This is a genomic window from Corynebacterium sp. HMSC072A02 (assembly GCF_001810085.1).
Taxonomy (GTDB): Bacteria; Actinomycetota; Actinomycetes; order Mycobacteriales; family Mycobacteriaceae; genus Corynebacterium; species Corynebacterium hesseae.
Window position 1 is genome coordinate 1 of record NZ_KV799862.1, and the last position, 111,629, is coordinate 111,629.

At 62.1% G+C, this 111,629-nt stretch carries 107 protein-coding genes and 6 tRNA genes (1 of these 113 running past the window's edge); 40 read left to right on the forward strand and 73 right to left on the reverse strand.

Translation table 11 applies throughout. The annotated features are described in order from the left end of the window. Positions 1 to 84: 84 nt before the first annotated feature. The gene (gene murA / locus HMPREF2698_RS09270; RefSeq protein WP_070564217.1) at positions 85 to 1,353 is read right to left on the reverse strand and encodes a UDP-N-acetylglucosamine 1-carboxyvinyltransferase; all 1,269 of its coding nucleotides are present in this window, start codon (positions 1,351 to 1,353) and stop codon (positions 85 to 87) included. A 21-nt stretch (positions 1,354 to 1,374) separates the two neighbouring features. Further along, entirely contained in the window at positions 1,375 to 2,214 is an 840-nt protein-coding gene (ramA, locus tag HMPREF2698_RS09275) for an acetate metabolism transcriptional regulator RamA (RefSeq protein ID WP_070522991.1), read from the reverse strand. A 256-nt stretch (positions 2,215 to 2,470) separates the two neighbouring features. On the opposite strand from ramA, the gene cysK reads away from it, so the two are divergent. Both cysK and epsC read left to right on the forward strand, forming a co-directional pair. Then, entirely contained in the window at positions 2,471 to 3,406 is a 936-nt protein-coding gene (gene cysK, locus HMPREF2698_RS09280; protein WP_070563979.1) for a cysteine synthase A, read from the forward strand. A 120-nt stretch (positions 3,407 to 3,526) separates the two neighbouring features. Further along, complete coding sequence (epsC, locus tag HMPREF2698_RS09285) at positions 3,527 to 4,090, forward strand: serine O-acetyltransferase EpsC (RefSeq protein WP_070532406.1); 564 nt, start codon at positions 3,527 to 3,529, stop codon at positions 4,088 to 4,090. A 12-nt stretch (positions 4,091 to 4,102) separates the two neighbouring features. Here epsC and HMPREF2698_RS09290 read toward each other — a convergent pair whose 3' ends face one another. The 5 genes from HMPREF2698_RS09290 to HMPREF2698_RS09310 all read right to left on the reverse strand — a co-directional run bounded on the left by HMPREF2698_RS09290 (position 4,103) and on the right by HMPREF2698_RS09310 (position 5,062). Then, entirely contained in the window at positions 4,103 to 4,405 is a 303-nt protein-coding gene (locus tag HMPREF2698_RS09290) for a GNAT family N-acetyltransferase (protein ID WP_070563982.1), read from the reverse strand. Between the two features lie 52 nt (positions 4,406 to 4,457). After that, positions 4,458 to 4,530: transfer RNA gene (locus HMPREF2698_RS09295), tRNA-Phe, on the reverse strand. A 20-nt stretch (positions 4,531 to 4,550) separates the two neighbouring features. Continuing rightward, a tRNA-Asp gene (locus HMPREF2698_RS09300) sits at positions 4,551 to 4,624 on the reverse strand. 251 nt (positions 4,625 to 4,875) lie between these two features. After that, positions 4,876 to 4,952: transfer RNA gene (locus tag HMPREF2698_RS09305), tRNA-Asp, on the reverse strand. 34 nt (positions 4,953 to 4,986) lie between these two features. Beyond that, positions 4,987 to 5,062: transfer RNA gene (locus tag HMPREF2698_RS09310), tRNA-Glu, on the reverse strand. Between the two features lie 83 nt (positions 5,063 to 5,145). On the opposite strand from HMPREF2698_RS09310, the gene HMPREF2698_RS09315 reads away from it, so the two are divergent. Next, positions 5,146 to 5,478 (forward strand): metal-sensitive transcriptional regulator, encoded by a 333-nt coding sequence (locus tag HMPREF2698_RS09315; protein WP_070563984.1) that lies wholly within the window; start codon positions 5,146 to 5,148, stop codon positions 5,476 to 5,478. A 66-nt stretch (positions 5,479 to 5,544) separates the two neighbouring features. Here HMPREF2698_RS09315 and HMPREF2698_RS09320 read toward each other — a convergent pair. Then, a tRNA-Lys gene (locus HMPREF2698_RS09320) sits at positions 5,545 to 5,617 on the reverse strand. A 90-nt stretch (positions 5,618 to 5,707) separates the two neighbouring features. Continuing rightward, entirely contained in the window at positions 5,708 to 7,210 is a 1,503-nt protein-coding gene (locus HMPREF2698_RS09325) for an acetyl-CoA hydrolase/transferase family protein (RefSeq protein WP_070522973.1), read from the reverse strand. 176 nt (positions 7,211 to 7,386) lie between these two features. On the opposite strand from HMPREF2698_RS09325, the gene dusB reads away from it, so the two are divergent. Together dusB and phoU are read left to right on the forward strand one after the other, a co-directional pair. Further along, complete coding sequence (gene dusB, locus HMPREF2698_RS09330) at positions 7,387 to 8,532, forward strand: tRNA dihydrouridine synthase DusB (RefSeq protein ID WP_070522970.1); 1,146 nt, start codon at positions 7,387 to 7,389, stop codon at positions 8,530 to 8,532. Between the two features lie 66 nt (positions 8,533 to 8,598). Then, positions 8,599 to 9,327, forward strand: coding sequence for a phosphate signaling complex protein PhoU (gene phoU, locus HMPREF2698_RS09335; RefSeq protein WP_070563986.1), 729 nt, complete (start codon positions 8,599 to 8,601; stop codon positions 9,325 to 9,327). Positions 9,328 to 9,425: 98 nt separating this feature from the next. Here the strand turns inward: phoU and pstB are convergent, their stop codons facing one another. The 5 genes from pstB to mshD form a co-directional block, all read right to left on the reverse strand. Then, a complete protein-coding gene (gene pstB / locus HMPREF2698_RS09340) occupies positions 9,426 to 10,199 on the reverse strand; it encodes a phosphate ABC transporter ATP-binding protein PstB (protein WP_070532392.1) in 774 nt (257 codons plus the stop codon). A 39-nt stretch (positions 10,200 to 10,238) separates the two neighbouring features. Further along, positions 10,239 to 11,156 (reverse strand): phosphate ABC transporter permease PstA, encoded by a 918-nt coding sequence (gene pstA / locus HMPREF2698_RS09345; protein ID WP_070563989.1) that lies wholly within the window; start codon positions 11,154 to 11,156, stop codon positions 10,239 to 10,241. 13 nt (positions 11,157 to 11,169) lie between these two features. After that, on the reverse strand, positions 11,170 to 12,219 hold the full coding sequence (gene pstC / locus HMPREF2698_RS09350; RefSeq protein WP_070563992.1) for a phosphate ABC transporter permease subunit PstC: 1,050 nt from the start codon (positions 12,217 to 12,219) through the stop codon (positions 11,170 to 11,172). A gap of 149 nt (positions 12,220 to 12,368) precedes the next feature. Next, positions 12,369 to 13,478: a phosphate ABC transporter substrate-binding protein PstS gene (gene pstS / locus HMPREF2698_RS09355; protein WP_070522954.1), complete on the reverse strand. Its 1,110-nt coding sequence runs from the start codon at positions 13,476 to 13,478 to the stop codon at positions 12,369 to 12,371. Between the two features lie 186 nt (positions 13,479 to 13,664). Further along, positions 13,665 to 14,579: a mycothiol synthase gene (mshD, locus tag HMPREF2698_RS09360; RefSeq protein ID WP_070522950.1), complete on the reverse strand. Its 915-nt coding sequence runs from the start codon at positions 14,577 to 14,579 to the stop codon at positions 13,665 to 13,667. A gap of 33 nt (positions 14,580 to 14,612) precedes the next feature. Between mshD and HMPREF2698_RS09365 the strand changes: the two genes are divergently transcribed. After that, positions 14,613 to 15,458 carry an LmeA family phospholipid-binding protein gene (locus HMPREF2698_RS09365; protein WP_070522947.1) on the forward strand — a complete coding sequence of 282 codons (846 nt, stop codon included), beginning with the start codon at positions 14,613 to 14,615 and terminating at the stop codon, positions 15,456 to 15,458. A gap of 50 nt (positions 15,459 to 15,508) precedes the next feature. Here HMPREF2698_RS09365 and HMPREF2698_RS09370 read toward each other — a convergent pair whose 3' ends face one another. Then, positions 15,509 to 16,549, reverse strand: coding sequence for a diacylglycerol/lipid kinase family protein (locus tag HMPREF2698_RS09370; protein WP_070532383.1), 1,041 nt, complete (start codon positions 16,547 to 16,549; stop codon positions 15,509 to 15,511). 63 nt (positions 16,550 to 16,612) lie between these two features. Here HMPREF2698_RS09370 and HMPREF2698_RS09375 point away from each other — a divergent pair, with 63 nt between their 5' ends. Beyond that, positions 16,613 to 17,287: a heme-binding beta-barrel domain-containing protein gene (locus tag HMPREF2698_RS09375; protein WP_070522940.1), complete on the forward strand. Its 675-nt coding sequence runs from the start codon at positions 16,613 to 16,615 to the stop codon at positions 17,285 to 17,287. Between the two features lie 17 nt (positions 17,288 to 17,304). Here HMPREF2698_RS09375 and HMPREF2698_RS09380 read toward each other — a convergent pair whose 3' ends face one another. After that, entirely contained in the window at positions 17,305 to 18,192 is an 888-nt protein-coding gene (locus HMPREF2698_RS09380) for an aminodeoxychorismate lyase (protein ID WP_070563994.1), read from the reverse strand. 30 nt (positions 18,193 to 18,222) lie between these two features. Between HMPREF2698_RS09380 and HMPREF2698_RS09385 the strand changes: the two genes are divergently transcribed. Together HMPREF2698_RS09385 and HMPREF2698_RS09390 are read left to right on the forward strand one after the other, a co-directional pair. Beyond that, positions 18,223 to 19,284, forward strand: a complete 1,062-nt coding sequence (locus HMPREF2698_RS09385; protein ID WP_070563997.1) for a CAF17-like 4Fe-4S cluster assembly/insertion protein YgfZ — start codon at positions 18,223 to 18,225, stop codon at positions 19,282 to 19,284. A 187-nt stretch (positions 19,285 to 19,471) separates the two neighbouring features. Beyond that, positions 19,472 to 19,699 (forward strand): DUF3073 domain-containing protein, encoded by a 228-nt coding sequence (locus HMPREF2698_RS09390; protein WP_070522931.1) that lies wholly within the window; start codon positions 19,472 to 19,474, stop codon positions 19,697 to 19,699. Positions 19,700 to 19,806: 107 nt separating this feature from the next. Here the strand turns inward: HMPREF2698_RS09390 and purM are convergent, their stop codons facing one another. The 3 genes from purM to HMPREF2698_RS09405 are packed head-to-tail and all read right to left on the reverse strand — an operon-like array spanning position 19,807 to position 22,806. Then, positions 19,807 to 20,859: a phosphoribosylformylglycinamidine cyclo-ligase gene (gene purM / locus HMPREF2698_RS09395; protein WP_070522927.1), complete on the reverse strand. Its 1,053-nt coding sequence runs from the start codon at positions 20,857 to 20,859 to the stop codon at positions 19,807 to 19,809. Positions 20,860 to 20,873: 14 nt separating this feature from the next. Next, the gene (purF, locus tag HMPREF2698_RS09400) at positions 20,874 to 22,367 is read right to left on the reverse strand and encodes an amidophosphoribosyltransferase (protein ID WP_198531011.1); all 1,494 of its coding nucleotides are present in this window, start codon (positions 22,365 to 22,367) and stop codon (positions 20,874 to 20,876) included. 34 nt (positions 22,368 to 22,401) lie between these two features. Continuing rightward, positions 22,402 to 22,806: a sterol carrier family protein gene (locus tag HMPREF2698_RS09405; RefSeq protein WP_070522921.1), complete on the reverse strand. Its 405-nt coding sequence runs from the start codon at positions 22,804 to 22,806 to the stop codon at positions 22,402 to 22,404. Positions 22,807 to 22,839: 33 nt separating this feature from the next. Here HMPREF2698_RS09405 and HMPREF2698_RS09410 point away from each other — a divergent pair, with 33 nt between their 5' ends. Then, positions 22,840 to 23,874 (forward strand): acyl-CoA thioesterase, encoded by a 1,035-nt coding sequence (locus tag HMPREF2698_RS09410; protein ID WP_070522918.1) that lies wholly within the window; start codon positions 22,840 to 22,842, stop codon positions 23,872 to 23,874. A gap of 38 nt (positions 23,875 to 23,912) precedes the next feature. On the opposite strand, the gene HMPREF2698_RS09415 is transcribed toward HMPREF2698_RS09410, so the two are convergent. After that, a complete protein-coding gene (locus HMPREF2698_RS09415) occupies positions 23,913 to 24,842 on the reverse strand; it encodes a MaoC/PaaZ C-terminal domain-containing protein (protein WP_070564003.1) in 930 nt (309 codons plus the stop codon). Beyond that, positions 24,843 to 26,183, reverse strand: coding sequence for a 3-oxoacyl-ACP reductase (locus HMPREF2698_RS09420; RefSeq protein WP_070564006.1), 1,341 nt, complete (start codon positions 26,181 to 26,183; stop codon positions 24,843 to 24,845). It lies immediately after the preceding gene. 185 nt (positions 26,184 to 26,368) lie between these two features. Between HMPREF2698_RS09420 and HMPREF2698_RS09425 the strand changes: the two genes are divergently transcribed. From HMPREF2698_RS09425 to HMPREF2698_RS09435, 3 genes are all read left to right on the forward strand, one after another. Beyond that, positions 26,369 to 27,667, forward strand: a complete 1,299-nt coding sequence (locus HMPREF2698_RS09425) for an acetyl-CoA C-acetyltransferase (RefSeq protein WP_070564009.1) — start codon at positions 26,369 to 26,371, stop codon at positions 27,665 to 27,667. A 28-nt stretch (positions 27,668 to 27,695) separates the two neighbouring features. Then, positions 27,696 to 29,780 (forward strand): acyl-CoA dehydrogenase family protein, encoded by a 2,085-nt coding sequence (locus tag HMPREF2698_RS09430; protein WP_070532369.1) that lies wholly within the window; start codon positions 27,696 to 27,698, stop codon positions 29,778 to 29,780. Between the two features lie 95 nt (positions 29,781 to 29,875). Continuing rightward, positions 29,876 to 30,517, forward strand: coding sequence for a DUF6891 domain-containing protein (locus HMPREF2698_RS09435; protein ID WP_070522903.1), 642 nt, complete (start codon positions 29,876 to 29,878; stop codon positions 30,515 to 30,517). Positions 30,518 to 30,560: 43 nt separating this feature from the next. Here the strand turns inward: HMPREF2698_RS09435 and HMPREF2698_RS09440 are convergent, their stop codons facing one another. Continuing rightward, positions 30,561 to 31,214: a PAQR family membrane homeostasis protein TrhA gene (locus HMPREF2698_RS09440; RefSeq protein ID WP_196189552.1), complete on the reverse strand. Its 654-nt coding sequence runs from the start codon at positions 31,212 to 31,214 to the stop codon at positions 30,561 to 30,563. Between the two features lie 290 nt (positions 31,215 to 31,504). Between HMPREF2698_RS09440 and HMPREF2698_RS09445 the strand changes: the two genes are divergently transcribed. After that, positions 31,505 to 32,542 carry an alpha/beta hydrolase gene (locus HMPREF2698_RS09445; protein ID WP_070564012.1) on the forward strand — a complete coding sequence of 346 codons (1,038 nt, stop codon included), beginning with the start codon at positions 31,505 to 31,507 and terminating at the stop codon, positions 32,540 to 32,542. 189 nt (positions 32,543 to 32,731) lie between these two features. Here the strand turns inward: HMPREF2698_RS09445 and HMPREF2698_RS09450 are convergent, their stop codons facing one another. From HMPREF2698_RS09450 to purS, 4 genes are all read right to left on the reverse strand, one after another. Continuing rightward, positions 32,732 to 33,418, reverse strand: coding sequence for a DUF3800 domain-containing protein (locus HMPREF2698_RS09450; RefSeq protein WP_070564015.1), 687 nt, complete (start codon positions 33,416 to 33,418; stop codon positions 32,732 to 32,734). A gap of 128 nt (positions 33,419 to 33,546) precedes the next feature. Then, entirely contained in the window at positions 33,547 to 35,844 is a 2,298-nt protein-coding gene (gene purL / locus HMPREF2698_RS09455) for a phosphoribosylformylglycinamidine synthase subunit PurL (RefSeq protein ID WP_070564018.1), read from the reverse strand. Between the two features lie 27 nt (positions 35,845 to 35,871). Continuing rightward, entirely contained in the window at positions 35,872 to 36,534 is a 663-nt protein-coding gene (gene purQ / locus HMPREF2698_RS09460) for a phosphoribosylformylglycinamidine synthase subunit PurQ (RefSeq protein ID WP_070532362.1), read from the reverse strand. Continuing rightward, on the reverse strand, positions 36,534 to 36,764 hold the full coding sequence (gene purS / locus HMPREF2698_RS09465; RefSeq protein WP_070522888.1) for a phosphoribosylformylglycinamidine synthase subunit PurS: 231 nt from the start codon (positions 36,762 to 36,764) through the stop codon (positions 36,534 to 36,536). The genes purQ and purS overlap by 1 nt, the downstream gene beginning before the upstream one ends. 230 nt (positions 36,765 to 36,994) lie before the next feature. Here purS and HMPREF2698_RS09470 point away from each other — a divergent pair, with 230 nt between their 5' ends. Then, positions 36,995 to 39,823: an ExeM/NucH family extracellular endonuclease gene (locus HMPREF2698_RS09470; RefSeq protein WP_070564021.1), complete on the forward strand. Its 2,829-nt coding sequence runs from the start codon at positions 36,995 to 36,997 to the stop codon at positions 39,821 to 39,823. Positions 39,824 to 40,232: 409 nt separating this feature from the next. Continuing rightward, positions 40,233 to 40,649: a hypothetical protein gene (locus HMPREF2698_RS09475; RefSeq protein WP_070522883.1), complete on the forward strand. Its 417-nt coding sequence runs from the start codon at positions 40,233 to 40,235 to the stop codon at positions 40,647 to 40,649. Between the two features lie 721 nt (positions 40,650 to 41,370). Here the strand turns inward: HMPREF2698_RS09475 and HMPREF2698_RS09480 are convergent. From HMPREF2698_RS09480 to HMPREF2698_RS13245, 3 genes are all read right to left on the reverse strand, one after another. Next, complete coding sequence (locus HMPREF2698_RS09480) at positions 41,371 to 42,057, reverse strand: DUF2334 domain-containing protein (RefSeq protein ID WP_070564024.1); 687 nt, start codon at positions 42,055 to 42,057, stop codon at positions 41,371 to 41,373. Between the two features lie 116 nt (positions 42,058 to 42,173). Continuing rightward, positions 42,174 to 44,282, reverse strand: a complete 2,109-nt coding sequence (locus HMPREF2698_RS09485) for a S9 family peptidase (RefSeq protein ID WP_070564027.1) — start codon at positions 44,280 to 44,282, stop codon at positions 42,174 to 42,176. Between the two features lie 9 nt (positions 44,283 to 44,291). Then, positions 44,292 to 45,149 carry a phosphoribosylaminoimidazolesuccinocarboxamide synthase gene (locus HMPREF2698_RS13245; protein ID WP_070532429.1) on the reverse strand — a complete coding sequence of 286 codons (858 nt, stop codon included), beginning with the start codon at positions 45,147 to 45,149 and terminating at the stop codon, positions 44,292 to 44,294. A gap of 64 nt (positions 45,150 to 45,213) precedes the next feature. Here HMPREF2698_RS13245 and HMPREF2698_RS09495 point away from each other — a divergent pair, with 64 nt between their 5' ends. Next, entirely contained in the window at positions 45,214 to 46,020 is an 807-nt protein-coding gene (locus HMPREF2698_RS09495; RefSeq protein ID WP_070564030.1) for a serine/threonine protein kinase, read from the forward strand. Positions 46,021 to 46,135: 115 nt separating this feature from the next. Here the strand turns inward: HMPREF2698_RS09495 and purB are convergent, their stop codons facing one another. Next, entirely contained in the window at positions 46,136 to 47,575 is a 1,440-nt protein-coding gene (gene purB / locus HMPREF2698_RS09500; protein ID WP_070532348.1) for an adenylosuccinate lyase, read from the reverse strand. 39 nt (positions 47,576 to 47,614) lie between these two features. Further along, positions 47,615 to 48,889, reverse strand: a complete 1,275-nt coding sequence (gene purD / locus HMPREF2698_RS09505; RefSeq protein WP_070564033.1) for a phosphoribosylamine--glycine ligase — start codon at positions 48,887 to 48,889, stop codon at positions 47,615 to 47,617. Positions 48,890 to 48,923: 34 nt separating this feature from the next. Between purD and HMPREF2698_RS09510 the strand changes: the two genes are divergently transcribed. Further along, positions 48,924 to 49,352 carry an HIT family protein gene (locus HMPREF2698_RS09510; protein ID WP_010188927.1) on the forward strand — a complete coding sequence of 143 codons (429 nt, stop codon included), beginning with the start codon at positions 48,924 to 48,926 and terminating at the stop codon, positions 49,350 to 49,352. Between the two features lie 24 nt (positions 49,353 to 49,376). Here the strand turns inward: HMPREF2698_RS09510 and HMPREF2698_RS09515 are convergent, their stop codons facing one another. The 4 genes from HMPREF2698_RS09515 to HMPREF2698_RS09530 form a co-directional block, all read right to left on the reverse strand. Beyond that, positions 49,377 to 50,828: a sensor histidine kinase gene (locus HMPREF2698_RS09515; protein WP_070532342.1), complete on the reverse strand. Its 1,452-nt coding sequence runs from the start codon at positions 50,826 to 50,828 to the stop codon at positions 49,377 to 49,379. Positions 50,829 to 50,839: 11 nt separating this feature from the next. Further along, positions 50,840 to 51,544 (reverse strand): response regulator transcription factor, encoded by a 705-nt coding sequence (locus HMPREF2698_RS09520; protein ID WP_070522860.1) that lies wholly within the window; start codon positions 51,542 to 51,544, stop codon positions 50,840 to 50,842. Between the two features lie 131 nt (positions 51,545 to 51,675). Beyond that, the gene (locus HMPREF2698_RS09525; RefSeq protein ID WP_070564036.1) at positions 51,676 to 52,458 is read right to left on the reverse strand and encodes a MerR family transcriptional regulator; all 783 of its coding nucleotides are present in this window, start codon (positions 52,456 to 52,458) and stop codon (positions 51,676 to 51,678) included. 133 nt (positions 52,459 to 52,591) lie between these two features. Next, positions 52,592 to 54,337, reverse strand: a complete 1,746-nt coding sequence (locus tag HMPREF2698_RS09530) for a pyruvate dehydrogenase (protein ID WP_070532332.1) — start codon at positions 54,335 to 54,337, stop codon at positions 52,592 to 52,594. A gap of 169 nt (positions 54,338 to 54,506) precedes the next feature. Here HMPREF2698_RS09530 and HMPREF2698_RS09535 point away from each other — a divergent pair, with 169 nt between their 5' ends. Then, complete coding sequence (locus HMPREF2698_RS09535; RefSeq protein WP_070562283.1) at positions 54,507 to 56,006, forward strand: MFS transporter; 1,500 nt, start codon at positions 54,507 to 54,509, stop codon at positions 56,004 to 56,006. Then, positions 55,993 to 56,520, forward strand: coding sequence for a TetR/AcrR family transcriptional regulator (locus HMPREF2698_RS09540; protein ID WP_070562286.1), 528 nt, complete (start codon positions 55,993 to 55,995; stop codon positions 56,518 to 56,520). Before HMPREF2698_RS09535 ends, HMPREF2698_RS09540 begins: the two co-directional genes overlap by 14 nt. Before the next feature lie 30 nt (positions 56,521 to 56,550). Here the strand turns inward: HMPREF2698_RS09540 and HMPREF2698_RS09545 are convergent. Beyond that, positions 56,551 to 56,623, reverse strand: a tRNA-Thr gene (locus tag HMPREF2698_RS09545). 186 nt (positions 56,624 to 56,809) lie between these two features. Here HMPREF2698_RS09545 and HMPREF2698_RS09550 point away from each other — a divergent pair. From HMPREF2698_RS09550 to otsB, 5 genes are read left to right on the forward strand one after another with little or no spacing between them, the layout of a single operon-like run. Further along, positions 56,810 to 58,486, forward strand: a complete 1,677-nt coding sequence (locus tag HMPREF2698_RS09550) for a threonine/serine exporter ThrE (RefSeq protein WP_070562474.1) — start codon at positions 56,810 to 56,812, stop codon at positions 58,484 to 58,486. A gap of 50 nt (positions 58,487 to 58,536) precedes the next feature. Further along, the gene (locus tag HMPREF2698_RS09555; RefSeq protein WP_070522844.1) at positions 58,537 to 58,896 is read left to right on the forward strand and encodes a hypothetical protein; all 360 of its coding nucleotides are present in this window, start codon (positions 58,537 to 58,539) and stop codon (positions 58,894 to 58,896) included. 2 nt (positions 58,897 to 58,898) lie between these two features. Continuing rightward, positions 58,899 to 60,320: an alpha,alpha-trehalose-phosphate synthase (UDP-forming) gene (locus HMPREF2698_RS09560; RefSeq protein ID WP_070562289.1), complete on the forward strand. Its 1,422-nt coding sequence runs from the start codon at positions 58,899 to 58,901 to the stop codon at positions 60,318 to 60,320. Further along, entirely contained in the window at positions 60,317 to 60,841 is a 525-nt protein-coding gene (locus HMPREF2698_RS09565; protein WP_070562292.1) for a hypothetical protein, read from the forward strand. The genes HMPREF2698_RS09560 and HMPREF2698_RS09565 overlap by 4 nt, the downstream gene beginning before the upstream one ends. A 31-nt stretch (positions 60,842 to 60,872) precedes the next feature. Further along, positions 60,873 to 61,616: a trehalose-phosphatase gene (otsB, locus tag HMPREF2698_RS09570; RefSeq protein ID WP_070562295.1), complete on the forward strand. Its 744-nt coding sequence runs from the start codon at positions 60,873 to 60,875 to the stop codon at positions 61,614 to 61,616. Here otsB and HMPREF2698_RS09575 read toward each other — a convergent pair. Next, a complete protein-coding gene (locus HMPREF2698_RS09575; RefSeq protein WP_070564039.1) occupies positions 61,613 to 62,698 on the reverse strand; it encodes a LacI family DNA-binding transcriptional regulator in 1,086 nt (361 codons plus the stop codon). The two genes, otsB and HMPREF2698_RS09575, sit on opposite strands and share 4 nt — an antisense overlap. 72 nt (positions 62,699 to 62,770) lie before the next feature. On the opposite strand from HMPREF2698_RS09575, the gene HMPREF2698_RS09580 reads away from it, so the two are divergent. The 4 genes from HMPREF2698_RS09580 to HMPREF2698_RS09595 are packed head-to-tail and all read left to right on the forward strand — an operon-like array spanning position 62,771 to position 66,380. Next, positions 62,771 to 63,889 (forward strand): metal ABC transporter solute-binding protein, Zn/Mn family, encoded by a 1,119-nt coding sequence (locus HMPREF2698_RS09580; protein WP_070564042.1) that lies wholly within the window; start codon positions 62,771 to 62,773, stop codon positions 63,887 to 63,889. Further along, positions 63,890 to 64,591 (forward strand): metal ABC transporter ATP-binding protein, encoded by a 702-nt coding sequence (locus tag HMPREF2698_RS09585; RefSeq protein WP_070564045.1) that lies wholly within the window; start codon positions 63,890 to 63,892, stop codon positions 64,589 to 64,591. Continuing rightward, the gene (locus tag HMPREF2698_RS09590) at positions 64,569 to 65,531 is read left to right on the forward strand and encodes a metal ABC transporter permease (protein WP_210386597.1); all 963 of its coding nucleotides are present in this window, start codon (positions 64,569 to 64,571) and stop codon (positions 65,529 to 65,531) included. The genes HMPREF2698_RS09585 and HMPREF2698_RS09590 overlap by 23 nt, the downstream gene beginning before the upstream one ends. Before the next feature lie 9 nt (positions 65,532 to 65,540). Beyond that, positions 65,541 to 66,380 (forward strand): CE1 family esterase, encoded by an 840-nt coding sequence (locus HMPREF2698_RS09595; RefSeq protein WP_070522820.1) that lies wholly within the window; start codon positions 65,541 to 65,543, stop codon positions 66,378 to 66,380. A 33-nt stretch (positions 66,381 to 66,413) separates the two neighbouring features. On the opposite strand, the gene HMPREF2698_RS12990 is transcribed toward HMPREF2698_RS09595, so the two are convergent. From HMPREF2698_RS12990 to HMPREF2698_RS09635, 9 genes are all read right to left on the reverse strand, one after another. Then, complete coding sequence (locus HMPREF2698_RS12990; RefSeq protein WP_080550367.1) at positions 66,414 to 66,695, reverse strand: ATP-binding cassette domain-containing protein; 282 nt, start codon at positions 66,693 to 66,695, stop codon at positions 66,414 to 66,416. A gap of 305 nt (positions 66,696 to 67,000) precedes the next feature. Beyond that, positions 67,001 to 67,651, reverse strand: a complete 651-nt coding sequence (locus HMPREF2698_RS09600) for an AAA family ATPase (protein WP_010188886.1) — start codon at positions 67,649 to 67,651, stop codon at positions 67,001 to 67,003. After that, entirely contained in the window at positions 67,648 to 68,382 is a 735-nt protein-coding gene (locus tag HMPREF2698_RS09605) for an AAA family ATPase (protein ID WP_010188884.1), read from the reverse strand. Before HMPREF2698_RS09605 ends, HMPREF2698_RS09600 begins: the two co-directional genes overlap by 4 nt. 18 nt (positions 68,383 to 68,400) lie before the next feature. After that, the gene (rlmB, locus tag HMPREF2698_RS09610) at positions 68,401 to 69,351 is read right to left on the reverse strand and encodes a 23S rRNA (guanosine(2251)-2'-O)-methyltransferase RlmB (protein ID WP_070564051.1); all 951 of its coding nucleotides are present in this window, start codon (positions 69,349 to 69,351) and stop codon (positions 68,401 to 68,403) included. A gap of 59 nt (positions 69,352 to 69,410) precedes the next feature. Continuing rightward, on the reverse strand, positions 69,411 to 70,817 hold the full coding sequence (gene cysS, locus HMPREF2698_RS09615; protein ID WP_070564054.1) for a cysteine--tRNA ligase: 1,407 nt from the start codon (positions 70,815 to 70,817) through the stop codon (positions 69,411 to 69,413). A 369-nt stretch (positions 70,818 to 71,186) separates the two neighbouring features. Beyond that, positions 71,187 to 71,387: a hypothetical protein gene (locus HMPREF2698_RS09620; protein WP_141748942.1), complete on the reverse strand. Its 201-nt coding sequence runs from the start codon at positions 71,385 to 71,387 to the stop codon at positions 71,187 to 71,189. Positions 71,388 to 71,415: 28 nt separating this feature from the next. After that, on the reverse strand, positions 71,416 to 71,907 hold the full coding sequence (gene ispF, locus HMPREF2698_RS09625) for a 2-C-methyl-D-erythritol 2,4-cyclodiphosphate synthase (protein WP_070564059.1): 492 nt from the start codon (positions 71,905 to 71,907) through the stop codon (positions 71,416 to 71,418). After that, entirely contained in the window at positions 71,900 to 72,661 is a 762-nt protein-coding gene (gene ispD / locus HMPREF2698_RS09630) for a 2-C-methyl-D-erythritol 4-phosphate cytidylyltransferase (protein WP_070564062.1), read from the reverse strand. Before ispD ends, ispF begins: the two co-directional genes overlap by 8 nt. Next, positions 72,633 to 73,217 (reverse strand): CarD family transcriptional regulator, encoded by a 585-nt coding sequence (locus HMPREF2698_RS09635; protein WP_070522798.1) that lies wholly within the window; start codon positions 73,215 to 73,217, stop codon positions 72,633 to 72,635. The genes ispD and HMPREF2698_RS09635 overlap by 29 nt, the downstream gene beginning before the upstream one ends. A 288-nt stretch (positions 73,218 to 73,505) precedes the next feature. On the opposite strand from HMPREF2698_RS09635, the gene HMPREF2698_RS09640 reads away from it, so the two are divergent. Continuing rightward, on the forward strand, positions 73,506 to 74,081 hold the full coding sequence (locus tag HMPREF2698_RS09640; protein WP_070564066.1) for a hypothetical protein: 576 nt from the start codon (positions 73,506 to 73,508) through the stop codon (positions 74,079 to 74,081). Positions 74,082 to 74,257: 176 nt separating this feature from the next. Here HMPREF2698_RS09640 and HMPREF2698_RS09645 read toward each other — a convergent pair whose 3' ends face one another. Both HMPREF2698_RS09645 and HMPREF2698_RS09650 read right to left on the reverse strand, forming a co-directional pair. Then, positions 74,258 to 74,491: a hypothetical protein gene (locus HMPREF2698_RS09645; RefSeq protein ID WP_070564069.1), complete on the reverse strand. Its 234-nt coding sequence runs from the start codon at positions 74,489 to 74,491 to the stop codon at positions 74,258 to 74,260. Between the two features lie 43 nt (positions 74,492 to 74,534). Continuing rightward, complete coding sequence (locus HMPREF2698_RS09650; RefSeq protein WP_070532290.1) at positions 74,535 to 74,744, reverse strand: hypothetical protein; 210 nt, start codon at positions 74,742 to 74,744, stop codon at positions 74,535 to 74,537. Between the two features lie 178 nt (positions 74,745 to 74,922). On the opposite strand from HMPREF2698_RS09650, the gene radA reads away from it, so the two are divergent. Beyond that, positions 74,923 to 76,305, forward strand: coding sequence for a DNA repair protein RadA (gene radA, locus HMPREF2698_RS09655; protein ID WP_070564072.1), 1,383 nt, complete (start codon positions 74,923 to 74,925; stop codon positions 76,303 to 76,305). Here the strand turns inward: radA and HMPREF2698_RS09660 are convergent. Together HMPREF2698_RS09660 and HMPREF2698_RS09665 are read right to left on the reverse strand one after the other, a co-directional pair. Then, entirely contained in the window at positions 76,292 to 77,044 is a 753-nt protein-coding gene (locus tag HMPREF2698_RS09660) for a hypothetical protein (RefSeq protein WP_070564075.1), read from the reverse strand. The genes radA and HMPREF2698_RS09660 overlap by 14 nt on opposite strands. A gap of 102 nt (positions 77,045 to 77,146) precedes the next feature. After that, entirely contained in the window at positions 77,147 to 77,770 is a 624-nt protein-coding gene (locus HMPREF2698_RS09665; protein ID WP_070522781.1) for a carbonic anhydrase, read from the reverse strand. A gap of 41 nt (positions 77,771 to 77,811) precedes the next feature. Here HMPREF2698_RS09665 and HMPREF2698_RS09670 point away from each other — a divergent pair, with 41 nt between their 5' ends. Continuing rightward, the gene (locus HMPREF2698_RS09670) at positions 77,812 to 78,672 is read left to right on the forward strand and encodes an HhH-GPD family protein (RefSeq protein ID WP_070564078.1); all 861 of its coding nucleotides are present in this window, start codon (positions 77,812 to 77,814) and stop codon (positions 78,670 to 78,672) included. Here the strand turns inward: HMPREF2698_RS09670 and HMPREF2698_RS09675 are convergent. Next, positions 78,638 to 79,954: a threonine/serine exporter family protein gene (locus tag HMPREF2698_RS09675; RefSeq protein WP_070532280.1), complete on the reverse strand. Its 1,317-nt coding sequence runs from the start codon at positions 79,952 to 79,954 to the stop codon at positions 78,638 to 78,640. The genes HMPREF2698_RS09670 and HMPREF2698_RS09675 overlap by 35 nt on opposite strands. Further along, positions 79,954 to 80,124, reverse strand: a complete 171-nt coding sequence (locus tag HMPREF2698_RS12995; protein ID WP_083299135.1) for a DUF4236 domain-containing protein — start codon at positions 80,122 to 80,124, stop codon at positions 79,954 to 79,956. The genes HMPREF2698_RS09675 and HMPREF2698_RS12995 overlap by 1 nt, the downstream gene beginning before the upstream one ends. A gap of 78 nt (positions 80,125 to 80,202) precedes the next feature. Between HMPREF2698_RS12995 and HMPREF2698_RS09680 the strand changes: the two genes are divergently transcribed. Continuing rightward, complete coding sequence (locus tag HMPREF2698_RS09680) at positions 80,203 to 81,429, forward strand: lipase family protein (protein ID WP_070564081.1); 1,227 nt, start codon at positions 80,203 to 80,205, stop codon at positions 81,427 to 81,429. 3 nt (positions 81,430 to 81,432) lie between these two features. Here the strand turns inward: HMPREF2698_RS09680 and HMPREF2698_RS09685 are convergent, their stop codons facing one another. Next, positions 81,433 to 82,266: a DUF1266 domain-containing protein gene (locus tag HMPREF2698_RS09685; RefSeq protein WP_070564093.1), complete on the reverse strand. Its 834-nt coding sequence runs from the start codon at positions 82,264 to 82,266 to the stop codon at positions 81,433 to 81,435. Between the two features lie 132 nt (positions 82,267 to 82,398). Here HMPREF2698_RS09685 and HMPREF2698_RS09690 point away from each other — a divergent pair, with 132 nt between their 5' ends. The 3 genes from HMPREF2698_RS09690 to HMPREF2698_RS09700 all read left to right on the forward strand — a co-directional run bounded on the left by HMPREF2698_RS09690 (position 82,399) and on the right by HMPREF2698_RS09700 (position 84,790). Beyond that, positions 82,399 to 82,959, forward strand: a complete 561-nt coding sequence (locus tag HMPREF2698_RS09690; RefSeq protein ID WP_070564096.1) for a hypothetical protein — start codon at positions 82,399 to 82,401, stop codon at positions 82,957 to 82,959. Continuing rightward, on the forward strand, positions 82,959 to 83,819 hold the full coding sequence (locus tag HMPREF2698_RS09695; RefSeq protein WP_070564099.1) for a hypothetical protein: 861 nt from the start codon (positions 82,959 to 82,961) through the stop codon (positions 83,817 to 83,819). Before HMPREF2698_RS09690 ends, HMPREF2698_RS09695 begins: the two co-directional genes overlap by 1 nt. A gap of 80 nt (positions 83,820 to 83,899) precedes the next feature. Further along, positions 83,900 to 84,790: a cation diffusion facilitator family transporter gene (locus HMPREF2698_RS09700; protein WP_070522760.1), complete on the forward strand. Its 891-nt coding sequence runs from the start codon at positions 83,900 to 83,902 to the stop codon at positions 84,788 to 84,790. Between the two features lie 143 nt (positions 84,791 to 84,933). Here the strand turns inward: HMPREF2698_RS09700 and HMPREF2698_RS09705 are convergent, their stop codons facing one another. After that, the gene (locus HMPREF2698_RS09705) at positions 84,934 to 87,711 is read right to left on the reverse strand and encodes an ATP-dependent Clp protease ATP-binding subunit (RefSeq protein WP_070564102.1); all 2,778 of its coding nucleotides are present in this window, start codon (positions 87,709 to 87,711) and stop codon (positions 84,934 to 84,936) included. Between the two features lie 254 nt (positions 87,712 to 87,965). On the opposite strand from HMPREF2698_RS09705, the gene HMPREF2698_RS09710 reads away from it, so the two are divergent. Continuing rightward, a complete protein-coding gene (locus HMPREF2698_RS09710) occupies positions 87,966 to 89,225 on the forward strand; it encodes a serine/threonine protein kinase (protein WP_070564105.1) in 1,260 nt (419 codons plus the stop codon). On the opposite strand, the gene HMPREF2698_RS09715 is transcribed toward HMPREF2698_RS09710, so the two are convergent. From HMPREF2698_RS09715 to lysS, 4 genes are all read right to left on the reverse strand, one after another. Then, positions 89,222 to 90,622, reverse strand: a complete 1,401-nt coding sequence (locus tag HMPREF2698_RS09715; RefSeq protein ID WP_070523012.1) for an MDR family MFS transporter — start codon at positions 90,620 to 90,622, stop codon at positions 89,222 to 89,224. The two genes, HMPREF2698_RS09710 and HMPREF2698_RS09715, sit on opposite strands and share 4 nt — an antisense overlap. Before the next feature lie 158 nt (positions 90,623 to 90,780). After that, positions 90,781 to 91,725 (reverse strand): hypothetical protein, encoded by a 945-nt coding sequence (locus tag HMPREF2698_RS09720; RefSeq protein ID WP_070532269.1) that lies wholly within the window; start codon positions 91,723 to 91,725, stop codon positions 90,781 to 90,783. 31 nt (positions 91,726 to 91,756) lie between these two features. After that, on the reverse strand, positions 91,757 to 92,716 hold the full coding sequence (locus tag HMPREF2698_RS13250; RefSeq protein WP_070532267.1) for a hypothetical protein: 960 nt from the start codon (positions 92,714 to 92,716) through the stop codon (positions 91,757 to 91,759). A 170-nt stretch (positions 92,717 to 92,886) separates the two neighbouring features. Then, a complete protein-coding gene (gene lysS / locus HMPREF2698_RS09730) occupies positions 92,887 to 94,461 on the reverse strand; it encodes a lysine--tRNA ligase (protein WP_070532265.1) in 1,575 nt (524 codons plus the stop codon). Between the two features lie 187 nt (positions 94,462 to 94,648). Between lysS and HMPREF2698_RS09735 the strand changes: the two genes are divergently transcribed. Further along, positions 94,649 to 96,745: a PhoX family protein gene (locus HMPREF2698_RS09735; RefSeq protein WP_070564108.1), complete on the forward strand. Its 2,097-nt coding sequence runs from the start codon at positions 94,649 to 94,651 to the stop codon at positions 96,743 to 96,745. A 27-nt stretch (positions 96,746 to 96,772) separates the two neighbouring features. Here HMPREF2698_RS09735 and HMPREF2698_RS09740 read toward each other — a convergent pair whose 3' ends face one another. Genes HMPREF2698_RS09740 through dacB form a run of 13 tightly spaced genes read right to left on the reverse strand, consistent with a single transcriptional unit; the run spans position 96,773 to position 108,574 of the window. Continuing rightward, the gene (locus HMPREF2698_RS09740) at positions 96,773 to 97,720 is read right to left on the reverse strand and encodes a 2-dehydropantoate 2-reductase (protein WP_070564111.1); all 948 of its coding nucleotides are present in this window, start codon (positions 97,718 to 97,720) and stop codon (positions 96,773 to 96,775) included. A gap of 39 nt (positions 97,721 to 97,759) precedes the next feature. Then, complete coding sequence (locus tag HMPREF2698_RS09745) at positions 97,760 to 98,533, reverse strand: pantoate--beta-alanine ligase (protein ID WP_371325936.1); 774 nt, start codon at positions 98,531 to 98,533, stop codon at positions 97,760 to 97,762. After that, positions 98,515 to 99,192 carry a Rossmann-fold NAD(P)-binding domain-containing protein gene (locus HMPREF2698_RS09750; protein ID WP_083303827.1) on the reverse strand — a complete coding sequence of 226 codons (678 nt, stop codon included), beginning with the start codon at positions 99,190 to 99,192 and terminating at the stop codon, positions 98,515 to 98,517. The genes HMPREF2698_RS09745 and HMPREF2698_RS09750 overlap by 19 nt, the downstream gene beginning before the upstream one ends. Next, complete coding sequence (locus HMPREF2698_RS09755) at positions 99,193 to 100,422, reverse strand: DUF4229 domain-containing protein (protein WP_070564225.1); 1,230 nt, start codon at positions 100,420 to 100,422, stop codon at positions 99,193 to 99,195. It abuts the gene before it with no gap. 5 nt (positions 100,423 to 100,427) lie between these two features. Then, complete coding sequence (locus HMPREF2698_RS09760; RefSeq protein WP_070564114.1) at positions 100,428 to 100,901, reverse strand: DUF3180 domain-containing protein; 474 nt, start codon at positions 100,899 to 100,901, stop codon at positions 100,428 to 100,430. A gap of 3 nt (positions 100,902 to 100,904) precedes the next feature. After that, the gene (gene folK / locus HMPREF2698_RS09765) at positions 100,905 to 101,375 is read right to left on the reverse strand and encodes a 2-amino-4-hydroxy-6-hydroxymethyldihydropteridine diphosphokinase (protein ID WP_070532253.1); all 471 of its coding nucleotides are present in this window, start codon (positions 101,373 to 101,375) and stop codon (positions 100,905 to 100,907) included. After that, entirely contained in the window at positions 101,375 to 101,746 is a 372-nt protein-coding gene (gene folB / locus HMPREF2698_RS09770; RefSeq protein WP_070564117.1) for a dihydroneopterin aldolase, read from the reverse strand. The genes folK and folB overlap by 1 nt, the downstream gene beginning before the upstream one ends. A gap of 4 nt (positions 101,747 to 101,750) precedes the next feature. Beyond that, complete coding sequence (folP, locus tag HMPREF2698_RS09775) at positions 101,751 to 102,680, reverse strand: dihydropteroate synthase (RefSeq protein WP_070564120.1); 930 nt, start codon at positions 102,678 to 102,680, stop codon at positions 101,751 to 101,753. Between the two features lie 5 nt (positions 102,681 to 102,685). Then, positions 102,686 to 103,276, reverse strand: coding sequence for a GTP cyclohydrolase I FolE (gene folE, locus HMPREF2698_RS09780; protein WP_070562366.1), 591 nt, complete (start codon positions 103,274 to 103,276; stop codon positions 102,686 to 102,688). Beyond that, the gene (gene ftsH / locus HMPREF2698_RS09785; protein WP_070564123.1) at positions 103,266 to 105,719 is read right to left on the reverse strand and encodes an ATP-dependent zinc metalloprotease FtsH; all 2,454 of its coding nucleotides are present in this window, start codon (positions 105,717 to 105,719) and stop codon (positions 103,266 to 103,268) included. The genes folE and ftsH overlap by 11 nt, the downstream gene beginning before the upstream one ends. Before the next feature lie 48 nt (positions 105,720 to 105,767). Beyond that, positions 105,768 to 106,355 carry a hypoxanthine phosphoribosyltransferase gene (hpt, locus tag HMPREF2698_RS09790; RefSeq protein ID WP_070532240.1) on the reverse strand — a complete coding sequence of 196 codons (588 nt, stop codon included), beginning with the start codon at positions 106,353 to 106,355 and terminating at the stop codon, positions 105,768 to 105,770. Continuing rightward, entirely contained in the window at positions 106,339 to 107,298 is a 960-nt protein-coding gene (gene tilS / locus HMPREF2698_RS09795) for a tRNA lysidine(34) synthetase TilS (RefSeq protein WP_070532237.1), read from the reverse strand. The genes hpt and tilS overlap by 17 nt, the downstream gene beginning before the upstream one ends. Then, positions 107,288 to 108,574 carry a D-alanyl-D-alanine carboxypeptidase/D-alanyl-D-alanine endopeptidase gene (gene dacB, locus HMPREF2698_RS09800; protein WP_070532234.1) on the reverse strand — a complete coding sequence of 429 codons (1,287 nt, stop codon included), beginning with the start codon at positions 108,572 to 108,574 and terminating at the stop codon, positions 107,288 to 107,290. The genes tilS and dacB overlap by 11 nt, the downstream gene beginning before the upstream one ends. A 69-nt stretch (positions 108,575 to 108,643) precedes the next feature. Between dacB and HMPREF2698_RS09805 the strand changes: the two genes are divergently transcribed. Both HMPREF2698_RS09805 and HMPREF2698_RS09810 read left to right on the forward strand, forming a co-directional pair. Then, complete coding sequence (locus HMPREF2698_RS09805; protein WP_070564228.1) at positions 108,644 to 109,117, forward strand: inorganic diphosphatase; 474 nt, start codon at positions 108,644 to 108,646, stop codon at positions 109,115 to 109,117. A 404-nt stretch (positions 109,118 to 109,521) separates the two neighbouring features. Beyond that, the gene (locus tag HMPREF2698_RS09810; protein ID WP_236659381.1) at positions 109,522 to 110,079 is read left to right on the forward strand and encodes a DUF559 domain-containing protein; all 558 of its coding nucleotides are present in this window, start codon (positions 109,522 to 109,524) and stop codon (positions 110,077 to 110,079) included. Positions 110,080 to 110,157: 78 nt separating this feature from the next. Here HMPREF2698_RS09810 and HMPREF2698_RS09815 read toward each other — a convergent pair whose 3' ends face one another. Then, positions 110,158 to 111,087 (reverse strand): S41 family peptidase, encoded by a 930-nt coding sequence (locus tag HMPREF2698_RS09815; RefSeq protein ID WP_070445869.1) that lies wholly within the window; start codon positions 111,085 to 111,087, stop codon positions 110,158 to 110,160. Continuing rightward, on the reverse strand, positions 111,084 to 111,629 hold the end of the coding sequence (locus HMPREF2698_RS09820) for an FtsX-like permease family protein (RefSeq protein ID WP_070564126.1). The gene runs 855 nt beyond the window's last position; only the last 546 of its 1,401 coding nucleotides appear in the window; its start codon lies beyond the right edge, outside the window; the stop codon is at positions 111,084 to 111,086. Before HMPREF2698_RS09820 ends, HMPREF2698_RS09815 begins: the two co-directional genes overlap by 4 nt.

The following is a 111,629-nucleotide window of genomic DNA, read 5'->3' on the forward strand; positions in this document are numbered from 1 at the left end:
TACGCACACCCCCAACAAACAACAAATCCCCAGGTGACACACCGAAAAGGTGCGCCACATAGGGACGTCGCCAAGCAATGCTCCTTAGTAGAGCTCCTCCTCTTGAGTGCGCTCGATGGTGGCGCCCAAGGCCTGCAGGTTCTCCACAAAGTTGGGATAGCCGCGGTCGATGTGAAAGACATCGTGCACGGTGGTCGTCTCATCCGCACACAAAGCGGAGAGGACCAATCCGGCACCTGCGCGGATATCGGAGCTCCAGACATGCGTCGAGGACAGGCGCTCTTGACCGCGGATAACTACGTGGTGTCCATCCACCTGGGCATCAGCGCCAAGGCGGAGCATCTCATCGACGAACCGGAAACGAGACTCAAAGACATTTTCCGTGATGATGGATGTACCTTCCGCGACCGCGGAGAGCCCGATGGCAATCGGCTGAAGATCCGTGGGGAAGCCGGGGTACGGCAGCGTTTGGTAGTCCACAGCAGTTGGACGCCGGTCCATGCGCACGCGGAAACCATTGACATAGTCCTCGATATCCGCACCGGCGGACTTAAGCTTCTCCAACGGCAGGGGCAGGTGCTTGGGAGCAATACCGCCCACCGTGATATCCCCGCGAGTCATTACGGCAGCATATGCCCACGTACCCGCAACAATACGGTCACCGATAACCTCGTGCTCCGTCGGTTGCAGCTTGTCCACTCCCCGAATGGTGATGGTGGATGTCCCCTCCCCAGAGATGTCGGCGCCCATTTCCTTGAGCATCGTGCACAGGTCCACAATTTCCGGTTCGCGGGCCGCATTGTGGAGTTGGGTTTCGCCATCCGCAAGGACTGCAGCAGTAAGAATATTTTCGGTAGCGCCTACCGAGGGAAAATCGAGCTTGATGTTCGCGCCATGGAGTTGATCCGCCTCTGCTACAACGGCGCCGTGTTCGATGCGCGTGCTAGCGCCCATCTTCTCTAGCCCAGATTGGTGCATGTCCAGTGGGCGGGAACCAATGGCGTCGCCACCTGGCAAAGCTACCTTTGCGTGACCACAACGCGCCGTCAGCGGCCCCAATACACACACCGACGCGCGAAATTGGCGCACCGCATCGAAGTCTGCATTGGAATGCAACGTGGCCGGCGTGGTGATCTGCACGGTGTGGCCATCGATTTCCACTGAACAGCCAAGGCCTTCAAGGACCTTTCGCATCAGTGGAACATCAAGGATTTTAGGACAGTTGGTCAGCGTGGTGGTGCCCTCCGCCAACAGTGCCGCAGCCATCAGCTTCAGCACACTGTTCTTGGCACCGTCCACCTTGACGGTGCCCTGCAGGCGCGCCCCACCGGAGACAATAAATTGGTCTTTCACGCCCACCCAACTTACCTACGATCAGGGCAACGCGCCTATACGACGGGCCGCATTAACCGCCTCATAGCGAGTATGTGCACCCAGTTTGCGCATGACAGAGCGCAAATAGGACTTCACCGTTTCGGCGCCAATACCCATTTCCTCGGCCGCCTCGACATTGGTATGCCCCAATGCCACGCAGGAAAGAACATCCAGCTCGCGAGCAGAAAGCTTGGTGGACTGCTTAACGCGCACCGGGGAGACCATCTGGTCGCAAAGAGCCTCTAGTTCCTTACGGAGGTCTTCATCGTTGACTCGGTTAGCCAACATGCGGAGCTTGGAGTGCGTTGAGCGCACCTGCTCCCACTCAGCCCCGTTCATCACGTGACCGCGAGCAGCGCCGCCCTTGCCTCCGTCGGCACGACGCAACGCGGAATTAACGGCCAGATCCTGCTCGAGGCACCGAGCAGTCATGGTGACTTCCTCGATTACCTTGTCACCCAAGCGCACCGGCGAATGGACACCAACATAGAGGACACCGCGGATTTCACGCTGAACGGTGACCGGCACCGCCACGATCGAATGCAGTCCCTCATCCTGGATATGGCGATCATTCTCATGGCTAATTGTGGTGGCACGAGTGTAGTCGGACACACCAACCGCGCGGCGAGTGCTGACAACGCGCCCGCCGACGCCCACGTTCGCGTCAATCACCAAATTCTGCAAGGCCGGGGTCCGCAGCCCTACCCACTGGGTAATCTGCAGGCGATTGTCCGGCAGCAAGGTCCCGTACATCGTGACGGGGATTCCCGTTGCGGTCTTTAGTGACGAGAGCGCTGCGCGTACGGCTTCGTCGTCATCCTTGAGTCGGTGCGGCTCCATGAGACTCTCTCTTACTCGGGGGTAACCAGCAGGTGCACCCACATTTCCCGCCTGAAACGGGGGTAGGCGAACACTATTTGCGAAGTATAACCGGCCGACGGGGGTAATTCTAAATCACGCCTCGCCCTCATGAGACGCCTCAAATCCCACATGCCATGCCCGAATGATCTGTTCAGAATCTATATACCACTTGGTCTATTGCCACGGTGTAGAGTGTCTGCTGTACATCAGAACTTATCTTCAAGGAGTCCACATCGTGGCTGTATACAACAATATTCTCGACACCATCGGCGGTACCCCGCTTGTCCGCCTCAACCGCCTGACCGAAGGCCTCGGCGCCGAGGTACTGGTGAAGGTTGAGTCTTTCAACCCCGCTAATTCCGTCAAGGATCGCATTGCCAAGGCGATCGTCGACACCGCCGTAGAATCCGGCGAGCTAAAGCCAGGCGGCACCATCGTTGAGGCCACCTCCGGCAACACCGGCATCGGCTTGGCACTCGTCGGTGCCGCCCAGGGTTACAAGGTCATCCTCACCATGCCGGAGACCATGTCCAACGAGCGCAAGGTTTTGTTGCGCGCTTATGGTGCTGAAATCGTGCTCACCCCGGGCGCTGCCGGCATGAAGGGTGCTGTCGAGAAGGCCAACGAAATTATCGCTGAGACCCCCAACGCCATCCTGGCCTCCCAGTTCGCCAACGAGGCAAACCCGAAGATTCACGAGGCAACCACGGGCCGCGAGATCTGGGACGACGCTGAGGGCAAGGTCGACGCTTTCGTCGCTGGCGTCGGCACCGGCGGCACCGTCACCGGTGTGGGCCGCTACCTGCGTTCCCAGAACCCCGACACCTACCTGGTCGCCGTTGAGCCCGCCGACTCCCCCGTCCTCTCCGAGGGACACGCTGGCCCCCACAAGATCCAGGGCATCGGCGCCAACTTTGTCCCAGAGGTTCTGGACCGCGAGATCCTCAACGAGGTGCTCACCGCAACCACCGAGGAATCCGTCTCCACCGCACGCAAGCTGGCCACCGAAGAAGGACTGCTCGTCGGCATTTCCTCCGGTGCCAACGTCTCTGCGGCACTCAAGCTGGCTGCGCGCGAAGAGTTCAAGGGCAAGACCATCGTCGTCGTCGCCCCGGACTTCGGTGAGCGCTATGTCTCCACCATCCTCTTCGAGGACATTCGCGAGGCCTAAGGAAAACGCTAACGTGGCTTTCCACGGGACGTCGCCAAGCACGGCGCCGTGGAAAGCCCTCCGAATAAAAGCGCCCTCTGTGCTAGGGGGCGCTTTTTCTTTCTAGATAGGATGGTTCGCATGCACATCTTGAAGATGATTCGTGAAGACCTCGCCAACGCGCGCGAGCATGATCCGGCCGCGCGCGGCGACGTCGAAAATGCCGTGGTCTACTCCGGCCTTCACGCCATTTGGGCGCACCGAATCGCCCACCGCATGTGGAAACGTGGATGGCGTGGGCCAGCCCGTATTTTGGCGCAGCTTAACCGCTTCTTCACCGGAATCGAGATTCACCCCGGCGCTACCATTGGCCGGCGCTTCTTCATTGACCACGGCATGGGGATCGTCATCGGTGAAACCGCCGAAATTGGCGATGGCGTCATGCTTTACCACGGCGTCACGCTCGGTGGTCAGGTGCTGACACAGACTAAGCGCCACCCAACAATTGAGGACAACGTCACCATTGGCGCGGGCGCCAAAGTGCTCGGCCCGATTACCATCGGCCACGGCTCCGCTGTCGGTGCCAACGCCGTGGTGACAAAGGACGTGCCACCGGAGCACATTGCCATCGGTATCCCGGCCACCAACCGCCCGCGCAAGAAGGATGAGCGCATCAAGCTGGTGGACCCGGACTACTACATCTAAAAGACCGTGCCTTTAAAGGCTGCCTTCACGGGCAGTCAGCCGCTGGTAATCGGGATTCTTCTCAATGAAGCGCGCCACGGCGCTGCACGTTGGAATGACTTGGCGGCCGGCCGTTGAGTCATCATCCAGTGCCGCTTTAATAAGCGGCTTGGGCAGCCCTTGGCCCTGAAATGACTCGAAGATTTCCGTGTGCGTGAATTCGCGTGTGGTAGCGGAATCACTGTATTCGGCGAAGCCTGCTTCTTCCCCATCAACGGTGATGACGAAACGGGATTGATCGGTTTGGTGCGCAACTGAAGTAGTCATGCCGCCCATTAAACCAAAAAGAGCAACAAAAAAGCCCCTTCCAATGGAAGGGGCTGTCTTGTGGCCAGAGCCAGGATCGAACTGGCGACCCCACACTTTTCAGGCGTGTGCTCTACCGACTGAGCTATCTGGCCAGAAGCCACAAGGACTTCGGCGACCCTGACGGGACTTGAACCCGCGACCTCCGCCGTGACAGGGCGGCGCGCTAACCAACTGCGCCACAGGGCCATTTTCAATTATCTGTTGTGCGCTGGGCACGAATAAGTACTCTACACAAAGCTAGATAAGCACACCAAATCAGCATGTCATTCACCGTTTTCACGGTGATGCAGCCCCTCAATACACACTGTCACCACAGCGCCTAGACCTATACAGATCTATGCGCCATTTGCGACGTTGCAGGAGCCTCCACACACCACCATAAAACGACACAAGCCCCGAGGCATATGTTCTATAAACAATGCTCCGAGGCTGAAATATGGCGACCCTGACGGGACTTGAACCCGCGACCTCCGCCGTGACAGGGCGGCGCGCTAACCAACTGCGCCACAGGGCCATAAGTATTTTCTTGTGCACCAACACAAAAGTGTTGGTACCCCCAACGGGATTCGAACCCGTGCCGCCGCCGTGAAAGGGCGGTGTCCTAGGCCGCTAGACGATGGGGGCCCGTTGCCTTGAGGCAACTTTGTAAAAATATACTGGAGACATCCTCACTTAACCAAATCGTCCTGGCAGAAAGGCAGAAAACCATGGCTGACCAGCGGGATACCTGTTCCTGTCACGAGCCGGGTGTGCACGGCTACAACTCCAATGATGAGCAGAAAGCAAAGTACTTGGCTCGCCTCAAGCGCATCGAAGGCCAAACCCGAGGCATCCACCGCATGATCGCGGAGGACCAATACTGCATCGACATCATCACGCAGATCTCAGCGGTTACTTCAGCGCTCGAGAACGTTTCCCTAGCACTCTTGGAGGACCACATAGAACACTGTGTGGCGGGAGCAGCCGCCGAAGACGGGCAAGTAGCCACAGAGAAGCTCGAGGAGGCCATGCGGGCCATCAGGAAGCTCGTTAAGAGCTAGCCCTGAACCCAGCCCTGCGCTTGGGCCCCAAAACAAAAAAGAGCCGCCCGAAGGCGGCTCTTTTTGTGGGCCCTGTGGGGATCGAACCCACGACCTGCGGATTAAAAGTCCGTAGCTCTACCAACTGAGCTAAAGGCCCAACGCTCACCTATCCTAGCCGGTGGCACCAAAGAAAAGGAAATGGCCCTCACCTTCAGTGGTAAGGGCCACAACCTTGCGGGTCTAAGACTTAGCCGCGCATGTCACCCTTCTCCATGAAGTTCACCTGGAAATCGAAGGCGGTCTTCAGATCGTGCGGGGTGTGCTGGAACTTGTTAGCCTTGGCGCGCTCGAAGTACTCCTCCAGCATCGGGCGGTAGTCCGGGTGAGCCACGGCGATGACCTTCTCCACGCGCTCCTTCGGGGCCAAACCGCGCAGGTCCGCAACGCCATACTCGGTGATGATGACCATGGTGTCGTGCTCGGTGTGGTCGGTGTGAGAAACGAAAGGCACGATGGCGGAGATAGCGCCGCCCTTGGCCACCGACGGGGAGACGAAGGTGGAGATGTAGGCGTTACGGGTGAAGTCACCCGAGCCGCCAGTACCGTTCATGATGCGGGAGCCGGAGACGTTGGTGGAGTTGATGTTGCCGTAGATATCGCCTTCAATCATGCCGTTGGAAGAAATCAGGCCCACGCGGCGAATAACCTCCGGGTGGTTGGATACCTGCTGCGGGCGCAGGATGATGTGCTTGGCGTAGCGATCAGCCTCAGCGTTCATCTTGTCCGCGTACTCCGGGGACAGGGCGAAGGAGGTTGCGGAGGCGACGGTCATCTTGCCGGCGTCGATAAGATCCAACATGCCGTCCTGGATAACCTCGGTATAGGCCTGAATGTTTTCGAACTTGGAGTCCAACAGGCCTGCCATCACGGCGTTCGGGACGTTGCCCACACCGGACTGCATGATGAACTTGTCATACTCTAGGCGGCCGGCAGCAACCTCACCCTCGAGGAACTCGATGAAGTTCGCAGCAATCTTCTCAGAAACCTCATCCGGGGCCTTGAACGGAGCGTTGCGGTCCGGGGCATTGGTCTTGACCACAGCCACGACCTTCTCCTCCGGAATCTCGATGTAGGTGGTACCGACGCGGTCAGCCGGCTTGGTAATCGGGATTGGCTGGCGGTTCGGCAGCTTCTCGATCTTGTAGATATCGTGCATGCCCTCGAGGTTGAGGGACTGCCACTCGTTGATCTCAATGATGATCTTGTCGGCGGCATCGATGTATTCGAGGTTGTTGCCCACAGCGGAGGACGGAACGATATTTCCGTTCTCGTCAATACGAACGGCCTCAATAATGGCTACCTGGAAGTCACCGTAGAAGCCCTCTTCCACCTGCTGGCCAGAGTGCGAGAGGTGGATGTCCTGGTACAGGGCGGAGCCGTCGTTGAAGCGGCCGCGCAAAACCGGGTCAGAGTTATACGGAGAGCGGAAGCGGATGGCGTCTGCCTCAGCCAACACACCATCACAGTCCGGAGCGGTAGAGGCACCGGAGAAAACATCGATCTTGAACTCCTCGCCCGCCTCATGAGCTGCCTTCGCCTTCTCCGCGATGGCAGTCGGCAACGCCTTAGGGTAGCCAGCGCCGGTAAAGCCGGAGATTCCCACACGGTCACCGTGGTTGACGAACTTTGCGGCCTCGTCAGCGCTCATCACGAGCTTCTCAAACGGTGCGTATGCAATTCTCTCAGACATTAGTCCTCCTTTTATGTGCAGAAACGACCTACGTTACGGTCCTTTCCTGTTAGTTACATGCACCACACTAGCGAATCGGTGGAGGATTTACCGCACTCTGCCCCAAACTGTGTGCACCCCTCACTTTCCTCGTGAGAATTTGCCACCCCAGGCTCTTTCCGCGCACAATTGGCGGCGTGACTCTTGCTATCGGAAAAATCCAGCTCAACTCCCCCGTTGTCCTCGCCCCCATGGCGGGCGTGACCAACGTGGCCTTTCGCGTGCTGTGTCGCGAGCAAGAGATAGCGAAGACCGGCACCGTCTCCGGCCTTTATGTCTGCGAAATGGTTACCGCCCGCGCCTTGGTAGAGCGAAATCCCAAGACGCTGCACATGACCACTTTCGATCCACAGGAGAATCCGCGCTCGCTGCAGCTGTACACCGTCGATCCGGAGTACACCTACAAGGCGGCGAAGATGATCGTGGATGAGAATCTGGCTGACCACATCGATATGAACTTTGGCTGCCCGGTTCCCAAGGTCACGCGCCGCGGCGGAGGCTCCGCACTCCCCTATAAGCGCCGCCTCTTTGGCAACATCGTCGCCGCAGCGGTCAAGGCCACAGAGGGCACCGATATCCCGGTCACCGTGAAAATGCGCGTGGGCATCGACGAGGATCACCACACGCACCTCGACGCCGGCCGCATTGCGGTGGAAGAAGGGGCGTCGGCAGTCGCGCTCCACGGCCGTACCGCCGCGCAACGCTACTCGGGCCATGCGGACTGGAATGAAATTGCGCGCCTTAAGGAGCACTTGGCCCATACCGGTATCCCTGTCTTGGGTAACGGCGATATCTTCAAGGCCACGGATGCCCGCGCCATGATGGAACAAACGGGCTGCGACGGCGTCGTCGTGGGACGAGGTTGTCTGGGTCGTCCTTGGCTCTTCGCGGAGCTCTCCGCCCACCTTCGTGGCGAGCCGGTGCCGGCCGAGCCCACGTTGGGTGAGGTCACGCAGATTATGATTCGCCACGCAGAACTGCTGGCGCAGCACGAGGGCGAGGACCAGGCCAGCCGCGATATCCGCAAGCACATCGGCTGGTACCTACGCGGTTTTCCCGTGGGAGGTCAGGTCCGTGCTGGCCTGTCCCGCGTGAACTCCCTCGACGCTCTCCGGGAGCTGCTCGAGCCGTGGGCTGATTCGCCTGCGCTTGCCGACGACGCCGATGGCGCCCGCGGCCGCCAGGGTTCCCCCGCCAAGGTGGTCCTTCCCGAGGGGTGGCTCGACGATCCGGAGGACGCAACCGTTCCGGAAGGCGCGGAGATTATGCATTCCGGCGGCTAGCCACGAAAGTCCCCTTTTGTGTCGCTCGACAGGCACTAGACCAATTGTTCAGCTAAAGTACGTGACATGCGCGCTGCCTACCGTGAACAGTTGGACAACTTTGCCCATGACCTCATCATCATGAGCACTGCGGTTCATAAGCTGATGACTCTTGCCTCTCAGGCATTAATCGAATCCTCCCTGCAATCAGCTGAGGAGGCCCTGTCGTTGCGCGATGAGTTGGATGAAGTCCGCTCGCGCTGCGAAGACCGTGCGGTGTCCCTTCTGGCCTTGGAAAACCCGATGGCCAAGGATCTGCGCCAGGTCATCGCTTCCATCTATATTGTGGAAGACTTTTACCGCATGGGCCGCTTGTCTCAGCACATTGCCACCAGCGCCCGCCGCCGCCACCCTGAATCAGTTGTTCCGTCAGACATTATGGGCTATTTCGAGGAATACACACGTCTCGTTCTCGACATGTCCTCAGGCCTCAAAGACATCCTCATCACCCGCGATCCGGAGCTGGCGCTCCGTTTGACCGAGGACGACGACGCCGTCGATGACATCAACCAACACCTGCTTCGTATGTTGACGCAGCGGGAGTGGAAAGGAACGGTGCGCCAGGCCGTGGAAACCTCGCAGCTTTCGCGCTACTACGAGCGTTTCGCCGATCATTGCGCAGCAGCTGCCGGCCGCATCATTTACCTGGCAACGGGCTTGGACCCCGACCGCTACATGCGCAAGCGCGATCAGGAGCAACGAGAGGCAGAGCTGGAGGCCCGCATGGCGGAGCTGGAGCGCCAGTTTCACCGCTAGCCCCTACCGCTCGCCACACCTAGCGCACAGTGCATGCACAAAGCCGGCACCTCTTCTAGACCTTTAGAAGAAATGCCGGCTTTCGGCGCTGTCAGTGTTTAGCCGAAGCGGCCAGAAATGTAATCCTCGGTATCCTTTTTTGCGGGGTTTTCGAAGATCTTCGTGGTGTCATCGAACTCCACCAGGTGGCCAGGACGGCCGGTGGCTTCCAGGGAGAAGAAGCCGGTCTTGTCCGACACGCGGGCTGCCTGCTGCATGTTGTGGGTAACGATAACGATAGTGAAGTTTTCCTTCAGCTCATGGATCAGGTCCTCCACGGCCAAGGTGGAAATCGGGTCGAGCGCCGAGCAGGGCTCGTCCATGAGCAGGACTTCCGGCTCCACGGCAATCGCGCGAGCAATGCACAGACGCTGCTGCTGGCCGCCGGACAGGCCGCCGCCCGGCTTGTCCAGGCGGTCCTTAACCTCATCCCAAAGGTTGGCGCCGCGCAAGGACTTCTCGGCGACCTCTTTCAGCTTCTTCTTGTTCTTCTCGCCGGACAGCTTCAGGCCGGCAACAACGTTATCCTCAATGGACATCGTCGGGAACGGGTTGGCCTTCTGGAAGACCATGCCGATGGTATTGCGAACGGACACCGGATCGACCTTGGGCCCGTAGATGTTCTGGCCGTCCAGGAGAATCTCACCCTTGACATAAGCACCAGGGATGACCTCGTGCATGCGGTTCAGGGTGCGCAGGACTGTGGACTTACCACAGCCGGAAGGGCCGATGAAGGCAGTCACGGCCTTCGCCGGGATCTGCATGTTGACGTTCTGTACGGCGTGGAAGTCACCGTAGTAGATGTTCACGTCGTTGAGCTCAAGCTTGGACATGAGTAGTGCTCCTATGGGGTAGGTAGAAAGTGAATACGGTTACTTCTTGACGGAGAACTTCGCCGAAACGATGCGCGCGCCAATGTTGAGAATCGCGATGAGGAGAACCAACGTAAGGGCGGCACCCCACAGCTTGTCCAGGACGGCCGGATCAGCGCCGGACTTGTACATATCCAGCATCATCAACGGCAACGAGGACTGCGCACCCTTGAGTGCGTCCCAGTTGATGGAGGAGGTGGAGCCCACCAACACCAGCACCGGCGCGGACTCACCCATGATGCGGGCCACGGCCAGCATGATGCCGGTGACGATGCCGGACAGTGCGGTCGGCAGAACGATGCGTGCGATGGTCTTCCACTTCGGCACACCGAGAGCATAGGAAGCCTCACGCAGATCCATCGGGACCACGCGGAGCATCTCTTCGGTATTGCGGACCACAATCGGAATCATCAGGAGCACAAGCGATAGCGCCACCGCCATACCGGAACGCTTGAAGCCGAACAGAGTAATCCACATGGCGAAGATGAACAGGGCCGCAACAATGGAAGGCACACCGGAGAGGATGTCCACCATGAAAGTGGTAAGGCGGCTGAGCGTTCCACCGCGGGAGTACTCCACCAGGTAAATCGCGGTGAAGATGCCGATCGGAACGGAAATGACGGTCGCGATGACGGTCTGCACAAAGGTACCGATAATAGCGTGGAGCGCACCGCCGCCGGCCTCGGTATCAAGGATTCCGCGTTGGGAGTGGGTCCACCATTCGGGGTTCAGGATAGCGCCCGAACCGCGAGAAATGAGCTCGAAGAGAACCCACAGCAGCGGAATCATGGCGATGATCATCGTTGCCCACACGAGAACGGTGGCAACAGTATTGGTGGTCTTTCGGCTCGAGGAGATATCCAGGAAGGTCGGGCCGGAAGATGCCGGGACAGAGTTGGAAGTTGTAGTCGTAGTCATCTCTGAGCCCTCCTTACTTGCTCTTCACGATGGAGCGGGCAATAGCGTTGACCAAGAAGGTCAGAAGGAACAGCATGAGGCCTGCGGCGATATACGCACCGGCACGCATCTCATTACCGAACTCAGCAGCCGCCAAGGCGATGGCCGTTGCGAAGGTGGTACCGCCGTCGAACAGCGAGAAGCGGAAGTCCACCAGCGGGGAGACAACCATGTACAGCGCCATGGTCTCACCCAGCGCACGGCCCAGACCCAGCATGGAGCCGGCGATGTAGCCGGACATGCCGAAAGGAAGGACCGTCATGCGGATAACTTCCCAGCGGGTGGCGCCGAGTGCCAAGGCGGACTCGATCTGACCGGGAGGGGTCTGCACAAAGACCTCGCGGGCGGTGGCAGCGATGATCGGCAGGATCATCACCGCCAGAACAATGCCACCGGTGAGGACGTTGCGGCCCGTCGCAAAGTTCGGGGAGTTGTCGTACACCGTGAAGAGGAAGAAGCCACCAGCCCAGGAGTGCAGCCAGGTGTAGAAGCCGGACAGCGCAGGGCCGAGCACCTGCCAGCCCCACAGGCCGTACACGATGGATGGCACGGCGGCGAGCATGTCTACCAAGAATCCCAACGGCTTGACCAGCTTGGCCGGCGCGTAGTTGGACAGGAAGATGGCAATACCGAGCGCGACCGGCATCGCAATGATGAGAGCCACGATGGAAATCAAGACGGTGTGGCCGAACATGGTCGGGATACCGAACTTCATAGCATCGGTGTCGTTGGTCTCCCAACGGTCACCGTAGGTGAAGAAGCCCAGAATGCCACCCTCATTGACGGACAGAGAAGGAACCGCACGCCAGATCAGGAAGGCCGCGATGGCAGCGATCATCACCGTGATCAGCGTTGCGGACGCAGTGGACAAGAATTCAAAAATGCGATCACCAGGGCGCTTCACACCGGACTTGACGGCGGGCGTAGAGGTGGCGTCCGCCTCGGACGCATGCGCGCTAGGGCGGGTCGCTGAAACGGCATCCTCCTTCACGGACGACGCTGTGGTGAGATTGTTGTCTGCCATGAGACTAGGGAATCCTTTTCAACGGAAACAATGAAAATACGGGACATGCTGCCGCCCCCAAAGCGCTCGTGAAGGGCGGGTTGGGGGCGGAAGTGTGTGTTCAAACGGACGCTACGGGGGTTCAAAGAAACCCGCGTAGTAACGCGCTCTTACTGGATAGCCTCGACGGCTGCCTTCAGGCGCTCCAGGTGGTCACCGGAAACCGGGATGAAGCCTGCCTTCTCCAGCTCCTCGGACTGATTGTCCAGGACGGTGTTAAAGAAGGCCTTCACCAGAGCGGAGGTCTCCTCGTCGTAGCCAGCGGAGCAGACGATGTTGTAGGTGGTCAGGATGAGCGGGTAAGCGCCCTCATCCTTGGAAGCAAAGAGCTTGTCGGAGTCAACGACCATGTCGTGCTCGGAGTTGGTCTCCTTGAAAGCGAGGTGGTCGAGAGCGACACCGACGGACTCAGAGCTGAGCTCAACCGGGCCGTTGCCGAAGTCAATCTTGGCAATCTTGACGCCATCGGCTTCCTTCTGGTGAGCGTAGCCAGCCTCAACGTAGGTGATGGCGCCCTCGATGGAGGCAACCTGGTCAGCCACACCGGAGGAACCGTTAGCACCCTCACCAACAGAATCCGGGAACTGCTTGCCTTCGCTGTCCCAGTTGCCGGTAGCGGACTTCAGGAACTTCTGGAAGTTATCGGAGGTACCGGACTCATCAGAGCGGAAGATAACGGTGATGTTCTTGTCCGGAAGGTCGGTGCCCTCGTTCTCAGCCTTGATGGCGTCATCGTTCCACTTGGTGATCTCGCCCTTGAAGATCTTGGCGAGGGTTTCGGTGGAGAGGTTGACCTCGGTGTCACCCAGGTTGTAGGCGATGGCGACGGGGCCAATGGTCGTCGGCAGGTGCCATGCGTCGTTGCCACCGCAACGCTCCTTGGCGGCCTCAACCTCGCCCTTATCTTCCTTCAGAGCGGAGTCAGAACCGGCGAAGTCAACGGTGCCGCCGTTGAAAGCCTTCACACCAGCGCCGGAGCCGGAAGAAGTGTAGGAGAAGTTAGCATCCGGGTATGCCTCCAGGAATGCCTTCTCAAAGACGGACATAGCGGACTTTTGGGAGGATGCGCCCTCACCAGAGAGGTCGCCGGAAACCTCTGCCCCATCGGAGCCGCCTTCAGCGGAGCCAGATTCGTTGGACTCAGAGCAGGCAACGAGAGCGGTGGAGGTGGCGGCGACGATGCCGAAGATAGCGGCGGTGCGCTTGAAGTTGCGGATCACGGGAAACCTTTCCGGTGCGGATACAAGAGAATGATTGTCCGAGCAAATCGCCCTCTACTCTTCTTTGAGCGATCTTCTTGAGACGAGCGCGATTAACTCACGTGTTGTAAAGCTATACAGGGCGGGTTAACCCCACAGGGATCAAGAGATGAACAATCGGTGAACTTGTACCAAAAGCCGGTGAGGCTAGTCACTTTTCGCCCAGACGCAGTGTTCCTCAGCGATGCCAAAGCCCAAACGCTCGTAGGCCTTTACCGCCGGAGCGTTATCAGCCTCGACATACAAGATGACCTTGTCCGCACCTTTAGCCGCCATGCGCTGCAGCCCAGCGCTCAGCAGCGGTCCACCGAGCCCGCGCCCGCGATAGTCCTCACCCAATCCCACAACATAGACCTCACCGAAGGCTGGGGTAGCCTCGTCGTGCCACTTCAGCCAGTGGAAGCCAGCCATTACCGGGTGGCTGTGGGAGTCATTCGGAGAATCCCACAGGAAAAGCACGTCGGCCGGATCGAACCACTCTGCCTCCATCCCGCGGTGCAGGCGCTCCAGATCCCAGCCTCCTTGCTCCGGATGCCAGGAGAAGGCTTCGTTATTGGTGCGTACCCATTCCGCCTCGACGTGCTCGCGCCCGAAGCGCTCCACTGACTCGGCGTAGGTCTGAATCTCTAGGCCATCAACCGTTGCCGGCGCTTCCTCGGCCGCGCGCAAGTCCTTCCCCTCAATCGCCATGACAAGCAGGCGCCTGACGACGTCCATCTCGTTGCGCTTCGCCAGCGCTTGCGCAGCGGGAAGATTGCCATGGGCCCAGATTTGGGGGGAGGTTGGGAGGGCGTCGACAAGCGCCTGCCCTACCCCTCGCCCACGGTGTTCCACGCCAACAAAGAGCTCTACAGTCTGCCCATCGAGGGCAGCCACGCCAGCTACCGCACCATCTTCAATTGCGAGAAGATGATGGTGCCCAAGGCGTTCATCCCTGAGCCCTAAAAGAAACTGCTCGGAGAGGGGCGCAAAGCCGTCGTGAGCTTCAGCAGCAGTGGCCAGCTCCTCCACGCGCTGGGCCACATCTGGGTTCAGTGGCAGAGTCTTGGTCTCAATATTCATGCTTCCCACCCTACGTGCGGTAGTAATAGAGGGGTGACTGTCATCTACCTCAACCGCACTGCCGTACGCCTTGCCGCCGTTGCGGGTGTGGCCCTGACAGCATGGCTGGCGGATTCAGCGGTGGCGATGCACGCAGAACACACCGTGGCCCAGAAAGCCAAAGCCAGCTCCCAATTGGAAAACACCCCGAATGTCTACATCGGCGGCGTCCCCTTCTCCCTTGCCGCGCTAACCAAAGAGATTCCATACCTGGAGGTCAACTCCTCCGACGTGGAAGTTCCGAAACTCGGCATGGTCAATGCCTCCACAACACTGCGCGACATCACAATTAACCCCGAACAACTCTTCAGCGGCGAACTGGAAGGCTCACCGGTATCCACCTATACGCGCAGCATCAGCCTCGACGGAGTGGCCTTGGGCCGCATGCTGGGTATTACTGACCTCTCCATTGCCAACCCCGATAATATGTCCCCCACCGGCGGGCCCTCCGCCGAGGCTGAGCTCACTGGCACGCTGCCGGGGGATACCACCAAGTCCACCGCGACGGTGACGCTGCGCCTCGTCGGCCCAGAGTTTCGCATGAGTGTCTACGGGACTGATGACGAACGCTTGAAAAAGGCCTTCGGCCTGGTCTTGGACACGCGCCAACTCCCGTTGCCTTCTCAAGCCACCTCCGTGAAACTACACGGCGGCTCCATCACCTTCGAGGTACAGCGACGCAATATCACGCTAAAAACAGCACAACTCTCCCCGCTGGAGATCGATGGTTCGGAGGAGAAGGCCGTCGAGGATGCCGCGCAAAAAGCGCAAGACACCGCCAACGAAGTGGGCAGCGCGCCGACGACGCCGCCGAGTTGGCGTCAAAATAGGCAAAACTAAGCCGACGGTGCACCAGCGGTACCCGCACCGCAGGCTTTTGCTACCGCCGGCTACTTAATACGGATGAGATCTCGCAGGACTCGGCGGAAGCTGCGGTGAATGGGCGGTGCCGGGTCGATGGGAGCAAAGACTTCCAGCGCGTCTGCTTCCGACTCCAAGTGCACCTCCGTAAAGGTGCCTTCCGACTCCCCGTCCGCTTGGAAGCGGTGCGGCTTAGGGCAGACCAAGTCCACCTCAACGGCATCCTCAAAATGCAGCGTGCGGGCATCCGTGACCTTATTCAACCAGTGACGGTGATCCACGCCGAACAGGTGGAGAACGCCCACGAGACCATCAATCCCGCCAAGATCCGACACGCCAAAAAGGCCAAGCCCCTGATCGAAGGAATTGCGCGGATTGGTCACCACCGGCAGCGGTCCCAGGAAGGTCCACGGGTTGGTGTTGGAGGTGAACATGACGGGAACGTCATCGGCCGCGAAGGTTTCGCCCGAGCTCGAGCGCGCACGCACATTAATGCGCGGTGGGCGGATGCGGGCGCGCTGATAGGCCTGAAAGGCCACCGCCAGGTAGCGCAGCGGGGTGGCTGAAAAGCCCATCTCCCGTGCACGGTCCACGCGAGCCAGCACGTCTGCATCCAGCCCGAAACCAGCATTGACCGCAAACCACCGGTCATTCCACATACCCAACGACACGGTGCGGCGGGTATTTCGCTCCAGCATCCGGGCCAGCACGTGCGCCGCCTCGACAGGGGTATTGGGGAAACCAAGGGCGCGGACGAAGACGTTTGCTGAACCAGTAGGGATCACCGCTAGCGCCGGGATCTCCTGGGGGCTAGGACGCTGTGCGGAATTCGCCGGGCCGAGCAACCCGTTGACGATCTCATTGACCGTGCCATCGCCGCCGAAGACCAGGATGACGTCAAAGTCCTCCCGCGTCATACCGCGCACCATGTCTTCCGCGTGGCCCGGGTAGTGCGTGAAGCGAGCGAGCAGCTGCAACCCATCCACCTCCCGAATGACGGGCAAAACCTCTCGGAAGAGAGCCGCATTCTGGCTCGTAGAATTAGGGTTTGAAATCAGCAAAGCGCGCATGGCTCCCTAGACTACTGGAGCCTAGTGGTTTCCGCGGCGCTGCCACGACTACGCTGGGGCAGCATGAGCGAACAGACAAATAGCGAGAAAAACACGGAAAACACCCACCCGGAGAACACCAAGGTAGACGGCAACGCGGCCGTCAACCAGGCAGCGGAGGCATGGAAGGATGCAGCCTCCCGCAACATTCCCACCGTTGATGTAGCAGATAATCCCCTGCCGGATGAGACGGCGAACTTGCGTCAGGGCCCGTCGCTGCACGATGGTCTGCTCGGGCTTCTCCCCCTCGTCGGTGTATGGCAAGGGGAAGGCCAAGCCCACAGCACCGACGGTGAACAGTACGCCTTTGGCCAGCAGCTCATCATCGCCCACGACGGTGAGAACTACCTGACCTATACGTCCCGCACCTGGAAGATTGATTCCGAGGGCAACCCGGTTGGCCCCGATGTCCGCGAGTCCGGGTTCTGGCGCATCTCACTCAAGGACGAGATTGAGATGACCTATACCTCGTCCAACGGCATCAACGAGATCTTCTATGGTTCGCTGTTTAACGAGCGCGCCTGGCAGCTCGAGTCTGCGTCCACGATGGTCACCGAAACCGGCCCCGCCAACCTCGGCCCCGGCAAGCGCATGTATGGCCTCATGCCGAACAACAACCTCGGCTGGGTGGATGAGCGGCTTGTCGACGGCGAAATGCGCCCTTACATGTCCGCCGAGCTCACCCGTGTGGCTGGCTAATTAGCAGTGCGGCGAAGTTAGCGTGCCAGGGCGGCGTCGATCAGCGCGCGTATCTTCTCCGCGTTCGCCGGCGCCTTGAGCTTCTTTTCATTCAGGCGCGTCACACGCACCGCAGTGCGCACCGAGGAGACGAGCCACACTGAGTCAGCCTCCTCGAGGTAGCGCAGATTCAGCTCCTTCGCCTTGCAGCGATATCCCTGTTCAGAGGCATACTCAAAGAGCGCAGCTTGCGTGGTGCCAGGCAGTATTCCCTTGCCCGCCGGGGTGCGCAGCTTTGTACCCTTGACCGCCACCACGGTGGAGGTGGCCCCTTCCAAGACCAGCCCCGTATCGGGATCGGTAAAGATCACATCATCAAATCCACGCTCGCGGGCCAGGCGCAGCGTGGCCATCGTGGCCGCATAATTCAGCGTCTTCGCCGGCAGCTCTTCCGCCACCTGCCACAGACGCGGCGTGCTCATCACCTTGACGCCGGTATCACGCTGCGCCACAACGTCATCCGGAATCTCCTGAACCACCACCCATGCCGTGGGCACCCCAGTCGAGGCCCGCCCGCGGGTATAGGTCCACGTGCACTTGGCCTCTCGCGCTAAACCGTCCTCGCCTTCCCCGGCGGCGGGACCACAATAGTCCGCGATGGCCAGCTCGGTGGCTTCTTTCCACTTGTGGATGGGCGGCTCCGGAAGATCGAGAGCACTCGCGGAATGCCGGAAGCGCTCCGCGTGGCGATGAAAGTTGGCCGCCTTACCGTCACGCACGAGGAGGGACTCGAAGATACCGTCACCGCGTGTGACCGCAGCATCGTCCCAATAGACCAACGGTAGGTTCGGCATATGACGCCGCACCGACCCCCCAAACGGTTCCACGACGTAGATGACCGGCTCTTTCCTACGCTGAAGGCTCATAGACCCGATTATGCCCTACCATCGGAGGGCGTGAGTTATACTTCGCCACTTCTTTCCCGGCCCGGGGCCGCTGAGTTCCAGGGCACCACGCTTGTCGACGTCTCCGGTATCCCCTGGCACTACGGCAACCCCCTCGTGGAGCAGCGCGCGGTGGAGACAGGTTCCGCCATCATCGACCGTTCCCAACGCCGGGTCATTGCCGTTTCCGGGCCCGATGCCCGGGCTTTCCTGCACAACCTCCTGAGCCAGAAGCTCGATGACGTGGACGCCGGATTCTCTGCCGGCGCCCTTGATCTAGACATGCAGGGCCACGTCCTACACCACATCGACCTGTCCTTCGACGGAGAAACCTTCTACCTCGATGTGCCACCGGCCCAGTTCGAATCTTTGCGAGACTTCCTCACCGCCATGATTTTCTGGTCCCAGGTCACCGTGGAGGAAGCAGACGCGGCGATCATCACCGTGCTGGGCAAGCCGCTACAGAAGCCTTCCAGCGCCGTGATGGAGCGCTGCGTGCACTGGCCGGGCTGCCCGCGCCAGGATTTCCTCGTGCCGCGGGGTGAGCTGGAGACAGCAGTCGCAGAGTTGGAAAAGCAGGGCGGAAAATTAGCGGGGCTCATGGCCTATACCGCCGAACGAGTGCGCGCACGCGAACCAGAATTGGCCGCTGACCTCGATGCGAAAACCATCGCCCACGAGGTTCCCCAGTGGATCCGACGCAGCGATGATAACCCCGCGTTCGTCCACTTGGAGAAGGGCTGCTATCGCGGGCAGGAGACGGTCGCGCGCGTAGAGAACCTCGGGCGCTCTCCACGCCTGTTGATCATGCTGTACCTCGACGGCTCCGCTCCGGAGCTCCCCGTAAGCGGGGCGGATATTTCGCTGGGGGGACGGCGCGTCGGCAAGCTCGGCACCGTGGTAGAGGATTGCGATTATGGCCCCATCGCGCTTGGTCTAGTGAAACGCAGCGCCCTCAACCACGGGGATCTGAGCATTGGTCCAGTGGCGGCATCGGTCGAGCCGGACTCCATTCCCGCCGACGAGGGCCCCAAGGCCGGGCGCGCCGCTGTGGACCGGCTGCGCGGAAAATAGTGGCGAAATGCACACTGCCCGTTGGCCGCGGGCTAGCGCACTTTTCCACGCACCACTGGGGGGTAGTTCGGAATTTTTTCTTCACACAGGCTATGGTGTCTTACAGGAACATACACATATCTGACTAAGACGATGGGGCGGCCAAGAATCCCTGGACCGCCCTACACACCTCAAGGGGGTCATGCACATGGGACGCGGACGCGCAAAGGCAAAGCAGACCAAAGTTGCACGCCAGCTGAAGTACAATTCGCCCGAGATGGATCTGGATTCGCTCCAGCGTGAGCTCGCCTCACAGAACTCCAAGCGTTCCCACAACGAGGACGAAGACCCATACTCGGAGTACGCGGATTACGAGGACTACGCAGATCGCTGGGACTCGGATGAGTGGGATGAGGATGATTCCGACGCGCGCTAGGCGCGCGAGTCACTGTCCCACCCTGTACATCACCTAAGCGAAAGGCCGGAGCCGTCTCCCCTCTACTTAAGGGGAAGCGCCTCCGGCCTTGTTCCTTTTCTCAGGACTTAGAACCCTGGGTGCTCGCCGGTCATGACAACGCGCGGCTCGCCCTCTTCGGCAGCACGAACGGTGCCCAGTTCCCACGCCTCCACGTGGCGGGCGGTCATCATAGCCAATGCTCGCTCGCGATCCTCCGGCGCAACGACGGCGATCATGCCAACGCCCATGTTGAAGGTCTTCTCCATCTCCTCGAGGGCAACCTTGCCCACCGAAGAAATGGTCTTGAAGATCTGGCCCGGAGTCCACGTCGAACGGCTCACCTCAGCGCTCAGGCCCTCCGGGATGACGCGCTCCAGGTTGCCGGCAAGGCCGCCTCCGGTGACGTGGCAGAAGGTAGACACCGCGCACTCCGATGTCAGCGCCAGACAGTCCTTGGCGTAGATGCGGGTAGGCTCCAGAAGTTCCTCGCCGAGGGTGCGGCCTAGGTCTTCCATGTAGCCGTCGAGCGGCAGACCCGCTTGCTCCAGGAGCACGTAGCGCGCCAAGGAGTAACCGTTGGAGTGCAGGCCGGAGGACTTCATGGCGATGAGAACGTCGCCTTCGCGCACCTTATCCGGGCCGAGCAGCTCATCAGCCTCTACAACGCCAACCGCAGTAGCGGAGACATCGTATTCATCCTTACCCATCACCCCTGGGTGCTCGGCGGTCTCGCCGCCGAGGAGCGCTGCACCAGCCTGGACGCAGCCCTCAGCAATGCCCTTAACAATCTCCGCTACCTTTTCCGGCACTACCTCGCCCACGGCGATGTAGTCCTGCAGGAAGAGCGGCTCAGCGCCGCACACGACAAGATCGTCCACGCACATGGCGACGAGGTCGATGCCGATGGTGTCGTGCTTGTCCATGGCCTGGGCCACAGCCAGCTTGGTGCCTACGCCATCAGAGCCAGCCGCAAGGACCGGTTCCTTGTACTCCCCCAGCTTGAATAGGCCGGCAAATCCGCCGAGCCCGCCCATAACCTCGGGGCGGGTGGCGCGCTTGGCGTGGGGGGTGATTAGCTCTACTGCGCGGTCGCCTTCCTCAATGTTGACGCCGGCGGCAGCATACGTGTTCTCGCTCATGAGTGACTTAGTCCTTATTCGTTAGTTGTCGTCGAGCCCTGCAGGGTGCGCACGGCCTCAGCATTGGGGTTTCCGGCAGGCAGTCCGAGTGGGTACTTACCGTCGAAACATGCGCAGCACAGTTCGTTGCGCGGCTGTTGAGTAGCCGCCACCATCTCATCGGTGGAGACAAATCCCAGCGAATCCGCACCAATCGCGGTGCAGATGGTCTGTGCTACCTCTTCCGGATCATCGGAAGGGTTGGCGTTGGCAATGAGCTCGCCCGGGGAGGCGAAGTCGATGCCGTAGAAGCACGGCCACTTCACCGGCGGGGAGGCGATGCGCACGTGGACTTCGGCAGCACCGGCTTCCCGCAACATCCGGATCAGCGCGCGCTGCGTGTTACCACGCACGATTGAATCATCCACCACGACGATGGACTTGCCTTCAATGACCTCCCGCAGCGGGTTGAGCTTGAGGCGAATGCCCATCTGGCGCTGGGACTGCGTGGGCTGGATGAAGGTGCGGCCCACATAGGAGTTCTTCACCAAGCCGTGTGCGAAGGTCAGCCCGGATTCGCGAGCATAACCGACGGCAGCCGGGTTGCCAGACTCGGGAACGGGGATCACCATGTCCGCATCGGGTGCCGGGTATTGGCGCGCTAGACGACGCCCAATTTCCACGCGCGTGGCGTTGACAGAACGGTCCTTGATATTCGTATCGGGCCGAGCCAGATAGACATATTCGAAGACGCAACCATGGCGCTTGGTCTCGGCGAAGCGCTCGGAGCGGATTCCGGTCTCATCGATGGCAACGAGCTCGCCGGGTTCGATCTCCCGGATAAACTGCGCTCCGACGATGTCGAGCGCACAGGTCTCACTGGCTACCACCCAGCCGGTAGTGAGGCGGCCGAGGGCAAGCGGGCGCACGCCATGCGGATCGCGGGCGGCGTAGAGAGTGTGCCCGTCCGTAAAGGTCAGGCAGTATGCGCCCTTCACCGTGGGCAACAATTGCAGAGCCGAATCAAAGACGGTGTTGTCCTCGTTGACGCCGTCCGCCAACAAGATGGACAGGCACATGGAATCCGAGACGGACTCTTCCTGCGGCTTGATGAGCCCGCGCCGCACGGCCTCTGCGCGCAGCTCCAGGTAATTTACTAGGTTTCCGTTGTGGCCGAGCGCGATGTCAACGCCGCTGGGCGACGTCCCAAACATCGGCTGCACATTCGACCATTCCTTGCCGCCTGCGGTGGAATAACGCGTGTGGCCGACGGCCACGTTTCCATGCAGCGAGCTCAGGATGGATTCATCGAAGACATTGGAGACAAGGCCCATATCCTTAAAGACGACGATGCGATCATCATCGCCCACCGCGATACCGGCGGCCTCCTGTCCGCGGTGTTGGAGGGCGAAAAGCCCGAAGTAGGTTAGCTTCGAAACCTCTTCTCCTGGTGCCCAAACACCGAAAACTCCGCATTCTTCGCGGGGTTCCGGATCCAGGCTGGGATCCGTCGACAAGGGCTTAGTCATGCTCTGGACGTGTTCAGCTACCACGGCGCCAATCCTAGCTGTTTGGGCCTGTGAAAACTAACGGAATCACGGGCAAACAGGCTGCAATGTCGTGGGAGCGGGATCCGGAGGCGTCCACGCGGCCGGCGTTAAGCGCCTGCTCCCAGCCAATGACTCCCGTTGCCAGCTGCAGCCATGTCAGGGGATCCATCTCCACCACATTCGGAGGGGTACCCCGGGTATGGCGGGGACCGGCGATGCACTGGACTGCCACGAATGGGGGGACCCGCAACTCCACGGAATGTCCCGGCGCGTCCGCCTCCACCAGGCGGGCTGTTGTGCGGGTGGCCTTCGCCAGAGCAGAGCGACCTGGTTTTTCGGTCCTCTCAGGGTCACGGATCCACTCCGCCACCGCTTCGACGGCGGCACGGGTGGTGGCGGCATCAACGGCCTTTTTCATACGCTATGCACACTCCCTGATACTTTGTTATCCATGTCACCAACCATGCCACCAAGCTCCTCGGAAGAAAAGAAGCCTGTCCCGACTGGGAAGTCCCCCTCCATCACGCTGCGGTTTATGGCCGCCCCGACAGATCTCACCATCGCCGGCGCCCAAGGCATCGGCGGCGGGCGTGTTTTGGAATGGATCGATAAGGCCGCCTATGCGTGCGCGGTTCAATGGTCCGGTACCTACTGCGTGACGGCCTACGTGGGCCACATTCACTTCACGCGCCCGATCCCTTCGGGCCACTTGGTAGAGGTACGCTCGCGCATCGCGATGACCGGGCGGTCCTCCATGCACATCGTCAACGAAGTGCTCTCCGCTGACCCGCGCGATGGCATCTTCACACGCGCCTGCGACTGCCTCGTCATCTTCGTGGCCAAGGACACTGAGACCGGAAAGTCGATGGCCGTTCCGCCGCTCGTTCCGGATTCCACTGAGCACCAGCGCGTATGGGAGGCTGCAGAGTCCCGCATCGAGCTGCGCAAAGCCATCGAAGCGGAGATGGAAAAGCAGACTTATGACGGCCCGTCCGACGCTCCCCGCATGGTCAACCGCTTCTTGGCCAAGCCCACCGACGTCAACTGGGGCGGCAACGTCCACGGCGGCACCGCCATGGAATGGATTGATGAGGCGGGCGCTGCCTGCACCATGGAGTGGTCCGGCGAGCACACCGTCGCGGTCTATGCCGGCGGAATCCGCTTCTACCGGCCAATCCACATTGGAGATCTCATCGAGGTGGATGCCCGCATGATGCGCACGGATACCCGCTCGATGCAGATGTCCGTCCACGTGCGCTCAGGCAACCCGCGCGGCGGCCGCGAAAAACTGGAGACCGCCATCCACGCCACCGTCTCCTACATGGCGATGGACGCTGACTGGCAGCCGCTAGCTGCCCGCCAATTCACTCCCCGCACCGAGGAAGACAAGCGCCTCTGGGAGCACGCCGGCATCCTTCGCGGACTGCGCGGCAAATACTCCCCGAAGCCACTGGTGGTGGCACCAAAGCACCAGCACGTGGATTAACAAAAGGATGAGCCCGAGGCTCATCCACTGGGCCGCGCCTACTGTAGAGGCTCAACCCGGCACGCCACGTGGAGGGAGCTTGGGTCCTTGGCCTTGCGCAAGGTGACGGTGCGGGCTTCACCACCGCTGTCCGTGGTGCCGCCGGGCGCTACGTAAACTCCCGTGGTCGCCGGAAGGATGACGGGCTTGTAGAAGTCCGCGCTGATGCGCACAGCACCGGGGAGGGTGCCGTCGAGCACCGACAGCATGCGAGCGTGCGTGTACATGCCGTGCGCGATGGGCGCGGGGAACCCGAAGAGCTTGGCACCCACCGTGGACACGTGAATGGGGTTCTTATCCCCCGATGCCGCGGCATAGACGCGGGTGCTTTCGGGGCTAAAGCGCAGCGTTGCCGTAGGCGTTCCCGCCTCATCGCCGGGGAAGTCGAGGAAGCGCTCGGCCTCCGGACGTGTTCTCACTTGTCGCGGGGTGTCCTTGGTGAACTTGGCCCCCTGGCCGAGGAAGACTGACGTCTGGCGCCAGATCTCCTCGCCACCAACGCTGTACGTGGTCACCATATCGATGACCAACCCTTTGCGGTGCGGGCGCAGGTTTTCCGCGTGCACCGCGATGTCACAGCGCTCGTCGACGCGCAGCGGGCGTTTCTGCTCGATGCGGTTGGACAGATGCACCACGCCCACGGCTGGGAACGGAAAGTCCGGTGCTGCCATGACCTTAATGGCGAGCGGGAAGGCCAGCGCGTAGAGATAGGTAGCAGGCAGCTCGTTGCTCAGCCGCAGGCCCGTGGCCTGACAGTAGCGAGCCAGGTGCTCGGTGTCGACGCCTACGCTGTCGACGCGGTACGCGGTCTGCGGGTCCTCAACCTTGCGCTTGCCCGCCCCCAGCCCGGGGATGGGGACCGCACCCAGCATGAGGCTGCGGTAGAGCGCAGGAAGATCCGGAATCTCGTTGAGTGTGGTGACGTTCATTTAGGCTCCCATGAGGTTCTGACCGCAGACGCGGACGGTGTTGCCGCTCACCGCCGCGGAGGCCGGCGAAGCGAAGAAGGCGACGGTCTCCGCGACGTCGACAGGCAAGCCGCCCTGTTGCAGTGAGTTCAGGCGGCGGCCGATCTCGCGCGGGCCGGTCGGCATCGCCGCGGTCATGGCGGTTTCAATAAAGCCCGGCGCCACGGCGTTGATGGTGGAGCCGTTCTCCGCCAACACTGAGCGCAAGGAATCAACGAGGCCAATGATGCCGGCCTTGGTCGTGGCGTAGTTGGTCTGACCGCGGTTGCCGGAAATGCCAGCCATAGAGGACACACCAATCACTGCGGCACCCGGCGCGAGGGAACCGGATTCCAAGAGGCTTTCGGTAATGCGAACCGGCGCCAAGAGGTTAACGGCAAGAACAGAGTCCCACTGGCCTTCATTCATGTTGGCCAGCAGCTTGTCACGGGTAATTCCGGCGTTGTGGACGATGACGTCAATGGCTCGGCCGTGGCGCTCCTGCGCGTGCTGGGCAATCTTGTCTGCGGCTTGGGGGTCGGTGACGTCGAGGGGCAGCGCGGTGCCCTTGACCTTGTTCGCGGTCTTGGCCAAGTGCTCGCTGGCCTGCGGGATGTCGATGCAGATGACGCTGGCACCATCGCGCGCCAGCACCTCAGCAATGGTGGCGCCGATGCCGCGGGCAGCACCGGTCACCACCGCCAGCCGCCCGTCGAGCGGCTGCTCCCAGTTCTGCGCTTCGCCATTGGCCGCCGGAGAATCGTGTCCCTGGGCACTGACGCGCACAACCTGCCCGTCCACGAAGGCTGACTTCCCAGACAGGAAGAAGCGGAGCGTGGACTCCACCTCTGCGGTGGCAGCAGGGTCTGCCCACACCAGGTTGACGGTACCGCCCTTGCGCATTTCCTTGGCCAGGGAACGGGTGAACCCTTCGAGTGCACGGGCGGCAATGCGGGCGTCGATAGTGTCCGCAGCTTCCGGGGTGGTGCCGATGACCACCAAGCGCGCGCACGGCAGAAGGTTGCGCATCTGTGGGTTGAAGAAGTCATAGAGCTCACGCAGCTGTTCTGGGGTCTCCAGGCCGGTGGCGTCGAAGACGAGGGCGGCGCGCTTCGCCTCCGCGGAAGCATTGATGACCTGGTAGTCCACGGCTAGCTGAGAGCTCAGAAACTCAGCGATGCGCCCCTTGCCGCCAATGACGATGGGGCCATCGAGAGCTGGTTCCCCAGCCTTGTGGCGGCGCAGGGGGTGGCCTTGGGGTACTCCTGCTTTGGCGGCGAGCGGTGAGTTGATGAGCTTCTCAGCAATTGTGACGTTCGGCATAGGCTGGCATGTTCCTTTCTCGATTCTTCACAACCTTGCGAGCTTTGTTGAGCTGGTTGCAAGGTTAGTTAATTGAGTGATAGAACTAACAATATCACTTTAGTTGTGACGCGAAATGAACAGTCGGGTTGCTACCCCCTCCCGCTGGGATGATTCGCACGAGACCACTCGCGAAGGAGTTTTTAATGACCAACCCCCCGCACCGCGTAGCCATCCTGGGTGGCAACCGCATCCCATTTGCTCGTTCCAATAAGCAGTACGCCCACGCGTCCAACCAAGACATGCTCACCAGTGCGCTGGATGGACTCGTCGCACGCTACGGGCTTCACGACGAACGCCTCGGCCTCGTCGCCGCCGGCGCTGTGCTCAAGCACTCCCGCGATTTCAACCTCACCCGCGAGGTCGTTCTAGGCTCCGCCCTCGACTCCACGACCCCCGCCATCGATGTACAACAGGCCTGCTGCACTTCTCTTGCGGCAGCTATCCACGTCGGTGATGCCATTGCCCAAGGCCGAATCTCCGCCGGCATCGCGGGCGGAACGGACACCACCTCGGATGCCCCGCTGGCCGTCAATGACACGCTGCGCCGTACGCTGCTCAACCTCACCCGCGCCAAGACCGCTGCGCAGCGCGCCCAGCTCATCGGCTCTATCCGTCCCTCGCAGCTGGCCCCGGAACAGCCGCAGAACGGTGAGCCGCGCACGGGACTCTCCATGGGTGATCACGCCGCCATCACCGCCCGTGAATTGAACATCGGCCGCGAGGCCCAGGATGAGTTGGCGCTCGCCTCCCACCAGAACCTCCACAAGGCTTGGGAGGAGGGCTTCTTCGATGACCTCACCACGGGCTTCCTCGGCGTCAACCGCGATACCAATCTGCGCCCGGATTCCTCCTTGGAGTCCTTGGCCAAGCTCAAGCCGGTCTTTGGCAAGCGCGATGCTGAGCAACACGGCGCGCAGGCCACGATGACTGCAGGCAATTCCACGCCGCTGACCGACGGCGCCTCCGTCGCCCTCCTCAGCTCCGAGGAATGGGCGGCCGAGCACAACATCGAGCCCCGTGCCTTCCTCGTGGACTCAGAGACCGCGGCCGTCGACTTTGTCCACGGTCCCGACGGCCTGCTCATGGCCCCCACCTACGCGGTCCCGCGCCTGCTCGAGCGCAACAACCTAAGCCTGCAGGATTTCGATTTCTACGAGATCCACGAGGCCTTCGCCTCCCAGGTCTTGGCCACCCTGTCCGCATGGGAGGACGAGACCTACTGCCGCGAACGCCTCGGTTTACAGTCCGCGCTAGGCCCCATCGACCGCGCCAAGCTCAACGTCAAGGGCTCCTCCCTGGCCGCCGGCCACCCCTTCGCCGCCACCGGCACCCGAATCCTCGCCACCACCGCCAAGATTCTCGAAGAAAACGGCGGCGGACGGGCCCTCATTTCCATCTGCGCCGCCGGCGGTCAGGGCGTCGCGGCCATCGTTGAACGTTAAGAAAAGCCTCCCAGAAAGGACCTTCACCATGCCACTGACCAAGTCTTCCGCTGACAAAAAGTCCATCTCCCCGGAGCTCAACAACCAGGCCTCCACCGACGCCCCCAAGGCCGAGGCCCGCAGCCCACACCGCCTGCCCACCACCCCGAAGCCTGCTGTTGCCACCGAACTTGCCGCGCTTCTCGACGGCCCCCACGCCGCCTTCCGCCAGGAGCTGCGCACCTTCCTCAACGATCCTTCGCTCTTCCCGAACCCGGATCTGCCCATGGCGGAGCAGCGCCAACACACCTTTGAGAACCTCTCCAAAGTTTGTGACTTCGGCGGATTCAACCACGGCCTGCGCCGCGCCAACGGCGGTGCCGGAAAGCCAAATCTCTCCACCTTCACCCTCGAAGGCTTGGCGTGGGTCGACGGTTCGCTGGCGATTAAGTCCGGTGTGCAGTGGGGCCTGTGGGGTGGAGCGCTGGATCAGCTAGGCACCGAGCGCCACCTCAAGTGGGTTGAGAAGGCCGCCAGCCTGGAGTTGCCGGGCTGTTTCGCCATGACTGAGCGCGGCCATGGTTCCGATGTGCAATCCCTCGAGACCACCGCCACCTTCGACCCGGAGACCGATGAGTTCATCATCAACACCCCCTCCGATTCCGCGGTGAAGAACTACATCGGTAACGCCGCCAAGGATGGCCGCGCCGCAGTCGTCTTCACCCAGCTCATCACCCCAGATAGCGACGGCCGCTCCCACGGCGTCCACGCCATCATCGTCCCCATCCGCGATGAAGAAGGCAACGAGCTGCCAGGCGTTACCTTGGGCGATCATGGCCACAAGGGTGGTTTGGTAGGCGTCGATAATGGCACCTTGCGCTTCGACAACGTCCGCGTGCCGCGCGAGAACCTACTCAACCGCTTCGCCGATGTGGACGAGAAGGGCAAGTACTCCTCCCCCATCGAGTCCAAGAATGCTCGCTTCTTCACCATGCTGGGCACTCTCATCCGCGGCCGCATCGGCGTATCCGGCGCAGCGGGCGCCGCCACCGAGGCTTCCCTGGACATCGCCATCCGCTACGCCAACCGCCGTCGTCAGTTCGAGGGCGCGACCGGCGCCGAGAAGCGCCTCATTGAGCACCGCCAGCACCGCCGCCGCCTGCTCATTCCGCTGGCCCGTACATACGCGCTGCACCTGCTCTACAACCAAATTCTGGAGCGCTACCAGGAGCAAAACGATCAGCACGAGGCTGGCACCTGGTCTGTGACGGAGCCGACCGAAGAGCAGAAGTTTGCCTCCCGTGAGATGGAATCCCTGGCAGCTGCCATCAAATCCGCGCAGACCCAGCACGCCACCCGCACTATCCAAGAGTGCCGCGAGGCCTGCGGTGGCGCCGGCTACATGTCCGAGAACCGCCTGACCACCTACCGCGCCGATTCCGATGTCTTCGCTACCTTCGAGGGCGATAACACTGTGCTCATTCAGATGGTGGGCAAGAACCTGCTCACCGCCTATGGTCGCGCGATGAATGACATGAGCCCGTGGGACACCGTGAAGTACGCGGCTACCACCGCCACCGATGTGGTTCGCCGCCGCTACGGGTTCACTACTCGCCTGCAAGGCCTGGTGGACCGCGTGAATCCTTCAGAGGCCTCGCTTTTCGACGCCACCTACCAGGCCAAGCTGATCGACGATCGCGCCCAGTCCATCCTCTTCTCCCTCGTGCGCCGCATCCAGCCGGCCCGCAAGGCCGATAAGGTGCAGGCCGCTGCCATCGTGGACCAGTGCCAGGATCACCTCATCGCCGCCGGCTGGGCCCGCGTGGATACCTTGTTGGTCCAGGCCATGATTGAGGCAGAAGAGCGCCTTGAGGAAGGTTCGCTGGCACGCCAGGTCTTCGAGCAGCTGCGCCACCTCTTCGTCTTCGACACCTTGGTTCAGCACGCGGGCTGGTACCAGGAGCATAACCTGATTCCGGCCGGCCGCATGAAGGCCGCCCGCGCTGCTATCAACGACCTCGTCGATTCGCTCGCACCATGGTCCGTCGTACTCGTGGATGCCTTCGGCGTTCCGCCTGAGGTGCACAACATCCCGATGCTCACCGAGGCCGGTGTGGATCCGCTCCACGTCTAGTCACGCCACGCATCTCGAGGGCACCTCCGCCACCTGGCGGGGTGCCCTCCCTGCTTTCAACGACTGTCAGCATCACGCATCTACCATCCACAGGCATGACCACACCACACTCCATGTTCTCCAGTTCCTTCCCGCCTTCCGAAGACATCTTGGTCTCCGGAACCCTTCGCAACGACATCTCGCTGCATCTGTGCCACGGCCATTCACGCCAGGACATTCACAACGACTTTATTGAGCTTCTCGACGATCCTTCCGAGTGGACGACAGTGCGCACGGATCCCTTCCCGGAAGATTTCGATTCCATCATTGACGAAGTTGCCGCTAAGTACGCACAGAAGGTCACAGAGAAGTCCGCAGACGCACAGCGCCTCGACGCCCTCCGTGATGAGCTGCAACAGCGCAACCTAGCCTTCAGCTTCGACGAGGGCTGGGACGCCTCCGACGGCGCTGAATGCGGCGCCGAAAAGGCGGAAGAAGACGGTGCCGCAGGATATGTTTATTGCCACATGCAGGACGTCGACAGGTTAATCCACACCGGAGACCTCTTCTTTGGTTTCGGCACCATGAGAACCGATGCCGAGCTCAGCACACCTGTGGCCGTTGGCGAGCTACTCGTCGAAGCGCTGCGTGCGGTTGGCTTTAATCCCACGTGGGATGGCAACCCTAACGCACGCGTGCTGTGCCAAGGCCTAGTCGTCGAATTCCCCCTCGCGGAGGACCTCACCGACGCTGAATAAGCTCCATCCCCATAAATTCCGTGAAGCTAGCCCCCGTATTCGGCTAGCCCGCAACAACCATCCAGATGGCTACCATGTGCACCACCGCCGCGGCAATCGTCGCGGTGTGGAAGTGCTCGTGGTAGCCATACCAGCGCGCGTTGCGCCCCGGCCACTTGAAGCCGTACATCAACGCACCCACTGAATAGACCACGCCGCCGGCAAAGAGAAGCCACACCACAGCCGGTCCTGCGGACTGCCACAGGTTCGGCAATAGCGGCAGGATGAGCCAGCCCAGCACGAGGTAGACCACCACGTCCAGCCAGCGTGGGTGATTAATCCACACCAGATTCAAGATGACGCCCATGATGGCGCCCACCCACGCCGAGGTCAGCATCCAAAGCGCCTGTGTTGGCTCCAGCACGATGGCGCACAAGGGCGTGTAGGTCGCCGCGATAAACACCGAAATCGTCGCATGGTCAGCACGCCGCCACCATTGCACCGCACGCATAGACACCCACGGCCAGCGGTGGTACAACGCCGAGACCGTAAAGAGGCCCACCACGCCGACGCCGTAGACCGTCACCGCGAGCCCCTGCCACCACGGCAGCGTCATCCACGCAAAGGTAATCAGAACCGTCGATGCGATCAGGGAGGCAATGGCCGCAAAGAAGTGCCCCCAGCCGCGCGTTAATGGGCGCGGGCCGCGGTCCGCCATCCAGTACGTTCGCTGGATGAGCTGCTCTATCGTGCTGCTTTCCTGCACAGAGCCTTCTTCAACTGGAAATTCTTGCGGGGACGATTTCTGAGCACTGGGTGCGTTCATAGTGGGGGCCTTGCCTTGCCTGAGATGCGGGTCATGCGTATAACGCATTCACTCCCAAAACTTACGTACCCGTAACTATACGGACGAGCATTGTGGCAGACAAGGGTGGAGCAACAGTTTTCACCAGTTTTTCTTCCAATATTTGCAGTTCGAGGGCGCTGGCCACGTAAACTACCCACATTATGCTTTCCTTTGTCTCACGCTCTCGCCGCACCGCGGCGCTGTTCGCAGCTGCCATGGTGGCGCTGGGGGCGGCGTCGGCAGGCGTCGGCTCCGCTTCCGCACAGTCCAGCACCATCGGCGAGGTTTCCTCGCGCGTGACCAACCCGCAGCCCTGGCTCGGTGACAAGGCCTTCATTACCTCAAAGCGCCACATGGGTGGCAACCACTGGGTGGTAGACGTGTGGTCCCCTGCCAACCGTGCGGTGATTTCTAATAACGTCCTGCTCCCCGAGGGCGATAAGCCGCGCCCCTCCTTCTACCTGCTGCCCGGAGTGGAAGGCGGCCAGGCCGGCATGAACTGGATGACCCACTCTGATATCCGCAATTGGGCCGTGGGCAAGAACGTCAACGTCGTTATGCCGCTCGGCGGCGCCTATTCCCTCTACACCGATTGGAATGCCGAGGACCCCATCCTGGGTGTCAACAAGTGGAACACATACATGACCGCTGAGTTGCCCCCGCTGATCGACGCCGAATTCCACGGCACCGGCCGCGATGCCATCGGCGGCATTTCTTCCACGGGCGGCGCCGCACTCGACATCGCCGGCCACGCCCCACAGCGCTACAAAGCAGCAGCCTCCTACTCCGGCTGCCCGGTGCGCTCCGGCGCGATTGGCTTCCCCACCTCCACCGCGATGATCGCCTATGGCGGCGGTTCCTCCTTCAATGCGTGGGGCCTGCCGGGCTCCCCGCAGTGGTTCGAGCACGACCCCAACGCCAACCCTGGGCGCCTGCGCGACGTCGAGGTCTTCGTGGGCTCGGCCTCCGGCACCCCGGGTCCCATCGATGGGACCAACAACCCCAGCCAATGGCTCGGACCCCGCGCGGTAGAGACGGTTGCTAACCAGTGCTCAGAGGAATTCACCCGCAACGCCCGCAATGCCGGGGTGCGAGTGAACCGTTACTTCAGCCCCCAGGGTTCACACACCTTCAACCTCTTCTCCCACCAGATGAAGCTGAGCTGGGACCAGACCATCGCCCGCACCATCGGCGCTTAATTGGTTGGTTCCTAGGAGGTTGCCGCCTCACGGCGGGCGGGGCCGGCCCCTCGCTCCTGCCTTCGGCATTTCCTAATAGCTCCCTTGCCTCCCCACACGATGAAGGTCTAAACTCAAGGCGAAAGGTTCCGCCCCACTGAAAGAGCCCCTGAAGGCTTTCCGGCTTACGCCGGTAGGTGGGGCGGTCGCTTATTTTCGGACCGGGCCACTCCAGTAATAGGTCTTTCCCGCCGAAAACATATTGAATTGATCCCAATTTTGCCGCTGCGAAAGTGCTTGAACGTACTGTCCCTTGCCTCGTTCCATTTTCTGAAACCAGGACCAAGAAAAGTAGTCAGCAATCTGACCGTTCAAATCCTGTTTTACTGGATGAAAGAGCACACGGAACTTTAGCTGTAGACCTTTCAACAGAGGCTTTATCCTCTTTTCAAATGCCGATCTTTCCTTGCCAGTAAGAACCGAGTCGAAAATTAAGATTACGTCGCTTACCTCTGAGTCTCCCCACACCGCATTAATCCACTTCCCCATTGCACCAGCAAAGAGCCCTAAAAGCTGCGGTGGAGACTGGTAAGCCGGATGCGTCATTCGCTTATCCACCCAGATCGTGTGGACACGGCACCGATCAAGCTCATTAATTCGGTCTATTACCCGCTTTCGCGTTCCCTTCGAATTTTCTGTTGCATGAAACTCAAGGTCTTTACTCCCCGCTGCCATAAGTTCATACTTCAGCGCTTGCAGTCCTATCGCAGTGCCTGCTGGATCGAAAGTGCAAAATGCTGTGATTAGGAAGTGCGTGGAGGCTTTTGCACCAAACTGCATATCCCCCGACTCATCGAGAAAAACATACAAAGTTCTTTTTCTCTTCACGTCTTCCATCTCTGTTCCCCGGCCCCCGTACGCAGCTATTACTAATAGTCTACAACGCTGACTGGAGCAATTAGACAGTGCGGGCAGGGCCTCGCCTTGGCGAGAACCCTGCCCGGTTGCAGTGGCGTAGGTGTCACTTACTCCACGACGGAGTTGGCCCCCACCGCGTGGCCAAAGAGGTTCGGCAAGGTTGCTGCCCAGGCCTCGCGAAGCTCGGAGACAGCAATGGACTCGCCGCCGAGCTCAAACTCGCCATTGTCGGTGGTCTGGCCGATGACGACGGCCGGCACGCCGCACTCCTCAGCGCGGTGCAGCAGCATGTCGACGCGGTCGGCGGTCGTTGCCACGAGCACGCGGGACGCAGACTCCGAGAAGGCAGCCACGAAGGCGTCCTCGTGGACCTTGGACAGATCCAGGTTCAGGCCCACGCCGCTGCGCTTGGCCATCTCGAACGCGGTGACGGCGAGGCCGCCTTCGGAGATATCGTGGGCAGCGGTCAGACCATCGTTGCCCACGAAGAAGTCAGCGAGGCGCTGCTCATTAGCCAGGTCGACCTGCGGCGGCAAACCGTTGAGCCCGTTCTTCGCCTCATGGCCCTGCTCGTGGGCGCTCACCTGCTGCCAGATGGATCCGCCGAACTCATCCTTGGTCTCACCCAGCAGCACGAGAACCTCGGGTTCCTCCACGAGGCCGAGCTCGTTGCCAATGGACGAGTGGACGTCATCGATGACACCCAGGACGCCCACGACGGGCGTCGGCAAGATCGGCTCCTCGCCGGTCTGGTTGTAGAAGGAGACGTTGCCGCCGGAGACGGGGATGCCGAGTTCCACGGCGCCGTCGGCAAGCCCGTGCACGGACTCGCGGAACTGCCACATGACGTCCGGGTTTTCCGGGGAGCCATAGTTGAGGCAGTTGGTGATGGCGACCGGGCGGGCGCCGGTGACGGCGACGTTGCGGTAGGCCTCCGCCAGAGCCAGGCGTGCGCCCATGTTCGGGTCCAGCTTGGTGTAGCGGCCAGACGCGTCAGCCGACACCGCGATACCACGGCCGGTCTCCTCATCAATGCGCAGAACACCAGCGTTCGCGTGGTGGGACTGCACGGTGTTGCCGCGCACGTAGCGGTCATACTGCTCAGTGATGAAATCACGTGAACACAGTGCCGGGGAGGCCACGAGCTTCTTGAGCGCCACAGTGATGTCCTGCTTCTCGACGCCCTCGAATTCCTGCAGCGCATCCTGCCACTCCGGGCGCGCGTAGGGGCGGTCATACACCGGCCCCTCGTTGGCGATGGTGTGTGCCGGGGCATCGACGACGACCTCGCCCTGGTGGCGAATGATGAGGTGCTTGCCGGTGGTGACCTCACCGATCTCGGCACAGGTGACGTCCCAGTGCGCGCAGATCTCCTTGAACTTCTCCACGTTCTCCGGGGTCACCACGGCGCACATGCGCTCCTGGGATTCGGAAGCGAGGATCTCTGCGGCGGTCATGTTCTTCGCACGCAGCGGGACGTTGTCCAGGTTGATCTCCATGCCGCCGTCGCCGGACGCAGCCAGCTCGGAGGTGGCACAGGCCAGGCCCGCACCGCCCAGATCCTGGATGCCCACCACGATGCCGGACTTGTACAGCTCCAGGCAGCACTCGATGAGAACCTTCTCCGCGAACGGGTCACCCACCTGGACAGCCGGCAGCTTGCGCTCCGCGCCATCCTCGAAGGTGTCAGACGCCAGCACGGACACGCCACCGATGCCGTCGAGGCCGGTGCGCGAGCCAAAGAGCATCACCTTGTTTCCGGTACCAGAAGCGAAGGCCAGCTTGAGGTCCTCGACCTTCAGCGTGCCCACGCACAGCGCGTTCACCAGCGGGTTGCCGGCATAAGATTCATCAAAAATGGTTTCGCCGCCAATGTTGGGCAAGCCCAAGCAGTTGCCGTAGTGCGAAATGCCGTCGACAACACCCGGCAGAACGCGCTTGGTGTCGGGCGCATCCGCCGGGCCGAAGCGCAGCTGATCCATCACGGCAATCGGGCGCGCGCCCATGGCCATGATGTCGCGGACGATGCCGCCCACGCCCGTCGCGGCGCCCTGGTGCGGCTCCACGTAGGAGGGGTGGTTGTGACTTTCCACGCGGAAGGTCACGGCGTTGCCGTCTCCGATGTCCACCACGCCGGCGTTCTCACCGATGCCGGCGAGGATCTTGGAGCCCATCTCTTCCGTCATGGTCTCGCCAAAGTAGCGCAGGTGCGCCTTGGAGGACTTATAAGAACAGTGCTCCGACCACATCACCGAGTACATGGTCAGCTCGGCATCGGTCGGGCGGCGGCCCAGGATCTCGCGGATGTGCGCGTATTCGTCATCCTTCAGGCCCAATTCGCGGTAGGGCTGGTCCAGTTCAGGCTGCGCGGATGCCTGCTCGACGGTGTAGTTGTGTACGGTCATTGTTTCTCCTTTAACCGTCGGCGCGGGTTAAGCGACGACCTTGAGGGCGGACACAAACAAACCCAGACCGTCGGTGGACGGGCCGGTGAGAAGATCGATGGCATGCTCCGGGTGCGGCATCAACCCCACCACGTTGCCGGCCTCGTTGGTGATGCCGGCAATGCCATTGATGGAGCCGTTGAAGTTATCGGTATAGCGGAAGACCACGCGGCCCTCGCCCTCCAAGCGCTCCACGGTCTCCGCATCCGCCTGGAAACGGCCTTCGCCGTGCTTCGCCGGGATGAGGATGCGCTGCCCCTGCGCAAACTCGCTGGTCCAGGAGGTCTGTGCGTTCTCCACCTCGAGGTAGGTATCCACGCAGTGGAAATGCAGGCCCTGGTTGCGGGTCAGGGCGCCGGGCAGCAGGCCAGCCTCCGTCAGAATCTGGAAGCCGTTGCAGATGCCGAGCACCGGCATGCCCTTGTTAGCGGCATCGACGACCGCGCGCATCACCGGGGCGAGCGCCGAAATCGCGCCGGAGCGCAGGTAGTCACCGTAGGAAAAACCGCCGGGAACCACGACGGCATCGACGCCGCGCAGGTCCTCGTCCGCATGCCACAGGGACACGACTTCGGCGCCGGCGGTGCGGGCGGCGCGGGCCGCGTCGACGTCGTCAAGCGTGCCGGGGAAGGTAATAACGCCGATCTTCATTACTGGATGACCTCGTAGTCCTCGATCACGGTGTTGGCCAGCAGGGTGGAAGCAACCTTCTCCAGCTCCTCGGTGCTGACCGAATCATCGACTTCAATTTCAAAGCGCTTGCCCTGGCGCACGTCGCTGACACCAGCAACCCCCAGGCGGCCCAGCGCGCGAACAACGGCCTGACCTTGCGGGTCCAAGATCTCGGCCTTGGGCATGACATTGACAACTACACGAGCCATGAAAATTTTTGCCTTACTGTGCGTGAGTATAGGTGCCCCGCCAGTCTATCCCGCCGGCAAGAAAGATTCGGAATCTTTGGGGGTGATGAATTCAAACCAAACGGCTGAAGAATTCTTGGGGAATCCCACCTTAACCCCCAGCTCACCTAGTGCGCTCCGGTATCACTCGGTGCGAAACCCGGGTAGAACGAGATGCATTGTCCTGTTCTCACCTATCCAAGGAACCTCTCATGCATCTCACACGCATTGGCTCACTCGCCATCGCTGCTCTTGTCTCTACCTGCATCGTCGCACCTCAGGCCGGTGCGGCGGCGGACGGCTCCAACGCCGTTATCTCTGAGGTCTACGGTGGCGGCGGCAACAAGGGGGCGGCGTTTACTAATGATTTCATCGAGCTTTATAACCCCACCTCCGCTGACCTCGACCTCACTGGCTGGTCCGTGGAGTACCTATCCGCTTCTGGCAACTCTGGCGGAAAGCACGAGCTATCCGGCTCCCTCCCGGCTGGGGGCTACTTCCTCATCCAGGAAGGTGGCGGCGACACCGGGGAGCCGCTTCCTTCCCCTGATGCAGAGGGGAACCTGAACCTGTCCGGCTCCAAGGGCTCGGTGAAGCTTTACGACGCCTCCGGGGCCGAGGTGGACATCGTGGGGTACGGGGAGGCGTCGATAAGCGAGGGCTCCCCCGCCCAGGCACTGGACAACTCCACCTCCGCGCAGCGCGACGCCGAGGGCTCCGACACCGACGACAATGCCGCAGACTTCAGCGCTGCAGCGCCGACGCCGAAGTCTGCCGGCGGCGCGGCCCCGCAACCGGACCCAACCCCGGCTGAGCCGGGTTCCACCGTCACCATCCCGGAGATTCAGGGAACCGGCGCGGAGTCCCCGCTCAAGGGCCAGAACGTCACCACCCAAGGTGTGGTTACCGCGGTGTGGCAGGGTGAGAAGTCCCTCAACGGCTTCACCATCCAGACCCCGGGCACGGGCCAGACCGCGCCGACCGAGGCCTCCGAGGCCGTCTTCGTCTACACCGGTGGCACCGGCTTCTACCCGGCCATCGGGGATTCCGTCGAGGTCACCGGCACCGTTGATGAGTACTTTGGGCAGACCCAGATTGCCCTGAGCGCCGGCTCCACGCTTGACGACGCCCTCCCCGCCGTCACCCCACTTGCAATCGACGCCCTGCCGGAAGGTGATGAGGAGCGCGAGAAGCTCGAGTCCATGCTGCTCAAGCCTGGCGTGCACACCGTGACCGACAATTACGGTCTCAACCGCTACGGCGAGCTGGGCTTGGCTCCAGGCACCGAGGCTCTGCGTCAGCCCACCGACATCGTCTCCCCGGGCACCCAAGAACAAAAGGACATGGAGGCTGCTAACGCGGCGAAGTACGTCATTTTGGACGACGGCTCCACGCGCGACTTCTCCCGTGATGGCGCCTCGACGAAGCTGCCCTACATCATGCAGAACGGCTCGGAGGTCAAGACCATCCGCACCACCAACCAGGTGGAGTTCGCGGACTCCGGCGTCATCCTGGGCTACGGTCACGAGCAGTGGCGCTTCCAACCCACCGCGATGATTACCGGTGACTCTGCCGCCGCGGACCTGCCGATTACGTGGGACCCGGCCCGTCCGGAGGCCCCGCAGGTGGACGGCGATTACACCGTGGCGGCGTTTAACGTGCTCAACTTCTTCATCAACTTGGGCGAGGACAACGGCGCGAAGGCGTATAAGGACCGTTTTGGCAACGGCGTGGGCTCCGATAGCGGGACCTTCCGCGGTGCGTGGTCCGAGTCCGCGTTCAATGACCAGAAGGGCAAGATCCTCACCGCGCTGGAGGGCCTTGATGCCGATGTCATTGGCCTGTCTGAGATCGAGAACGCCGCGAATACCGTGGGGGGCTCCTACGATGACGCCGTGAAGTACCTCGTGGGTGAGCTCAACTCCCGCGCGGGTTCTGAGAAATGGGACTACGTCAAGGCCCCGGCGAACGCGTCAGCCGATACGGACGTCATCCGCACCGCGATCATCTACAAGAAGGACCGCGTTAAGCCGGTGGGTGAGGCCACCTTGCTTGAGGACGCCCGCTTCAAGGGCACCGCCCGCACCCCGCTCGCCGCGGAGTTCCAGCCTGTTTCCGATAGGTGCGCTGTTGAAGGTCCCGATTCCTTCGTGGTGGTGACCAACCATTTCAAATCCAAGGGATCGGTAGCGAACGGTGATGCCGATACCGGCGACGGCCAAGGCAACAACCCCAACGTGCGCAACGCCCACGCCCAGGCCGTCCTCGACGGGCTGGCCAAGCAACCGCAGTGGCAGAAGAAGGCCACCTTTGTCATGGGTGATTTGAACACCTACTCCAAGGAAGATGCCATCTCCGTCTTCCGCAACGCCGGCTACACCATCCCGGTGGAAGAGCTCAACGCGCAAGAGGACTGGCAGAACGTGGCCTCCTACCAGTTCTCCGGCCGCCTCGGCTCACTGGACCACATCCTGGCCAACGAGCACGTAGATGCTCAGGCCGCGCAGACCTGGAACATCAACTCCGATGAGCCCATCGCCATGGAATACTCCCGCCGCAACTACACCGGCGGCGATGTCTTTGAGGCCGATAACCCCTACCGCTCCTCCGACCACGACCCGGTCAAGGTGGGCTTTAACCTTGCGACGGTGAAGCGCACCGATAACCAGCTCAAGGACTGCACCACGACCGACGAGCCGGACCCGTCTGAGGATCCGGCTCCGTCGGAGGAGCCGGATCAGACCGACGATGACGACAAGGTTGACACCAAGCCAACTCACAGCTCCGGTTCTTCTGCCGGCGAGCACTGCCTGCCGACTGCCCTCGGCCTCACCATCCCCGCAGCCCTCGCCATTCCGGTTGCCTTCCTTGGGTTTGCCAACACGCAGTTCAACATCCCGGGCTTCGAGCCTGTCCGGAAGCAGATTGAGTCGATGACCCGCAACATCCCGCGCGAAGCTCAGTACGCCGTCGGTGGCCTCGGCCTGCTGGCTGCGCTTGGCATCATCGGCGCGGCCTGCGCCCCAACCGAATCTGAATAGAGACCAGCCGGACCCGATGAAACAAGAGGCCACCCCTCCCCTTTTTTTGGGGGGAGCACAAGGCAACATCAAACCGCCTGACGGTTGCAGGCTCCTTTTCGATGCCTCATAATTCACTACAAGGTGAAAGGGACTTACCCCAGCTCACCCCACAAATCATCTCTCTCCTGCAAAGGACACTCATGAAGTTCTCTCTTCGGAATCCTTCATCCAGGAACCCAAACTCGACTTTGCTATAGCTTAGACACCACAGGCGGACAAAGCGGTTCTCCGGTCTATGCCACAGACAACGCTGCCATCGGCATTCACACGCATGGCATCAGCGATCTCGGCTGCCCTGAAAACAGTGCCCTACGTATAAGCCCAAGCATGCTAAATACCTTCAATGACATTAAGGAGATCCAAAACAATGCAACCACAGATCCCGGTTCCAGCTCAGGTTCAAGCTCTCATTAATAACCCCAGTAACCTTCTCGGACTCATTGGTACCGTTCTGGGCATTATTTCCCTAGTTGTTGCAATCAGTGTCGGCCAAGGCCTCCCCAACGATGGGCAGTCCAAGCCTAATGCAGGAGAATCAACGATTCGCGTTGTAACCTCCAGTGGTAACCCGGCAGGCGAATGTAAGCTTCTTGGCCTTTCGCAGGAAAAGGTACACACGACTAATGCCAAAGGCGTGTACTTCTACGCGTTGGAACCTGGTTCGCATACCATCAACGCATCTTGTTCAGGGCTTTCCAGTCTTTCCTCCGCGCGAGCGCTCGAGGGTAGTCAGGAAGTAACCGTGAATGACGAGCCGGTAATGGTAAAGATTGTTGTTAAGTAGATTGGCCCTAACTTTCTTGGTTCTAAAGAGCTAAGAGAAACACGCACGTGCCCCCAGGGAAACCTCCCGGGGGCACACGCTTTTCAATGAACCACACCTAATTCGAGAGGGAACCGTACTTTCGTACGCGCCCGTATGAGAAGCTGGCGCATTTAATGACAGCAGCAAAACATCATTTTCAAACAAATGAACGCTTTTAAACCTCTGCCCCAAGAGCGCCAAACGCTTATCTGCATGTGTTTACACGGGCAGTTGGCTGTAAACCTGTAAAGACCCCATCACCTTCAATGCACATCGCGATGATCTGTTTGAAGTTAGCCACAAGAACTAGCTTTTCCAGAACTAGCTTTTCCAAGTAGAAGTTGACGCAACGCCACCGAGTCGTGGCGCCTCCAACCCCCCATGTAGTACCGAGTACGCGCTAGACGCCGCAAACAGTGCAGCCGGACACCCGCCAGCATTACTGACGGAGCTTCCTGCCACTTACTCACTGACCCGCGACGCCGGAATACTCGCTAAGTTCGTCTCTGCTCAGCCAGGTCAAGCCCCTCATAAGAGAGGCTTTTCTCGCTCCGATTGCGGGTGGGGCAATTGAAACCTACGTCCGCTACCGCAATTCGGGGATTGCGCTCGTGAAACACGCAGCCAGCACACCCGACGGGTTCACAAACCTACACCGCGTCTAATTCGGCCACACCCCAAAGAAAAAGAGGTTGGTGGGCTATTCGGCGTGCGTGAAAACGGAATAGTCAGCGGGGCGGGCACCTGCTGCCATGGCGCGCTCGGCGGCCTTAAGGAAATCAGCAACTACCTTACGGTCATCGAGGTTGCGGCCGGAAATCGATAGGCGCACGGTGTTTCCGCGCTGGGCGGAGCGCTCGGCAGCGCGGATGATGTTGCGGCGCCACCACTTTGCCGAACCGAAGCCCTCACCAAAGGACAGATTGCGGGCTTGGTGGAGCTCGCCTGTGCGAAGGTCGTGGATGCCACGGGTGGAGGCGGCAAAGTCGAAATCAAACTCGGGAAGGACTTCTAGTGTTCCCTCCGACATTCGCCAGCGCGGCGGTGCAAAGATGGTCGGCTCAAAGCCGATCTTGGCCATCTGTCGCGTCGAGCCCTTGAGGCGCAAACGTGCCTCGTGCGCATCCAGGTTGGCGAACTCCGCACGGCGGCCCTGGACCGCTTGGTCAAAGCCATTGAGAATAAGCACGCGGCCCGATTCGGCCTGCTCGCGAAGCCAGGATTGCGTCGCCGCGTCTTTAGCTAGGTGCCAATTGCCGTCGATGTGCGGCGCCACCAGCAAAGAGACAGGAACGTCAGCTTTATCGAACTGCTTGAGCAGATCGGAGGCTTGGCTTCGGGTGTCATTAAAAATACTGGAAATCGAAACCAGAAGGTGGCCATGCATAAGGAAAATTATCGCACAGCCACCGCCCCGGCGCGCGCTGAGAGAGATTCGGAGCTCCCCCACATGGGCGGCCTAGGCCGCTGGGTGCCTAATGAGCCACACGCCGTAAGTGGTCCCTAGGCCTCGACACCCGCGGCCTGGTTGATCAACCACGCGTACTCGAAAGCCGCCTGCCGCCACTGGGCATAGCGTCCGGACACACCACCGTGGCCGGCGGCCATCTCCGTCTTGAGGAGGAATTCGCCGCCGGTGGCAACGTCACGCAGCTTGGCCACCCACTTCGCCGGCTCAACATACAGCACGCGGGTGTCATTGAGCGAGGTCAACGCCAGAATATTCGGGTATTTCTGCGGAGCGATGTTTTCGTATGGCGCATAGGAGGCCATGTAGTCGTAGACCTCCGGATCGTGGTACGGGTCGCCCCATTCCTCCCACTCCACCACCGTGAGTGGTAGCTCCGGCATGAGAATGGACGTCAGCGGGTCGACGAAGGGCACGTTCGCCTCGATGGCCTTAAACCTATCCGGCGCCATGTTTGCCACCGCGCCCATGAGCAGGCCACCGGCCGAGCCACCTTCAGCAACAAGTTGTGAAGGCGTGGTCACTCGGCGCGCGATGAGGTCATCCGCCACCGCGATGAAGTCCGTAAACGTGTTTTTCTTGGCCAGCATCTTGCCGTCGTCGTACCAGTTGCGGCCCATCTCGCCGCCACCGCGAACGTGCGCCATGGCGAAGATCATGCCGCGGTCCATGAGAGACAAACGGAAGACCGAGAAGTACGGGTCCATATTCGCCTCATAGGAACCGTAGCCATAAAGCAACGTCGGGTTCGGTTGCGTGCGGTCCAGGTCCGCGCGGTGCACGATGGACACCGGCACCTTCGTCCCATCGGGTGCTTCAGACCAGACGCGGTAGGCCACGTATTCGTCTTTGTCATAGCCGCCTGGTACTTCCTGTTCCTTGAGCAGCGTGTACTCACCGGTGGCCACGCGGTAGTCAAAGAGCTGTGCGGGCTGGATAAAGGATGTGTAGCTCACGCGCAGAACTGGGGCATCCCACTCCGGGTTGCCGGCCACGCCAACGGTGTAAAGCTCCTCGTTGAAGTGGAGCTCGCTGAAGCGCGCCCAGCCCTCCCGCACGTCCATCACCGCCGCACGACCAATACCGCCGCGGCGATAGCCCACGACGATCTGGTCGCGGTAACAATCCACGCCCTCAATGCGCACTGTGTCATCGTGTGGCATGAGGACGGTGAGTTCGCGCAGGGCTGGCAGATCATCAGTGACCGGACAGTAGCCCAACGCAAAGTTGGGGCCGGTGGCGTTGTGCGTGACCACCCAGTAGTCGGTTCCTGCCACCACGGCGTGGTCGACGTCGTAGTCCACTCCGGACTCGCGCGCCCACAAACAGCGGAACTCACCCTCCGGGTTGTCCTGCTCGAGTACCCATGCCTCACTCGTCATCTTCGAGCTCGACACGATCATGATGTACTTCTCGCTGCGGGTCGTGCCCACGCCGATGCCGAAACGCGAATCCTCCTCACGCATGACCACGACGTCCTCCGACTGCGGGGTGCCCACGCGATGGCGCCACACCGTATCCGGGCGCCACGCATCATCCACGGTGGTGTAGAAGATGAACTCCTCCCCCACCCACGTTGCACCGTAGAAGATACCTTCCAGGCGGTCCTCCAACAGCTCGCCCGTGCGCAGGTCCTTGATGAAGAGCTCAAAGCGCTCATCACCGGCCACGTCGACCGAATAGGCCAACAGGTCACCGGAATCGCTCACCGTGGACGCACCCAGAGCGAAGAAGTCGTGGCCTTCGGCGAGCGCGTTGACGTCGAGAAGCACCTGCTCCCCTTCCGGTGCCCCCGTCTCCGGGATGGTCGGCGGGGTCCACGGATCGGAGCCTTCCGACACCGGGATGCGGCAGCTATAGCCGTACTCCTTACCTTCCTCGGTGCGGCCGTAGTACCAGTACTTGCCGCGACGCTGGGGCACGGACATGTCCGTCTGCTTGATGCGGGACTTGACCTCGGTGAAGATGTTCTCCGTCAAGGTCTCCAGGTGCGCAGTGCGCTCTTGAGTGTAGGCGTTTTCGGCCTCGAGGTATTCGCGGGTCTCCGGGGTGTCTTTCTCACGCAGCCACTCGTAGTCATCGACGAAGCTGCGGCCGTGAAACTCTCGCGTAATGGGGCGCTTAGCAGCAATCGGTGCGTTCATTCAGCCTCCTTAAAAGGTGGTTCCGGACAGGCGCTCAAAGGCCTCAACATAGCGCGCGCGGGTGGCCTGGACAACGTCGTCCGGCAAGCGCGGCGGCGTGGACTCCTTGTCCCAGCCGGAATTAGTGAGCCAATCGCGCACGTACTGCTTATCGAAGGAAGGCTGGACCTTGCCTTCCTCATAGGTGTCGGCCGGCCAGTAGCGCGAGGAGTCCGGGGTGAGGACTTCATCGGCCAGCACCAGGGTGCCGTGCTTATCGACGCCAAACTCAAACTTCGTATCCGCCAAAATAATGCCCTTCTCCTCCGCCAACGCGGCGGCCGTGGCGTAGATGCGCAGGGTGGCATCGCGCAGCTCCTCGGCGCGTTCGCGGCCGAGCTTGTCCACGACGACGTCGAAGGAAACGTTTTCATCGTGCTCGCCCTGCTCCGCCTTGGTGGCTGGGGTGAAGATGGGCTCGGGCAGGCGGGAAGCTTCGGTCAGCCCTTCCGGCAGCTTGACTCCGCACACGCTGCCGGATGCCTTGTACTCCTTGAGTCCGGAGCCGGTGAGGTAGCCGCGGGCGACGCATTCGAAGGGAAGCATGTCGAGCTTCTGCACGACCATTGAGCGACCGAGGACTTCCTCGGGGATGCGCTCATCATCGAGCGTTCCGGCCAGGTGGTTGGGGAAGTCGATGGCGTCGAAGAAGAACTTCGACGTCGCCGTGAGCACGCGGCCCTTGTCGGGGATGGCCGGCTCGAGGGCGTGGTCATAGGCGGAAATACGGTCGGAGACCACCATGAGCAGGGTGCTGTCATCGATTTCGTAGATATCGCGCACCTTGCCGGAGGCGATGTGGGCATAGGAAGAAAGTTCTGGACGCATGACATACATTCTAGACCCGTCTAGACTGCTTCAAGATACATCCCAATCCCGAGGAGCTAAGCCCGTGCACTCTCGCCTGACCTCCCTTTTGACCTCCGCTGCGCTGGTGGGCGCCGCCCTGTCTGTGCCCGCTGCGCACGCAGCCGACATCTCCGTGCGCGAGTCCGCCCACGGACAGTGGCTGTGCACGATGTCGGCGTCCGCCACGGATCGCGCACTAGCCCGCGACGTCCGGGCGGGCTACATCAACACCATCCGCGCGACCTCGGAGAAGATTCAAGCGCAGTTCCCGAAGCTGGACTTCTCCGCGTACACCTCGCGCGATATCAGCAAGGCTCCGGGCTACGCGGCGACGGTGGCCGCGCTGGGCAAGGCCGGCTACACGGGCGCGGATATGGTCATCATCATGGTCGGCGCGTCCGCCCCGGAGGACCTGGTGGAGGATGAATCGGTGCTGTTGCCAGGGGATGCCGAATACTCGATCAATGCGGCGAAGTCCCGGACTGAGAAGGGACCGGCACCGTTGTTGTCTACGGGTAGCGATTTCAGCCCTAAGCTGCGCGCCGCTCTGGCAGAAAACCAGGCGCAGGAAAAGGAGGCCGTCGATGCCTTCAACGCAGCGCAGGTGCAGTCCTTTGCCGAGTGCGTGGAAGAGCTGCACAGCCGCGGTGCGCAGGAAGGTATCCAGCCGGTGCCGGAGCTACCCATCCCGGGCAAGACGACGCAGCAGCAAACCTCGTCCACGGGTGCTACGGTTCTCGGCATCATGGCGGTGCTCACCGCTCTGATGATCGGCGGCTACCTTGCTACCAACGGCAAATCCCTCGGCGGCTTCGAGCTGCCGGTGCTGCGCATCCCTGGAATGGCCTAAGAGCTAGTGCCGGGTTGTCCGGCCGCCGATGGGAGGTCGTTTCGATCAAATAGGGGCTAGAAAATTGAAGAGCTGGCAACCTTAATTGATCGAAACGTACCGCCAAGGGGTGAAACTAAAGGATTTCGCCCGGGGTGTAGGCGGCGGCCTGCGGGTGCTGATCAGCAATCGCCTTGATGCGGCCCAGAATCTGGCTCACCTGCGATTCGGCAGCGCCGATGAAAGCGTGCTTGTCCGACAGCGCGGCCTCGAGGGCGGCGGCATCGAGCGGCAGGCGCTCGTCGGCAGCCAGGCGCTCAATCAGATCCTGCTCCCCGCCATTCTCACGCATGTTGAGCGCCACGGCGACGGCGTTTTCCTTGATGACCTCGTGCGCGGTCTCACGGCCCACGCCCGCGCGCACCGCCGCCATGAGGATGCGGGTGGTGGCGAGGAAGGGCAGGTAGCGCTCCAGTTCGCGGTCGATCATCGCCGGGAAGGCACCGAATTCCGCGAGCACGGTGAGGAAGGTTTCAAACATGCCGTCAATGGCGAAGAAGGCATCCGGCAGTGCCACGCGGCGGACCACCGAGCAGAACACGTCGCCCTCGTTCCACTGCTGGCCGGACAGATCCGCCACCATGGTGAGGTAGCCACGCAGAATGACCTGGAAACCGCACACGCGCTCGCAGGAGCGGGCGTTCATCTTGTGCGGCATCGCGGAGGACCCGACCTGGCCTTCCTTGAAACCTTCAGTCACGGTCTCGTTGCCGGCCATCAGGCGGATGGTTGTGGCCAGCGAGGAGGGCGCAGCACCCAGCTCAACGAGCGCAGACACAGCGTCGAAGTCGAGGGAGCGTGGGTAAACCTGGCCCACCGAGTTGAATACGCGGGAGAAGCCCAGGTGATCCGCAATGCGCGTCTCCAGCGCGGCAAGCTTGTCCTCGGAGCCTCCCATGAGGTCGAGCATGTCCTGCGAGGTGCCCATCGGGCCCTTGATGCCGCGTAGCGGGTAGCGGCTCAACAGGGATTCCACGCGCTCGATGCCGAGCAGGAGCTCGTCGGCAGCCGAGGCGAAGCGCTTGCCCAAGGTCGTCGCCTGGGCAGCGACGTTGTGGGAACGGCCTGCCATCACCAGCGTCTGGTACTGCGCGGCGTGCTCACCAATGCGCGAGACCACCGCGATGGCCTTATTGCGCACCAGCTCCAAGGAACGCAGAATCTGCAGCTGCTCGACGTTTTCCGTCAGGTCGCGCGAGGTCATTCCCTTGTGAATGTGCTCGCAGCCGGCCAGGGCGTTGAATTCCTCGATGCGTGCCTTGACGTCGTGACGCGTGACGCGCTCACGCTGGGCAATCGAGGCAAGGTCCACGTTCTCAACCTGCGCCTCATAGGCGGCGATGGCCTGGGCGGGAATATCGACGCCGAGATCCTTCTGCGCCTTCATCACCGCGATCCACAGCTGGCGCTCCAGAATGATCTTGTGTTCTGGGGACCAGATTTCAGCCATCTCTGGGGAGGCGTATCGAGCGGACAGGACGTTGGAAATGTTCTTCTTTTCAGCCACGTCGCTCATTATTCCACGCCTCGCCCCAAAGGAGGCATTATCAGCGGATTAGATGCTGATCTGGCCCTTTTCCGCTGGCAACGCAATGTCCTTGCGGAAGAAGCTGCCCCCCAGCTTGATGCCGTCGAGCACCTCGTAGGCGGCGGCGCGGGCGTCGGCCAAGGTGGCACCGCGGCCGAGGACGTTGAGGACACGACCACCGTTGGATACGTATCCGCCCTCCCCCGTGGTGGTGCCAGCGTGGAGGACGCGGGTGGGATCATCAAGCTCCGGCGAGGTGATCGGATCACCTTTGCGCGGGGAAGCCGGGTAGCCCTCGGCAGCCAGCACCACGGTAACGGCGTAGCCTTCCTCCCACTCCAGCGGCGCAAGTGACGCCAGGCGCCCGGTCGCAGTGGCGTTCAGGACCTCTCCCAGCGGGGACTTCAGCAGAGCGAGCACCGCCTGCGTTTCCGGGTCACCGAAGCGGCAGTTGAATTCGACGACGGCCGGGCCTTCCTTGCCCCAGGCCAGTCCCGCATATAGCAGCCCGGTGTACGGCGTGCCGCGCTTGACCATTTCCTTCGCCACGGGGACGCAAACTTCGTCGACGATGCGCTGGGTACCGTCGGCAGGCAGCCACGGCAGCGGCGTATAAGCGCCCATGCCGCCGGTGTTGGGGCCTTCATCGTTGTCATAGGCACGCTTGTGGTCCTGCGCCGGCAGCAGCGGCACGACGGTCTCACCGTCCACGAGGCAGAACAGGGAAACCTCGGGGCCGTCGAGGAAGGACTCGAGCAGCACCGGGTTGCCGGCTGCATGGACGGCGTCGACGTGCGCGCGGGCTTCCTCGCGGGATTCGGTCACCACCACGCCCTTGCCGCCTGCTAGGCCATCGTCCTTGACCACGAAGTGCGGGCCGAAACGGTCGAGCGCGGCCTCGATGTCCGCATCACTTGCGCCAGGGGCGAGCTGCTCCGCGCGGGCGGTGCGCACGCCGGCAGCCGCCATGACGTCCTTGGCAAAGGCCTTGGAACCCTCGATTTGCGCCGCGCTTGCCGACGGCCCGAAGACCGCAATGCCACGCTCACGCAGTGCATCCGCCACGCCTTTCACCAGCGGCACCTCCGGCCCGATGACGACGAGGTCAGCGGCGATGTCCACGGCTAGTTCAACCATGCGCGCAGGATCATCCACCTGGGAATACTCCGGGTGGACGGTGGCCTGCTTCGCATGGGCCGGGGAGCCCGGTGCGATGTGCAGATCGGTAACAGTGGGGTCAGCTTTCAGGCCAGTAAGCAGGGCGTGTTCGCGGCCGCCCGAACCGATAACGAGAATGCGCATGCCGTCTATCTTAACTGGCGGTAGCCTAGGGGCCATGTCTTCAGTATTTACAAAGATCATCGAGGGCGAGCTGCCTGCTCGCTTTGTCTACCGCGACGAGAAATGCGTGGCATTTTTGTCCATCGAGCCGCTGCGCTACGGCCACACCTTGGTGGTGCCGGTCGAGGAAGTAGATAAGTGGACTGACCTCGATCCTGAAACCTGGGCACACCTCAACGCCATCGCTCTGGAAATCGGTGGCGCCATCAAGACGGCCTTCGACACCCCACGTACCGGCTACATCATCGCCGGCTTCGACGTTCCCCACACCCACATCCACCTCTTCCCCACCGAGAAGATGGAAGACTACGACTTTGCCAAGGCCTTCGCTGCCGACGCCACCGACCCCGCCGCCATGGACGAGGCCGCCGCGCGTATCCGCCAGCACCTCGGCACGGATGAGGACGGCCGCCGCGACAGCTAAGAGCTGACTGCTACCTTCCGGCAGCTAGGAACTAGCTGCCGCCTTGGGCAGCTGGACGGTAAACACCGAGCCGCTGCCCAGCTCCGAATCCACGGAAATCGAACCGCCGTGCTGCTCAACCAGAGACTTCACAATGGCCAAGCCTAGGCCCGAGCCACCCGTATCGCGGGTTCGTGAGCTATCAGCACGGTAAAAGCGCTCAAAGATGTGGGCTGCATCTTCGGGGGAGATGCCCTTGCCGTCATCGGCAACGTCGATAAGCACGTGCTCCTCGTCATCCCGCAACGTCAGCGTCACCGACGCCTCATCACCGCCGTGGCGGATGCCGTTGGACACCAGGTTAAGCAATACCTGGTGCAAGCGGTCCGGGTCTCCGTTGACCATTGGAATCCCGGAGGCTTCGTTGTTGACGTTAATGGTGCGCCCAGAAAATGCCGCGCGCGCCGAAGAACCCACAGAGAGCACGAGCTCCAGCATGTCCACCTCACGCATATCGAGGCGCGAGCCCTCTGCGCGCGTCAGGGCCAGCAGATCCTCCACCAGCAACGACATGCGCTTCGACTCAGCATCGATCTTGCTGAAGACAAACTCCGGGTCTTGGGTTGCCCCCGAACGGTACAGCTCCGTATAGCCGCGCAGGCTGGTCAGTGGGGTGCGAAGCTCGTGGGAGGCATCGCCGACAAAGCGGCGCATCTGTTGCTCCTTCTCCTGCGCATGGAGCACGGAGTTTTGCAATTGTGTCAACATGACGTTGAGCGCTGCGGCGAGCTGCCCCACCTCGGTGTGCAGCGGCCACTCCGGCACGCGTTTATCCAGGTTGCCCGCCGCGATCTGGGAGGCCGTTTTCTCCACCACGCGCAGCGGACGTAAGGCTCTGTGGATGAGCCACATACCTACCAACGCGATGATGAGCATGACCAACGCCGCGATAATGACCTGGACAATGGCCAGGCCTTTAAGGATGGAGTTCTCCGTCGTCATGTCTTTGGCCACGACGACCACGGAACCATCCGATTTGAGCTTCGCCACGGCCCGCCATTCGGTTTCGCCTTGAACCGAGCGGACACTCGTGGGCTCGCCGCCGACGACCACCGAGCGGGCATCCGGCAACCCCGCCATCGGCCGCGTGGTCACCACGGAACCATCGGGATAATACGCCAGTGCTACATAGTCCGTCGGGGGCCGGCGGCTTCCGTCCTGCGGGGTATAAAAGGCCGCGTCAAGGTTGCTGGCCCAGGAGCCAATCGCGTCATTGAGCTCAGTGTCCACGCGGGTGTAGAGCACATTGCGCATGATCGACGACACCGCCAGGGAGGACATAGCCAGGCCCAAGCCCGAAACCAGAACCATGAGGACGAGCAGCCACGTGCGCAGGGGCAGCGCTTTAGGACGTTGCATGCGCCGGCGCAGGGCGCTATTCCGCACCGAAGAGGATCCAGAATCCGAGCCCTGAGTGTTCGCGGGGGATTCGCTCATAGTGGATGAACCTATGTGCGCGGCGTACGCAGCACATAACCAACGCCGCGGACGGTGTGGATCAGCGGTGTATCGCCGGTATCAATCTTGCGGCGCAGGTAGGAGATGTAGGACTCGACCACGTTGCCATCGCCGCCGAAATCGTAGTGCCAGACGTTGTCCAGAATCTTGGACTTGGACAGCACCACCTCGCGGTTTTGCATGAGGTAGCGCAGCAGGTTGAACTCGGTGGGTGAAAGCTCCACGATCTCCCCGGCCTTGGTGACCTCATGGGTGTCATCGTTGAGAGTGAGGTCGGCATAGGTCATGGTGGCGCTGCCATCCTGATCATCCACCGCATTGCCGCGGCGCAGGATCACGCGCAGGCGGGTGATGACCTCCTCCAGGCTGAAGGGTTTGGTGACGTAATCATCCGCACCAATGGTCAAGCCATGGATGCGCTGATCCACGCTGTCCTTGGCGGTGAGGTAGAGGACGGGGCCGTCGAGGCCTTCTGCGCGCAGCTTGCCCAGCAGCTCAAAACCGTCCATGCCCGGCATCATGACGTCCATAATGTAGGCGTCGGGATTGATCTCACGCGCGATGCGCAGAGCCTCGTTGCCGGAGTTGGCGCTGTGTACATCGAAGCCCTGAAACTTCAGGGAGACGGTAAGTAGTTCAACGATATTGGGCTCGTCATCGACGACAAGTACCTTGACGTCCTTTGAATCATCCATGGTCCCGCTTTGGTCCTTTCTCCGCTGTTCCTATGACTAGGTGGCGTGGGGGTTTCTCATTCAAAGTGAGAAGTATTGCACTACGCCTTCCCAGGGTACTGAGCGGAGTCTGGACGTGCGCTGTGAACACATTAGTCCCACACGAGATTATCCAGATCTAGCCCTTCTGCCTGGGCTTGAGCCTCGATCAGCTGGCGCAGGTAGTCGGCGTTGCCACGGTAGGTCTCATCGAAGCGCGGATCCTCGCAATACAGGCGCGCCAGGAGCACTTGCTTGGACCTCGACACCGGGTACCACTGGGCGATGAGGGCACGGTGCTTGTCGACGATCTCCTTCGCCTCCTCGCTGCCTGCCTCAAGTCCCGCTTTCGCGGCCTCCTCTAGCTCGGCCGCAAAGTGTTCATGCTCCATGGAGAATTCCTCCCAGTCTTTCTTCCCCATCGATTCCGCGACGGCCGCACTGGCCGCCCACTCTGTGCTGTCACCCCACTTCTCGTGGGCCTCTTCCTGCAACGTGGGCCATGCGTCCCCCAGCTTCTTTACCTTTTGGCTCGCGCTAAGGTTCTGATCCATTTCGGTCTCCTTGATTAGTCGGTTCACTGCCTGCAGCATCGCGTCAACATCGGCGCGCCGCTTCAGCAAGGCAGCCTGCTGAGCACGGAGACGATCCACGGCGGACGCGGCGGGCGCCTGCAACAGCTCAGCGATGTCCTTCAGCTCAATGCCCACGCTGCGATAGATCACAATGTCCATACCGCGCTGCAGGTCGTCTTCTGTGTAGAGACGGTGGTCTCCCACAGTGCGCCACTGCGGGCTTAGCAGCCCAATCTCATCCCAGTGCCGCAACGTTCGAGTGGTGACCTTGAGGATGGCGGCCACCTCACCAATGCTGTAGTCGCTGTAGTCCGTGCTCATGACACGAAGCTTAGAAGTTGACGTCGCGGCAGGTGCAAGCCGAGAACTCCCCGCACAGCAAACCCCCGCCTCCCCACGGCGAAAAGTATGCCGGAGGGAAGGCGGGGGTCACGGCCGAATGCCGAGAGTCCGCTTAGAAGTCCTGCGGGCGCGGGATGTTGCGCAGGTTGGACTTCGCCATGGTGAGCATCTGGCCCACGCCGCCGCCGAAGACGGTGCGGGTTGCCGCCTTGGAGAAGCCGAGCAGCTGCTCAAAGGTCAGTGTGGGTGGCAGGGAGAGGGCGTTGGGGTCGGTGACGACGTCGATAAGCGCAGGCCCGTCGTAGGCCAAGGCCTCCTTGATGAGGCGCGGCGCTTCCTTCGGGTCCTCGATGCGGAAGTGCTTGATGCCCGCGCCCTCCGCGATCTTGGCGTAGTTCACGTGCTCGTGGTCGGTCTCGTGCTCCGGGAGGCCCTGGACCAACATCTCCAGCTTGACCATGCCGAGGGAAGAGTTATTGAACACAAACATCTTCACCGGCAGGTTGTGCAGCTTCACCGTGAGGAGCTCGCCCATGAGCATGGACAGACCGCCGTCACCGGAGAACGTAATGACCTGGCGGCCCGGGTTCGCCGCCTGCGCGCCGAGGGCCATCGGCAGAGCATTGGCCATGGTGCCGTGGCGGAAGGAACCAATCTGCTCGCGCTTACCATTCGGGGTGATGTAGCGCGCGCCCCAGACATTGCACATGCCGGTATCGACGGTAAAGATGGCGTCCTCATCGGCCTGCTGATCGATGAGATCGGCAATGTACTCCGGGTGGATCGGGGTGTGCTTCTCCACGCCGGAGGTATAGGCCTCGACAACGTGATTCAGCTTGTCGTAGTGCTTCTTGAGCATCTTGTCCAGGAAGGAGCGGTCCTTCTTCTCCTCCACGTGCGGCAGGATGTTCTCGATGGTGGCGGCGACATCACCGGTCACCGGGTACTTGATGCGGGTACGGCGGCCGATGTGGGAGCCGTCGATGTCAACCTGCGCCACGTTGGCATCCGGCAGGAAGTCGTTGTAGGGAAAGTCCGTACCCAGCAGGATGAGCAGGTCTGCTTCGTGGGTGGCCTCGTGGGCTGCACCATAGCCGAGCAGGCCGGACATGCCGACGTCGAAGGGGTTGTCGTACTGGATGTACATCTTGCCACCCAGGGCGTGGCCGATGGGGGCCTTGATCTTTTCGGCGAGTGCGAGGACCTGCTCGCGGGCATTCTTCACGCCGGCGCCCACGAAGAGCGCAACGGTCTTGGCCTCATTGATGGCCTGGGTCAATGCGGCGGCCTCGGCAGGATCCGGGAAGACGACCGGGCTGCCGGCGGAAATAACAGAGGAGGTGAAGGTATCATCCTCGGCCTCCTGCGTGGACACATCGCCCGGGATAACGAGGACGGACACTCCTTTGCCCGCCATGGTGCTCTGGATGGCGTGGTGCAAGACCACGGCACCTTGGTCAGCGGAGTTCACCATCTCGCAGTAGCTCGAGCACTCTTGGAAGATGGCCTCCGGGTGGGTCTCCTGGAAGAACTTCGAGCCGATCTGGCGAGACGGGATGTGGCTGGCCAGGGCGAGGACCTTGGCGCCGTTGCGGTGGGCGTCGTAAAGCCCTTGAATAAGGTGCGTATTTCCCGGGCCGCAGGAAGCGGCACACACGGCAAGGTTGCCGGTGGTGAGGGAATCGGCCTCCGCAGCAAACGCTGCGGCCTCCTCGTTGCGAACGTGAACCCATTCGATGGAGGACTTCCGCACTGCGTCCACGATGGGGTTGAGGGAATCGCCGACGAGGCCGTAGATGCGTTTCACACCCTGGGCTTCCAAGGTTTCTACTAATTGTGTGGCGTAATTGCGTGCCATGATTTACCTCTCTAACTTTTGCCGTTAACGGCCCCCAGTGTTCCCCCTTTAAGGCGCGTTTCGCCACCATAAAGCTGACTTCTCACGTCCTAGAAACTTTGTGACTGCGACAACAACTCGACCTTCTAAGCTTTGAAACTGTAACGACCGTTCGCTATAGTTTCGAACCATGTCAGACCTCCACGTGAAAGCCTCCGCCGAATCCCTCCGCGCCTCCGCTACGCGCCGGTGGACCTTTTTTGGCGTCATTTCCCTGGGCCTGCTCATGATCGGCTTAGACAACTCAATCCTCTACACCGCGCTACCGGTGCTCTCCGATCAGCTCCACGCCACCTCGCTGCAGCAGCTGTGGATCATCAACGCCTACGCGCTCATGCTGGCCGGCCTCCTGCTGGGAACCGGCACGTTGGGCGATAAAATCGGGCACCGCCGCATGTTCGTCATCGGCCTGTGGATCTTCGGCATCGCATCACTGGCCGCAGCGCTAGCGCCCGGCGCGTGGGAATTAGCCGCGGCTCGCGCCTTTTTGGGCCTCGGGGCCTCCATCATGATGCCCGCGACCCTCGCTCTCATCCGGTTGACCTTTGAGGATGAGATTGAGCGCAATACAGCCATCGGCATTTGGGGCTCCATCGCCGTCGTGGGTGCGGCGGCCGGCCCCACGGTGGGTGGCTTCTTGCTGGAGCATTTTTGGTGGGGCTCGGTCTTCTTGGTCAACGTGCCCATCGTCATCATCGCGCTCATCCTCACGGCCTTCCTCGCCCCGCCGAATATGGCGAACCCGGCGAAGCACTGGGATTTCCTCTCCTCGCTGTATGCGCTCATCACGCTGGCCTCGCTGATACTCGTCATCAAGTCGGTGGCCAGCGCCCACCTCAACGCCATGCTCATTGGCGGCGCGCTAGCCGCCTGCCTCATCGGTGCCATCCTCTTCACCCGCCGCCAGCACAAGCTGGAGGAACCACTCCTCACCTTCGATATTTTCCGCTCCCCCATCTTTAGCGGCGGCGTCTTGGCTGCGGCGGGCGCCATGTTTGGCATGGCGGGACTAGAGATGACCACGACGCAGAAGCTCCAGCTGGTGGACCTGTATTCCCCGCTTCATGCCGGGCTCATCATTTCCCTCATCGCGCTGGCGGCGCTGCCAATGTCCGCGTTGGGTGGTGCCAACCTCCACCGTTGGGGTTTCTTGCCGATCATCGCCGGTGGCTTCCTCTTCATGGCGGCGGGCATCGGCTGCGTGGTGTGGGGCGGCACGCACGACATCTTCCCCGCATACCTGGCGGGCCTATTCATCACCGGAATCGGCGCGGGACTTGTCATGTCAGTCTCCTCCACCGCCATCATCGGCGCCGCCCCCGCCTCGCGCTCCGGCATGGCCGCCGGCGTGGAGGAGGTCTCTTATGAATTCGGCACGCTGCTCTCGATTGCGATCACCGGTTCCGTACTCCCCATGGTGTACAAGAGCGGTCTGCCCGAAGACGTCCAAGACCTGGGCATGGAAGCGCTCCACAACTCGGCGCTCGCGGAGGTTGCCGGCCCCGCCTATACCGACGCCTACCTGGCCACCGCCGCAGGACTCGGCGTAGTCATGCTCGTCTTCGCCGCGGTCACCGGCTGGTGCTTCCGCACCAACCCCACGTCAGGAGGTGCCGATGCCTCGCACTAGTAAAAAGGTCGAAGCGCTCGACATGGCGCTCACCATCATCGAGAAGGACGGCGTCCACGCGCTCACTTATGATTCCTTGGCCACGGCCACGGGCATGAGCAAGTCTGGGCTCATCTACCACTTCCCTTCCCGGCACCAGCTGCTCATAGACTGCCATTCGTTGTGCGCGGAGCGCTGGGAGGAGGAGCTTATCGCACTCTCAGACGGCAAGACGGCCGAGGAATTAAGCCCGCGCCAGCGCTACCGTGCCGCGTTGGAATCAATGGGCAAAAATGATCCGCTCATTGAGCTGCTGATGTCCATCCACGCGCAGTCACATCCGGATTTTCAGAAGGTGTGGAGGGATGTCGACGAGCGTTGGCTCCCCGATCCCGCCACGGAGGATGAATCCGTGGCGCTCGCGATGGTGATAGCGAACGGCCTGTGGGTCCATGATCACCTCACCGAACGCCCCCTGCCACCGCAGCGACGCCGGGCGCTTATCGACGTCGCCCTAGGCCACCTCGCCGACTAAGAAAAATGGGCTTTAAAAAGGCCCTCTTTGAGCTGGAGACGAGACTTGAACTCGCAACCTACGCATTACAAGTGCGTTGCGCTACCAATTGCGCCACTCCAGCACCGCGGCTAATCCGCTAGAGGGCATCGTACCTGAGACCACCCCTCGGAAGGAAAGCCAGGGGGCTTGCGCTGCGAAAAAGCGAGTGCGAGGACCCCGAAAAGCACTGGCAGGTGCATAAATCGGCGGCAGTTACTAAAGTGCTGACTTACCGAACCCAGAAGTGTTGATGAGGTCTTTCTTTTCCGTGTCTGTTCTTTCTTCCTTGCGCCAGCGCCTGCTGTACCGTTCGGCCCCCGTCGCCACCATTGACGCCGCGAAGGCCGCACCACCGCCCTCCCCTCTTGCCCCGGTCGATCTCACCGACCCGGCCCAGGTCACGGGCGTCATGGAGATCGCCGCGCGCGTCGGGGAAATCCTGATTGCGGCTGGCTCCGCCAATACCGACGTCCAGGCGCAGATTCACCTCGTCGCATCCTCTTATGGTCTGCACTACTGTCACGTGTCCATCCTGATGAACACGATCACTATCCACACGGCTATCGGCACGGGCCCGGACCGGCGAAACCTCCACGTCTTCCGCGTGGCGCCGAGCATCGCTGTGGACTTCACCAAGCTGTCCGCCGTCGACCGCCTCATCCGCTCCATCCACTCCGGTGCCACGCCGCCGGCCATGGCGGAGAAGGTCCTGGATGATATCGACGCGATGAAGAACCCTTATTCCACGACCACCATCGTCAGCGCCTGGGGCGCCATGGGTGGGTTTATCGCCGTCATGCTCGGTGGTGATCTCCTCGTCGGCCTCATCACGTTCCTCATTTCGGCTCTCATCATGGGCACGAACATGTTCCTGGCCGGGTACCGCTTGCCGCCCTTCTATCAGAACCTCGTCGGCGGCCTGCTTGCCGTTGTCCCCGCGGCCATTCTCTACAACGTCTTCGCGGGTTTTGGTATCCACATTCTGCCTTCCCAGATCATCGGTTCGGGCATCATCGTGCTGGTGGCGGGACTGACCTTGGTGCAGTGCCTGGTGGACGGCATCACGCGCGCGCCCGTGACTTCCTCCGCCAAGTTCTTCGAGGCCCTCATGTCCACCGGCGCCATCATCGCCGGCGTGGGCCTGGGTATCCAGGTTGCCTCATGGGTGGGCTTTAGCCTGCCGCCGCTGGCGACGCTCGCGCCACCCGTCTATCACCAGATCCCGCTTCTGGTGCTGTGCGGCGGAATCGGCTCCGCCGCCTTCGCGTTGGCCTTGGGGGCATCGTGGTCGGAGGTCACCATCTCCGGGCTCACGGCGGCCGCCGGTATGGTTTTCTACTACTTCCTCGTCGTCTTTTTCGGCGTTGGCGCTGTCGTCGCCTCCGGATTCTCGGCCGTGGCGGTGGGCCTCGCGGGTGGTCTCCTTTCCCGCCGCTACATGATGCCACCGCTCATCACCATGATCGTGGGCTATACCCCCATGCTGCCGGGCCTGACCTTGTACCGCGGCATGTATGCCATGCTCAATGAACAGCTCATCACCGGCCTGACCAACCTGGCCAGCGCCCTTGCCATTTCCGGCGCGCTCGCCGCCGGCGTGGTCTTTGGTGAGCGCGTCGCCCGCCGCCTGCGCCGCCCGCAGTACTTCCGGCCTTATACCGCCTTCAAGCGCCTGGGAACCTTTTCCTTTTCGCGGGCCACCCGTTTGGCGCAGCGAGCACGCATCCCCCGCGTGCCCATGTCCCCCTTCGCACCGCGCCACAACCTGCCGGCCCCGCCGCCGCAGTATGGCCCCAAGCCACCGACGCCCGCGCAGCAGGCGCGCTTCCAGCAGGGCGATGCCGTCACGGACATGTGGCCCGTCACCACGGAGTTTCCAGCGCAGCGCCCCACCTACACGGTGCCCGGCAAAGATGACCCGAGCGCCCCATCGGCGTCGCAATAGCGTAGAATAGCCGGTCTGAAAGCTTTCACACTTCATCCCAGGAGGACTCCGTGCCACCAAAGGTCACAGATACTCAGCCAGCGGCTGACCAGACTCATGCAGTAGAGGAAGAGACCGCCCGCTCCGCGCGCCGCGTCGTTGCCACCTATGCGGAGGATTTCCTTGACGGCGTGACTCTTATGTCGATGCTGGGCGTCGAACCGGAAGGCTTGGTGCACCGCAAGGTCTTGGCCGAGCAAGCCGATGCTGCTCCAAAGAAGTCCAGCAAGAAGTCAACGAAGAAGGCCTCCAAGAAGTCCAGCAAGAAGGCGACCAAGAAGGCTACGAAGAAAGCCTCAAAGAAGGCGACTAAGAAGAGCACCAAGAAGTCGACGAAGAAGGCGTCTAAAAAGTCCGCGAAGAAGGCCTAGCTATGTCCGGGCGCAGCAATAGCTTCGTAGTCGTGGCCAACCGCCTGCCGGTGGACCTCGAGACCTCCGCCGACGGCACCCGTGAATGGAAGGCCTCCCCCGGCGGTCTCGTCACCGCGCTTTCCCCTGTCTTGGAAGAACACCAGGGCTGTTGGGTGGGTTGGCCGGGCGTGGCCGACGAGGCCCCTGAGCCTTTCACCACCGACAACGGCGTCCTGCTTCACCCGGTACGCCTCACGCAAGAGGATTATGAAGCCTTCTACGAGGGCTTTTCCAATGCCACCCTGTGGCCGCTCTACCACGACCTCATCGTCACCCCCGTCTACAACCGCGATTGGTGGGATGCTTACCGCGAGGTCAACCTGCGTTTTGCCAACGAGGTAGCGGCTGTCGCCGCGGAGAATGCCACGGTGTGGGTTCAGGACTATCAGCTGCAGCTCGTGCCCGGCATCCTGCGCCAGCTGCGCCCCGATCTCACCATCGGCTTCTTCCTCCACATCCCTTTCCCCTCCCCGGATCTCTTCCGCCAGCTGCCGTGGCGTGAGGAGTTGGTGCGGGGGCTTCTCGACGCCAACCTGATCGGCTTCCACCTCGAATCCAACGCCCGCAATTTCCTAGAGCTCGCCCGCACCCAGGGCCTGAAGGTCGAAGGTGAAGTGAGCACCCGCGCGGTCACCGCGCGCATCGTGACCAGTAGTGGGCATTCCGTCGGAATCGGTGCCTTTCCCATCTCCATTGCGGCGGGTGAGTTCGCTGAAGGCGGTGATGCGGGGGACATCGCCCAGCTACGTGCGGAGTTGGGTAACCCCACGCACGTCATTTTGGGAGTCGACCGCCTCGACTACACAAAGGGCATCCTGCAGCGTCTTACTGCCTTCGAGGAGCTCCTCGAAACCGGGGCGCTGGACCCAGAAGAGGTGACCTTCGTGCAGCTGGCCACGCCCTCGCGCGAGCGCATCGACCACTACCGCGCCACGCGCTCGAAGGTGGAGGAAGCCGTAGGCCGCATCAATGGGTGCTTCGGGCGCCTCGGTGCGCCGGTGGTGCACTATCAGCACAGCTCCGTTCCGAAGGAGGTCCTGCGCCGCTACTACAGGCTCGCGGACATCATGCTGGTCACGCCATTTAAGGACGGCATGAACCTAGTGGCCAAGGAATACGTGGCCTCCCACGGCGATGGCTCCGGCGCGCTCGTGCTCTCCGAGTTCGCAGGTGCGGCGGCAGAGCTTACTCAAGCTAACCTGTGCAACCCCTTCGACATCGAATCCATCAAGCGCGCCCTGCTCTCCGCGGTCAAGGCGCTGGAGGAATCGCCTGAGACCATGCGCGAGCGCATGACTGCCATGAACGAGCAGGTGCGCCAGCATGATATCGCTTTGTGGTCGCAGTCCTTCCTCGGCGCGTTGGATCAGGAGGAAGCATGATGCGACGCCGCCCCGCCGCAGCGCTCACCGCTGTGCTCACCTCGGCGCTGCTCGCAAGTGGCCTCACCGGGTGCGGCTCCGCGGACGAGGAGCCCACGCCGCGCGGCGATGATCGCATCGTGGGCAAGGATTGGCAGGTCATCAACCTTTATACCTCCCCGGACGCGCCATCCTCCCTCCCAGCCGATACCGCGCAAGTGCCGCACATGAGTTTCGGTGAGCACACTGCCGTGGGCTCGACCGGCTGCGTCCCCTTCACCGCCGAGGTCTCCTTCCACAAAGGGAACAAGGCCTCCACGATCTGGGAGGGTGACGTGATGAGGGTAGAAAAAGCCACCTACGAGAGCCCACCGAACGGTGAAGACTGCGAGGGCTCGGTCAGGTGGGCCGATTCGCTCATGCGCAACCTCATCGCCGAAGGCCATGAATTCGGCTTTGCGCTTAACCCCAACAACCAACTCGTATTGACGCTGCGCACCGACAAAGTGGATTCACCGATCATCCGGATGGCTTCGCTGTAGCCCTGAAGTTTTCAGCGCTAGGGTGGGGAGCATGATTGATGCTCTCGCCTCCGCCGAACGCCTCGCGGTTGTGTCCGATTTTGATGGCACCTTAGCGGGCTTCGCGCGCAACGCGTATGACGTAAAGCCGGAGCAGCGCTCACTCGACGCCCTGGCCACCCTAGCGGAGCTCCCGAACACCACCGCCGCGGTACTCTCCGGTCGGCATCTCGAAGGCTTAAAGCGGGTTTGCCCGCTGCGTGAACCGGTACTTTTGGGCGGCTCGCATGGCGCAGAGTCCTCTTGGGAGGATTCCGCCCTCACTCCGGAGATGGAAGCTCACCTGGCGAAGAAAGAAGCAGAACTCAAAGAAATCATCGCGCGCCACCCCGGCGCGGAACTGGAGGTCAAACCCTTCCAGCGCGTGCTGCACCTGCGGACGCTAGAGTTGCAGGATCCTGACGCGGCGGCCGCGGCCTATGCAGAAGGCGAGGCTCTCAGCGCCGATGGCTTCCCTAAGACTGCGGGCAAGTGCGTCGTCGAATTTTCCGCTACGCAGGCCACGAAAGGCACGTGGCTTGAGAAGCTTCGCCAGCGCGTCGGCGCCACGGCGGTGGTCTTTTTAGGGGATGACACCACCGACGAAGACGGCTTCGCCATGCTCAACCAACCGCCGGACCTCGGCGTCAAGGTCGGTGAGGGCGCAACGCAAGCGGCGCTACGCGTGCCCGATATCGCGGCGGTGACGGAGTTCCTCGAAGAACTCGCCGCCGCCCGCGCGCAGCACAGCGCTTAAGCCCCAGCCGGGGCCACGGTCCGCCCAGGATGGAAGGTGGTCTCCAACAACGCGCGCGGTACGTCGCCGCGCCCATCGATGAGACTGGCCAGCATGCGCCCGGCTGCCGCCCCCTTCTCCTTATTCGGCTGTACGACGGTACTCAGTCCCAGCGCTAGGGCCGGCGCGATGCCGTCGAATCCGGTGACGGAAAGCTGCTCGGGCACAGCAATTCCATGATCGCGGGCATAAGCTATCACGCCGAGCGCCATCGAGTCCGTCGTGCACAGCACCGCGGTGAGTTCGGGGTGGGCGCTCAGCAACTCTTCGGCTGCCGCATAGGCGGTGCGCGGGTCGTTGATGTGGCGCGTCACCACGGGGATATCTGAAGGATCGAGGCCCGCCTGCGCGAAGACGTCCAGCGCCCCCAGCACGCGCGAGCGCTGGACGTGCATGTCCGCCGCGGCGAGCTGTTCGGCCGTCACTTCGCCGTCGAGGCGCTCACGGTGCAGGCGGATGGTGAGGATGCCGATGCGGGTATGGGAGGCGTCGACAAGCGCCTGCGCCGCCGGGGCGATCGCGGCGCGGTCGTCGATGCCCACGAAGGGCAGGCCCGAATCCGTGGGCTGGTCGCACACCACCACCGGCAAGCCGCGGCGGCGCACGGCCTCCAGATAAGCATCACCCGCCGCCACGGAATAGACCACGAAGCCATCGACCGCGGCCGAGCCCACGAGCTGCGCCGCCTGCGTATCGTTGGGGGCGCCTACGGTATCCGGGCCGGCGGGGATCAAGGTAAGGGTCGTGCTCGCCCCGGCTGAAGCCTCCGCCATGCCGGCCAGGAAATCCACGGAAGCCATGTCCTCGAAGGCATAGGACAGGTGCTCAGTCAGCAACACCCCCAGTGAGCCCTGGCGGCGCGTGCGCAGGCTGCGCGCGGTGGGATCCGGGCCGGTGTAGCCGCGCTCAGCCGCGGCGGCGAGGATGCGCTCGCGGGTGGCAGGCGCCAGCTGGTCCGGGCGGTTATACGCGTTGGACACCGTGGTGGGCGAAACCCCGAGTTCGGCAGCCAGGGAGGCCAGCGTCGTGCTGCGTTTGGACATGACGGTAACACTACCCGTTTTCAACTCATTATCATTTGACAACAATTTTCACTAAAGCGTAGAAATAGGGACATGACCACTTCCCACTCACGCCGTGCTTTCCGACGTCCCACCGCCCTCCTCTTCGCCGCCACCCTGGGTGCCGCAGCGCTGAGTGCCTGCTCCTCCGGTGATGACAACGCCGCCGGCGGCTCGGATGCCGGCTCCGACAAGGAGACCATCCACGTCGTGGCCTCGACCTCCATCTGGGCCGACGTTGCCCAGGCCGTCGTCGATACCGCACAGACCGACGTCAACATCGACGTCCGCCCGATCGTGAGTGGCAATGGCGTGGACCCCCATCACTTCGAGCCCACCGCGGCTGACATCGCGCGCGCTAACGACGCCGACGTCATCATCGCCGGTGGCGGCGGCTACGACGCATGGCTCTACCAGGCAGTCAAGAACCAGGATGAGATCATCCACGCCCTGCCGCTGACCGCGCATGACCATGGCGATCATGATCATGACGAGCACGATCATGGAGAAGAACACGACCATGCGCACGAGGAACACGCGCATGACCACGACGAACATGGTCATGACGAGCATGACCATGGAGAAGGTCATGATCATGACCACGCTCACGAAGGCGAAACCGTGACCATGGACGAGGCCAAGAAGATCGCCGCCGAGCACCCCGAGCAGATCACCAACATCGATGGCAACGAGCACGTGTGGTACGACGCCGCGGCCATCGAAAAGGTGGCGACCGACGTAGCCAATCTCGTCAACGAGGCCAACCCGGAGGCCAAGGCCACCGCCGATCCTCTGGTCGAGCGCGTGGAGGGCCTGAAGGCACGCATCGAGAAGCTGCCTCAGCACAACTACGCGCAGACCGAGCCCATCGCGGACTACATCTTCAAATACACCGACAGCACCGACGCCACCCCGGAGGGCTTCCGCAAGGCCACCGTTGCTGAAGGCGAGCCCACCGCCGCCGACCTGGCGCACTTCCTCGAGGACATCAAGCAGGACAAGATCGACCTGCTCATCTTCAACCCGCAGACCGAAACCGACATGACCAAGCGCATTCGCACCGCCGCCGAGGACAAGAACATCCCGGTCGTCGAAATCGGTGAAACTCCGCCGGAGAAGACCAACTTCCTTGACTACTATGAAGAAGTCGTCAACGCACTCGAGGCCGCATAAGTGCTCATTTCCTTTAAGAATGCCGCAGTAGAACCACTGTGGTCTGACATGAACCTCGCCGTAGACCGCGGCGAGTTCATCGCCGTTTTAGGCCCCAACGGCGTGGGCAAATCCACGCTGCTGGGAACTATCCTGGGCACCCGCCAGCTCACCGCGGGCAGCGTGGACGTCACGTGCCGCGTGGGCTTTATCCCACAGCAAAGGATGTTCCCGCAGGACCTGCCGCTACGCGCCCGGGATCTGGTGTCGCTGTCCCTCGCCCACGGCACGCTGCGCAACCGGCTCCCTGCCCGGGGACGCGTCGATGAACTCCTCGCCGAGGTCGGCGCCACCGGAATTGCCAACCGCCGCGTGGGCCAGCTCTCCGGCGGGCAGCAACAGCTCATCCGCCAGGCCCAGGCCCTGGCCAATGACCCGGAGCTCATCCTCGCGGACGAACCGCTATTGTCCTTGGACCCGGCGCGACAGCAGGCGACCGTCGCCAAGCTCGATGCCTGGCGCCACGAGCGCGGCACCTCCGTGCTCTTCGTTACCCACGGCATCAACCCGGTGCTGGGCGTGGTGGATAAGGTGCTCTACCTTGCGCCCAATGGTCACATGTTCGGCACGGTCGATGAGGTCATGCGCTCCGAGGTGCTCTCGGAACTCTATGGCTCCACCGTGACCGTTCTCAACGTCGATGGGAGGCTCATCGTTGTCTAGATTCATCGAAGATACCCAGTACCTGCTGGGCGTTGATTTCGTGCAATCCTCGCTCATCGCCTGCGCGCTGCTGGGAATCCTCTCCGGAGTGATGACCTCACTCATCGTCCTGCGCCAAATGTCCTTCTCCGTGCACGCCACCTCTGAGCTCGCGCTCATGGGCGCGGCCGCCGCCCTGCTGTTAGGCCTCAATATCGGCTTCGGCGCGATTGCCGGCGCCATCGTCGCCGCCATCATCCTGGCGGTGCTGGGACTGAAAGGCCAACAAGACAGCGCTATCGGCGTGGTCATGAGTTTCGGCCTGGGACTCTCGGTTTTGTTCCTGCACCTCTACCCCGGCAACGCCAAAACCGCGATGACGCTCCTAACAGGACAGATCGTTGGCGTCTCCTCCGCTTCGGTGTGGCTGCTCGCCGCCACGACCGCCATCATCGTCGCCGTGGTGGCGTTGTTCTGGCGCCCGCTGCTCTTCGCTTCTGCGGATCCCGTCATGGCCCAAGCCGCCGGCGTCCCGGTGAAGTCACTGGCGGTGTGTTTCGCCATCCTCGTAGGCCTGACGGCCGCGCAGTCCGTGCAGATCGTCGGTTCCCTGCTCGTCATGGCTCTGCTCATCACCCCGGGCGCAGCGGCGGTACAGATTACCTCCTCCCCGCTGCGCGCGGTGGTGTGGTCCACCATCTTCGCGGAGGTCTCCGCCGTGGGCGGCCTGGTCCTCTCCCTGGCGCCGGGCCTGCCCGTCTCGGTCTTCGTCACGAGCATCTCTTTTGTTATTTACCTGGTCTGCCGCGGCATCGGCTGGGCTCGCAGCCGCAAGGCCGTCCGCGACGACGTCGCCGCCCGCCGCGCCTCCCAGGAACACTTCCGCGCCGCCACCGATCGCGCCGACGCCGAGACACACCACACCTCGACGCACGATGAGCACTGCGCGCATCAGGATTAGGCTAGATGCGTGACTTTGGAACGCCGTAGCCTCGAATTACAAGACCGCACCCGCACGTACCTCGTGTACCGCCCGAATGATGACGTCGAGCGCCAGAGAGACCTCCTCCTGTTCTTCCACGGCTCCCTGCAATCCGCGAACGTCATCCGCCGCTTCACTAACGGCACGTTCGATGACCTCGCCACCCGCCACGGCATGCTTGCGGTCTACCCCACCGGCGTGGAACAGCACTTTAACGATGCCCGCGCCACCCTGCCCGTCGCCGCGCGCGAGCTGGGCATCGATGACGTCGCCTTCACGCGCGCCATCCTCGACGAGCTGCGCGCGGAGCAGGAGATTAGCCGCGTGTTCCTCTGCGGCTTCTCCAACGGCGGGCAGATGGTTATCCGCTTGCTCTTCGACGCCCCCGGGCTTGCCGATGCCGCCTGCATCTTCGCCTCCACTCTCGGCGCCGGCGCCAACCATGCGCCCACCAATCCGGACTCGGCGTACCAACCCACCCCGGTCATGTTCGTCCACGGCACGGGCGACCGGCTCGCGCCCTATACGGGCGGAACGGCGGGCATTGACCCGAAGCGCACCCGCGGTGCCGTCACCGGCGCGCAGGAGAACGCCGCACGCTTCGCGGAGCTCAACCATGCCGCCGGCCCAGAGCGCACCCACCTTTTCCCCGACACCGTTGTCGACCGCTGGGAGCCGGCAGACGCCACCGGCGCGCCGGTCGAGCTCGTGAGCGTCGAGGGCATGGGCCACGTCATCCCGTCGGGCAACGAGCTGGACCCACGCCTGGGTAAAAACACGGATTCCTTCATCGCTGCCGAGCTCGTGGAGGAATTCTTCGGGCTCTAGACTGCACGTGCGCCCCATCGTGTCTCACTCCACTCAGCCCCAACCTCGGGTCGAGGCCGTTCGTAGGTGAGCGTCGAGAAGCAATAATTGTGGATTACCGACCAGTGCTTTGGCGATTCCTAGACGCTGTTTCATACCGAGCGAAGCATGCTCGCAGGAAACACTGTGGTGCAATGAAAGGCCTACAAGGGATAAAAGATCCTTCAGTTCATCATTCAGTGAACCTTGTTGTAGTGGTCGGCAATGTCGTTGACGATCGCGTAGAGGTCGCGTTCCATCGCGTAGGTTTTCTTTTCTCGCGTACTGACTAATCACACTTGCGACCCGTTGTTATCTAGAGAATTATTACGTCCCAGCGTGATGTTGCACACGTCTGTGCATGTATGTACTCTCGATGTCACGGTTTGCTGGCGAAGATTCTTCAAGTTACCCGCAGCTGAATCTGTACAAGGTGAAAACGGCAGGCAAAGGACCGAGTTGTCCTCGTCTCTAAGCCGTGGAACCCCAATCCTCCAGAACCTTGTATTCGGCACACGCACGCAATCTGAATGTTCAAGATGTGAAGTACTGGCCAGCAACCAAGAAGTAAAGATCGCCATCCAGCTTTCTCGGCCCTGAATCTAGCATCCGGAGGCGTAGAGAAACTCACGCAACGACTGAAACGCCAGCGTCTGTGTCACGTCGCGCAGCTCAAGGAAGAACCCATCTTCTGTAATTTCAACAATCCGCGCACCGGGGATGGCTGCCACAATCGGTGAGTGCGTCACCACGATGAACTGCGCACCCGCCTCCGCGGCGCGATGGATTTCCGCCATGAGCGTCATCTGCCGCACGAGCGAAAGCCCAGATTCCGGCTCGTCGAGGATGTAGAGCCCGCGCCCATCAAAGGAACGCTGCACGACGTCCATGACGGACTCGCCATGCGACATCGCGGTCGAACCAACGTTGTAGTGCGCCTCCGCTCGCAGGAAGTAGCCGTCCTTGGGCGCGGTACCTAGCCGCAGGCTCGCCCACCTCCGGAGGGGATTGATGGGACCGGCGGAGCGCTGCACACCCCATATCCCACCGCGCTCAGGAAAGCCGTACTCGAAGGCAATGCCCTCGGCGAGCGTCGACTTTCCTACCCCGTTGTCCCCGGTCAGCACGGTCACCGGCGCACGCAGGTCCAGTCCTTGGCGTCGCAGCGCCACGAAACCAGGAACGGAGGACACCCACTCAGGTCCGTGGCCGCCGTCCAGCGCGGCATAGGCGTCGACATAGAAGTCTCTCATTCGCCCTCCCCAATAAGAAACGCGGCGGTTCCCAATGGATCGGCAAGGAACTCGCGCGCGGCGTGGACAGCTTCCGTCGCTTCGGGAGCGACGGGCGCAATCCCCTTGTCGCCGAACGCGTAGACGGTCGCGCCTTGCATGCTGAGGAAGACTGGCGAGTGCGTCGCGAGGATGACCTGCGCGCCCTGGGCGGCGAGGCGCTCGAGCTGCGTGACAACCTCGACCTGCCGGGGATAGGACAAGCCGTCTTCCGGCTCGTCGAGAATGATCATTCCGTCAGAATGGAAGCGTCTCTCGACGAGGGCGAGCAGACCCTGGCCGTGGCTGAGAAACGGCAGGTCACTGAGCGGATCGGGATTCTCCGGGCTGTGGATCTGGTGGTGATACTCGCTCAAGTTGAGGAAGGTCTCGCCGCGCAAGAAGTACACGTCGCGCGGGTTGTGCGCCCGCGAGCAGATGAGCCACTCGGGATAGTCCTCGTCGCCGGTGGCAAACCGGGCGTGGCGCGAGCCGCCCTCGGGATTGACGCCAAGCCCCACGGCGATGGCCTCGAGCAGCGTGGATTTTCCGGCGCCGTTATCCCCCACGACGACGGTCACGGGCGTAGGCAAACGCAAGGCGCCGCCGGGCAGCGCTGCGATGAGCACGCCCAGGCGGCGCATGTGTTCCGGCACGCCGGGCAGTCCTTCCCCAATAAGCTCCGGGGCGGGACGCACACTCGTGAGGAACATGGCGGCGAAAGCGTGAGCCTACTTCTGGGCCGCGCGGCGCTGGCGGGCGAACTCCGAAAGGACCGCACCTGCCGCCACGGAGGCGTTGAGGGATTCAACCCAGTCGGTCATGGGGATGGACATGATGGCATCGCAGTTCTCGCGGACGAGGCGCGAGATGCCCTTGCCCTCAGAGCCGATGACGATGACGACGGGGTCGGTGCCGCCGTTGTAGGTGTCGAGCGTGTGCTCGCCTCCCGCATCGAGGCCGACGACCTGGTAGCCAGCCTTCTGGAACTCCTGAACCGTGCGGGTCACGTTGGTCACGCGAGCTACTGGCAGGCGCGCGGCAGTGCCTGCCGAGGTACGCCAGGTCACCGCGGTAACGGAGGCCGAGCGACGCTCCGGAATGATGACGCCATGGCCGCCAAAAGCGGCAACGGAGCGGATGACCGCGCCGAGGTTGCGGGGGTCGGTGATGTTGTCGAGGATGACGAACATGCCGGGCTCTCGGGCATCGCGTGCGCGATCCATCAGGTCATGGACGTCGGCATACTTGTACGGCGGGATCTGCAGACCAATGCCCTGGTGCATGCCGTTTCCGGTCATGCGGTCCATCTCATGGCGCTGGACCTCAAGAATCGGGATGTTGCGGGTATTGCACATGGCTACGGCCTCAGACAGGCGGGCGTCGTTGCGCGTTCCCTGCACAATGTAGAGCGACGTTGCCGGAACCTTAGCGTGGAGGCACTCGATGACCGGGTTGCGGCCGACGACCATCTCCGCGGTCTCCTTGTGGTGGCGGCCCGAGTTGCGGCGTTCGCGCTCCAGCTTCGCCTTGTGCTTGGCGTGGTAGACGCGGTCCTCCGCCTTCGGCGTCGGGCCCTTTCCTTCCAAGCCCTTGCGGCGCTGACCGCCAGAGCCCTTCGTAGCGCCCTTCTTATTCGTCTTGCGGATACCTGCGCCGCCGCGGCCATGGGTACGTGCCATAATTCTTCTCCTTATGTTGTCCTCGGCTTCTGTGCTGTCCTAGGCCTTTGCCAAGGACGTTAATCCGCCAAGGACCAGGTGGGGCCGTCGGCGGTGTCGGTGATGGTAATACCCGCGGCTGCAAGGCGGTCGCGCACAGCGTCCGCAGTAGCCCAATCCTTTTCTGCGCGGGCGGTAGTGCGACGCTCCAACTCGGCTCGGACGAGGACGTCCAATGCCGCATCAGCGCCGCTTTCTTCGCCACTATCTTTCCACTGTTCATCGAGTGGATCAAAGCCAAGAACCGCAGCCATGGCGCGCACCGCCCCGGCAAGGCGCTCGGCTTCCTCACGGTTGCCTTCTCCCAGCGCCTTATTGCCCGCGCGCACCGTGGTGTGGATTTCCGCCAGCGCCTTCGGGACAGCAATGTCATCGTTCATTGCGTCCTCGAAGGCCGCGGTCCACTGGCCCTTCTCGATGCCTTCGAACTTGCCCACAAAGTCCTCAATACGACGGTAGCCCGCCGCGGCCTCGGTCAGCGCTGCCTCAGAGTATTCGAGGACCGAACGGTAGTGCGCGGAACCCAGGTAGTAGCGCAGCTCCACCGGGCGGACGATCTCCAGCATGTTGGCAATGGAGAGTACGTTGCCCAAGGACTTCGACATCTTCTCACCGGCCATGGTGACCCAGTGGTTGTGCATCCAGTAGTTGGCGAACTTATCCCCCGCCGCATGGGACTGTGCGATCTCATTTTCGTGGTGCGGGAACTGCAGGTCCAAGCCACCGCAGTGGATATCGAACTCGCCGCCTAGGTAGTAAGTCGACATGGCCGAGCACTCAAGGTGCCAGCCCGGGCGGCCCTTGCCCCACGGTGTGGGCCAGGACGGTTCGCCCGGCTTAGCCGCCTTCCACAGCGCGAAGTCCTGCGGGCTGCGCTTGCCCACGGCATCGGACTCACCCTGCTCCATATCCTCGACGCGGTTGCCAGATAACGCGCCATAGTCCGAGCCTTCCGTGGCATTCCACGCGGCGACATCAAAGTAGACGGAACCAGCACCGTCCTCGCCAGGCACGGCATATGCGAAGCCGGCGTCGATAAGCCGTTGCATGTACTCCACCATCTGCGTCACAAAGCCCGTCGCGCGCGGCTCCACGGAGGGCTGCAAAACGCCCAGGGTGTTATAAGCCTTGGTGAACTCGCGCTCATAGGTGGATACCCACTCCCACCAAGGGCGCTTATTCTCGGCTGCCTTGGTCAGGATCTTGTCATCGATATCGGTGACGTTGCGCACCAAGGCCACGTCATAGCCCTGCGCAAGCAGCCAGCGACGCAGGATGTCAAAGGCAACGCCGGAGCGCAGGTGCCCAATGTGCGGCTGGGACTGCGGGGTGGCACCACACAGGTAGATCGACGCATGGCCGGGACGAACCGGCTCGAACTCACGTTGGCTGCGGGTGGCGGTATCAAAAATGCGCAAAGTACTCACCCGGCCCAGTCTAATTGACCCCTTGATAGGATTTCACCACGGCCGATAGTCACACGGAGCAGGACTGGGCGCAGTGCCTGTCCATTCAACCCGATTTAGGTCGCGGATGGATGAGCAACGTCATTTTTAACACTGATACCTGGCGGCTTACAGCAGCGTGATGGGATTGTTCCGCACTCAATTGACCTAAGACAGGAAGGCGTCCCGTAAAAGGCATCTGTCACAAGGCATCTTTGGGTCCAAACGCCATCTGTAACGAATAAATGGCGTTTTCAGCCGTGAAAACGCCATTTGATTGATGCCTTTTGTCAGACGCCCTTTGCCAGATGCCTCCAGCACGTCGACGGAGGCACGCAACTGTTCACGGAGCTAACGGTAAAGCATAAGCTCGACGCGTCGGAGCTCGTCATATAAAGCGCGTTCTGCTTCCGAAAAGCGACCGGAGTCTGCAAGCATCCGCATATCTTCAGAGCTAAGGTTTTCACCAACCGCAGCTTCCAAGGCGTGCAGGAGTTCGTCGTGCCGAGCACGAAGTGCCTCGGTATTGGTAATTCGCATTGTCAAAGCCACAGCGTCCTCCTTTTCTGATGACTTTACGTTAGGAATTGGGAGCGCGCCAGACCACGGCGGTGGCCACGGCTGCGCGGCCTTCCTTGCGTCCGGTGAAGCCAAGGTGATCCGTCGTCGTGGCCGAAACAGACACAGGGGCGCCGAGGATGTCGCTCAGCACGGACTCGGCCTCTTTCCGCCGCGGGCCCATCTTGGGGCTCTGCCCAACCAACTGTGCGGCGGCGTTGCCGATAATGAAGCCTTCCTTCTCTAGCAGCTCGCGGCACTCGCGCAGCAACTGGGCACCGGAGACCCCGTCGTACTCTGGCCGGCCCACGCCGACGAAGGAGCCGAGGTCGCCGAGGTTGGAGGCGGAGAGCAAGGCGTCGACAAGCGCGTGGCTCACCACGTCACCATCGGAGTGGCCCTCGCAGCCATCCACGTCCTCGAAGAGGAGACCTGCGATCCAGCAGGGTTTTCCGGACTCGATCTGGTGGGCGTCGGTGGCGATTCCCACGCGCGGGATAATCGGGTTAGTCACTAGGCACCTCGAAGATGGTCGGTTCGGCCTCATCCGTCACGGCCTTGGCCAGGACGAGGTCAATGGGGGTGGTGATCTTGAAGGCGAAGGTATCTCCCTGCACGGTCTCCACGCGCTCGCCGTGCCATTCCATGAGGCTGGCGTCATCGGTGGCGACGAAGTCAGGGTCCTGCGCCCAATAGTCTAGGTTGGCGCGGCGCAGCGCGGCCAAGTTAAAACCCTGCGGCGTCTGCACGGCGCGCAGACGGGAACGGTCAGGGGTGGACAGCACCGTCTGGCCCTCTACCTCTTTGATGGTGTCCGCTACGGGAAGGACCGGGATGACTGCGGTGGCGCCGTCGAGCACGCGCTTGGCGACGCGCGCGATCATCCCCGGCGGCGTCAATGCCCGGGCGGCGTCGTGGATGAGCACCACGGCGTCCTCCTCCGGGATTGCTTGCAATCCCGCCCAGACGGAATCGGCGCGCTCGCCACCGCCGTGGACGATGCGAATGGGTACGTCAGAGTCGATGCGGCCGAGAATGCTGGAGGCATAATCTTCCATGGCCGGGCTGACCAGCACGATGATCTCATCAACGAATTCGGAGGTGATCATCGCCCGGACGGAGCGCTCCAGGAGGGTGCGCCCGCGCAGCTCCACGTAGGCCTTGGGAACGTCTGCGCCAAGGCGTGTGCCCTGCCCGGCGGCCGCGACGAGAGCAATGACGCGGGGGGTGGACTGGTCCTTAGTCTTCGTCGTCGAAGGAGAGGTCATCGAGATCGACGTCATTGTCAATGTCGGTCGTAATGGACTTGTCATCCACCAGGCCAGCGGCGCGGTGACGCTCGATGGTGGCGTTGATTTCCTCCATCATGGTGTCAGCCTTCTTCTCATCAACCGGCTTGGCCAGGGAAAGCTCACCGACCAAAATCTGGCGGGCCTTGGCCAGCATGCGCTTCTCACCAGCGGACAGGCCGCGGTCCTGGTCGCGGCGCCACAGGTCACGCACAACCTCGGCCACCTTGTTGATGTCACCGGAGGCGAGGCGCTCCTGGTTGGCCTTGTAGCGGCGGGACCAGTTGCCGGCTTCCTCAACGTCTACTTCGCGCAGAACGGAAAAGACCTTCTCGAGGCCTTCCTTGCCCACGACATCGCGCACGCCAACCATCTCAACGTTCTTGGAAGGCACGCGGACCACGAGGTCGGACTGGTTGATTTGGAGAACGAGGTATTCGAGCTCCTCGCCGCCCATCTCCCGGGTTTCAATCGCCGTAATCTTGGCGGCGCCGTGGTGGGGGTAGACGACGACCTCTCCGACCTTAAATTCCATTGCCACTCCTTGTGAAGCCTTTGAGACGGTGCCCATCGTGTGCTCTCGGCGTACTCTCGGTGGGCCGCATATACAGGGAATCTATTCTAGCACGCAGCCATCGTGCCCCGCTCCCCCGCCCGGGTACCGCCTGCCCGCCGCTTTACACCACGGTGACGCCCCATAGAAAGCTCGGCTACCCCCGGTCTACCCAAGGGGTTTGCTGGAAACTGTGTGCTTTCTCCCCAGAGGTACTAGGCTAAAGCGTTGATAAGCTTTGTGATCGCAATTCAATGGAGGACACTCACAGTGCAGTCCCTGAAGTCCGCCGCTCGCTGCGGTGCCATCATGTCAGTTACCGCCCTCTCCGCGCTGGCCTTGGCGTCCTGCTCGGCCGGTCATGTTGCTCAGACCGCGGAAAAGGTGATTGCTGTCGACGGCGCATCCGCAAGCTCCGAAGATGGAAAGGTGGCCGTGCGTGACGTCACCATTCAGGTTGAGCCGGACACCGGTGAGACCTCCCTCAAGTTCGTCGCCGTCAACCAGGGCTACAAGGTCAACGACGTCGTCCTCGAGTCTGTCAGCGTCGACGGCCAGGATGTTCCTCTGGAGGGCGTCGAGCCGCTCCCCCGCGATCATTCCCTCTTTGCTGATTCCCAGACGAACCTGGACCGCCTCCCCAAGGACGGCAAGGATAAGAACATCACTTACGTGACCACCTCCCTGGAGAACGAGGACTACGCCTTCGGCGGCTCCCGCCCGGTGACCTTCACCTTCAACACCGGCACCATTGAGGTTGATGCCACCGTGTCCGCCTCCCCGCTGCAGTCCGGTGACTTCGACCGCGACCCGCAGTCCACCGAAGGCTACGCCGAGAACAAGTAGGCCTTCTCCTCAAAGCACAACCGCCCCAGCTGCCAAAGTTTTCCCGGATCTTCGAATCAGGGGATTCAACTCCGTCAGTTGGGGCGGTTGCGTTTCGTATTAGTGCTTCCGTAGATGCACAAAGGCCACCGCATGAGATACACGCGGTGGCCTTTTCTACAGCGCCAGTGAGGTGCTTAGGCCTGAGAAGAGGTCATAGCCAGCACAACGATGGAGTTCACGATGCCCAGGGAGGACAGAGCAGCCGGAACCAGAAGAAGGTTCGGCGCCTGCGGGCCACCGACCTTAACCATCTGATCCATAACCTGGTTCAGCGGCTCTGGGTAGGTAGCAGCAGAAGCGGCCGGGGTGCCTGCAACGGCCAGAGAGGTAGCAGCGGCCAGGGCAACGAGGGTGCGACGAATCTTCATTTTGTCTCCTTGAATAGTGAGGTTTGTGTGTGAGAGGTCTGGACTAGGACAGCAGGTTCGACAGGAAGCCCAAGGAGGACAGGGCAGCCGGGACGAGGATGATGTTCTGAGCCTCGTAGCCAGCGGTGTTAGCAATCTGGGTCAGAACGGAAGCCAGCGGCTCCGGCGCCTGCGCTGCGGAAGCAGCCGGGGTACCAGCAAAAGCGATGGCAACAGCAGCGCCAGCGGCAACGAGAGTGCGACGAATCTTCATGAGAATTACCTTCTTACTAGAGAATCGGACAGATATGAAGAGGGACAGGCACACACATTGGAGTAACCTGCTTAACACTGTAACGCCTTCATGAGTAGCGCGCGCGGTAAGTGAAAGAAAGACCTACTTCATTTCACGAGCACACTGGATGTCCACGCGGCTTACTAGAGTGTGAGACATGGCAAAAAAGGTTCGTCCCGTCCACACGTGTTCTGAGTGTGGCTTCGTCTCCCCCAAGTGGCTTGGCCGCTGCCCTGAGTGTGGCTCGTGGGGGACGCTGCAGGAAACCGCAGCGGTTCAAAGCAGTACCGCCGCCCAAGCCGCCGTGTCTGGCCGGCGGCCCACCGGCTTGACTCCGACGAGCCCGGCGGTGCCGATAACGAAGGTCGGCGCATCAGCGACGAAGGCCATCAATACCGGCATCGGGGAGCTCGACCGCGTTCTCGGCCGCGGCATCGTCCCTGGTTCGGTCGTGCTCATGGCGGGAGAGCCGGGAGTCGGCAAATCCACCCTGCTGCTGGAGGTAGCCTCCCGCTGGGCACAGTTGGGCCGCACTGCCCTGTACGCCACCGCGGAGGAATCCGCCGGGCAGGTTCGCGCCCGCGCGGAGCGCACCGGGGCGCTGCATGAGACGCTCTACCTTGCGGCCGAGTCAAACCTGGACGTCGTCTTTAGTCATGTAGAGCAGCTTAAGCCCAGCCTGCTTATCGTGGACTCCGTCCAAACCATGCACGCCGCTGGGGTCGAAGGCGTGGCCGGTGGTGTCGCGCAGTCGCGCGCGGTGACCGCCGCGCTGACCACACTGGCCAAGACCACCGGCATCCCCATCCTCCTCGTCGGGCACGTGACCAAGGATGGCAACGTCGCCGGTCCGCGCGTGCTCGAGCACCTCGTGGACGTTGTCTTGAACTTTGAAGGTGACCGCCAATCCTCACTGCGGCTGCTTCGCGGCCTGAAGAACCGCTTTGGCGCTACCGATGAGATGGGCTGCTTCGAGCAGACCGCAGCCGGGATCAGGGAGGTCGCGGATCCTTCCGGACTCTTTCTCTCCCACCGCGGCAGCACCCCGGATGGCTCCGCGGTGACCGTCGCCATGGATGGTGTGCGCCCCATCTTGGCCGAGGTACAAGCGTTGACCGTCGATCCCGTGGCCAAGAACCCGCGGCGCGTGGTGACGGGGCTCGACGCCAACCGCGTCCCCATGGTGCTCGCGGTGCTGCAGGCCCGCGCGGGCGAGCGCACCAACGATAAGGACGCCTACGTGGCCACGGTGGGAGGGATGAAGATTCAGGAACCAGCCACGGATCTTGCCGTAGCACTCGCCACGTGGTCCTCCTTGCACGAGCAACCACTTCCGCCGAAGACCGTTGTCATCGGGGAGGTCGGCCTCGCCGGCGAGGTGCGCCGCGTGCCCAACTTAGACCGCCGCTTGTCAGAAGCTGCCCGCTTGGGCTACCGCCACGCCATCGTCCCGCCCGGAAAGGTGGAGACCAGCGGCGGCATGCAGGTGCGCCAAGCGGCAACGCTGAGCGAAGCTATCGCCGCAGTTAAAGCAGGTTGAACGGGAGCGCTGGGGAGTAATTCTCACCGATGACGGAGTGCAAGAAATAAGCACCCGGCTCGGCTTCCTCACGCTCGGTGCACTTGCCCGGTTCGGAGCGCTTACGGGACCAATCCGCCTGGAAGTAGCGGGTCTCACCGGACTTGAAGGTCTGCTTGCCAGTTTCTACAGAGGCATAGCAGTCAGTATCGGCCCACACGCGCTCGTTAGAGCCCATCTTGTAAACCTCAAAGCGCAGCTGCTCTTCATCGAGGTCGATGGAGCAATCCTTTGTCGTCGGGTTAAAAACCTCCAGGTAGAAGGTCGGCATCTTACCGGCCGGGACGCTGTCCTCATTGGTCTTAGCCAGCACCTTGAGGTCCTGGAGGGAGCACGTCGTCTTGGACGGGTCCACGGTCAGCTCATCCGGCTTCGCCTCTGACGTTGGTTCTTCCTTGCCGGACTCGCCCGCCTCGGATTTAGCCGGTTCCGTCGAACCCGTCGCTTCAGTGGATTCCTTGGCTGAGGTGGACTCCGCCGTTTCCGCTGCGGAGGTTGTATTCTCCGAGGGGGCCAAGGTATCCGAAGCCGCTGCCTGCTGCGACTCGGCCGCCGAGTCCTCCTTCGAACCGCCAAAGAGCGCGGTGGCAGCGAAGATAAGAACAACCACGAGTACCAAGATCGCCACGAGTGCGGCGACGCGACGACGCACGTAGATCTCTCGCGGCAGCTGCTTCGGGGTACGGGATGGCTCAGTCACAGGTCTTAGTTTAAGGGGACTTAAGCCCAACCCGGGCCAGCCCAAAGCCGCGTGTCTTGAGCAGCGGCTTCTACGCGCTTGGGGCCCGCCCAGCGCCCGGGGCTAATGAACTCCGTGCAGGACGACGGTTTCCACGCTGGAATCCTCAAGGAGGTAGCGCAGGCCGACGATGCCGAGCGTTCCGGCGTCGAGAAGCCGGCGTGCAGCCGGAATATCGGAGATGATCTGGGAAACCACCTGCGCGGTGTTTTCGCGCTCGAAGTCAGCGCGCTCTTCGCGGCCATCACGCTTGGCCACCATCGAGGCCGCGGCAACTTGCTCGATGATCGGGCGCTGCAGACCCGTGGGCAATTCGCCACCATCCAGGAAGTCCTTAGCCGCGCCCACCGCACCACAGGACTGATGCCCCATGACAACGAGCAGGTTGGCGTGGAGGTTTTCTAAGGCATAATCCAGCGAGGCCATCACCGCGCTGTCCAAAATGTGGCCCGCGGTACGGATGACGAAGGCATCGCCGAAACCAATGTTGAACACGTGCTCGATCGGCGCGCGGGAGTCCGAACAGGCCAATACGATGACGCGCGGATCCTGGCCCTGGGTCAGGCCAGCGCGCAGCTTCGCGTCCTGGTTGACGGCAATAAGGTTGCCCGTAACGAGGCGTTGATTACCTTGCTGGAGGGCTTCCCACACTTTCTGTGGATTTTGAGGAACTTTAGCTAGAGGCATGTTTCTTAGCTTAGCCCTCAGAGCCCTACACTGAGGTGCCTATGGATACCCAAGCTGTCGTGGAATGGTTCGATGCCCATGAGCGCCCCCTGCCGTGGCGCCGGCCGGGTACCTCGGCGTGGGGTGTGCTCTTAAGCGAGGTCATGAGCCAACAGACCCCCGTCGCACGCGTGGCCCCACAGTGGGAGGAGTGGATGCGCCGCTGGCCCACCCCGCACGACCTCGCGGCGGCATCCAAAGCGGATGTACTGCGCGCCTGGGGAAAGCTGGGCTACCCGCGCCGCGCGCTGCGCTTGTGGGAGTGCGCGAAGGAGATTGGTGAGGGGGCGGTTCCGGGGGACGTCGACAAGCTCTTGGGGTTGCCCGGGATCGGTGAGTACACCGCGCGCGCCGTGGCGTGCTTCCATTTTGGCTACAACGTCCCGGTGGTGGATACCAACGTGCGCCGCGTCTATGCCCGTGCCGAGGAGGGCCGCTTCCTCGCGCCGCCTCCCACAAAACGCGAGCTGGCACAGGTGGAAGCACTGCTTCCGGAAGAAAATGGGCCGCGTTTTTCCGCCGCACTCATGGAACTTGGTGCCTTGGTGTGCACGGCCAAGAACCCCGACTGCGCCGCCTGCCCCATCAAAGCCTCGTGCGCGTGGCAGCTCGCGGGCTGTCCGGAACCCAGCGAGGAAGAGGCAGCGCGGGCAAAGAAGCGCGTGCAGAAGTTCACCGGCACGGACCGCCAGGTGCGCGGGCTGCTTCTCGACGTCCTCCGAGGCTCACCCCACCCAGTTCCCCAAGCCGACCTGGATGCGGTGTGGCCGGACGCGACGCAGCGCTCGCGGGCGCAGGCCTCACTACTCGAGGACGGGTTGATGGACATCAACGAGCAGGGCCTGTTTCACCTGCCGCACTAGGCACGTGTGAGAAGTCGATGAGGTGACCGAAGGTCCAATCGCGGTCAGTCAGCAGGCGGGCGAGGATGAGCCCGCAACCAATGGCCGCCACGGCCATCGAGGCAGTGGCGAAGTTGTTCAACGCCTGGTCCATGTTGCCAACATTAAGGTGATAAACCGTGCGGAACATGGAGGTTCCCGGGATCATGATGACGGACGCCGGCACCGTCGTGGTGATGCGCGGTAGATGCGCGCGCTTGGAGGCCACCGCGCCCAAAAGCCCCACGATGAGACCGCCGGCGAACGCGCCGACGTAGCTTGTGGCCCCGACCCCGATAAGGATAAGGCGAACGAGGTTGGCCACCGTGCCCACCGCGGCCGCCACGAGCACCATGCGGCGCGAGGAATTAAAGAGGAACGCGAATCCGGAAATGCCCAAGAAGCTGGCCGCCGCGGCGGCGAGGTACCACACCGGCGCATAGTCGGGGATGCCCGGTTCCGGAGTTAGCTCCGTGGTCCAGCTGACCAACGCCACGGTAAAGGTCGCGGCGGTGATCACCGTCAGCGCATAGGTCAGGCGGGAAAGCCCGGCCTCGAAGTCGAAGCGCGCGAGGTCAATGAGCGCGGAGAACAACGGGAAGCCGGGAATGAGGAAGAGCACCGCGGCCACGTAGCCCGAGGAAAACTCTGACGGGTCCGCCACTCCGGCGGCGGCCACGGCCTCGGTGGTGAAGAAGTACACGAGGCTGGCCACCGTTCCGGCTGCCACGATGCACCCCAGTTGGTGGACGTGCTTGCCGTGCAAAACCGCGCGGGTGAGCTGACCACAAAAGGCGGCGAGGGCTACCAGCAGAATCGCCAGCGGCGTAAAGAAGTTCAGGACCGCGAAAGAGGCGCACGCAATGGACGCCGCCGCAGCTAGGAGCCAGCGGTTCCACCGCTTGACCACGTTGGCCTCGATGACGTCGAGCATCTTTGTGAGTTCTTCCGCCGTGATGCCCGCGTACAGCCGGTGGTGGGTCAGGTCCTCAAGGGCTTCGATCCGGGAAGCGTCGACAGCCGGCGAATGCTGTTGCGCCACCACCGTGCGGAAGTCGCGGCCACGGTGGAACGTACAGGTGATCTGTGTGACGCCAACGTTGGCGTCGAGCCGATCAAAGCCGAGCGCGCGGGCGGCACGTTTCATGCCGCGCAGCACGCGGTAGCCGGACGTTCCCGCACCCATGAGCATCATGCCTAGGCGCAGGACGACGTCGGCCTCGTACCCCATACGGACATAGTCGCTGCTGGGGTGAGAAGTCATTAGCGCCAGCGCCCCCGGAAGTTCAGTCCACCTGGAAGATTGACCCACATGCCGCCGCGGGAGTTAAAGGTCACGGGACCGACCTTTGTTGACATCGAGGCACCGGAGCCGGAGAGATTGATCCAGCTATTTTTTCCGGTCTTCTTGCGCTTGCGAAAATAAATGCCCATGCGCGCTAGCTTAGCGCAGCGACGTCTCAGCGCAGCGAAGTCGCTGCGCACCGGCGACAGAGCGATTACCCTTACGGCATGAATCTAATCTCTCCTCGCGCACTCGTGGCGGCCCTTACGCTGGCGGCTTCTGCGCTGCTGCCCGTCACAGCATCGGCTACACCCGGCACGCCGACCTCCGCCCATCCGATTGACCACCTCGCAGGCGTCTCCGGCGTCACTGCGGAGAAGATCTCCTATGAGTCCACGCTCATGGACGGCTCCCCCACCACCGTTACCGGCGTCATCTACGAGCCTTCCGCTGCCTGGAGCGGCCCGGGTGAGCGCCCCACCATCATCTTCGCACCCGGCACCCGCGGCGCGGGCGACCAGTGCGCTCCGTCCAATGCCACGCAGTCGGTGGGCAACGTCGCGCTGGGACCGGCCAATCAGGTCACGCTCAATATGAACTACGAGTACGCGCTGTACCAATACGCCGCGCAGCAGGGCGTGCGCGTGGTTACGACCGACCTGGTTGGACTCGGCACACCAGGTCACCACACCTATGTCAACCACATCGAGGAAGCACACGCGGTTCTCGACGCCGCCCGTGCCACCCTCCACCACGCGAACGCGCCGATGGATGCCCCCGTAGGTTTTGCCGGCTACTCCCAAGGAGGCGGTGCGGCCGCGGCCGCAGCCGAGTACGCGGAAACCTATGCACCCGAGCTCAACGTCAAGGGCACCTACGCCGGTGCCCCGCCGGCCGATCTTTTCGAGGTCATGAACGCGGTCGATGGCTCCTCCATCGTTCACGTGTTGGGCTATGCCATCAACGGCTACGCGGAGCGCAGCCCTGAGTTTTATAACGAGGTCGTCACCGAGATGAACCCGCGCGGCATGCACTTCCTCGCCAGCGCCGCCCACGCCTGCATTGGTGATTCGATTGCGACGTGGGGCTTTACCCGCACCAGCCAGCTGACCAAGACGGGGGAGTCCTTCGGCGAACTCGTACGCCGCAAACCGGCTGCCGCCCAGATGCTTGCGGAGCAACGACTGGGCCAGCGTGCCCTCAACGCCCCGATGTTGGTCATGAACTCCCCCACCGATGACCTCATCCCCTACGAGCAAGCTCGCGCGATGGCCGGTAGCTACTGCTCACTCGGCGGCACCGTCCAGTTTGACGCCGCCGACCCCGTCGACGTTCTTCCCCACTCCGGGGCCAACCACGCCGTTGGCATCATCAACTCGGTTCCGCGCGGCGTGGACTATCTGATCGATCGCTTCAAGGATGTCCCCGCACCCTCTAACTGCCAGGCTTCCTAAGACTTAGTGCAAACCACCCAAGGATGAGAATGGCTCCTCGGCCTGGATGTCGTGCAAGGGCACGCGCACCCAAGGCGAATCACTGTGTGCGAGCAGCTCGGTGAGCCGTTGCGATTGATCCTTCATCGCAGCGGTGACGTCGGGCTCACCATCACTCGCCCAGATCATTCGGCCCCACCAGAAACTTGCGGCTACGTCAGCCCACGACACGAAGTAGCGCTGCAGGGTCGCCACGGCCTTGTCCGAAATCTGAAGGAACTCTTCTGGAGAGATCCACCCCAGCTCCGTTGCCGGGCCACCAACAGCGTGAACACGGATTATGTCCCATGCGCGCGTAGTGGTGGGCAGTGCCGGGGCCGCTGCTTTGGCAAAGCCCTCCGAGCGCAACATCCTCACGAGGTAGCGGAACTTATGTTCTCCAAGGCGCGGATCCGCGCCTTGGGCAATAAAGAAGTCTTTGAGGAACTCGACCTTTTCCTCCACTTCCGCGTCTAGCTCGCGCTCGGGGACGTTCTTCACGGCGTATGCGAGGGGTAAAACCAGGTCATTTTCCACGTGCTGGCCACCTTCGAGCAGAGCATCAATAACCTGATACGCTTCCTGTGCACCAGTGACCCCCCAGTTTTGCTCGAGAGATGTTTTGTAGTATTTGGCCGCCCTTGCGTTGATGGCCTCAACCCCTAACGGGGTCGCAAACGCCTTATTGCTCTTGTACGTCATTCCCCAAGAGTGGCGGCGCACCTCATCGTCGCTCGGCGTCGGTTCCGGCCACGGGAACTTTGTAAGGCGGTAGATCCAAGTGTCATCAAACTTTGCTGGCGTGAACGTTGAGCTCATACCCACACAACGTACCGAGGTTTCTGGCACGGTTCCGTGGTGTCCCATCCATCACCCCTATGCTGGGGGTGATCTACACCATAATTCAGCACACCCAGTCACAGTTTTTGATGTGTTGTTAGTCTCGTGTGCATGACAGGACCCCAAATTGCAATGACAGACCGGCCAGATCTCGGTGCTGCACTTAAACGTGCTGGTGATTCCGAGATTGTGCACGCTGCCGCCGCAGCCGTTGTAGAAGGCCTTGGTGTCGACGAAATTGTGCTGGAAGCCGCCGCTACGAAAGCTAGCGGGGTGGATGGTGCCGCGTTTGTCACCAACCGCAGGATCCTCGTGACCGCCGATAAGAAGGATCCATCTCATTTTGAGTTCCTTGAACTTGACAACCTGGGCAACGTCACAGTTCTGCCCTACCAGGATGGCTGGGCCGTCGTGGCTCAGCTCTACAACACGTACAAAGTGTGGAGCGGGTTCACGGAAAAGGCCGCGCGTCGCGTGCAGTTTGCCGCCCAGTGGGCCCTGACAGCAGGCCGGGAGGCACGAACGGAGGCCTCGCGCGCGGTGTCTTCGGAGGAGCTTTTTAAGCGGTGGAAAGAAAACAAGCACCGTCTCAATCGCGACAGCGTGGAAGCGCGCGTTGAGTCGATGCGTTCCCTGTATTCCGATATTGATTCACGGTGGTGGACTGAATAATGAGCCGACTTGCATACCCGGGTTCGCCCGATCACCTTAACGGGGCGGAAGACACATCACACATCAAAGAAGGCCAGACAGTTGCGGATAATGGCTACCGCCATTTCATCAAGCATGGCGAACTACTAGACCCAGGCGCGGCTTCGAAGAATGCATCAGGCACCGCCTCCACGTCAAACCCCACCGCAGGCACGACAGGCACCCACGCCGATGGCTCGAAGCAAGGCCTCAGTGTAAAGAAGCAGCTGTTGCTCCTTCCGCTGGTAATCGCGGTCATCGTGGTGGTAGCGATTGGTTACGTCGCAGCTAAAGACGCCCTCTTTGGTGACAAGTCTGAGGATTCCACCGCGCCTGCGCAGCCCGCCGCTGAAGCACCTGCCGATTCCGGGGCTTCCAACGGTGACACCGCCGGCGAGACCGGTGGCGATACTGCTGGCGACGCTCAAAGCGGCCTCACCTCCGCCGACCAAGCACCGGAGCCGATTGCTGACTTCGTGGAAGTGTGCACAGATTATGAAGTGATGTTCAGCTACTACGGCGCGGATAACTCCCCTGCCCCAGAAGCGAAGGGCATCAACTGTTCCGTGGATACTACGAAAGCACCTGAGGTTGGTTACGTAGTCTTCACCGATGACCCTGCCGCCACCGCTGCCGTTCGTGACAGCAAACCCGTCTTGAAGGCCGCTGAGATTTCCGCAGAATCAACGCGCGGTTCCACATTCAAGGCACAGCGATTGGAGGCCATCTTCACTGTTCAGGAGATCCTCGCGGATGATAAGGGAATCGTTGAGTACATGATCAAGAGTGATGACCCTGAAGTAGCAAAGAAAGCTCTGGTAGACCTCGGCGTGGCCAAGTAGAGCTAGAACGCACACTTTTGCCCGCCGCCATACGTTTTCATTTTATTGTCAATAAGCGTTGGTGGTGATAGGCTGAGTGCATGGCACACGAGCACCACGACCATGATCACTCCAGCACGCCGCTGCGCGCGCTCCTGATTGCGCTCAGTATTACCGGCATTGTCTTCTTCGCGGAGCTAATCGGCGGATGGTTGGCGGGCTCGATGGCACTGATGGCGGATGCGATGCACATGCTTTCCGACGCCGCGGGACTCATCATTGCGGTGATCGCAGTGTTGGTTGGGCGGCGCCAAGCATCAGCCCAGGCCACCTACGGCTACCGGCGAGTAGAGGTACTTGCGGCGCTAGCCAACGCAGTAATGGTGCTGGCAATCTCAGTGTGGATTGTCGTCGAGGCGGTGCGCCGCCTGCAGAGCCCGGCCGAGGTACAGGGCAAGGCGATGCTGATCATCGCGGTGATCGGCCTGGTAGCCAATGCGCTCTCGGCGTGGGTGCTGCACCGGCACCGCGAGTCCTCGATCAACGTGGAAGGCGCGTTCTTACACGTACTGGTGGACTTGCTCGGCTCGGTCGCGGTGATCGTAGCGGGCATCGTGGTGCTGACCACGGGATTTGTGGCGGCGGACGTGATCGCCTCTTTAGTCATCGCGGCGATGGTGCTCCCACGCGCGTGGCAGCTCATGCGGTTGTCGGCAAGCGTTCTGCTCGAGCAGGTTCCGGCGGGCTTCGACGCCAGCGTGATCGAACCCGTGCTGCGTCGGGTCGAAGGCGTTGCCGACATCCATGACCTGCACCTGTGGAGCCTGGACGGAGTCAACGTTCTCACGACCGTGCACATCGTGCGCGACGGCACCGTCGACACCGGTCCGCTGTTAGATGCCGCCCAGCACGTTCTGCGCGAACATGGCATCGAGCACTCCACCATCCAAATCGAGCCCCCAGAACACGAATCCCACGAGACAGTGTGCTGATTCTGTTCTAGTTGTGGGCACGCCGCCCACCGGGCCGTCCCGCCCACCGGTCACGCAAAGAAAGCCCCGAACCGCACGGAGTGTCACTCGCATGCGGTTCGGGGCTAATCCTTATAGGCCCAGCGCGGGGCCCAAGTCAGCGCTTAGAGCGGCTGGCCAGCACCGGCACCAGCCGGCGGCGGATTGCCGTCATCACCATCGTTGTTGTGGGATTCCTCGGCGGAGTCGCTACCAGACTCATCGAGGACATCCGGGGTGACGGTGTCAGGACCATCGGAATTCGGACCGTGGGATCCCTCATCGATCTCGGTGGCTAGTTCCTCATCGGCCTCGCGCACGGCGGTTTCCTCGAGCTCCTTGTCGAAGGTGTCCTCCGGCAGCGGGCGCGGACGCGGGGTGAAGGTAAAGGTTGCGGAAGAGTTGTCCTTGGACTCACCATCCCAGCCTTCAACATCCACGGTGATGATCTCACCGGCGCCAATTTCACCGAAGAGGATCTTCTCGGAGAGCTGGTCCTCAATCTCGCGCTGGATGGTGCGGCGCAACGGGCGAGCGCCCAAGACCGGATCGAAGCCACGCTTGGCAAGAAGATCCTTGGCCTTCTGGGTGAGCTCGATGCCCATGTCACGCTCGGAAAGCTGCTTCTCGACGCGTCCGATGAGCAGCTCCACCATCTCGACGATCTGCTCCTGGGTGAGCTGGTGGAAGACCACAATCTCATCGATACGGTTAAGGAACTCAGGGCGGAAGTGCTTCTTCAGCTCGTCGTTGACCTTGTTCTTCATGCGCTCATACTGCGCATCCGAATCATTCTCCGAGGAGCCGGTGAAGCCCAAGCCCACGGCCTTCGAGATGTCCTGGGTGCCCAGGTTGGAGGTGAAGATGAGCACCGTATTCTTGAAGTCCACGATGCGGCCCTGGCCATCGGTCAGGCGGCCGTCCTCCAGCACCTGCAGCAAGGTGTTGTAGATCTCCTTGTGGGCCTTCTCGATCTCGTCGAAGAGGACCACGGAGAACGGCTTACGGCGGACCTTCTCCGTCAGCTGGCCGCCTTCCTCGTAGCCGACGTATCCCGGAGGAGCACCGAAGAGACGGGAGGCGGTGAAGCGGTCGTGGAACTCACCCATATCGATCTGGATAAGGTCATCATCCGAACCGAAGAGGAAGTTAGCCAAGGACTTCGACAACTCCGTCTTACCCACACCGGACGGGCCGGCGAAGATGAAGGAACCGGAAGGACGGCGCGGATCCTTCAGACCAGCACGGGTGCGGCGAATGGCGCGGGACACAGCCTTGACGGCTTCGTCCTGGCCAATGATGCGCTTGTGCAGCTCCTCCTCCATGTTGAGGAGGCGGTTGGATTCCTTCTCCGTGAGCTTGAGAACCGGAATGCCAGTCCAGTGAGCCAGGACCTCTGCGATCTGTTCCTCACCGACCTCAGCGATCTCCTCTAGGTCACCGGAACGCCACTGCTTTTCCTTCTCCGCGCGCTCTTCACCCAGCTTGCGCTCCTTATCGCGCAAGCCAGCGGCCTTCTCAAAGTCCTGGGCGTCGATCGCAGCTTCCTTCTCCTTGCGGACCTCGGCGATGCGGTCATCGACCTCGCGCAGGCCCTCCGGAGCGGTCATGCGCTTGATACGCATGCGGGCACCGGCCTCATCGAGGAGGTCCACGGCCTTATCCGGCAGGAAGCGGTCGTTGATGTAGCGGTCAGACAGGGAGGCCGCCGCCTTCAGTGCCTCGTCGGTATAGGAGACACGGTGGTGTGCCTCGTACTTATCACGCAGGCCCTTGAGGATGAGGACGGTGTCATCGAGAGAAGGCTCTTCCACCTTGACCGGCTGGAAACGGCGCTCGAGAGCGGCATCCTTCTCAATGTGCTTGCGGTACTCATCCAGCGTGGTGGCACCGATGGTCTGCAGCTCGCCACGGGCCAGCTTCGGCTTCAGCAGCGACGCGGCGTCGATAGCGCCCTCGGCGGCACCGGCACCGACCAAGGTGTGGATCTCATCGATGAAGAGGATGATGTCACCGCGCTGGTTAATCTCCTTGAGCACCTTCTTCAGGCGTTCCTCAAAGTCACCGCGGTAGCGGGAACCGGCCACCAGGGAGCCCAGGTCCAGCGAGTAGAGCTGCTTATCCTTGAGGGTCTCCGGGACCTTGCCGTTGACGATATCGAGAGCCAAGCCTTCGACCACGGCGGTCTTACCCACGCCGGGCTCACCGATGAGCACCGGGTTATTCTTCGTGCGGCGGGACAGCACCTGCATAATGCGCTCGATCTCGGAATCGCGGCCCACCACTGGGTCCAGCTTGCCATCGCGCGCAGCCTGGGTGAGGTTGCGGCCGAACTGGTCCAGCACCAGAGAGTTGGAACGCTCACCGGAGCCGCCCGAGCCGCCACGGCCGCCCTGGCCAGCGCCAGCACCAGCTCCAACCGGGCCGGCACCGCCCTGGGACTGGTTGCCTTCGCCCTCGTTGCCCTCATATCCGGAGAGCAGCTGGATAACCTGCTGGCGAACGCGCGGCAAGTCAGCACCCAACTTGGTCAGCACCTGCGCAGCTACACCGTCACCCTCACGGATGAGGCCGAGGAGCAGGAACTCGGTGCCAATGTATTTGTGCCCCATCTGGAGGCCCTCACGCAGCGAGAGCTCGAGGACTTTCTTGGCGCGCGGGGTAAATGGGATGTGGCCTGTATGCGGCTGAGAACCTTGACCAATGATCTCTTCCACCTCACGGCGGACATCCTCCAGCGAGATGCCCATGGACTCCAAGGCCTTGGCTGCTACACCTTCACCTTCATGGATAAGCCCCAGGAGGATGTGCTCGGTGCCGATGTAATTGTGGTTGAGCATGCGTGCTTCCTCCTGCGCCAAAACGATGACGCGGCGAGCACGGTCAGTAAACCTCTCGAACATTACCTCTTACCTTTCGCTTTAAATGTGTCATCCACTCTAACGCGCGGGGCGGACACTCCATTCACGATTTTTCTCCCCGCTTCCCCTAAACCCCCGTTTCCGCAGGCAGCGGCACTGTACGCCGGTAGCGAACAGGCGCTAGAAAGCCCGCGTCACGCACCGGCCTGCCATGGAGGCCTCATCCCCTTAGAATGAAGAGGATTCTATAAATCTCATCGTCGACTCTCCGCGAAGGATTTCCTCTCACCGTGTCTATGCTCCCAGAATTTTTCACCACCCAGCACCAGCTGCGCCAAAAGGCAGTCTTGGACCAAGGAGCTGACTCCGCGCTCTTCCTCGTGGAAGATCCCTCACACGATGAGATGCTCGTGGAAATCTACGCCCCAGAGCACCGCGGCGTGCTCCGCCAGTCCGGCATTGTAGGACAGCTACAGCACAGCGCCATCGCACCCATCGTGGGCACAGGCACGATGAACAGCGGTCAGGAATTCTTTGTGCGCCGCAGCCTGCCAGGCGAGCAGCTTTCTAACTTCACCTCCTCCGGCGTTGGCGCGCACCACCTGTCCCGGGAGGAAGCCCTCGCCGTCTTTGCTCCCTTGGCAGACGCCACCGACTTTCTGCTCAACAAGGGCCGCGCCAACTACGCCATCCGCGCGCTCAATCCGCGTCGCATCATTCTGACCGATAACCGCTCGAATGCCTTCTTCGCTGCGGTCGGACCTGCCTCAAGTAACGAAGCCCCCAACGCAACAGCGAAAGAAGCAATCGACCGCCTCGCGCGCATCGTCGCCGCCGCCTACCCTTCCTTCCGCGCAGCTGCCGCCTACCCCTCGGCTGCTGCCGTCGTTGACTCGCTGCGTAGCGCGGGCACGACCAGCACCAACACGGCTAGCGCAAATACCGCTGGCGCGAACACCGCCGCAACGGGCACACCGCCGTGGCAACCAGAACAGCCTTACGCCCCCGCCCCACAGGAGGGGTGGGGAACGCAGCCCCAACCGCAGGTCGCAGCTCCCGCTCCCGCGAAAGGCTCCACCAAGCGCAAGTCGACCTCGAAGAAGAAAGTCTTCACCGGGCTCGGCGTGGGGCTTCTCCTCTTAGCTCTGATCGGCGGCCTACTGTGGTTCTTCTTGGGGCGGCCGGCGTGGTCCGAGGCGGAGCAGGCGCTTGTCGACGACCACCCGGGACTCATCAGCTCCCGTCCCGGCGGGGAAGGCTTCAGCGGTGCCACCTGCGATGCCCGCGAACCGGAAGATGGTCAGGACGCGAAAATCACCTGCGTTGGTGACGGTGTGGGCTACTCCGTGGCGCGGTACGGGGACGTCGCCAAGCGCGATGCAGCCGCCCCGACGCAGGATGCACAGGAACTGTCCAACGGACAGTGCACCGTGCGCAGCTACGACGTTTCCGACACCGAGCCGGTATTCTACATGGGCGCCGAGGACTCGACCGACGCCGTTCTCGTGTGGGGCGAGGATGCAGAGGAGCTTCGCCTGAACATGCCGCTGTGCTAATTCACGCGCTTGAGCAGCGGCGCAATCACCGCAATGGCGGTGCCGGCCACGCCAGCGAAGAGGAAAGCCCAGTGCGTTCCCTGTGCCGTCGCTGCGGCTGGTCCCATCCCCGCCGCGACACCGGCCTGGGTGCCGCGCGTGAGGAAGACAACGAGGAAGGCCGTTCCCATCGCACCCGCCAGTTGCTGGAAGGTGTTCATGATGGCCGACCCGTGCGAATACAGCTTCTCCGGAAGCGAGGACAGCGCTGTTGTCATCAACGGCGTCATCATCAGGCACATGCCGAAGGAGAAGAGAACGTGCATGCCCACAACCATCCACACGGCTGAGTTCTCGCCCAAGGTGGCCAAGAGCCACAGGCTGGCCACCATAAACAGCGAGCCCGGAATCATGAGCGGGCGCGGGCCATAGGAATCGAAGAGTCGGCCCACAATCGGGGAAAGAAATGCTTGGAGAATTCCACCCGGCATCACCGCCAAACCCGTGGCAAAGGCGGTGACGCCCAGGGTGGTCTGCAGGTAGATGGGCAAGACCGTAACCATTCCCAGCATCAGGCCGAAGGACAATACCAGGATGAGCACCGCGAGCGTGAAGTTGCGAACGCGGAAGGGGCGCATATCCATTAGTGCACGATCCTCGAGCGCCAGACGCCGCTGCCGGCGGATGAAGACGATGAGCGCGATGACGCCCACCACGGTGACGGCGATGTCTACCCAGGCGCCACCCTGCAGCATCTTTTCAATCGAAGACAAACCATAGATCAGACCGCCAAATGCACAAGCAGAAAGGAGTACGGAGGGACCGTCGAGTGGGGTATCGCGGTTCTCACCCACATCACTCAGGCGCCAGAGACCAGCCACCAGGATGAGAGCGATGAGCGGCACCATGGCCCAAAAAATGACGTGCCAGGTGAAGCGGTTGAGGATTGCCCCGCCGACCGTGGGGCCCAGCGCCGGGGCGACGGAAATAACCACAGAAATAATGCCCATCACCGTGCCGCGGCGCTGCGGTGGGACCAGAGTCATGGCCACGGTCATGAGAGTGGGGATCATCAACGCAGTCCCGCCTGCTTGCAGGACGCGCCCGAGGAGCAGAGCGACGAAGCTCGGCGCAAGGGCCGCCACCACGGTGCCTGCCAGGAAGAACCCGGCAGAGGCGAAGAAAATCTGGCGCGTGGTGAGCCTCTCCAGCAGGTAACCGGTGGTCGGAATGACGACGGCCATGGTGAGCATGAATCCCGTCAACAACCACTGTGCGCTCGTGGCGGGGATGCCATAGTCCGCCATGATGGCTGGTAGTGCGACGGACAGCGAGGTCTCGTTGAGAATCATGACCATCGCTCCCAGCACCAGGATGCTGAGGTTGATGACTACCTTGGAGGGAATCTCAGCGGACATGCGGCCAGCCACACCTTTCTTTTCTCTGCTCTGGGGATACTCGCGCCAACGCTTCCGATGTCAGCGCGCAAGGAGTTTAGAGTACTCGCAAGCTAGCCGGGGATGCCACATGAGCCAGGGCAGCGAGGTTTCCTCGCTCCCCGGCAGGTGGTGGGGTTTTAAGGAATCGTTTCCATGTTGCGGGACGTGATGACCACGACGCTGCCACCGCTATCCAGGCTGCAGCCCAGCAGCCGGTTTTCTGGGGTATCCTCCCACAGTTTCGGCGCACCGTATGCACAGTGTCCTAGGTCAGTCTCGAGGTGGCCACGGCTTCCGCCCTCGCCAGCCTGCCAATCATGGTTGGCGTATTCATCCAACAATTCCATGGCGTCATTGCAATTCGTTCCGTCCTCTTGCACGTAGACCAAACCGGTGTCTTCACCACGCGTGCCGCTCTCACCACACACCGCACCGGTGTTGGCAATGCCATCCGCGTCCGGTTTCGCCGGGAAGGTATCGGAGTAGTACTGTCCATCATCCTTGACGGTGAAGTGGTGCCCGTTCGACTTGACCACGAACTCATTGCCGCTGTGCGCCTCAAAGGTTCCACCGTCAAAGCTCACGGTCTCGCCCTCGTTGAGCGTTTCAACCTCGGTGGGCCTATAGAACTCGATGGCCCACACAGGGAAGAAGCCACGGTCACTGCGGTAGCTCACCGCGTTTGACCTCCAGCTTTGCATGACTGGCCCCGGATAGATTGGCGGATCAGCAAACTCCACCTTGCAGTTTGGGCCGTCAGTCTCTTCGTGAATGAGGCAGAGGACGCGCCCATCAGGGCTCTTGACGGCCGGGATGGGGTTCGGAATACTCGCCCGATCACCGCCGGCCATAAAGTCCTTCGGATCGCGTTCCTTCAATCCGCCGGGTTTGTCTTTATCGGGCTTGGCGCTGCTCGACGCCGCGGCCTCAGTAGAGCTACTGGAGGCAGACTCAGAGCTAGTGGAGCTGGCTGAGTTCTGTTGAAACTGTGGCTCATCGCCCGCCGGTTCGCTCGTGGAAGAACACGAAGCCACGGCGCAGGCCATGAGGGAGGCAGAAAGGATAGAGAGAAGCTTCTTCATAACAATCATCGTCCCACGAATTAGTGCTGCGCTAGTAGTTATATGTGTATTTCGGAACATCTGGGTGTACAGCGTCGAGAAGAATGACCCGACCATTACCGGACAAATCACCGCAGTGCAGACGGCGTGCATCCGGATCCGGCATGTCAATGTACTCCGGTTCTCGGTAGGAACACTTCCAGCCGTCAAGCTCCAAAATTCCGCGAGAGTTCATTTCTTTGATGTCCCACTCGTAGTTGAAGTACTTGTCCACGATGTCCATTGCAGTCGTGCAATTCGTCCCGTCTGTCTGCACAAAGACTTTCTGACGGCCAAAATTGGTGTCAGCCTCGCCGCAGACGGTACCCACGGGCGCATAGCCATTGGAGTCCGGTTTAAAAGGATAGGTATCCGCCGAAAACTGGCCGCCGTATTTCACGGTGAACTGGTGCCCTTGGGCCTGAACGGTGAATTCATCTGCGCTGGGGGCTTCAAAAACCACACCGTCTATTTCGACCTTCTCGCCTTCCCCCAGCTGCTGCGATGGAACCTGGTCGCCGGCATCCACCACGCCGTTGGGGAAGAAGCCTGCGCCATCTTTGAAGGAAACCATGTTCGCTTCCCATTGCGGGTTCTCGGGGTCAGGCAGGATAGGCGGGTTCTCAAAGCCAACGCTGCACCAAGGCCCTTTAGAGCCCTCAGTCAGAGAACACGACACCCTGCCGTCTGGGCTCCTCACTCCCCAAGCAACCGTGGTCTCATACCTGAACCCAGTGGCGCGGAAGTCCTCGGCATCGCGCTCTTTGAGTCCGGAAGATTGAGAGCCAAACTCCGGCTCGCGATCTGTGGAATCGCTTTCTTCGGCGCTTTCAGAGCTTTGCGCACTGCTTTGAGAACCGGAGGACTCCACAACTTCGAATCGATGGGTTTCCTCGGTTCCTTCATCAGAAGAACACGCAACCAAGCCAGCCGTTACAAGCGGCAGTGTGAGAAGAGAGAGTAGCTTTTTCATGCTTTGTATTTTTCCACGCAGGCAGGCTTCTCGCTGAGTGATGTGCGCTGTGGCAACAAACTGGAGGCTGCAAAACAACAACGCACAAGCCTTCAGCTGTGGGGCTGGTGGCTTGTGCGTTGCGCGCGGAATGTGCCGCGGGGTGAGCTCTGTGCGAGTTGGCCTCGGGCCTACTTCTCCGGCTTCACAATCGGGAAGAGCACGGTCTCACGGATACCCAGGCCAGTCAGGGCCATGAGCAGGCGGTCGATGCCCATGCCCGTGCCGGCTGTCGGAGGCATTCCCTGCTCCATGGCGGCGAGGAAGTCCTCGTCCAAGACCATGGCTTCCTCATCACCGCCGGCGGCCAAGCGCGCCTGATCCTCAAAGCGCTCGCGCTGGATAACGGGATCCACCAGCTCCGAGTATCCGGTAGCCAGCTCGAAGCCGCGCACGTAGAGATCCCACTTCTCGGTCACACCCGGCAGGGAGCGGTGCTGGCGGGTCAGCGGAGAGGTCTCGACCGGGAAGTTCTTCACAAAGATCGGGCCCTCGAGCTGGTCCTCGCAGAGCACCTCCCAGATCTCTTCCACCAGCTTGCCGTGGCCCCAGCCGCCGTCCTTCGGGACGTCGAGCCCGATGACGTCGGCAAGCGCCTTCAGCTCCTCGACGGTGGAGTCGATGGTGACCTCCGGCTGGCCCGGGAACTTGCGTTGCAGAGCCTCGTTGAGTGAGGGGTACATTTCAATCTCCGGCCACTCTTCACCACCGAAGTCATACTCAGTGCCATCCGCCAAGGTGACGGTGGTGGAACCGAAGACCGCACGTGCCACCGACTGGATGGACTCACGGGTGGTACGGGCGCAATCGTTGTAGTCGCCCCACGCGGCGTAGGTCTCCAGCATGGCGAATTCCGGAGAGTGGGAGCGGTCGACGCCCTCGTTGCGGAAGTTGCGGTTGATCTCAAAGACGCGATCGATGCCGCCGACGACGGCGCGCTTAAGGAAGAGCTCCGGCGCGATGCGCAGGTACAGGTCAATGTCCAAAGCATTGGAGTGCGTTACGAACGGGCGGGCTGCTGCACCGCCGTGGAGGGTCTGCAGCATCGGGGTTTCGATCTCTACGAAGCCCTCATCCTCCAGGTAGTTGCGCAGTGCACGCATGACCTTGACGCGGGTCATGGCATTCTTGCGGGCTTCCTCGCGCACGATGAGGTCGTTGTAGCGCTGGCGCACGCGGGTTTCCTCATTCATGTCAGCGAAGGACACCGGAAGCGGGCGCAAGGACTTCGCCGCCATGGTCCATTCGCTAGCCATGACGGAGAGCTCGCCGCGGCGCGAGGCAATTACTCGGCCGTGCACGGAGATGAAATCACCCAAGTCAACGTCGGACTTCCACGCGGCTAGGCGCTCCTCCCCTACCTCTGCAAGGGACAGCATGGCCTGCACCTGGGTACCGTCGCCATCCTGCAGGGTGGCGAAGCACAGCTTGCCGGTATTGCGCATGAAGATGAGGCGGCCGGCGATGGCCACCTCAACGTCAGTCTCCTCACCAGCGCTGAGGTAGGTAACGCCCTCTTCCGCGGCCGGTTCCTCGCCTTCGGCCACTACCTGGAACTGCTGGCGAAGATCCCGCAGAGAGATCGTGCGGTCTACGGTCACCGGATAGGGCTCGGTGCCGGACTCCAACAGTCGGGCACGCTTCTCGCGGCGAATGCGCAGCTGCTCGGGGACGTCAGTAACTTCAGTATTCTTCTTCTCGCTCACGGTTGTCTAGGGTAGTCGATCCCTATACGCTGGCGCGATCCCGGTTCACAGAGTGTTCATCTAGCGGTTAGACAGGATCAACCGCGCGGTCATCTCAACCGTATTAACTCATGACGTCCGTTGCGACACTTCGTTGCGACATCCCCTTGCGCAACCAACGATTTTCGATTTTTGGAGCATAACTTTCATGGCACTCAACGGCCGTAATCTCTTGGCTAACATGTTCACCTCGTCTCGTTCTTCTCTTACCTGCACCTACAAGTGCGGTAATGCCTGTTTCGGCGAATGCGAGAACACCTCCGACAACCCTTACTTCGGCGACCAGTTCTCCCGCCGTACCGCCCTGCGCGCCGGTGGCTTGGCTGTCGTCGCCGTTGGTGGTTCCTCTGCGCTGGCTGCATGCGCTGCTCCGGATGACAACGGGTCTGCGGCGGGCGGCTCCTCCAACAAGACCAGCGAAGTTAAGGGCTCCGACATCGAGCTCACCTCCGCCGAAGGCATGCACTTTGAAGCCGTTGAGGCCAATACCAAGGATGAGGTCGTCATCCCGAAGGGCTATGAGCAGTCCGTTCTGATTGCCTGGGGTGACCCAGTCATCGAGGGCGCTCCGGAATTCGACGTCAACAACCAGACCGCCGAAGCGGCGGAGAAGCAGTTCGGCTTCAACAATGACTTCGCCGGCCTCATCGAGCACCCGGATGACAAGAACCGCATGATCTACATGTGCTCGCACGAGTACACCACCGAGCCGATGATGTTCCCGGACTACGATCCGGAGAACCCCACCGAGGAACAGGTGAAGATCGGCTGGGCCGGTCACGGCCACACTATCCTCGAGGTGTCCAAGGTCAAGGGCTCCGGCGAGCTCAAGCGTGAGTTCGGCCCGCTCAACCGCCGCATCACCGCCACCACCCCGTTCACCCTGGTGGGCCCAGCTAAGGGCACTGACCTGGTGAAGACCTCCGCCGACCCGAAGGGTGAGAAGGTCCTGGGTACCCTCAACAACTGCTCCGGCGGCGTGACCCCGTGGAACACCATGCTCTCCGGCGAAGAGAACTTCGACCAATACTTCGCCGGCGGCGACATCAAGGATAAGAAGGCTGCTGAATCCCTCAAGCGCTTCGGCATCGAGGAAGGCCCGTCCGACCGCAAGTGGGAAAAGTACGATGCCCGCTTTGATGTGACCAAGGAGCCGAACGAGCCGAACCGCTTTGGCTGGCTCGTGGAGATCAACCCGCTGGACCCGAAGTCCACCCCGATTAAGCACACCGCAGTGGGCCGCTTCAAGCACGAGGCCGGCAACATCCACATCACCAAGGATGGCACTGTGGTGTGCTACTCCGGCGATGACTCCCGCTTCGAGTACGTCTACAAGTTCGTCTCCACCAAGAAGTACAAGGAAGGCGATCTCGAGCACAACATGACCATCCTGGACCACGGCACCTTGTACGTGGCCAAGATGGAGGGCAACTCCCCGGAGAAGGAAATCGACGGCTCTGGTGTCCTGCCGGAGGACGGCGCTTTCGATGGCAGCGGCGAGTGGGTCAAGCTGCTGACCTCCGATACTGAGAACAACAAGTTCGAGTCCCACGTGGACGGCATGTCCGCCGAAGAGGTCGCCGTCTTTACCCGTGAGGCCGCCGACAAGGTGGGCGCCACCAAGATGGACCGCCCGGAAGACGTCCAGGTTCACCCGGAGACCGAGAAGGTCTACATCGCGCTGACCAACAATAAGTACCGCGGCGCCACCGGCGAGAACGCTAAGAAGAACAAGGAAGACGCCAAGGAATGGGCTCCGGTCAAGGAGAACAAGAACGGCCTCGTCATGGAGCTCGAGGATGACCACGCCGGTGAGAAGTTCACCTGGAACCTCTTCCTAGTCTGCGGTGACCCGCGTGAGGCCAGCACCTACTTCGGTGGCTTCGACAAGGAGAAGGTCTCCCCGATTTCCTGCCCGGATAACCTGGCCTTCGACAACCACGGCAACCTGTGGATCTCCACTGACGGCAACGCGCTGGACTCTAACGACGGCCTCTACGCCGTGACCACCGAGGGCGAGACCCGCGGCGAGCTCAAGTGCTTCCTCACCGTCCCGGCGGGCGCGGAGACCTGTGGCCCGATCGTCGACGATGACCGCGTCATGGTCAACGTTCAGCACCCGGGCGAGTCTGATGACGCCACCTTCGACAAGGCCACCTCCCACTGGCCTGATGGCGGTAAGTCCACCCCGCGCCCGGCCGTGGTTGTGGTGTGGAAGAAGGGCGGCAAGATCGGTACCGAATAAGGCACCGACGCTGCGTAGTGCGCACTCTTAGGCGGTGCGCAGCTGCGCCTCCAGCACCTCCTGTGCGAAGTCCCACAACGGGGTTGCAACCCCAGCTTTGACGCCCATGCGTCGGATCGCTCCGACCTGGGCGTCTAATTCGTTGGGCAATCCTTCCTTGATATCGCGCTGCATTGAGGACGTGCTGTCCGGGTGCTGCTGGCGGGCAAACTCCATGGTCTGTTCCACCACGTTCTCTGGTAGCTCCACGCCGAGTGCGCGCCCGACGGCCTCAACTTCCCGCATGAAGGCCTCGAGCTGGCCGGGGATTTCCTGGCAGAGGTACCCAATCGGTTTGTCCACCAAGGTGCCTAGAGTGCCTGTCGGGGTGACGAACATGGCTTTCGACCAGACGTCGACAAGCGCGGCGTCGTGGAACTTGCTGGAGGCCCCAGACTTTTTCAACGCGGCCGCCAGCTCCTCGCCCGTACGGCGCAGCGACTCCGGCGCCTCAGCACTCAGCGGACCAAAAGCCAAAGCCAAGGGCCCTGGGTTGCGCTTGATCTGAGCCGGTCCCAGGCGGGTGGCGTAAACGCGGGCGACACCGGCAAGGATGTTTTCCTCCCCGAATTCCTCGGCCGCCAGGTAGGGAATCTCAACCGAGTTGTGCGTGGTCACCACCGGGATCCCCTGCAGGGCCTCTCGGTCCTCCGCGCTGCCAAAGGTCTCGTTGCCCGGCAGCGCCTTCGACGCAATAACCGCCACGTCCAGCCCACCCAAGAGTTCTTTGACCTCAGCAAAAGTTTGGGCAGCCGGGACCTTAATGACCTCGGTGGTGGTGGGTTCCGCGTGGGCGTCGATCAGCGTCACGCCCGTCTCCCCCAACACCCGCAAGGTCTCACCGCGAGCGACGAAGGCGACGTCGTGGCCCGCTGCTTTCAGTTTTCCGCCAAAGTATCCGCCGATAGCGCCGGCTCCCAGAATTCCAATCTTCATGTCTCCAACCTAACTGGTGGAGACCTGCGCCACAGACTTTTATCCGCGCTGCTCTAGATTACGGAAGCCAATTCCCAACGGCACACCTGCATTATCGATGAGCCGCACCCCACCCACGGTAGCGGCGATAAAGAGGCGGGCATCGCCCTCTGCGGGGGCCTCACCCAGGTCGCGTCCGCGCAGCTCGACGTACTCCGGCTCCACGTTTGCTGCGGCCAACACTTCACGTGCCACGCGCACAACCTCTTCGGCTCCGGACTCCGCCGCGTACGCACCGGCGGTGAGTGCCGCCGACAGCGCGCTGGCTTGCTCGCGGGCCTCCGGTGCGACGTCAGCGTTGCGCAGGCTCATCACCACGCCATCGGGCATGCGCACCGAGGGCACGCCCTGGACACGCGCCGCGATGTGGAGGTCCGTAAAGGCCTGCTGGGTGGCCACGAGCAGCTCGTAATCCTTCTCCCCCATGAGCACATCGCTGGGCCCCAGCGCACAGGTCAGCGCCACAATGCGGGTCAGCTCCGCGCTCACGTTCTCCATGCCGTGGTCGGGCGCGAGGATCCGCGTGCGCTGGCTCTGCTCGCCATAGCGCCACACCACATCAACACCGTCAAGGGCAGAGATGTCCGTCTCTGGGTCCACAGCCACGACCACGATGCCACCGCGCACGCGCTGCGCCGCCTGCACCAAGGCCAGGTGCCCGGCATGGATATCGCGGCCCAGCGGCACGAGCACCACACGCTTGCCCGTCTTGCGGTAGGCGCTACCAACCATGCGGATGCGCTCAATGTCCTCCACTAGGAGTTGTTCTGCCACGGCGCTTCCTTTCTTACTGCCCACAGTTCCAGTTCTTCAATCTTCTCCTGCCCGCCCACCATCCGGGCGACGTCGCGGTAGTTGCGCGCCATGCCCAGCTCCACGGCGGCAGAATAAGCATCGATGATGTCCCCGGCGTCGAGGTCGAAGGCGCCGCCCATAAAGTTTTCGATAATCCCCGCCTTTATCGCCGCCCACACGCTGAGTGCACCGAGCATCTCCGCGTAGTACAACCGTGCGGCACGTTCGGCGCGCTGCTCCTCCGGCACCGTTTCTGCGGACTGGGAAATCTCCGATAGCAGCAGACCAATGACGGTTTCCGCTACCTCATCGGGCGTGCTCACCGCATAGGAGTCAGCCAATGGTGCTGCGGCAATCGTCACACAGCCTCGTATTTCCAGCTCATCGAGTGCTTCTACCCCAACCAGCAACGAGGTATGAATAATAATCTGCCTAGGGCGCACGTGCTTGGCCACATCCCCAACAGCCGCCTCCAGCTCTCTCGCCGTTGCAGCGATAATCAGTGCATCGAAGCGGTCCAACTCGGAGGGGTCCTCAAGGCTCTCGATGGTGTGGCCGGCCCACTCGAGGCGCCGTGCGAAGTTAAGGCCGGCCCGGGAGTTACCCCAGACCGCCACCCGCATGCGTGGTGCCTTCATCTACTTCTTGTCGCCCTTGTTCTGCTGTACCTGCTGACGCTTGCGGCGTGCCATGAGCTCCGCCACGGAGACCGCGCCCTCGCGGTGCTCATCGCTGCGGCGGCGGCCACGGGTGCTGGTCTGTGCGGTGTCTGCCTCCGGCTTGCGGTGGCGGTGGTGCGGCTGGGCCGGGGCAGAGTTCTCCTTGATGTGCTGCCCGCCCGCAGCACCCTGGTTCCACTGCACGGCCTGGAAACTATCGGTCTTAAACTCCGGCGCCTTCTGCTGCGGCTTCGGCTGTGGCTGGGGTTTCTCGGCCTTCGGCTTCGGTTGCGGCTTCTGCTGCGCCGCCTGCGGCTTAGGCTGCGTTTCGGTCATTGGGCGAAATGCCGGGGGACGGTTCTGAGAAGGCTGCGGCGCGCCGAAGGGCGATGGGGCTGGGCGGGCGCCCTGCTGATCTGCGGGATTCCCGGCGGGTTTCGTGGCGGGCTGCTCGGCTGGCTTCTGAGTGGGGTGCTGAGCAGGCTTCGCGCCTGGCTCCGCAGCCGGCTGCTGGGCGTTGGCACGGGCATTATCCGCCAACAGGTTGTCCAGCGGGTTGCTCACTGGGTGGGTGGGCTGCGAGCCGAGGCGGCCTGCCACGGCGTCGGCAGAAGGCGCGCCACCGGACTTCTGAGTGAAGTTCACGTTGGTGGCATCGCCACGCTCATCCACGCTCGCGCCGCCGGCCTTGCGCTCCAGCTCCTGGATACGGCGGGCCTCCGCGTACAGGGCGGCAGGTTCGTAGACCCACTCGCGCCCGGAGATCTCCTCGATCTGGGCGCGGATGGCTTCTAGTTCAGAACGGATCTCCGCCAGAACCTCGCTATTGTCTGCTGTGGAAGATCCGGAGGCGGTCAGTGAGGAAGCGGCATGGGCGCGCTCCACCGCCAGAAGCTCGTTGGCCTCATGGGCCTGACGGCGGTAGCGCACCACCAGGAAGAAGCCCAGAACCGCGGCCCACAGGGAGGCGAGCAAAGCGATCTTCAGCGCATTCGCTGAGCCCGAAATCAACATAACCAGGCTGGCAATGACAGCGAGAATGACCAAGACGATGAGCCCGATGGAACCGGCGTCCGTCTTCGAACCGGACTGGGAAGACTCCACCGACGTTGGCGGCTGTGAGTCCGGCTGTACAGAAAACTGGGTCGTCGGGCGATCATCCGGGGCCGACTCGTGCTGGGGCTCAGGGGCGTGGTTCGGACTCGTCATGCCCACTAACTTACCGCTTGTGCACCATCAGATGGAGGTGGCACCTCGCAGTGTCGCTCCAGCACCACTCCGGCAACGCACATCGCGGCACCACCCAGCGCCGAAGTCACCACCCCGGTCAGGTCACCGGACGCAGCAACGAGCTCGCCGGCGCGCGGCACGACATAGACCGCCATTCCCGCATAGGCCCCACCCACGATGGCGCCGGTCCACGCGGAGGCTTTACCGACGAGCAGGAATTGCGCGATAGTCATGGGATTCAGCTGCGAGTTATCCAGGCCGATGCCATGCTCATCGTCCTTGGCGCCGCGCACCTTGAGGGTCAACAGCACACAGACCAGCGCCATGGCCCACAGGGAAATCGACACCGCTGCCGGAATGGCCAGCATTGAGCCATAAAAGCGGGTGGTGAGGATGGCGGCCGCTGCGGCCACGAAGAGGGCCACGCCGACGAGCGCGCTGATCGACGTCCTCCTCATCGCCTACCCCACTTCCTTCACCGCTGCGACCTCGTCCTCATCGAGGCCCGCGATGAGCTCGCGCACCGGGGTGCCGTTGAGCTCCGCGTGCTCATCCGCAGCCAACCACGGCACGAGCACGAAAGCGCGCTCGTGTGCATAGGGGTGCGGGAGGGTGAGCTCCGGATCATCGGAGGTAACGCCGTCTATCTGCACGATGTCCACGTCTAAGGTGCGCGGACCCCAGTGCCGCACGCGTACGCGCTCGGCGGCTTCTTCCAACTTCTGGCCACGGCGCAGCAGCTCCAGCGGAGTGCAGTCCACGTCCACGATAAGCACTGCGTTGAGGAATTCATCTTGGTCAGTCACACCCCACGGCGGGGTGGCATAGACCGGGGAGGCCGCAACGGTCTCGGCGGCGAATTCATCGAAAACGGTCTGCAGGAGCGCGCGGCGATCCTCCATGTTGGACCCGATGGACAAGACAGCGCGCATTAGCCTGCCATCCGCTTCCGGGAGCGGCGCGCTACGACCGCGACGTCGGCAAAGGTGCGCGGGATGGGTGCCTTCGGCTTGTGGATCGTCACCTCGATGGCGTGGAGGATCTCGAAGCGCTGCATCGCGGTCTCGGCGACTTCAGCGGCCACCGTTTCGATGAGATCGCGGGAGGGGCCTTCGACGATGTTTGCTGCGACGTCGGCAAGCTCGGCGTAGTTGACCGTCCGTGACAGGTCATCCTCGATGCCCGCGGTGTCCAACCAACATGTGACGTCCACGATGAAGGGCTGCCCCGTCTTCTTCTCTTCCTCGAAGACGCCGTGGTAGCCAAAGCATTCCAGGCCGGTGAGCTCGATGCGATCCGCCATGGGTTTAAGCCCTCCCCAGCGAAGTCGAGACCACGGTGCCTCCATCGGCGCCGTTGGCGTAGCTACCGGAGGCATGCTCGCCGCCGGTATACGCCGCGCCCGCATTCCAGGCCGCGGCGACATCCACGGCATCGCGGGAGACATCAACCTCGTGCACGCGCACGCCCCACGCTCCCATCTGTGCGGAAATGGCGGTCACGGCCGCGGTGGCCGGATCCGCGAGAAGCGGGCTGGACTCGACACCGCGATCCTCCCGGATGGCGGCGAGGAAGCGCTTGCGGGAAGCGCCCACAAGCAGCGGGAACTCGCCCTCCAGGAATTCCGGCAACGCCTTGAGCAAAGCCCAGTTATCCTGCGGGGACTTGGCAAATCCCAGGCCCGGATCCACCACGATATTGTCGTGGCTAACACCTGCCTGGAGGGCGTTATCGGCGAGCTTCGCCAGGGACTCGTGGACATCGCGCACCACGTCCCCGCCGTGGTCGGCCACTCCGGCGGCCGAACCGAATTGGACGGTGCGCCAGTGCATGAGGCACACCGGCAGACCGGTAGCCGCCATAGTGCGGTACATCTCCGGGTCGGCGGCACCACCGGAGACGTCATTGATCATGTCGGCACCAGCTTCGGCGGCAGCTTGAGCAACCGAGGCTCGCATCGTATCCACGGAGGTCTTGATCCCCTCCTCGTGCAGCGCCTTGATGACGGGCACGACGCGGTGCTCCTCTTCTTCGGCCGCGACACGCACTGCACCCGGGCGGGTGGACTCGCCGCCCACATCGATCATGTCCGCGCCGGAGGCCACCAAGTGCCGGGCGTGCGCGATGGCGTCGTCGACATTAATCCAGCGTCCGCCGTCAGAGAAGGAATCTTCCGTGACGTTGACGATGCCCATGACCAGCGTGCGGCCGGGGACGGTGAGGTTGCTGACTGCCATGGAAACTAGCTCCTAATGAGGCTCATGACCTCCGCACGGGAGGCCGCATTCTTCTTGAAACCGCCGCGGACCGCGGAGGTCGTCGTGGTAGCCCCCGGCTTGCGGATGCCGCGCATGGCCATGCACAGGTGCTCGCACTCGATGACCACGATGACGGACTGTGCGTGGAGGACGTCCACGAGGGCGTTGGCGATCTGGCTGGTGAGGCGTTCCTGGACCTGCGGGCGCTTGGCGTACATATCCGCCAGGCGGGCCAGCTTAGACAGTCCGGTGACGTGGCCGTCGGGGCCCGGGATGTAGCCGATGTGCGCCTTGCCGTAGAAGGGCACAAGGTGGTGCTCGCACGTGGAGTAGATGGGGATATCGCGCACGAGGACAAGCTCCTGGTGCTCCTCGGCGAAGGTCTTGTGGAGTACCTCAGTTGGATCCTGGTGCAAGCCGGCGAAGACCTCGGCATAGGCGCGGGCTACGCGGGCCGGGGTCTCGCGCAGGCCCTCGCGGTCAGGGTCCTCGCCCACCGCGAGGAGAAGTTCGCGGACGGCGGCTTCGGCGCGCTCGTGGTCAAACTCGCGCTGCGCCGGGATGTTATCGCTCATTGTTCTGGCCGTCCTTGTACGGGTTGTTGCGGTATTCATTCTCTCCCCAGCCGGGCGCGCCCCAGGCGTGATCCTCTGGCTTGGCGTGGCGGCCGCGGCGCTGCAGTTCGCGCTCGCTTGCCTGTGGCTCCTGGCTGGAGCGCTGCTGTGCTTCCGCGGTGTTCGGCACACGCGGAATCTCTTGGGTGTCCTCGCTACTGGGCCCTGCCTGCTCTGGGGCCACGGTCTCCTCCTGCGCCGCGTCGCTGACAGCTTCGTCCTCGCTCAGCTCGCGGCCAGTGGGTTCGGTGATCTCGGACTCGCCGAAGAAGGTGTTGCCCTTCTCTGGATCCACGTAGTCACCTGCGTGCTGGCCAAAGCTGAAGCCGATCTCCTTGACCGGCGCCGCCGTCCCGGCGGCGTCAGCGGGCTCGCCGCCGTTCTCCTTCGCGCGCTCAAGCTCCGCCTGGCGGCGCTCGCGGGCGGCGCGGGAGGCGTCGAGAAGCGTCATGCGTTTCGGCAGTTCCTCACCACGCTCCTGGGCCAGCTCCACCGGGGTCTTCACCGGCTCGCGGCCAGCCTGGCGCGGGAAGCGGGCGTCCTCGTTCGGGAAGACGTCGAAGGCCTCGCGCGGCTCGATGCCCTCGAAGATGCCCTCGAGGTCCGGGCGGCGCAGGGTTTCCTTCTCCAGCAGCATCTCGGCGAGCTTATCCAGGTAGTCGCGGTGCTCGGACAGGATGTCATAGGCCTGCTGATGAGCGCGGTCCAGCAGGTAGGCCATCTGCTCATCGATCTTGGCGGCTACGGAATCCGAGTAGTCGATGGACCCACCGCCGCCGGCATAGCTGAAGGGATCACCCTGCTCCTTGCCGTACTTCACGGTGCCCAAGTCCGGGCTGAAGCCGTATTCGGTCAGCATGGAGCGCGCAATCTTGGTGGCGTGCTCAATATCCGAAGAAGCGCCGGTGGTGGGTGCGCCGAACACAAGCTCCTCCGCAGCACGCCCGCCCATGGCGAAGACGAGGCGAGCGAAAAGCTCATCGCGGGTGTACATGCCCTTGTCGTCTTCCTGCGCGGTCATGGCGTGACCGCCCGTGCGGCCGCGGGCCAGGATGGTCACCTTATAGACGCGCTCAATGTCCTTGAGCGCCCACGCCGACAAGGTATGGCCGCCCTCGTGGTAGGCGGTGACCTTCTTCTCATGCTCAGAGATGATCTTGCTCTGGCGGCGCGGGCCGCCGACGACGCGGTCGGTGGCCTCCTCCAGCGCGTCGTAGGTAATGACGTTACCGCCAATGCGCGCGGTGAGCAGGGCAGCCTCGTTGAGAACGTTGGCCAGGTCCGCACCGGACATGCCGGCGGTGCGCTTGGCCAGCTGCGCCACGTCCACTTCCTTGGCCAGCGGCTTGTCCTTAGCGTGCACGCGCAGAATCTGCTCGCGGCCGGCCAGGTCCGGATTGGTCACCGGGATCTGGCGGTCGAAGCGGCCCGGGCGCAGAAGCGCCGGGTCCAAGATGTCGGGACGGTTGGTGGCGGCGATGAGGATGACGCCCTCACGGTCACCGAAGCCATCCATCTCCACGAGCAACTGGTTCAGCGTCTGCTCGCGCTCATCGTGGCCGCCGCCGGTACCGGAACCACGCTGGCGGCCCACGGCGTCAATCTCATCGACGAAGATGATGCACGGGCTATTCTGCTTGGCCTGCTTGAACAGGTCGCGCACGCGGGAAGCACCGACGCCGACGAACATCTCCACGAAGTCGGAACCGGAAATGGAATAGAAAGGCACGCCGGCCTCACCCGCAACGGCGCGGGCCAGAAGGGTCTTACCCGTGCCGGGAGGGCCGTACAACAGCACGCCGCGCGGGATTTTCGCGCCCAGCGCATGGTAACGCTCCGGATCATCCAGGAAGTCCTTGATCTCCTGGAGTTCATCCACCGCTTCATCCGCACCGGCAACATCCGCAAAGGTGTTGGTGGGCATGTCCTTGGTCAGCTCCTTGGCCTTGGAGCCACCAATGCCGAACATGCCGCCCGCGCCCTGCTGCATGCGGGTCATAAGCCAGAACAGCAGCGCGAAGAGGATCAGCATCGGCAGCAGGAAGCTGATCATGGAACCGATGAAGGAATCCTGCGTCACCTTGGTCTGGTACTTCTCCGCACCAGAGCCCTTCACCGCGTTAAAGACCTGCTCGGAGGCGCGGGCCGGGTACTTGGCAATGACCTCTTCGACGCCTTCCTGCTCCTCCACCGTCACCGGCTTCTTGAGCTTGAGGCGCAGCTGCTGCTCGCGGTCATCGATCTGTGCTTCCTCGACGTTCTTATCCGTCAGCTGCTGCATGGCCACGGAGGTGTCCACCTGCTTGAAGCTGCGGGCATCATTGCTAAAGAACGTGAAAGCGTACAGCAGGATGAGAACTAGGCCCGCGATCGAGCCATAGCGGATGATGTTCTTATTTTTCATTAATTACCTTGCGAATTCGAGGCCTCATGCAACAGAGGGCAAGAAAAACTAGTCGTTGCTGTATACCGCAGGCTCCAGCGTGCCCACATAGGGCAGGTCACGGTAGCGCTCCGCAAAATCCAGACCATAGCCCACGACAAACTCGTTGGGGATATCAAAGCCCACGTCGAAGAGATCCAGCTCCGCCTTGACTACCTCAGGCTTGCGCAGCAGCGTGACCACTTCCAGTGAACGGGGGTGGCGGCCCTGCAGGTTGCGGATGAGCCAGGACAAGGTCAGGCCGGAGTCGATGATATCTTCCACGATGACCACATCACGGCCCTCGATATCGCGGTCCAGGTCCTTCAAAATACGCACCACGCCCGAGGAGGAGGCCGAGTTGCCATAGGAGGACACCGCCATGAACTCCAGTTGGGACGGAATGGTGAGCTTGCGGGCAAAGTCCGTCAAGAAGAAGACCGCACCCTTGAGCACGCACACCAGGATGAGGTCATCATCGGCGTTGCTGTATTTCTCGGAAACGCGGTCCGCCATCTCTTGGATGCGCGCCTGAAGATCGTCTTCGGCGACGAGTACGTTTCTAATGTCCTCTCCATAAGGATTGGCGGGGACGGCTGAATCATGGGTGTCGTGCACGTGAGCGCTCCTTTGCTGACCGAGGCAATAGTGACAGTTTGCCACCAACGCGTGCGACTTCCAACCTTGTACCTCTCTTTTCACCACGGACGGCGACTGGCCCCTGCCCATGCCACTGCACGCACAGGGCATCGATGCCGCGCACCGCCTCGCGCGTAACCTCTACCCCTTCCTCGCGCAGCCACGCGGCAATCGCCCGGCGGCGCTTCGGCTCGGGAAGGGCGGCCAGCTCGGCGCAGTCGGGGGTGGGGTGGGTGGTGAGGAAGGCGTCGTCAAGCGCGGCGTCATAGGCTGCCTGGGCCAAAGCCGGCACGGGGTCACCGCCCAGGATCTCCTGCAGGCGCGGGAGGATCTCGCGGCGCAGCGCCACGCGGCGAAAGGCCGGGTCCTGGTTCTGGGGATCGTGCCAGACGTCCAGCTCCAGCTCCGCGCAGGCGGCCTCGGTCTGAGCGCGGCGCACGCGCAAAAGGGGGCGCAGCACGCGCACGCCCTCCACCTCGGAGCGCTCGCACATGCCCGCCACCTTCCCCCGCAGGGCGCTCAGCAGCAGGGTTTCGGCCTGGTCATCGGCGGTATGAGCCACCGCCACCTCGCCCCAGGGCGCGAAGGCACGGTACCGGGCGGCGCGGGCTTCGGCCTCCACGGAGCCGTGCTTGGCGACGTCCACCGGCAACACCTCCGCCCCCGCCCCCAATCCACGAGCCTGGTCGGCAGCCCCGCGCGCCTGTGCGGCCGAGCCTTCCTGTAGGCCGTGGTCGACGCAGAGCGCTGTGACCTCATGACCTTCTGCGACGAGGGCCGCGGTCAGCGCCAGCGAGTCGGCGCCGCCGGACAATCCCACCGCTATGGCGCGGGGGTGCTGCCCCACCACGGCGCGGGCGGCCACCCGGCAGGCCAAGAAGTTGGGGCTTTTACGTGGCCAAAAAGGTTTCTTAGAAGTCATGGAGTGCGGCGGCGAGGGCGTCTTGGGCCTGGCGGGCGGAGGTGACTTCGCCGTCGTTGACCAGGAAGGCGAAGGCATAAACCCGGCCCGACTGGCCTTGGGCGGTGCCGGTCAGCGCGGAGGTTCCGGTGAGTGTGCCGGTCTTGGCGCGCACGAAGCCGCGGGCGGGCGAATCGGAATAGCGCTCATAGAGGGTTCCTTCGCCGCCGGCGAGGGGGAGGTAGCCCAACAGTGGGCGTAGCTCTTCGGTGGCTACGGCTTGATCCGCGATGTGGGCGAGGAGGCCTGCCGGGATGCGATTATCGCGGGAGAGACCTGAACCGTCCTTTAAGGTGACGCCGTTGACGTCGATGCCGGCGCCGCTGAGCACGTCGAGGGTGGCCTGCGCGGCGCCGTCGAAGCTTGCCTCCGCGTCTTGGCTGATGGCCAGCTCGCGGGCGATGGCCTCTGCCATGACGTTGTCGGAGTCCTTCGCCGCTTGCTGCGCGCGCAAGGCCAGCGGCTCGGACTCGCTGGAGGCGATGGCCTCCGCGTTGTCGGGTGCGGGGGCCATGTCGGCTTTATCGGTACCCAGGCGTTTGGCGAGCGCGCGGGCGACGTCGAGTGCCGGCTCATGGGAGCGCGGGACGTCCCCGGTCTTCTCCCCGATGCGCCCGCCGTAGAGCATGGCTGGCTGGATGGGTGCGACATAGCCACCGTCGATATTGTCATCGTCCCAGCCGGGAGCCTGGTCGGGGCCGGCCCAGACGGAGGTATCAATGGATACTCGGTTGACGGTGCTCATGTGCTTCTTGATCTGCTCCGCGAGCTCATCGAGGCGCTCGTCCGTCAGCCACACATCGCCGGAGGCTTTGATGACCACGTCGCCATCGTTATCGCCTTTGACCACTTCCGTGGTGAGGCGTTCTTCTTCATCGAGCGCGAGCGTTGCTGCGGCGAGGGTGAGGACCTTGGTCGAGGAGGCAGGCGTGAGCGGCTTTGCGGGTTCGCGCTCCCACAGCACCTCGTGGGTGGTGGTGTCGATGACCTGACCGCCGAAAGTGGCGAGAGCCTTGTCTTTGCCCAGCTCATCCAACTTCGCTTTAAGCGCGGCGGTGTCTATCTCACCAGGCTCGACGGGTTGGAGCAGCGTTTCGGGTTCTGCCTGCTTATAGGGTTGGCCGTGGTCCAGTTGATCGTAGGTGCGCTGGACTTCTACGCCCACTGCGGCCGTCGCCGCCACGACGCCGGCCGTGACGAGGGCCGCAGTACTCCACCAGACATGCTTAGCTTTCATCGCCCTTTAGACTAGCGCGGTAGACTATGCGGAGCACATGCCAACCTATTAGTTATGGAGGATTCAGCCGTGAGCGTTGAAGTAACCATCGAGATCCCGAGGGGCTCCCGCAACAAGTACGAGATCGACCACGAGACCGGCAAGGTCCACCTCGACCGCTACCTGTTCACCCCGATGGCCTACCCGGCTGACTACGGCTTCATCGACCACACCCTGGGTGAGGACGGCGACCCGCTCGACGCACTAGTGATCCTCCCGGAGCCGGTCTTCCCGGGCGTTGTCGTGGAGGCCCGCATTCTCGGCGTATTCAAGATGACCGATGAGGCCGGCGGCGATGACAAGCTGCTTGCCGTCATCGATGACCCGCGCTGGGAGCGCTACCAGGACATCAACGATGTGGAGCAGCACATCAAGGACGAGATCGAGCACTTCTTCGTCCACTACAAGGACCTGGAGCCGAACAAGGAAGTTACCGGCTCCGGCTGGGGCGACAAGGCTGAGGCAGAGAAGATCCTCGAAGAGGCTAAGGCTCGCTTCAAGTAAGCCGCTGCTTCCGCGTGCCAGCGAGAGCACTGTCAGGTACGTTTTGGTAAATAAGGGCTGAAAACCTACCAGTTTTTCGCCACTATTTGCGAAAACGTACCTTTTTCGTTCCGGGGGGAACATTGATTGAGATTTATCGGGGACGCGATGTCTCCCGCGGGGCTCGGCGCAAGGGAGCCATCAAGATTGCGAATGGCTTTTACCTCTCAAAGGAGCCAACACCGCTTCAGCTAGCACAAATCATGTCGCGTGAATGGCCTGACTTAGCGCTTGACGGCTATTCCGCCGCTCGCCGGTACTTAGAACAGCCCCTTCAATTCCCGCTCGAGTTTATTCGCGACTCCACTCTCCCATCGAGCACGTACTTTCGCAGTCGGCGGGCGCGCCCCAAGGCGCTGGGCAGCATGAACGGAGTCAATGTATGTAGTCCCCTGCAATGCATTGAGACGATGGCGCAGGAGGATGCCGTAGCCTTCATCGAGGCCTTCTTCGCCGGGCCGCACGGACGCTCGCGCATCGAGACCGAACAGCTAGACTTTCGCCGCCTGCCCAAGCACACGCGTGAAATCCTAGAGAAAGCCATCGTTGGGGCGGATAGCAAGCCGGAGCGCGACCTCACCCGAGGCCTCGAGCCGCACGTCAAGGTCCGCAACAACGTGCGGGTTGGGTCCTACCGCTGGGACTTGGTGCTAGAGGAGTACAAGGTGGCCATCGAGGTGGACGGCTATGCCTATCACAAAGGCGAGAACCGGCAGCGTTTCGAAATCGACCGCCAGAAGCTTAACGACGCCATCCAGCGCGGCTACCGGCCCCTCCACTTCACCGCCGCCACGATTGAGCACCACCTCGACGTCGCTGTGTACCAGGTTCTCGCGGTCATACAAGGGCGGGGTGAGTTCGTGCCTCCGCCGTGGAAGTGGCACCACTACTGGCGGTGGGAGGGCGAGCGTTGGGCGGGCTAGCGTTGCAGCTGTTCAGCCGCAACGTGCCGACAACGAACTGGGCTGACTAACGCTGCGGCTTACTAACACTGCAGCTAACTAACTACAGTGGGACGCGAGCCAGCCGTCGAGCTCGGATTCCGGGGCATCGGGAGCGATGGGGTCCTCGGCGAATTCCTCGCCCGTGCGCGCCTTGTCCTTGGCCGTGGTGAGCATGAGCGAGCGGCCGTCCGGATAATCCAGGACCACGTTGGCAGAGGCGTAGCCGGCAGTCGGCTCACCGAAGGTCCGCACGTTGTCCAGCCCGCGGAAGGCCAAGAGGGTGGCTTCGGCGGAGGAGGCGGTCTCACCGTCGGTCAGCACGGCGACGGGAACGTCGAGCTTGCCGCCCGCTGTGGTGGTTGCAGTACCTCCGCCGGTCACGGAGTTTCCGTCGATGACCACGTCAGTTGTGCCCATACGGCTGACGAAGGAGAGCGCGGTGCCATCCGGTAGCAGGGGGCTTAAGCCCGCATACATCGGCCCCATGTCGCCGCCGTCATTGCTCCGCAGATCCACCACGGCAGCGCAGGCCTCCGGGTGCGCGGCCAGACCTTGAGCGAGCGTATCGGCGTAGGCCTGGCCGTCATCGTGGCGGCCGATGGAGGGCACGGTCGCGCGCAGGACGCCGTCCTCGAAGTCGACCGAAGGCTCGGTGCTTTCGGCGGCCTTTTCTTTTTCGGTGCTAAAGACCTTGGAGTGCTTGCCGCCGGCGGCGTTGATGGCAGCATCGAGGAGCTCGGTGTTCGTGGGGTCCTCCTTGAAGGCCTCGCGTGCGCGCTGGAATTCCTCACTTTCGCCATAGATTCCGGAGAGCGCTGCGGTATCCACCATCGCGGTATTGATGCGCTTCTCGCTGGCATTAAAAAGAAACACGGGTTTTCCGAAGAATGCCCCACCGTAAGAGGGGCCGAAGAAATACACGGCCGCAGCCACGGCGATGAGGGCAACGAGAAAAAGTCCGCCGAAGATTTTCAGTACAGTTTTCATTCTTTTCTCCCTCCGGTTCGCAGCACGTAGCCGCGCAGGGGCTCAACAAGGATAATGGCAAGCAGCGTGACCAGCCAGCCCACGGCTAGGAATCCGAAGGCCATGAGCAGACGGCCAAGAACGTCGACATTGCTTTGTTCGACGCTGGAGAAGAACATCAGCGAGGCGATCCCGCCGCCGAAAAGGAAGCCGAAGAAGCTCAATCCCACCACAGGCCCCATGATGGTCAGGACACCGGAGCGGAACTGGAAGCCGCGCGGCACGCCCATGAGATCCAGGGAGCGGATGAGCTCCTTGTCCTCAAAGATGCCGGAGACCTGCCCCAGAATGATGGACATGGTGGTCAGCGTAAAGCCGAAGATGAGGGTTAATAAGACGCCGGTGGAGATGTCCTTAAATACCACGTTCATCCCCGGGTCCTCTTTGAGAACCATGGCCAAGGCATCAGAGCCCAAGGGGGCGGCAACGAGGAAGCCCGCCAAGTAGCCGAAGAACGCGATGGCCGCACTTCGCTTCCATGCCGGGCGCGCATTGCCCGCCAC

Bases quoted from the DNA above. Each gene is read 5' to 3' on its own strand.
- ramA (WP_070522991.1), bottom strand. From the start codon at position 2,214: ATGGAGCCGCACCGACTCAAGGATGACGACGAAGCCGTACGCGCAGCG.
- epsC (WP_070532406.1), top strand. From the start codon at position 3,527: ATGCACATCTTGAAGATGATTCGTGAAGACCTCGCCAACGCGCGCGAG.
- HMPREF2698_RS09290 (WP_070563982.1), bottom strand. From the start codon at position 4,405: ATGGGCGGCATGACTACTTCAGTTGCGCACCAAACCGATCAATCCCGT.
- HMPREF2698_RS09315 (WP_070563984.1), top strand. From the start codon at position 5,146: ATGGCTGACCAGCGGGATACCTGTTCCTGTCACGAGCCGGGTGTGCAC.
- HMPREF2698_RS09325 (WP_070522973.1), bottom strand. From the start codon at position 7,210: ATGTCTGAGAGAATTGCATACGCACCGTTTGAGAAGCTCGTGATGAGC.
- phoU (WP_070563986.1), top strand. From the start codon at position 8,599: ATGCGCGCTGCCTACCGTGAACAGTTGGACAACTTTGCCCATGACCTC.
- pstB (WP_070532392.1), bottom strand. From the start codon at position 10,199: ATGTCCAAGCTTGAGCTCAACGACGTGAACATCTACTACGGTGACTTC.
- pstA (WP_070563989.1), bottom strand. From the start codon at position 11,156: ATGACTACGACTACAACTTCCAACTCTGTCCCGGCATCTTCCGGCCCG.
- pstC (WP_070563992.1), bottom strand. From the start codon at position 12,219: ATGGCAGACAACAATCTCACCACAGCGTCGTCCGTGAAGGAGGATGCC.
- mshD (WP_070522950.1), bottom strand. From the start codon at position 14,579: ATGAATATTGAGACCAAGACTCTGCCACTGAACCCAGATGTGGCCCAG.
- HMPREF2698_RS09370 (WP_070532383.1), bottom strand. From the start codon at position 16,549: ATGCGCGCTTTGCTGATTTCAAACCCTAATTCTACGAGCCAGAATGCG.
- HMPREF2698_RS09375 (WP_070522940.1), top strand. From the start codon at position 16,613: ATGAGCGAACAGACAAATAGCGAGAAAAACACGGAAAACACCCACCCG.
- HMPREF2698_RS09380 (WP_070563994.1), bottom strand. From the start codon at position 18,192: ATGAGCCTTCAGCGTAGGAAAGAGCCGGTCATCTACGTCGTGGAACCG.
- HMPREF2698_RS09390 (WP_070522931.1), top strand. From the start codon at position 19,472: ATGGGACGCGGACGCGCAAAGGCAAAGCAGACCAAAGTTGCACGCCAG.
- purM (WP_070522927.1), bottom strand. From the start codon at position 20,859: ATGAGCGAGAACACGTATGCTGCCGCCGGCGTCAACATTGAGGAAGGC.
- purF (WP_198531011.1), bottom strand. From the start codon at position 22,367: ATGACTAAGCCCTTGTCGACGGATCCCAGCCTGGATCCGGAACCCCGC.
- HMPREF2698_RS09405 (WP_070522921.1), bottom strand. From the start codon at position 22,806: ATGAAAAAGGCCGTTGATGCCGCCACCACCCGTGCCGCCGTCGAAGCG.
- HMPREF2698_RS09410 (WP_070522918.1), top strand. From the start codon at position 22,840: ATGTCACCAACCATGCCACCAAGCTCCTCGGAAGAAAAGAAGCCTGTC.
- HMPREF2698_RS09415 (WP_070564003.1), bottom strand. From the start codon at position 24,842: ATGAACGTCACCACACTCAACGAGATTCCGGATCTTCCTGCGCTCTAC.
- HMPREF2698_RS09420 (WP_070564006.1), bottom strand. From the start codon at position 26,183: ATGCCGAACGTCACAATTGCTGAGAAGCTCATCAACTCACCGCTCGCC.
- HMPREF2698_RS09425 (WP_070564009.1), top strand. From the start codon at position 26,369: ATGACCAACCCCCCGCACCGCGTAGCCATCCTGGGTGGCAACCGCATC.
- HMPREF2698_RS09430 (WP_070532369.1), top strand. From the start codon at position 27,696: ATGCCACTGACCAAGTCTTCCGCTGACAAAAAGTCCATCTCCCCGGAG.
- HMPREF2698_RS09435 (WP_070522903.1), top strand. From the start codon at position 29,876: ATGACCACACCACACTCCATGTTCTCCAGTTCCTTCCCGCCTTCCGAA.
- HMPREF2698_RS09440 (WP_196189552.1), bottom strand. From the start codon at position 31,214: ATGGCGGACCGCGGCCCGCGCCCATTAACGCGCGGCTGGGGGCACTTC.
- HMPREF2698_RS09445 (WP_070564012.1), top strand. From the start codon at position 31,505: ATGCTTTCCTTTGTCTCACGCTCTCGCCGCACCGCGGCGCTGTTCGCA.
- HMPREF2698_RS09450 (WP_070564015.1), bottom strand. From the start codon at position 33,418: ATGGAAGACGTGAAGAGAAAAAGAACTTTGTATGTTTTTCTCGATGAG.
- purL (WP_070564018.1), bottom strand. From the start codon at position 35,844: ATGACCGTACACAACTACACCGTCGAGCAGGCATCCGCGCAGCCTGAA.
- purQ (WP_070532362.1), bottom strand. From the start codon at position 36,534: ATGAAGATCGGCGTTATTACCTTCCCCGGCACGCTTGACGACGTCGAC.
- purS (WP_070522888.1), bottom strand. From the start codon at position 36,764: ATGGCTCGTGTAGTTGTCAATGTCATGCCCAAGGCCGAGATCTTGGAC.
- HMPREF2698_RS09470 (WP_070564021.1), top strand. From the start codon at position 36,995: ATGCATCTCACACGCATTGGCTCACTCGCCATCGCTGCTCTTGTCTCT.
- HMPREF2698_RS09475 (WP_070522883.1), top strand. From the start codon at position 40,233: ATGCAACCACAGATCCCGGTTCCAGCTCAGGTTCAAGCTCTCATTAAT.
- HMPREF2698_RS09480 (WP_070564024.1), bottom strand. From the start codon at position 42,057: ATGCATGGCCACCTTCTGGTTTCGATTTCCAGTATTTTTAATGACACC.
- HMPREF2698_RS09485 (WP_070564027.1), bottom strand. From the start codon at position 44,282: ATGAACGCACCGATTGCTGCTAAGCGCCCCATTACGCGAGAGTTTCAC.
- HMPREF2698_RS13245 (WP_070532429.1), bottom strand. From the start codon at position 45,149: ATGCGTCCAGAACTTTCTTCCTATGCCCACATCGCCTCCGGCAAGGTG.
- purB (WP_070532348.1), bottom strand. From the start codon at position 47,575: ATGAGCGACGTGGCTGAAAAGAAGAACATTTCCAACGTCCTGTCCGCT.
- purD (WP_070564033.1), bottom strand. From the start codon at position 48,889: ATGCGCATTCTCGTTATCGGTTCGGGCGGCCGCGAACACGCCCTGCTT.
- HMPREF2698_RS09510 (WP_010188927.1), top strand. From the start codon at position 48,924: ATGTCTTCAGTATTTACAAAGATCATCGAGGGCGAGCTGCCTGCTCGC.
- HMPREF2698_RS09515 (WP_070532342.1), bottom strand. From the start codon at position 50,828: ATGAGCGAATCCCCCGCGAACACTCAGGGCTCGGATTCTGGATCCTCT.
- HMPREF2698_RS09520 (WP_070522860.1), bottom strand. From the start codon at position 51,544: ATGGATGATTCAAAGGACGTCAAGGTACTTGTCGTCGATGACGAGCCC.
- HMPREF2698_RS09525 (WP_070564036.1), bottom strand. From the start codon at position 52,458: ATGAGCACGGACTACAGCGACTACAGCATTGGTGAGGTGGCCGCCATC.
- HMPREF2698_RS09530 (WP_070532332.1), bottom strand. From the start codon at position 54,337: ATGGCACGCAATTACGCCACACAATTAGTAGAAACCTTGGAAGCCCAG.
- HMPREF2698_RS09535 (WP_070562283.1), top strand. From the start codon at position 54,507: ATGTCAGACCTCCACGTGAAAGCCTCCGCCGAATCCCTCCGCGCCTCC.
- HMPREF2698_RS09540 (WP_070562286.1), top strand. From the start codon at position 55,993: ATGCCTCGCACTAGTAAAAAGGTCGAAGCGCTCGACATGGCGCTCACC.
- HMPREF2698_RS09560 (WP_070562289.1), top strand. From the start codon at position 58,899: ATGTCCGGGCGCAGCAATAGCTTCGTAGTCGTGGCCAACCGCCTGCCG.
- HMPREF2698_RS09565 (WP_070562292.1), top strand. From the start codon at position 60,317: ATGATGCGACGCCGCCCCGCCGCAGCGCTCACCGCTGTGCTCACCTCG.
- otsB (WP_070562295.1), top strand. From the start codon at position 60,873: ATGATTGATGCTCTCGCCTCCGCCGAACGCCTCGCGGTTGTGTCCGAT.
- HMPREF2698_RS09575 (WP_070564039.1), bottom strand. From the start codon at position 62,698: ATGTCCAAACGCAGCACGACGCTGGCCTCCCTGGCTGCCGAACTCGGG.
- HMPREF2698_RS09580 (WP_070564042.1), top strand. From the start codon at position 62,771: ATGACCACTTCCCACTCACGCCGTGCTTTCCGACGTCCCACCGCCCTC.
- HMPREF2698_RS09590 (WP_210386597.1), top strand. From the start codon at position 64,569: ATGGGAGGCTCATCGTTGTCTAGATTCATCGAAGATACCCAGTACCTG.
- HMPREF2698_RS09600 (WP_010188886.1), bottom strand. From the start codon at position 67,651: ATGAGAGACTTCTATGTCGACGCCTATGCCGCGCTGGACGGCGGCCAC.
- HMPREF2698_RS09605 (WP_010188884.1), bottom strand. From the start codon at position 68,382: ATGTTCCTCACGAGTGTGCGTCCCGCCCCGGAGCTTATTGGGGAAGGA.
- rlmB (WP_070564051.1), bottom strand. From the start codon at position 69,351: ATGGCACGTACCCATGGCCGCGGCGGCGCAGGTATCCGCAAGACGAAT.
- ispD (WP_070564062.1), bottom strand. From the start codon at position 72,661: ATGACCTCTCCTTCGACGACGAAGACTAAGGACCAGTCCACCCCCCGC.
- HMPREF2698_RS09635 (WP_070522798.1), bottom strand. From the start codon at position 73,217: ATGGAATTTAAGGTCGGAGAGGTCGTCGTCTACCCCCACCACGGCGCC.
- HMPREF2698_RS09645 (WP_070564069.1), bottom strand. From the start codon at position 74,491: ATGAAGATTCGTCGCACCCTCGTTGCCCTGGCCGCTGCTACCTCTCTG.
- HMPREF2698_RS09650 (WP_070532290.1), bottom strand. From the start codon at position 74,744: ATGAAGATTCGTCGCACTCTCGTTGCCGCTGGCGCTGCTGTTGCCATC.
- radA (WP_070564072.1), top strand. From the start codon at position 74,923: ATGGCAAAAAAGGTTCGTCCCGTCCACACGTGTTCTGAGTGTGGCTTC.
- HMPREF2698_RS09665 (WP_070522781.1), bottom strand. From the start codon at position 77,770: ATGCCTCTAGCTAAAGTTCCTCAAAATCCACAGAAAGTGTGGGAAGCC.
- HMPREF2698_RS09670 (WP_070564078.1), top strand. From the start codon at position 77,812: ATGGATACCCAAGCTGTCGTGGAATGGTTCGATGCCCATGAGCGCCCC.
- HMPREF2698_RS09675 (WP_070532280.1), bottom strand. From the start codon at position 79,954: ATGACTTCTCACCCCAGCAGCGACTATGTCCGTATGGGGTACGAGGCC.
- HMPREF2698_RS12995 (WP_083299135.1), bottom strand. From the start codon at position 80,124: ATGGGCATTTATTTTCGCAAGCGCAAGAAGACCGGAAAAAATAGCTGG.
- HMPREF2698_RS09680 (WP_070564081.1), top strand. From the start codon at position 80,203: ATGAATCTAATCTCTCCTCGCGCACTCGTGGCGGCCCTTACGCTGGCG.
- HMPREF2698_RS09685 (WP_070564093.1), bottom strand. From the start codon at position 82,266: ATGAGCTCAACGTTCACGCCAGCAAAGTTTGATGACACTTGGATCTAC.
- HMPREF2698_RS09690 (WP_070564096.1), top strand. From the start codon at position 82,399: ATGACAGGACCCCAAATTGCAATGACAGACCGGCCAGATCTCGGTGCT.
- HMPREF2698_RS09695 (WP_070564099.1), top strand. From the start codon at position 82,959: ATGAGCCGACTTGCATACCCGGGTTCGCCCGATCACCTTAACGGGGCG.
- HMPREF2698_RS09700 (WP_070522760.1), top strand. From the start codon at position 83,900: ATGGCACACGAGCACCACGACCATGATCACTCCAGCACGCCGCTGCGC.
- HMPREF2698_RS09705 (WP_070564102.1), bottom strand. From the start codon at position 87,711: ATGTTCGAGAGGTTTACTGACCGTGCTCGCCGCGTCATCGTTTTGGCG.
- HMPREF2698_RS09710 (WP_070564105.1), top strand. From the start codon at position 87,966: ATGCTCCCAGAATTTTTCACCACCCAGCACCAGCTGCGCCAAAAGGCA.
- HMPREF2698_RS09715 (WP_070523012.1), bottom strand. From the start codon at position 90,622: ATGTCCGCTGAGATTCCCTCCAAGGTAGTCATCAACCTCAGCATCCTG.
- HMPREF2698_RS09720 (WP_070532269.1), bottom strand. From the start codon at position 91,725: ATGAAGAAGCTTCTCTCTATCCTTTCTGCCTCCCTCATGGCCTGCGCC.
- HMPREF2698_RS13250 (WP_070532267.1), bottom strand. From the start codon at position 92,716: ATGAAAAAGCTACTCTCTCTTCTCACACTGCCGCTTGTAACGGCTGGC.
- HMPREF2698_RS09735 (WP_070564108.1), top strand. From the start codon at position 94,649: ATGGCACTCAACGGCCGTAATCTCTTGGCTAACATGTTCACCTCGTCT.
- HMPREF2698_RS09740 (WP_070564111.1), bottom strand. From the start codon at position 97,720: ATGAAGATTGGAATTCTGGGAGCCGGCGCTATCGGCGGATACTTTGGC.
- HMPREF2698_RS09750 (WP_083303827.1), bottom strand. From the start codon at position 99,192: ATGAAGGCACCACGCATGCGGGTGGCGGTCTGGGGTAACTCCCGGGCC.
- HMPREF2698_RS09755 (WP_070564225.1), bottom strand. From the start codon at position 100,422: ATGACGAGTCCGAACCACGCCCCTGAGCCCCAGCACGAGTCGGCCCCG.
- HMPREF2698_RS09760 (WP_070564114.1), bottom strand. From the start codon at position 100,901: ATGAGGAGGACGTCGATCAGCGCGCTCGTCGGCGTGGCCCTCTTCGTG.
- folK (WP_070532253.1), bottom strand. From the start codon at position 101,375: ATGCGCGCTGTCTTGTCCATCGGGTCCAACATGGAGGATCGCCGCGCG.
- folB (WP_070564117.1), bottom strand. From the start codon at position 101,746: ATGGCGGATCGCATCGAGCTCACCGGCCTGGAATGCTTTGGCTACCAC.
- folP (WP_070564120.1), bottom strand. From the start codon at position 102,680: ATGGCAGTCAGCAACCTCACCGTCCCCGGCCGCACGCTGGTCATGGGC.
- folE (WP_070562366.1), bottom strand. From the start codon at position 103,276: ATGAGCGATAACATCCCGGCGCAGCGCGAGTTTGACCACGAGCGCGCC.
- ftsH (WP_070564123.1), bottom strand. From the start codon at position 105,719: ATGAAAAATAAGAACATCATCCGCTATGGCTCGATCGCGGGCCTAGTT.
- tilS (WP_070532237.1), bottom strand. From the start codon at position 107,298: ATGACTTCTAAGAAACCTTTTTGGCCACGTAAAAGCCCCAACTTCTTG.
- dacB (WP_070532234.1), bottom strand. From the start codon at position 108,574: ATGAAAGCTAAGCATGTCTGGTGGAGTACTGCGGCCCTCGTCACGGCC.
- HMPREF2698_RS09810 (WP_236659381.1), top strand. From the start codon at position 109,522: ATGAACGGAGTCAATGTATGTAGTCCCCTGCAATGCATTGAGACGATG.
- HMPREF2698_RS09815 (WP_070445869.1), bottom strand. From the start codon at position 111,087: ATGAAAACTGTACTGAAAATCTTCGGCGGACTTTTTCTCGTTGCCCTC.